The following is a 115,343-nucleotide window of genomic DNA, read 5'->3' as shown; positions in this document are numbered from 1 at the left end:
AATTCGAATCCATCTAATGTCCCTGCCACGGCAATTAATCTCTCGCGAGCTGGTGTCTCTTCTTCGCACTGTGTCACTAAAAGACAGAGTCCAGGTGAAGTTCCACGACCTACTCGACCACGAAGTTGATGCAGCTGAGAAACACCAAATCGATCTGCATCCATAATCACCATGATTGTTGCATTAGGCACATCGACACCTACTTCGATGACAGTCGTTGAAACCAAAACGTCGATATCGCCTTTGGTAAAGGCTTGCATCGTTGCATCTTTTTCATCGGCTGATAAGCGACCGTGCAAGATTGCAATTTTTAACCCTTTCAGAGGCCCAGCATGCAGAGTTGGCGCTAACTCTTCAACTGAAGTGATCTCAGATGATTCTTCTCCGAACAAGAAATCAATGTCAGCATTTGCATCAGAATCCGCGCTAATGCGGGGCGCAACTATGTAGGCCTGATGACCCTGAGCAACCTCTTCATTAATCCTTTGCCAAGCTCTCTCTAAAAAGCTTGGTTTTTCTTTTACAGGTACAACATGTGTAGTTATTGGTTGACGACCTAGTGGCAGTTCGCGCAATGTAGAAACATCTAAATCGCCAAAGACCGTCATAGCAACTGTTCGTGGAATAGGTGTCGCGGTCATGACAAGAAGGTGGGGTGGCAGTACAGCTTTTTCCTTCAAAGCATCTCGCTGTTCAACACCAAATCGATGTTGCTCATCGACAACAATTAATCCCAAATCCTTAAACTCAACTTTTTCGCCTAACAATGCATGAGTCCCGATAACGATTCCAGCATTTCCGCTGGCAGCCATCGCCAATGCTTCTTTGCGAGCTGCTGCGCTTTGTGAACCTGTAATCAAAGTTATTTGCGTTGCTTTATCAGAACCTCCCAGCATCCCACCCTGACCAAGTTCGCCCAACAATTTTTGGAAAGTTCGCAGATGTTGAGCAGCTAAAACTTCAGTCGGTGCAAGTAGTGCCGCTTGTCCCCCGCTATCAATAACTGCCAACATGGCTCGTAGCGCAACAATTGTTTTACCTGTTCCAACTTCTCCCTGTAATAAACGGTGCATTGGGTGAGGTTGCGCAAGATCTGATTCAATCTCTTTACACACTGCAACTTGGCCAGCGGTTAACTCAAAAGGCAAGGTTGCATCGAAGGCATCAAGTAATCCCCCACTGATGCGTTTTCTAGAAGTTGAATTGAGCTTCTTTAATTCAATTCTGCGCATTACCAACAGTGATTGCAATAAGAAGGCTTCATCAAAGGTTAAGCGTTCACGTGAAAGTTCGGCATGATCTAAATCTGCTGGTTGATGTAACTGCACTAGCGCTTGATGCAGGGAAGGATAGTTATGTTTTTCACGAATAAACGAAGGCAAGAAATCTTCAATTTCTTCAAGTGAGCCGATGGCCAACTGCGCACATTGCGAAATCTTCCATGACGGCAACTTTGCCGACGCTGGATAAACCGGAAGATATTTACCTGCAAAACCTTCCACGGCGCTATCTACATCAGAGCCATCGGGAATCATTTCGTAATCAGGATGGGCAAGTTGTTTCTTATTGTTGAAGACTCCAACCTTGCCTGCGAACAGACCTTGGCGCCCTACCTTCAAATCTTTTTCACGCCAGGCTTGATTAAAAAATGTTAGCGATAACTTGTCAGTTCCATCTGTGACAACAACTTCGAGCATGCTGCCTTTACGCCCACGCATGGGTCTAGTTGAAGCCGAATACACCTGAGCCAAGATCGTTGTCTCGTCGCCCTCGCCAAGTGCAGAAATGTCCGAGAGCTCCCCACGCACCATGTAGCGACGCGGGTAATGGCGCATGAGATCGCCGATGCTCTTAATCCCAAATGTGGTTTCAAGAACCTTGGCGGTGCGGTCACCTACGACCGCCGAAACCTTGTTCTCTAGTTGTGCCACACGAGCATTCTCTCGCGAACTGGCTCCAAATGTTGGTTAACAAGCGTGAATTGGCATTGAACCCTGCCTACGGGGTACCCTTACGCTCTGTTCCCATTGGAACGAGATCAATAGAAAAGTTAAAAGGAGTACCGCTGTGGCATCAACATGCGATATCTGTGGCAAAGGGCCCAGCTTCGGAAACAATGTTTCTCACTCACAGGTTAAGACACGTCGTCGTTGGAATCCAAACATCCAGCGCGTTCGCACACTTGTTGCTGGAACACCAAAGCGTCAAAACGTTTGTACTTCATGCCTGAAGGCAGGAAAAGTAACTCGCTAGTTTTACCTAATTATTAATTGAAATGGCGCCAGGTATCTGGCGCTTTTTTCATTTCCGCTCCCAGAACTCCAGAGCCAGCAATTACGTGTCCAACACAAAATCCATCCAAGCCAATTCCAGTTGCTAAAAATACATGGTCTTCGCCGCCTGCAAAAATCCATTGCCACACATCGGCATTGTGGCTCTTAGCTAGCTCATTCAAAGTCGCGAACTCTGGGTGTTGCTCAATCAATTTTTGATCAAACTTCAAGGCAACGCCCGATGCTGCAGCAATTTGTTCTGCCTGAATAATCAGTGCATCGCTTACATCGCACATTGAATGCGCTTTGCTATTTGAATACTGAATTGCTGCAACATAATCAACCGTTGGTGCGCAGTATTCCGAAACTGCATGAAAAGCAAGATCATCATCTAATTCCTTTTCAATCAAGGAAAGCCCCGCCGCAGACCATCCAGGCAAAGAAGAAATATAAATTGAATCCCCAACCTGTGCGCCAGATCGAGTTATCGGAGTATCGACTTCTCCGATTGCTGTCATCGAAATGACTATGCAAGTCCCCTTAGCTAAATCCCCACCCACAACGAAAGCACCACAACTTTTTGCCTCATGTGTAATGCCTTCTGCAAGTTCTTCTATCCATTCCATAGTTTCGCTGCCGGTAAGAGTTACCGCGGCTACCAGAAACTTAGGTGAGCCGCCCATGGCGTACACATCTGCCAAATTTGCAGCGGTTATCTTGCGACCAATATCAAATGCACTGCTCCATGCGGTTGAAAAATGAGTACCTTCAACGGCCATGTCAGTTGTGATAACAGTTCGATCAGTTGTTGCAACAACCGCGGCATCATCGCCGATTCCGATTTCGACGCCGCGATGAGTAGCACCAAATATGCGCGCCAATGCAGAAATTACGCCCGCCTCATCGAAGTTCATACCGCCTAGCCTAATCGACTAGAGAGTAAGCACCGTTCTGCGGTAGCGTTTGAGCCTCAACCGGAAAGGACCTCACATGTCAGTACAAGCTTTCATTCTTATTCAAACTGAAGTTGGCAAGGCTTCAGGAGTTGCAGATGCTGTTGCAAAGATTCCTGGCGTAACTCTGGCAGAAGGTGTCACTGGTCCTTACGATGTAATCATGCGTGCAGAAGCATCAAGCATGGAAGATTTTGGACGACTAGTGCTTTCAAAGGTTCAGGGCGTTCCAGGAATTACTCGTACATTGACCTGCCCTGTAACCCACCTAGGCTAAATCTAAAAACTTAAGAAGACAGCGCAGTATCAATAAGCGCTGAAATCAATTCTGTATACGTTACCCCTGATGCCTGCCACAGCTTGGGGTAAACCGAAGTTCCTGTAAATCCAGGCATCGTGTTGACCTCATTAATAATTACTTCGCCATTATTTGTGTAGAAAAAATCACAACGAGCCAAACCTGAACAACCCAACACATGAAATGCTGCAACAGCAAGCCGTCTGATTTCATCTGCATCAGCTTCTGGAATATCTGCAGGGATTTTTACAGTGGTTGCAGCATCTAAATACTTAGCCTCAAAATCATAGAATTCAAATTTTGGGTTAACGATAATTTCGCCAACAATCGATGCCTCAACCATGCCATCTCGTTCTAAAACTGCACACTCAATTTCGCGGCCAACAATGGCTGTTTCTATTAAGACTTTAGAGTCATATAACAAGGCATCGGCAACGGCAGATTGTAGAGCTGCAGCACTTTTAACTTTATGAGTTCCACGACTTGAGCCACCACTTGAAGGCTTTACAAAAACTGGATAACTTAAAGAAGCGGTGGCGCTTTGCCAATCATGTTCGCTCACTGCAACCCCATCTGCAACCCTCATGCCGCTGGATGCAAAAAGTAGCTTTGCAACCGCCTTATCCATTGCCTGTGCTGAGGCACTGACACCACTACCGACGTAAGCCAGCTCGGCTTCATCAAGTAAGTGCTGGATCTTTCCGTCTTCACCAAATTCACCGTGCAGCACAGGGAAGACACAATCAATATCTAGCAACTGTCCGTCAAGTGAAAATCCTGACTCACTTAATTCAATATGACGCCCATTATCTTCAATTATTGGCATCTGCTTGTTAATGATTTCTAATGGATAATCAATTGGCAGTGCAACCCATGTACATGACTTGGTGATTCCGATTAATAAAGGATCAAAACGTTCTCTATCTAGACCCTTGAGCACTCCCCCTGCCGATACACATGAAACCTCGTGTTCGCTGCTGGGCCCACCGCAAATTATTGCGATTACTTGTTTACTCACCGAATAAAGTTTTCAGCTTTGGTAGTTATCTCCATCAAGCGATCTAACGCTTGTGTGGGTGTGATCAACCCTGAAACCACATCTGCAACAGCTTCGATTACTGGGACTTCAACGCCTACACGGTGTGCAATTTCAAGAATTGCACTAGATGAAGCAACGCCTTCGACGGTCTTAGCTACTTGAGTACGCGCAACTTCCATCGATCCACTGCGACCAAGAACCTCTCCAAATGTTCTGTTTCGAGACAGTGCAGAACCGCAGCTTGCAACTAAGTCGCCCATGCCAGCCAAACCGGCCGCACTCAGTGGATCTGCATTATGTGCTGCGCACAACCGTGCTACTTCATTGAGCCCACGAGTAATCAGCATTGCCTGGGTGTTTTCACCAAAACCTAATCCAATTGAAATTCCTACGGCAAGTGCAATCACACTTTTAATTGACCCGGCTAATTCGCAACCCAAAACGTCCACAGAAGTGTAAACACGGTAGTAAGGAGTAGCAAAGAGTTGCTGAACCTTTTCTGCCAAAACAGTTGTGTGCGCCGCAGCCACCGCGCCCGCTGGTTGTCGCTGAATTAGTTCATAGGCAAGGTTGGGGCCAGTAATAATGGCAATGTTTTCAGTTTCCATAACCTCATGAATAACTTCAGTCATTCGAGACATCGTGCTTACTTCGATACCTTTGAGCGAGCTGATATAGATTGCTCCTGGCTGGACATACGGCTTCCAGCTCTTCAAATTCTCGCGCAAAGTTTGCGCTGGCACGGCCAAGACGTAAATATTGGAATAATCAAAGGCTTCTTGAAGATTAGTTGTCGCTTTAAGTCCAACTGGAAGCGTGTTCGCATCTAAGTAATATGAATTTGTATGGTGATTGTTGATCTCATCGATTACATCTTGATTACGTCCCCACAATAAAACATGGTTGCCAGCATCACACAACACCTGAGCCAAAGTACTCCCCCATTGGCCCGCACCAAGAACTACAACCTTGCTCATCTTTTCTTTTCTTTCTTGAAGTTGCCTGTACGCGGAAGATTAGAAGTATGTGGATCAAAAATTTCTAGGGGACGTTTTTCCCCACGAAGTTCTTCCAAAAGATTTGTCAGTTCGCGCATTACAAAGGCTGTAGCTTCACGCAGGGCTTCTGCATCATTGTCTTTGCCATACCAGGCGGATAAATCTAAGGGCTTTCCTACTAACACTTTTATAGGAGTTCGGGGAAAAAACCTTATTTTCTTCTCGTACGTTGGCATGACAATCTGCGAACCCCACTGAGCAATAGGAACTATTGGAGTCCGGGTAGCAATTGCTAATCGTGCAAGGCCTGTTTTTGCAATCATCGGCCAGCCATGCGCATCTCTGGTTAAAGTTCCTTCAGGGTAAACACCAACACAATGTCCTAGCTCTAATAGTCGTACTGCATAATCTAAAGCTTTGGATGCGTCCTTGCTTTCGCGAGCCACTGGAACCATGCCCGCCGCAAGAATTATTTTTCCAATAACAGGAACCTTAAATACACCCTCTTTACCAATGTAACGCGGAGCGCGCCCATTGCGATACAAAAAGTGTGTAAGAAACAAAACATCCAAATATGAAACATGGTTGCTGGCGACGATTACTTTGCCGGTCTTGGGGAGATTTTCGCCACCGCGCCAGACTTTTTTCCCCACCAAGTTAAGGAGCGGAATTATTACTTTGGTTCCGATTTTAAAGGCGAGGTTGGTTCCCAGCGGAATTCCTTGGGGCGGAGCATATGAAATCTTGTACTCCGTCATGTGCTCAATAATAGTGCGTTACATGCAAAAACGGGGCTAGCGTTAGCCAGCCCCGTTTTTTTAAGTACGAGAATTACTTTCTCTTTGCCTTCTTTACAACCTTCTTCGCTGCTGGCTTCTTCTTAGCAGGAGACTTCTTAGCAACCTTCTTAGCTGTCTTCTTGACAACCTTCTTCGCTGCCTTCTTTGGTGCTGCCTTCTTAGCAGCTGGCTTAGCAACTACCTTTGGCTCTGGCTTTGGTGCTGGAGCAAGCTTGCGATCTCCGGCGATAACTTCCTTTAGTGCCTTTGCAGGTAGGAAGCGTGCCTTCTTTGATGCCTTGATCTTGATTGTCTCGCCAGTAAATGGGTTACGTCCCATGCGTGCCTTGCGATCAACCTTCTTGAACTTGCCGAAATCGTTGATCATTACATCTTCACCCTTTGAAAGGTTACGGATGATTGTGTCAAAAACGATATCTACAGCGTGTGCTGCTTCTTTTTTGCTGTCGTTGAAGTGTGGTGCTAACGCAGCAATGAATTGGGCCTTATTCATTGAAATCCCCTTATTTACGCGTAAATGTTAAGCAACTGCTTAACGTGTTCATAAACTTACGCGCATACATGGGGTGATGAGGTTATTGATATGCGCGTGTCGCATTTTTTATTTTTTGTGTAAATACATAAAAAGCACGATTTTTATGCGTAGAAAACCCTAAATATCAGATTGAGGGTTTAGCGCTTATCTTCTCACCCACTCGTAAAACCTGCGTTTTACGCTTATTTTGGACCCTTACGAACGAATTGGAAGTGTTGTTGGCTTATAGGCAAGGCGATTTTTCTCGAAAGAATCAATGGAATCAGTCTGTTTTAGGGTCAAACCAATGTCATCCAATCCTTCCATCAAACGCCATCGGGTGTAATCATCGATCTCAAATGGCAAACTTTTCGAGCCATAGCCAACGGTGCGAGTTTCTAGGTCAACGGTGATTGCAACTGATGGATCTGCTTCAACAGCGGCCCACATTGCTTCTACCTCAGTTTGATCCAGAATAATTGTTAGCAATCCGCCCTTAAGAGAATTTCCACGGAAGATGTCTGCAAACCGACTAGATATAACAGCTTTAAAACCATAGTTCTGCAATGCCCAGACTGCGTGCTCGCGTGAAGAACCAGTTCCAAAATCTGCTCCGGCAATAAGAACTGTCCCCTTTTTATAGGCATCCTTATTCAAAACAAATTCAGGATCATTTCGCCAGGCAGCAAATAAACCATCTTCGAAGCCACTGCGCGTTACTCGCTTCAAATAAACAGCTGGGATGATCTGATCTGTATCAACATTGCTACGACGGAGTGGAACACCTGTGCCTGTGTGCTTAATGAATTTTTCCATGGTTATCAGTAACTCCTTACAGATCCGCAGGTGAAGACAATGTTCCACGCAGCGCTGTTGCGGCTGCGACAAGTGGACTTACTAAGTGTGTGCGACCGCCCTTACCTTGGCGACCTTCAAAGTTGCGGTTAGAAGTTGAAGCAGAACGCTCGCCTACTGCAAGTTGATCTGGATTCATACCAAGACACATGGAACATCCCGCATTGCGCCATTCGGCACCTGCCTCAAGAAATACCTTATCCAAACCTTCTGCTTCTGCTTCAAGGCGAACTCGCGCCGACCCTGGAACAACTAACATGCGCAACGTTGATGCAATTTTCTTACCCTTCAATACATCAGCTGCTGCACGCAAATCTTCAATGCGGCCATTAGTACATGAACCCAAGAAAACAGTGTCAATGGCTATCTTTTTAAGTGGCATGCCAGCTTCAAGGCCCATATAGACAAGTGCACGTTCTGCAGCAGTGCGTTGCTCTGTATCTGCAATATCGGCAGGGTTTGGAACCACAGAATTAAGTGGCAAACCTTGTCCTGGGTTGGTTCCCCAGGTAACAAATGGCTCTAGTTCATCTGCATTGAGATTTACTTCAACATCAAATTGTGCGTCGCTGTCTGTAAACAATGTAGACCAGTAAGCAACTGCTGCATCAAAATCCTCTGGTGCATGGGGTTTGCCCTTGATGTAATCAAATGTTGTTTGATCTGGTGCAATCAGTCCTGCGCGAGCTCCTGCTTCGATGGACATGTTGCATACAGTCATGCGTGATTCCATTGATAGGGCGCGGATTGCACTGCCTCGGTATTCGATGACATAACCCTGACCCCCACCGGTACCAATTTTTGCAATGATTGCCAGAATAATGTCTTTCGATGTAACGCCTGACTTCAGTGAACCCTCAACATTAATAGCCATAGTTTTTGGTCGCTGTAATGGCAATGTTTGTGTTGCCAAAACATGTTCCACTTCAGAGGTTCCGATACCAAATGCAAGTGCACCAAAGGCGCCGTGAGTAGATGTGTGCGAATCTCCACACACAATTGTCATTCCGGGTTGAGTCACGCCAAGTTGTGGTCCAACAACGTGGACAACTCCTTGATCTTTATCGCCTAATGAGTGAATTCGAAGACCAAATTCGGCGCAGTTTGCACGCAATGTATCAACCTGTAGCTTTGAAACTGGATCTGCAATTGGCTTGTCAATATTAAGTGTTGGAACATTGTGATCTTCTGTTGCAATTGTTAGATCTGGACGCCGAACCGTGCGTCCTGCAAGGCGCAGACCATCAAATGCTTGTGGGCTAGTTACTTCGTGGATTAAATGTAGATCGATATAAATCAGATCTGGTTCGCCCTGTGCTGAACGAACAACATGCTCTGCCCAAATTTTCTCGGCTAGCGTTTTACCCACGATGTCCTGCTCCTTACATTTCTAAGTTGTGGTATCAGATAATGAGATGCTAATATCACTCTATGAACAAGAAGAATAGCGGAGTTGGCGTCTTAGATAAAGCCGTGGCAATTTTAAGCACGCTAGAGGCTGGCCCGCATTCACTTGCAGAACTTGTTGCTGCCACTGGTATCGCTCGTCCTACCGCACACCGCTTAGCCGTAGCACTGGAGTTTCACCGTTTAGTAGCACGTGATTTAACTGGACGATTTGTTTTGGGTCCTCGTTCAGGTGAATTGGGTGCTGCCGCAGGCGAGGATCGTCTACTAGCTGCCGCTGCCCCCGCACTAGCCGCGCTGCGTGATGCAACTGGGGAAAGTGCACAGTTGTACCGCCGTCAAGGAGATCTGCGCATCTGTGTTGCGGTGGCAGAACGTTTGTCAGGGTTGCGTGACTCTGTCCCTGTTGGCGCAGCATTGACCATGCAGGCAGGATCTGCGGCGCAAATACTTTTGGCCTGGGAAGAGTCAGAAAAGATTCACCGTGGTTTAACCAATGCTCGCTTTACTGCGGCGCAATTATCTGCCGACCGTCGTCGTGGTTGGGCGCAATCTGTTGGGGAACGTGAAGCTGGTGTTGCATCTGTTTCCGCGCCTGTTCGTGCGCCTAATGGAAAAGTTATCGCTGCTGTCAGCATAAGCGGCCCGATCGAACGTCTAGGACGTCAACCTGGCCGCATTCATGCCGCTGCTGTAGTTGCTACTGCAGCTCGCCTGACTGAACATCTAGCTCGCGAATAACGCGCGCAATTGTAGGAAAGGAAAAACCTTTTCTTTGGAGCAGGGATTGAATTCTGCGAATCTGAACCTCTGGCTCTAACCGACTCATGGTGTTGTACTTTTTCATTCCTAATGAAAAGGCGGTTCGATACTCAGACTCATCATCAATCTCATCTAACGCTTGATCAATACTAAATTGATCTACTCCCCTAGTGCGAAGCTCTCCAGCAATAATTCGTTTGGATAGTTTCTTAGAGGTATGGCGTGATTGAGTCCATGCCTTTGCAAACTCTGAATCATTAATCAAACCATTTTCTTGAAGGCGAAAAATTGTTGCCTGGGCAACATCATCCTCAACCCCACGTTTTTTTAAGTGAGCCAGAAGCTCACCCTTACTCTTGGCGCGAGCAACCAAAGCATTAAGTGCGATGGTGTTTGCGATTGAGTAAGGGTCAGCCTCGTGGTCAACCTTTTTGAACTCCAACATTGGAGCTTAGAAATCCACCTCTGCGGCAGCCTCATCAATTGCAGCAACTAGCGCTGGATCGACCTCAACTGGAACAAAGTGTTCGCGGATCTTGTTTTCAATCTCATTAGCTAGATCTGGGTTATCAAGTAGGAATGCGCGTGCATTTTCCTTACCCTGACCAAGCTGATCTGCCTCGTATGTGTACCAAGCACCAGACTTCTTAACAACACCGATTTCTACACCCATGTCAATGAGTGAGCCTTCGCGTGAGATTCCTGTGCCGTAAATAATGTCGAACTCTGCCTGCTTGAACGGTGGAGCCATCTTGTTCTTAACAACCTTCACGCGAGTACGGTTACCAACTGATTCTTGGCCATCCTTAAGAGTTTCAATACGACGGATATCCAGGCGAACAGAGGCGTAGAACTTAAGCGCCTTTCCACCTGTTGTTGTCTCTGGTGAGCCAAAGAAGACACCGATCTTGTCACGCAACTGGTTAATAAAGATTGCTGTTGTCTTTGATTGGTGAAGTGCGCCAGTGATCTTACGAAGTGCTTGAGACATCAAACGAGCTTGTAGACCCATGTGTGAATCACCCATCTCGCCTTCGATTTCTGCGCGAGGAACAAGAGCTGCAACTGAGTCAACGACAACAAGATCAAGTGCACCTGAACGAATCAGCATGTCCATGATTTCTAGAGCTTGCTCACCGGTATCTGGTTGTGACACTAATAGCGCATCAATATCAACACCGAGCTTCTTTGCATACTCTGAATCAAATGCATGCTCTGCGTCGATAAACGCACAAATTCCGCCAGCTTTTTGAGCATTTGCGATTGCATGCAATGTAAGTGTTGTCTTACCTGAAGATTCTGGTCCGTAAATTTCAACAACGCGACCACGTGGAAGTCCACCAATACCTAGTGCGATATCAAGTGCGATTGAACCAGTCGGAATTACTTCGATCACTGTGTTCTGTCGCTCTGACATCTTCATTACGGCGCCCTTACCAAATTGACGTTCGATCTGGGCTAGGGCTGTATCCAACGCCTTGTGGCGTTCAATGTTGGCTTTATCTTGTGCTGCATCGTTTGCTTTATTACTTTTTTCAGTAGCCACGTACATTCCTTTCGATAGAACGTCCTGCGCTATGCAGTTCGTTTGGTGTGCGGCCCAGAAGGTACGGAGACCCAACGACGGTCTGCGGCAGCTCCACAACTGGTGTGGAGAAGTGCTGCAGGCGGAGGTTGGAACCGCTCTGGTTGTACTGAGGTAGTTTATCCGAACATCTGTTCGAAAGATAACAGGTGGCACTGACAGATGAACGCGTGTCGCCGCACCATACTGAGCCGGTGTTAATCCTGCTGCCGCCCTCTGAGAAGAAATCTGAGCTCCCTGGGCCGGCAATCCAGGTCTACACAGGGGTCCTCTATGCGGCCTTGGGGTGGGATCGATTAACCGGCGATCAACGAAAGCTAGGCAGTGCCTCGATCGCCATCATCTCGGCCAAATACGGGGTCGTACGCCCCTTGGATCCAATCGAGCCTTACAAAGAAAAGATTAAGAATAAGAAGATGGCTGCCCAAGTTGCACAAGCGTTAGATGGCAGAGAATCTGAACTTATTATTGATTGTCGCTCATCTACCTATCAAACGGTATGGCAATCCCCTGTTTCGATAACTGTTGAGATCAAGGTCTTCACCAAGGTCAATGGTGTTAAGAAAGTCATTACGCACATGTCGAAAAAGACTCGGGGTGAAGTTGTCCATCACATTCTAAAGTCAACAAAAATCCCGAGTAATCCCATTGAACTTGAAGCAATTGTTTCCCAGAAATTTGAATGCGAATTACTTGAAGGAAGTAAAAAGAAGCCGTGGGTCCTAGAGGTGTATTGCTAAAATCTTTATGACGCGATCAGGGCAGTTTTCTTAATCAGCTCAACAGTTAATCTCGGATAGTTCCACATGATCACATGTGCACAGTTATCGACGATGATCCATCGAGAGTGTGCAGGTGCAACGGTTTTTTCTTGCGCAATCTCTTTTGGCAACGTTAGATCTTCATCACCAAAAATTACTGACAGCTTTACTTTTTCAGGAACAATGGATTCAAATCTGCGTCCATTTGCACCATGCCACATCGGCATATATCCCTTTGATCGTGCCATCGCGATTACTGAATCTCGACAAGATTCAAAACTTAATTCACGCCACAAGTGTGTGATCTTTTTATACCCAATAGCTTTAAGTAGAGGAATTCGATAGGCGGTCTTCATAAAGTACTGCGAAATCTTCGCCAGGATTCGGGCATCAAGACTTGGTGGGAACTTTCGCGGCGGTTGTTCATGCCATAAACCAGCTGGGGCTAATGCGGTAACACTCAAAACATTATCCGGAGCAACCGCTGCCATCTCTAATGCAATCCATCCCCCAAGAGAGTTTCCGGCAACGTGCATTGTTTCAACACCTGTCTTAGAAACCATGTAATCAACTATCGCTTGCGCAAGGGAACGAGGATCCATTTCTTCATCGTCTACCAGTGGTGCATCGCCATGTCCCGGAAGGTCAATGGCATAGACCGTAAAACTCTCTATCAACTGTGGCACCAGAGTTTTCCAAATGTTTCCGGCTGAACCCAAACCATGCACAAGCACAAGTGCGGGGTTGTTCAGGTCTTGTGTGTAACGATGGGCGCTAACTGGCATTTTTAGTATCTGTGTTTTTCTGTCTCATTTGGATGTGCGTTGCACACCGCTTTCCAAATAACATCTGGTTCGAACCCTGCAGCTAAGGCTTCATTCACACTCTTGCTACCTAATTCAGATAGTGCGATATCTGCCGAAAATGAAGGCGCCCATGCATCACCGAATGACAAGGTGATGCGTTCGCGCAGATCAGATATTCGCAATTGCAGTTATCGCTTCTGCTTGAGCACGCGATTGCGCAGGAGTGATTGGATGTAATGCTTGTCCGATCAACCATCGTGTTGCCAGCTGACTTTTTTCGGTACCCAACAAGTGACCCATGGCGATAGCAAATGCTTTCCACAGAGTGTCTGCCTGAGCCGCTAAAGCAATTGTCAATGTATCAGGATCTTGAGTGCGCATGGCCGCAAGTGCCGAGTCTCCCGAAATTTCTATAGAGATTTGTTCGAGTGCTGTTTTTACATCTGGTGCAGCTTGGGCAATTGCAACGATCCGTTGCATTTCTGACTCGCATAAGGCACGCAACACACTGTCTTTGTCTCGGTAATGGTTGTACAAAGTCGCACGGGAAACTTCGGAGACATCTGCTATTTCAATCATGGACATCTTTTTTAAACCAGTTGTTGCAATTAATTGTTTCGTTGCCTCAAGAATAGCGTTCTGCGTACGGCGGTGAGTTGCTACTTGTGGCGCGTACTTATCAAGCGGCATCGACAACAGTGAGAGTTACGCCCTCACGGCTCTTGAGCTCTGCAGATACATCGCTGAAAACGCCAGAAAGGGAAAGTCCCAACGCGACGCAAATTGCATTAAGTAATTCAGAGGATGCTTCTTTTTGTCCGCGCTCAACCTCGGATAGATATCCAAGAGAAACACGTGCATCACGAGCAACATCGCGCAATGTTCGACCTTGTTGGGTGCGCGCAGAACGAAGGGTCTGTCCAATAGCTTCACGTACTAGAACCATTGTCATACTCCCTTCCTTTGTCGATCTTTCAATCAGATGTTTATGTACGGTGTCTAAGGATACGCGCAAAGGTGGCAATCGCGCTTGATGTAGCTGCGTTTCGCACAGATTCGCGGTCGCCCGAAAGGGCTAATGCGATTGTGTGACTGATTGGGCCTTCGATGGCTACCCATACGACACCCACTGGATAACCATCTAGTGGGTTAGGGCCGGCAACACCGGTCGTGCCAATAGCCCACGTTGTCCCAAAAGATTTGATTGCACCTTTAGCCATTGCAACTGCAACTTCTTCACTGATGACCGTATGTTTTTCAATCAGCTCTGCATCTACATTTAAATGCGAAACCTTAATCTCGTCACGATAGGCAGTTGTTCCACCGACAAAGACATCTGATGCTCCGGCTATGGTAACGATTGCCGAACTTACAGATCCTGCAGTGAGAGATTCTGCGGTGCTAATTGTTTCGCCGCGTGCGCGCAGATGATCAACGATCTCGGCAGCAAAGCCAAGAATCTCATTAGATAACGCCATCTGCGTAGCCTTTCCTAATTCAAGGTTTGTGCGTGAAGGCTGATTTTACATAATATGCACCGGTATAGATAGTGAGTATTACGGCAATATACATAAATCCATCACGGAACCAATAGAGATCTGTGCTTAACGGCAGCACATAGAAGCCAACACCAAAGTTCTGCAGCATGGCCTTGATCTTGCCACCCTTGTTAGCTGGAATCACTCCCCGTTTGATGACAGATAGTCGAAATATTGTGATTCCAATTTCTCGGAACAAAATTACACATGTGATCCACCAGGGCATTCTTCCTAGTATTGACAAAGAAACCATCGCAGTACCAATCATAAATTTATCGGCAACTGGATCTAAAAACTCACCAAACTTAGTAATGGTGCCGCGACTTCTGGCTAACTTTCCATCTAACACATCTGACATTCCAAGCAGAAAGAAAACCCACCAAGAAATGTATTGCCAGGTTGGATCATCTCCACCATTTTTAAAAAGAGTATAAGCACCTACTGGAACAAAGAGCAAACGCATTACCGTGATGAAATTAGGAGTTATAAAAGCGGGCAGATTCATAGTGGCTTTGCTACCAAGTCTGCGCCCATCGAATCAATAACAACGGCATCAACGTACTGTCCGACTGTGTAATTTGTGCCAATAAATGTTGTTGTGCCATCCACTTCAGGTCCCTGATGGGCTGCTCGGCCTTCTTGCAGATCTTCATCTTCGATCAGAACTCGCACCTTCTCGCCGATTCGGGCTTGTGCTCTTAGAGAAACCATTTCATCGGCCAATGAGGACAGTGATTCGACTCGCTGGGCAATCACATCAGCATCGATTTTGTCTGAAAGATTAAGTGCTTCCGTGTTGTCTTCATCTGAATAACCAAATACGCCAACGGCATCTAACTTTGCCTTAGTTATAAAATCAGCAAGATCATCAAAATCTTCTTGAGTTTCACCTGGAAATCCAACAATAAAGTTTGAACGAATACCGGCCTCTGGTGAAACTGCCCGAACTTGGCTAATCAGATGCAAGAACTTCTCGCTATCTCCAAAACGGCGCATTCTGCGAAGTACTGTGGGACTGGTGTGCTGGAAAGATAAGTCGAAGTACGGAGCGGTTTTATCTGTTGCGATCATTGCTTGGATCAAAGTTGGGCGCATCTCAGCTGGTTGTAAATAAGACAGACGAACTCGCTCAACGCCAGGTAGTGCCGCAATATCTGGCAAAATCTTTTCCATTAATTGCAGATCACCTAAATCTTTTCCATATGAAGTAGTGTTTTCGCTGACCAAGAATAATTCAGAAACACCATTTTCTGCGAGCCAGCGTGCTTCCTTGATGATGTCAGTGGGACGTCTAGAAATAAATGAGCCACGGAAATATGGAATGGCACAGAAAGAACAGCGTCGATCACAACCTGAAGCAATCTTTAGCGGAGCCCACGGTGCATTGCCTAGCCGCTTTCTGGAAAACTCTTCGCTTTCGCGTGCATCAGCACGATCAACTGGAGCAATTGGCAGCAGCGCACGACGATCGCGGGGAACGTGTGATGTATGGGATTCACCCGCAATGATTGCTTGTAATCGCGCGGAAATATCTTTGTAGTCGTCAAAACCTAAAATCGCGTCCGCCTCGGGCAGCGCCTCAGCTAATTCATTTCCGTAACGCTCGGCCATGCATCCGACGGCGACAACAGCGCGTGTTACCCCATGACCCTTGAGTGAATTTGCCTCAAGCAAGGCATCTACAGAATCCTTCTTGGCGGACTCGATAAACCCACATGTGTTTACAAGGGCTACCTCTGCAGATTCGACATCATCGACCAGGGTCCAACCATCGGCAGCCAAGCGCCCTGCAAGTTCTTCGGAATCTACTTCGTTGCGGGCACATCCAAGTGTGACTACTGCAACGGTGCGCTTCATTTGCGCAATCTTACCCTGTCTAAGGCTTTTAAGAATCTACTCCGTACGACACGCTAACAACTTCCCCATCGCCACCAATTGAATCGACTTTCTTGCCGTTGACAGTGAAATCAACGCCACCAGCGTTGCCAACTTTCACGTTGAGTGAAATATCGGTACTAAAAGTTTTAGTAACGCCACGTGCAATTTGTCCACTAAACAATGTTCGCCCCGATGCATCGGAGACAAAGAGCCAACTCTTCGCGCGCTCTGCCGAAACAATTAACGTGACCCCTGTACCCGTAGAAACAGTGGCCTGCTCTGCTGGGGTTGATTCAGTTGCAACTGGCACTGGATCAGCACTTTCAGAAGGCGTTGCCGAGATTGAAGCAACTGGTTTAGGAATATCAACTGATGCTGTATTTGAAATAATTATCTGAGCTAAGCCAACAACAAACAAAGATGCAACTGAAATAGTTGCCAAAACTTTCCAGGAAACTTTACGAGCTTCTTCTGGCTTTTTCATCACATTATTTTCAACAAGCATTTCTTTGATGGAGCGATCCACCTGCAGCTGCTCATCTTCAAATACTGTTAAAAAGACCTGCGGCTCTACCCCTAGTTTAACTGCGATGTTTCGCAAGTGACCGCGAGCATAAGTTTCTCCGCCACAATTTATAAAATTATTTGATTCCATTTCTCGCAACAAGCCACCGCGAATATTTGTAGCTTCTGAGAGATCCTCAACGCTGAGCCCAGCACTCTTTCGCGCTTGAGCAATCAAGGAACCTAGAGTCATGAACTAATCCTCAAACTGGCGATGGGGTGAGTGTTTATTCTAAAGCAGAACAGAGGAGGGGTGAATAGATATAGCGTGAGACTTAGGGGTGAAAGAGAATCACCCTTCTGACTGTTCACCCATTATTAATAATCGCGAAGGGTTGCAAGCACAGAATCAAGTTCATCGGGCTTGACCATTACGGTACGCGCCTTGGAACCCTCTGATGGTCCAACGATGCCTCGCGACTCCATCAAGTCCATAAGACGTCCAGCTTTTGCAAAACCTATTCGAAGTTTTCTTTGCAACATAGATGTAGAACCAAACTGTGTGCCTACTACAAGTTCTACAGCCTGGCACAAAACATCAAGGTCGTCACCAATTTCTTTGTCAATCATTTTCATTTGGTTTACAGGTGCGGTTACATCATCTCGGTATCTAGGCTTTAACTGTTTTTTCACGTGAGTAGTGACCGCTTCAATTTCACGCTCAGATACATATGCTCCTTGAATTCTTATTGCTCGGCTTGATCCCATAGGAATAAACAAGGCATCACCCTGCCCAACCAGCTTTTCAGCACCGGGTGTATCCAAAATGACTCGGCTATCTGCAAGTGAGCTTGTTGCAAAAGAAAGCCGTGAAGGTACATTCGCTTTAATCAGACCAGTGACGACATCTACTGATGGTCGCTGTGTTGCTAGGACCAAGTGAATGCCCGCAGAACGAGCTAACTGCGTGATACGGACAACTGATTCTTCAACCTCTTTTGCAGCCACCATCATTAGGTCTGCCAACTCATCAATAATCACAAGAAGGTACGGATATGGCTCGACTGTACGGTCGCTGCCTGGCGGTGGTACAACTTTTCCTGCACGCACTGCCTTATTGAAATCATCAATATGTCTAAAGCCAAAGGTTGATAGATCTTCGTATCGCAAATCCATTTCGCGCACTACCCAGGTCAAAGCATCGGCAGCTTTCTTAGGGTTGGTAATAATTGGAGTGATGAGGTGTGGAATACCTTCGTACGCTGTTAGCTCTACCCGCTTTGGATCAATGAGAACAAGTCGCACATCATCGGGGGTTGATCGCATCAAAATAGAGGTGATCATGGCGTTAATCATTGAGGATTTACCTGCACCTGTTGCACCAGCAACCAATAAGTGTGGCATTTTGGCAAGGTTTGCGCAGACAAAATTACCTTCTACATCTTTACCCAAAGCAACCAACATTGGATGTAGGTCTTGACCTGCAACCGTTGAGCGTAAAACATCACCTAGCGCGACTATTTCGCGATCTGCATTTGGAATTTCAATTCCGACCGCAGACTTTCCTGGAATTGGCGAAAGAATCCGGACATCACTACTAGCAACAGCATATGAAATGTTCTTCGCAAGTGCCGTAATGCGTTCTACCTTCACAGCATTACCCAGCTCTACTTCATAGCGCGTAACGGTGGGGCCTCGCATAAAACCTGTAACTTGCGCATCGATATCAAATTGTAAAAAGACCTCAGTTAACGCCGCTACTACAGATTCATTGGCCTTGCTCTTCGCCTTCGCGGCAGGACCTGCTCGCAAAATATCTGCTGGGGGAAGTTCGTAAACAACATCTGCAGTGAGTAGTAACTGCTCTGGACGCTTAGCCGCAACAGTATTTTCATTGGCGTGCGCAACTGGAGATACTGGCACCGGAACAGTGAACTCTTCATCAAAGCTTTCTTCGTCCAGCTCTTCTTCCTCTTCATCTGGTTCATTCCAGGCTGCGACAACCGGAGTATCAAAAGCTGGAGTATCTGTGATTTCAAAATCTTCTTCATTTCGCTCAGCACGTTCCGGACGTTTTGACCATAACCATTTGCTGGAAGTTGTAATTCGAGTCAGGATCTCAGACACAGGTGTAGCGGTAATAACCAACAAGCCGAATATGAAAACGATGACAAGAACAGGATATGTAAGAACTGAAGTCATCAAAGCTACTAAAGGTTGAGTGACTGCGTACCCCAACCAGCCGCCACCTTCGCGCATTGCGGTAGCACCTGTTCCAATTGACCCATTGAGCAAATGTGCCAATCCAGTTGATGACACAGCAAGTGCCAATGTGCCGATGATGATTCGTCCTGTCGCCTTTGAATCTTCAGGAACACGAAACAATCTAAATGCAAAATAAATGAGTACAAGTGGGGAAACAAAACCAATTCGACCAAAGCCGCCGTAAATAACTGAATAAACCGCACGACCCACAAGATTGTCTGAATGAAACCATGTTCCTGCGGTAGCAACTAATGCAACAATTAAAATTAGAAATGCGATTCCATCGCGTTGATGAGCTGGATCTAAATCTCTGGCACCACGAGCGATAAAGCGAACGCTCTTACCAAGTGACTTTGCTATAAACCGCCAAGTGGCACCAATCCAACGAGCAAGTGCCCCGCCTACAGCACCTGACTTAGTTTTTGCCTTTTTTCTTTTAGCCACACGACCGATCGTAAAGGGTTAACAAATTGGAACCCACTAGGCGCGCCGCGCTTCACACTTCTATAACGACAGGGACAATCATCGGCTTTCGACGATGCTCTCCCCCAACCCAGCCACCGATTGTCTTTCGCACTATTTGAGATAGCTGATGAGTTCCGTTGATGCCATCAATAACAGCTGTGGCTAATGCTTTTTCAATACGAAGCTTTACCTCATCAAACATGGCAGCATCTTCATTAAATCCTCGCGCATGAATATCTGGACCTGCAACGATTTTGCCGCTTTGAGAATCAATGACAACAACACAGGAAATAAATCCTTCTTCACCCAAAATACGACGATCCTTTAGCGAACTCTCAGTTATATCGCCGATGCTTTGACCATCAACGAATACAAAACCAACAGGGATCGCGCCAACAATTTCAGCCTCATGATTAACCATGTCGATAACAACGCCATTGTCAATTATGAAAGTGTTGTCGCGTGGGACACCTGATTGGATTGCAAGCTCTGCATTTGCTTTCAGATGTCGCCATTCTCCGTGAATAGGCAACACATACTTAGGCTTAACAATGTTGTAGCAATACAGTAGTTCTCCGGCCGCTGCATGACCAGAAACATGCACCATTGCATTAGCTTTGTGCACCACTTTGGCACCGAATCGAGTTAATTCATTAATTATGCGAAAGACCGAGTTTTCATTTCCCGGAATCAGCGAAGAGGCTAAAATCACTGTGTCCCCTTCGCCAACTCGAATCTGATGATCTCCATTAGCCATGCGGGACAAAGCAGCCATTGGTTCTCCCTGTGAACCAGTGCAAATCAAAACAACATTGTCATCATATTGATCTAAATCTTTTGCATCGATAACCAAATCGGCAGGGACATTAAGGTAACCCATATCCTCTGCGATTTTCATATTGCGAACCATCGAACGACCAATGAATACGACTTTGCGACCATGTAGGGCTGCTACATCAATAATTTGCTGAACTCGATGAACGTGCGAAGAAAATGATGCAACGATAACGCGTCGTTTAGTTGATGCGATCACGCGGTTAAGTGCGGGCATAATCTCGCGCTCTGAAGGGGTAAATCCAGGAACGTCCGCATTTGTTGAATCCACCATGAATAGATCAACGCCTTGTTCGCCTAATCGTGCAAATGTTCGTAAATCTGTAATCCGACCGTCTAATGGAAGTTGATCCATTTTAAAATCACCAGTCGCTAAAACTCGACCAGCGCCTGTGTTTATAACTACAGCTAGCGCATCTGGGATCGAGTGATTAACTGCAACAAATTCTAAAGTGAAGGGACCAACATCCTCGGTTCCACCTTCTTTTACCTCACGTGTAAGTGGAGTAATACGGTGCTCTTTAAGCTTTGCAGTAATTAAGGCAAGAGTTAATGCCGAACCGTAGATAGCAATGTCGCCGCGTTCGCGCAATAGATACGGAACTGCACCAATATGGTCCTCGTGTCCATGCGTTAAAAAAATTCCGATTACATCATCAAGGCGATCTCGGATGTAAGAAAAATCAGGAAGAATTAGATCAATACCTGGCTGAGTATCTTCAGGAAATAAAACGCCACAATCGACAATTAATAGCTTTGATTTGTATTCAAATACAGTCATGTTGCGGCCAATTTCAGTCAGGCCACCGAGTGCAACTATACGCAAACCGCCATCTACAAGTTTTGGCGGAGTACTTAAATTGGGATGAGGATGATTCATTAGTTAACTGCAACGCCACCGGCACGTAGATCTTCACGCAGTTGCGCGATTTGTGCATCGGTAGCATCGACTAGAGGAAGACGAGTGTGACCGCCAGGTAGGCCCATTAACGTAAGTGCAGCCTTCGTCAGGATTGCACCTTGTGTACGGAACGTGCCGGTATAAACAGGCAGTAATTTCTGATGGATTTCTAATGCGCGTGCAGCATTTCCTGCAAACCAAGAATCTAGAAGTTCACGAAGATCTTTTCCAACTGTATGTCCACACACAGATACAAATCCAACCGCGCCAACTGACAGTAATGGCAAGTTAAGAATGTCATCACCAGAATAAACTGGAATTCCACAACGCTTAATAACCCACGAAGTTGATGCAACATCTCCCTTTGCATCTTTTAGCGCAACAATGCGAGGGTGCTCTGATAGTCGAACAATCGTGTCTGGTTCGATTGGAACACCAGTACGGCCAGGAATGTCGTACATCATCATTGGAAGATCGGTGGCATCTGCAACTGCACGGAAGTGAGCTTCGATTCCGGCTTGTGGTGGCTTGTTGTAATACGGAGTAACTACCAGCAAACCATCAGCTCCAGCTTTTTCGGTGCGCTTGGCTTGATTGATTGAATACTCAGTTTCATTATCGCCGGCACCAGATAAAACTTTGATGGAAGAGCCCACTGTATTTCTTACAACGCGGATGATCTCCTCTTTTTCAGAAGACTTAGTTGTTGGGGCTTCTCCGGTAGTTCCATTAACCACAATTCCATCATGGCCATTAGCTACCAGGTGCGCGGCTAGAGTTTCGACCCCTGCCCAATCGATTGCGCCATCTTTTGTGAAGGGCGTGACCATTGCGGTCAGTAGCCGTCCAAATGGAGCTGCGATTGTCATGCGGTGAACTCTACCCGTTTTAAGGGGCGATTCGTCCAGACTTTTCAAAGGCTCCGTATGTAAGTGGCATTAATTTCGCAAATTCTGCTTCCATTTTCTCGGCAACCATCTCAATTTCACGTTGAGGGTAGCTAGGAAAGTGGGAGCCTTCGCGGGCGGTACGTAATGACAAAAAGTTCATTAGTGCGCGTGCGTTCATGGATACATACATGGATGAATATGTCGCAACGGGCAATACAGCACGTGCTACTTCGCGAGCAACACCAGCTTCTAACATTTTTTGGTAGCTGTCGTATGCAACTACATATGCATCCTTCATTGCAGCAACAGTTACATCAAACTGCTCTTTGGTGCCATCAACAAATGTGTACGCGCCAGTTTTTCCAACTTGAATAAGTTTGCGCTCGGCAGATGGAATGTAGAAAACTGGCTTTAGTTCGCGGTAGCGACCACTTTCTTCATTGTATGAAGCGATGCGGTGGCGCATAAATTCACGGAAAACAAAGATTGGCGCTGATACAAAAAAAGTCATCGATGTGTGCTCGAATGGAGAGCCGTGACGTTCACGAGCCAAATAATTGATTAGTCCTGCAGAGCGTGCTGGATCTTCGCCAATCTCTTCCATCGATTGCTCGCCAGCTGTTGATACACGTGCGGCCCAAATAACATCTGCATCGCTAGCACTGGCTTTGACTAATTCAACGGTCACATCATCGCGATAAATAATCTCTTCACTCATGGAGGCACCCTATCTATTTGCCCCTATCGGCTCTTGGATTTATACGGCACAATGTCCGCGTGTCCAAGGTTGCCTCCACCACATTGCGCGATTCGCTCAGTGTTTCACTGACTGTTGGTGCATATGGGGTGGCTTTTGGTGCTGCAGCGGTGGCTAATGGCTTTACTGTTTTGCAAAGCTGCTTGCTTTCATTATTGACATTTTCTGGTGCATCTCAATTTGCTGTCATCGGTGTTTTAGGGGCCGGTGGCTCTGCGCTCAGTGGAATTGCAACCGCTTCTTTGCTTGGTGTTAGAAATGCACTGTATGGAGTCATCATGGCTCCTCGACTTAAAGTATCTGGCTTGACTCGAATAGTTGCTGCACAGATAACTATTGATGAATCAACAGCAGTTGCACTTGGTCAAGAACCACGCGGCGATGATGCCATGCGAAAAGGCTTTTGGTACACCGGGATTGGTGTGTTTGTTTTCTGGAATCTTTTTACCTTAGCTGGCGCATTAGGTGCACAGGCTATGGGAGATATCCGCGCATTTGGTCTTGATTCAGCAGTTCCTGCTGCATTCTTAGGTTTGGTGTGGCCGCGACTTACAGGAAAATTTGAGCGTATTTTGGCTATTTGCTGCGCGCTCTTTGCAATCGTTATGACACCAATACTGCCTGCCGGTCTTCCTATTATCGCAACTGCATTTATCGCAATAGTGATCGGACTAAAGCGATGAACAGCCAAACTATGAGTGCATTGTGGATTGCAACTATCGGTACCAGCGTGATCGCTTTTGCCCTGAAATATTCAGGACACTCTGTGCCAGAGCGGTGGCTTTCGCACCCAAAGATTCAACGAATCAACGCGCTTATTCCAATTGCCTTGCTCAGCGCGTTAGTTGCGGTTCAATCGTTCTCGGAAAAATCAAAGCTAATGGTTGACCAACGCCTAGTTGGTTTAGCAGTAGCAATGATCGCACTATTTCTTAAAGCGCCATTCCCAGTAGTTGTACTTTCGGCTGCAGTTTCATCCGCAGCCGTCTACCGTTGGCTGTAAAGCAATGTGTTCTTAAATTATGCCCAACGATTGCAGCTTTGCCTTTAGATCATTATCTGATGGCTCAGTTAGGTGTGTTCCGTCAGAGAAAACAATCACTGGAATTGATTTAGCCCCACCGTTAATTTCGATGACCTTATCCGCAGCGGTTAAATCTGAATCTGTATCGATTAATGTGTATTCAACATTAAGTTCTTCAAATAGACGCTTTGAACGACGGCAATCTCCGCACCAATCGGCGCCGTACATGGTGATTTGATCTTTTGACATGAATTGCTCCTTACATGAACTTGTCTAGGCCATGAATTAGGCCTGGATGATTAATAATTTTTCGTACCCCAAGAATAACCCCTGGCATAAATCCTGCACGGTCAATTGAATCGTGACGGATAGTTAAGGTCTCCCCTAATCCCCCGAACAAAACTTCTTGGTGTGCCACTAATCCACGTGCACGAACTGAGTGCACTGGAATATCTCCTACTAATGAGCCTCGGGCACCAGCTAATGATGTTGTAGTTGCATCTGGCATTTCGCCAAGGCCTGCCTCTTTACGAGCAGCGGTCATTAACTCTGCGGTGCGCGCTGCAGTTCCTGATGGTGCATCAACCTTGGCAGGGTGATGCAGCTCAATTATTTCTGCGGATTCAAAGTACTTGGCAGCCTTTTGTGCAAACTCCATCATTAATACTGCGCCAATTGCAAAGTTCGGGGCGATTAAGACTCCAACTAATGGATTTGCAGCTAACCAACCTTTAACAGTTGCAAGCTTGGCTTCATCAAATCCCGTTGTTCCAACGACTACGTTGATTCCGTTATTGATCAGGAACTCCAAATTATTCATGACGCTATCTGGAGTTGTGAAATCGACAACTACCTGTGCGCCAGAATCTTTAAGCTGATCAATTGAATCGCCCAAATCAAGTGCTGCAACTAACGCTAAACCTTCAGCAGCTTCAACAGCCTTAACAACTTCAGAACCCATTCGTCCACGAGCACCTAACACTGCAACATTGATCATGCGCTTAACACCTTCTCGAATTTGGACTCAGACTTGAATGGACCTACAAGAGCAAGCGTAGGCGTTTTGGTCAAAAAGTCGCTGGCAATTTCCTTGATGTCTGTGGAATTGACCGCTGAAATTGCCTTTAAAATTTCATCAAAGCCCATGATCTGACCGTAAACAATCTCATTTTTACCGATGCGGCTCATGCGAGAACCTGAGTCTTCTTGACTTAAGACAAGCGAACCCCGAACCGCACCTTTAGCTCGCTCGATTTCTTCATGAGACATTCCGTGGTCAGCAACATCTGCCAGAACTTCGCGAATGATTTCAACAACCTCAATCGCCTTTGCTGGATTACATCCTGCATAAAATCCAATTTGTCCACTACCTGCAAACTGTTGGGCATATGCATAAACAGAGTATGCAAGCCCTCGCTTTTCGCGAATTTCTTGGAATAAGCGTGATGACATTCCGCCACCAAGAGCCGAGGCCAAAATTCCCATTGCAAAGCGGCGATCATCGTGGCGTGCGACGCCTTCCATTCCATAGAACATATGAGCTTGTTCGGTTGGACGGGTAATCAAACCAACTGATTGCTGTGCGCTTTTCTTAATTGGCGTAGTTGGGCGAATTACCGGTGCACCTTTTACATCTAAAAAGCCATCCTGAGAAAGTGCAGCTTCAACCATTGCGACAACCTTTTTGTGCTTAATATTTCCGGCGACAGCGACAACTAAATCCTGCGGTAAATAGCGCTTCTTGTAGTAATTAAAGACAGCGTTTCTGGACATAGCTTTGATTGAATCAACTGTTCCCAAAATTGGACGACCCAAGGGAGTGTCCCCGTAATAGGTTTCTGCATACAAGTCATGCACTAAATCACTGGGATCATCGTCGCGCATTGCAATTTCTTCTAGAACAACTTTGCGCTCGGCATCAACATCAAGTGCAGTAACAACTGATGATGTAATCAAATCTGAAATCACATCAATTGCCATAGGTAAATCAGTATCAATAACACGTGCATAAAAGCAGGTGTATTCCTTGCTAGTAAAGGCGTTCATCTCGCCACCAACAGATTCGATGGAGGCAGAAATTTCTAAAGCATTTCGTCGTTTAGTTCCTTTAAACAGTAAATGCTCTAGAAAGTGAGAAGCCCCAGCAACGGCCGGGGTTTCATCACGAGATCCAACATTTACCCAGATACCAATCGCGGCGCTGCGTACCGAAGGAACTTCTTCAGTAACGATACGCAGACCGCTAGGTAAAACTGAACGACGAACGCTCATTTATTCAGCTGAACCAGTAGTTCCATCTTCAAGGACAGGAACCAAAGACAACTTGCCCTTTGGATCGATCTCGCCGATTTCAACCTGGATCTTGTCGCCAACCTTCATAACCTCTTCAAGGTTTTCAATACGCTTTCCACCATGCATCTTGCGAATCTGAGATACGTGGAGCAAGCCATCTTTACCTGGCATCAAGGAAATGAATGCACCAAATGCAGCAAGCTTCACAACGGTACCTAGGTAACGCTCGCCAACTTCTGGCATCTGTGGGTTTGCAATTGCATTGATCTGTGCGCGTGCAGCTTCAGCGGATGGACCATCGGTTGCACCAATGTAAATAGTTCCATCATCTTCAATTGAGATATCTGCGCCAGTCTCATCTTGGATCTGGTTAATAATCTTGCCCTTAGGCCCGATTACTGCACCGATCTGATCAACTGGAATCTTTACAGAAATAATGCGAGGAGCAAATGGGCTCATCTCATCAGGTGCGTCGATTGCTTCATTCATGACATCTAGAATCGCAAGACGCGCTTCCTTTGCCTGCAATAGTGCGCCTGCAAGAACTGATGCTGGAATTCCATCAAGCTTTGTATCTAGCTGCAAAGCTGTAACAAAATCCTTTGTTCCTGCAACCTTAAAGTCCATATCTCCGAATGCATCTTCTGCACCCAAGATGTCAGTCAAGGCAACGTATTCAACCTTGCCATCAACATCATCTGAGATAAGACCCATTGCAATACCTGCAACGGGTGCGCGTAGTGGAACACCTGCGTTAAATAGTGCAAGAGTTGATGCACATACTGAACCCATAGATGTTGAACCATTTGAACCAAGTGCTTCAGAAACCTGACGGATTGCGTAAGGGAACTCTTCACGTGATGGAAGTACTGGAATCAATGCACGCTCAGCTAATGCACCGTGGCCGATTTCGCGACGCTTAGGTGTACCAACACGACCTGTTTCACCAGTTGAATATGGTGGGAAGTTGTAGTTGTGCATGTAACGCTTGTGATTTTCAGGGTTCAACGTATCTAGCTGTTGTTCCATCTTTAGCATGTTAAGAGTTGTGATTCCAAGAATCTGAGTCTCTCCACGCTCGAAGATTGCTGAACCGTGTACGCGAGGAATAACTTCTACCTCTGCAGAGAGCGCACGGATGTCGCGGAGTCCACGGCCATCAATACGAATCTTGTCGCGCAGTACGCGCTGACGTACAAGCTTCTTAGTCAATGAACGGAATGCTGCAGGAACTTCCTTTTCGCGACCTTCAAACAAGGCGCCTACAGATTCCTTTGTCACTGCACTGATTTCATCGATCTTTGTTTCGCGCTCTTGCTTACCAACAATTGTTAGCGCCTTTGCAAGATCTGCGCTAGCTGCCTTTTCAACCGCTGCAAATACATCATCCTGGTAATCCAAGAAGACTGGGAAATCTGCAGTTGGCTTTGCGGCAACCTTTGCAAGCTTTGCTTGTGCTTCACAAAGAATCTTGATGAATGGCTTTGCGGCGTCTAGGCCTTGTGCAACAACTTCTTCATTAGGAGTTGGTGCGCCACCCTTGATTAATTCGATTGTGCGAGATGTAGCTTCTGCTTCAACCATCATGATTGCAACATCGCCGTCATCGCTAATGCGACCAGCAACAACCATGTCAAAGACTGCGTTAGCAACCTGTGAGTGGTTAGGGAAGGCAACCCACTGGCCATCAATCAAAGCAACGCGAACGCCACCGATTGGACCAGAGAATGGAAGACCTGCTAGTTGTGTAGATATAGATGCAGCGTTGATCGCGATAACGTCATACATATGATCTGGATCTAGTGCCATTACGGTCACAACGATCTGAACTTCGTTACGAAGTCCCTTAACAAATGATGGACGTAATGGACGGTCGATCAAACGGCAAGTAAGAATCGCATCTTCTGATGGACGACCTTCACGACGGAAGAATGATCCTGGGATACGACCAACTGCATACATCTTCTCTTCAACATCAACTGTTAAAGGAAAGAAATCAAATTGATCCTTTGGTGTTTTTGATGCAGTTGTTGCTGAGAAGATCATTGTTTGATCATCTAGATAAACTGCTGCAGAACCAGCTGCTTGGCGCGCTAGGCGTCCTGTTTCAAAACGAATTTCTCGTTTTCCGAATTTTCCGTTATCAATAACTGCAACGGCTGATTGAACCTCTTGACCCTCCATGGGTCCTCCTCTTTGTAGATTGAAAAGCGCGACAAAATTATCGGGCTTTGTAATCTGCCAAGAGAATGAATCTTCGATCGAAGTTCACGCGCTCTAAATCTTTTTAGGGATTAACTGCGCGGAAACCACTACCGAGGACCATCGCTCTACGGCAGATTGGGTTTACTTAATTAGCGGCGAATACCGAGCTTCTCGATAATTGCGCGGTAACGATTGATGTCTGTCTTTGCTAGGTACTGAAGAATGCGACGACGACGTCCAACTAGCAACAAAAGACCACGACGGTTGTGGTGATCATGTGGGTTAGTCTTCAAGTGGTCTGTGATTTGTTCAATACGCTTTGAAAGAAGAGCGACCTGAGCTTCAGGTGATCCTGTGTCAGTAGGAGTAGAACCGTACTGAGCAATGATTTCTTTCTTTAGTTCTGGTGTTAATGCCATTTCTTGTTCTCCTTATGTACTGAGCACGAGGCTCTTTCGGTTTGATTCACGAAAGATTCGCTATCTCGATTGAAGGGCTAGGTTACCAGCGAGCCTATGAATAGGCGAAATCGGGAGATCACTGCCCATTCAAGGCGCTTAGCGCTGGTAAAACTCTGCCATCGCTATCGATAAGGGCTGAATTGGCCATTCCACCATTCCAGGTGATTGCTCCGCTAGCACTGAGCACCTTCATGGCCATTGGTTCCCACCACCACAGACCAAGGCCTCGATTTACAGGCTGCTGACGCAAAAGCTTTTCTAGACTCAGGACAAACTTTTTCTGGCCCTCTTTCGTCAGTGGATGAGCGGCCAAAGGTGCCTTACTCGTATCGATTACATCGTTTCCGAATCTTTTTGAGGTCCATGGATATGCAGTTTCTGCAATGACTACAGGTTTTTTGAATGTAGATGTAACTACATTCAATGTCTTACTCAATTGAACGAGAGAGCCACTCCACTGCGTGTAATAACTCAATCCAAGTACGTCGTAATTATCTAACCCAAATCTTTGTGCATTATTGAGCCACCATTGAACTCTTTGAGAATCACCGCCACATTCAAGGTGCACAAGTATCAGAGCATTGGGCAAAAGTTCTCGTATCGCTAATGCACCCGCATTTTGTAACCGAACAAAGTTCTGCCACTGGCTGGCATCGTCCGAAGATATTTTTCCAAGCGGCCACAAAAAGCCACCTGCAACTTCATTTCCCACCTGGACCCAAGCTGGCGTAACGCCAGAGTTAACAAACTCTTGCAGAGTCTCTTGCGTATATTTGTACACTTCATTTTCTAACGTATCTATGTCATTTGACCAACCAGCAGGCATGGTTTGGTTTGCTGGGTCGGCCCAAGTATCTGAAAAATGTAGATCTATGCATATTTCTATTTTGTGAGTTTTCAGTCTCTTAGCTAAGCCAATCGCTCTTTTTAAGGAGCCATTTTCTGTTTGTGGATTTACAAATACGCGTATTCGACCTACTTTCACTCCAGATAGTTTCAATAACGCAATTGCATCGATTCGACGACCTTTGGCATCGAAGAATTTACCGCCAGCAGCTTCAATCTCTGGCAACCAAGAAATATCAGCACCGTTACTTAAAGGTCTTGGTTTACTGGCATGTAGTTCTGGAAATGAAACAAGGGTTGAAAGGGCAACACTTGATCCAAGCAAGAAGTGGCGGCGAGAAAGTTTCACTCCCCCAGTAAACAGGAAATTTTCTCTAGAGCTCGGTCAATCTACGGGCTTCAGCACAATCCTTTGCCATTTGTTCAAGCAATGGCTCCAGGCCATCAAACTTCAAAGTCTCACGAAGTCTCCAGCCAAATTCGATAGTCGCAGATTTCGTATACAAATCAAGATCCACTTGATCAAGTGCATACGCCTCGACCTGTCGTCCACGAACACCTTCAAAAGTTGGATTAGTGCCGATTGAAATTGCAGCTGGCCAGCGATCAATTCCGACTGTTAACCAACCGGCATAGACGCCATCTGCCGGGATTGTTTGGCCATCAATGTTTCCAAGGTTTGCAGTGGGATATCCAATTTCGCGTCCACGTTTTTCACCATGAACCACAATTCCATCTAGGCGGTGGGGGCGGGTTAACATTTCTCGAGCGCTCTCGACATCTCCATTTGATATCGCAGCACGAATTCGAGTAGAGGAAATTGTCTCTGCTGAATCAGCTTGCAAATCCAGCACTACTGTTGTGAATTCTGTGTGCTGTTGTAAAGATTCGACGTTACCAGCGGCCATAAATCCATACGTAAAGTTCTGACCAACAATTACAGTCGTTGCCTTCAACTGTTCTACTAATACCTTGTTAACAAAATCTTCAGGAGCCATAGCAGCGAATTCTTTGGTGAACTTGATTACCGCTACCTGATCAGCGTTATGGATCTTGAGCAACTCTATTTTGTCACTCAAAATAGTTAGCAAGGTTGGTGTTCGTTCAGGTGCAAAGATTGAAACAGGATGTGGATCAAAAGTTAGTGCAACTATTTTTTCATCCCCAGCAATAGCTTTGGCACGGTTGAGGATTTGCTGGTGACCCTTGTGGACCCCATCAAAGTTTCCTATAACGACGATACTCATGTGCTTATTATCTCAGAGTTCCAGAGTCACTGCGCAGCCGCGAATACAGCGATCGGTTTTGCCTTGCCAGCTACGTTCTGCAGCAGCGCAATTAATTCGTTAGCAACAGATATTCCTGCATAAATTTGCTCATCCGGGTTAGCGGTCAATGTACGTCCAAAAGAAAGTTCTAGCTTTTCATCTAGAGCGATCTCGCGAACGGCAAATGTCGCACGTGCAACATCTGCTAAATCTAAAGTTGAAAAATCACCAGTTTTTAACTGCTGCAATGAAACCGCTCTATCTAAGCCAAAACTTGCAACACGTGATCGTCTTAGCGAGTTGAGATGTCCCCCAACGCCCAACGCATCACCGCAATCGCGGGCAATTGCCCGAATGAATGTTCCGGCAGAGCACGTGACTTCAATATCGATTTCAATACCTTTTTCTAGCCGTCTAATTGCGACAACATCAAGTTGCGAAATAGTTACGGTACGAGACGGCAAAACAACAGCCTCACCTGATCGAACACGATCATAAGCGCGTTCTCCGTCAATCTTTACAGCAGATACCGAACTTGGACGCTGCATGATTGTTCCGCGCATCTTTGCAAGCTCGTCATGAATTTGTGTATCGGTAATGGCAGATGTGTCAGCGGTGCTTATTACCTCACCTTCAACATCATCGGTAACTGTTGCAGCACCCAAAACCACAGATGCTTGATAAGCCTTATCGCCATCGGTGATGTATTGCAGTAAACGAGTTCCGTTGTTAAAACCCAAGACCAAGATCCCTGTAGCCATGGGATCAAGAGTTCCGGCATGACCGACTTTGCGTGTACCCAGCGCGCGACGAGCGATTGCAACTACATCATGGCTTGTCATGCCTGGTTCTTTATCTACAACCAGAAAGCCGTGCTCGTGCACTATGTGGGTCACTACTCTTCTTCGATTACACGTGGAGCTTTGTAAGGATCTTCTCCCCCTGCATAGCTAGCATTCTTTCGAAGCTCTGCGACCTGTGCATCTTGCTCGTGAACCTTGGCAAGCAATGAATCCAAAGCAAGTGCGCTCTCTGGTAAACCATCTTCAAAGAATTCAATGCTTGGTGTGATTCGAAGACCAAGTTCGCGGCCAAGTGCTGAACGAATAGCACCCTTTGCACTATCTAAAGCTGCTGCAGTTGCTGCACGTTCATCTAAGCCACCAAGAACGGTGTAAAAGACAGATGCTTGCTGAAGATCGCCAGTAACGCGCGCATCGGTAACAGTTACAAAACCTAGACGCGGATCCTTAATCTTTGTCTCGAGCAGGTTTGCAACTACTACCTTGATGCGGTCGGCGACCTTCAGTGTGCGATGTGATTGACCCATTGCTTATGCTCGCTTTTTCTCAACCATCTCAAAGCACTGAATGATGTCGCCCTGTGCGATCTCCTTCATGTTGCCAAGGCCAATACCGCACTCAAATCCTTCACGGACTTCGGTGGCATCATCCTTGAATCGCTTGAGCGAATCAATTGTGAGGTTATCAACCAAGACTGTGCCGTTACGCAAAATTCGTGCCTTTGCATTACGACGAATGATTCCATCCTTAACGACAGAACCAGCAATATTTCCAGCCTTTGAAGATTTAAAGATCTCTCGGACTTCTGCGCTACCGATGATCGATTCTTCGAACTCAGGCTTAAGCAGTCCCTTGAGGGATAATTCGATCTCTTCAATTGCATTGTAAATAACTGAGTAGAAACGAACTTCAACGCCTTCTTGATCTGCATAAATCGCAGTTTGTGGTTCTGGCTTAACGTTAAAGCCGATCACAACTGCAGTTGAGGCAGATGCCAAAGTAATATCGCTCTTAGTGATTGCACCAACACCGCGGTGAATAACGCGAAGATCAACTTCGGCGCCAACATCCAACTGCATCAATGCATCTTCTAGCGCTTCAACAGAACCAGAAACGTCACCCTTAAGAATCAGGTTAAGTGTAGAAATCTTGGATTGCTCCATGAAGTCTTCCAATGAAACCTTCTTGCGAGCCTTAGCAAGCTGTGCGTTGCGTTCTGCTGCTTGACGCTTTTCAGCAATCTGACGCGCAGTACGGTCTTCATCAGCAACAAGGAATGTGTCGCCAGCACTTGGAACAGATGTGAATCCAAGTACCTGAACTGGACGAGATGGACCGGCAACAGCAACGTTGTCTCCATTTTCATCCAACATCGCACGAACGCGACCAAATGCACTACCGGCAACGATTGCATCACCAATTTTTAAGGTTCCGCGTTGCACAAGAACTGTTGCAACTGGACCACGACCACGGTCAAGGTGAGCTTCAATAGCAACACCACGAGCATCATCATCGGCAACTGCGCGAAGATCAATTGCAGCATCTGCTGTAAGCAAAATTGAATCGATTAATTGATCAATACCGATGCCAGCCTTTGCAGAAACGTTTACGAAGATTGTGTCTCCGCCGTACTCTTCAGCAATCAAGTTGTACTCAGTTAGCTGTTGGCGAACCTTGTCTGGGTTTGCACCCTCTTTATCAACCTTGTTAACAGCAACAACGATTGGAACATCTGCTGCTTGTGCGTGATTTAGCGCTTCAATTGTCTGAGGCATGATTCCATCATCAGCGGCAACAACTAGAACAGCGATATCAGTTACCTTGGCACCACGAGCACGCATTGCGGTAAACGCTTCGTGACCTGGTGTATCGATAAATGTAATCGCACGGTTAGTGCCATCGTGATCATGGTGAATTTGGTAGGCACCGATGTGCTGGGTAATTCCGCCTGCTTCACCCTTCATGACTTCAGATTTGCGAATTGCATCCAGAAGTGATGTCTTACCGTGGTCAACGTGACCCATAACCGTTACAACTGGTGGACGTGCTACCAGTGATTCTGGATCTAGATCATCGAGTTCGCCAGCTAAGTCGATGTCGAAGTCTTGTAGTAATTCACGGTCTTCATCTTCAGGGCTAACAATTTCAATGTTGTAGCCAAGTTGAACACCAAGAATTTCAAAGGTATCGGCATCCACAGATTGCGTTGCTGTAACCATTTCACCAAGGTGAAACAGTGCTGCAACTAATGCTGCTGGATCTGCACCAATCTTGTCTGCGAAATCTGCCAATGAAGCTCCCCGACGCATACGAATAGGCGTCTTGCCATCACCGTGAGGAACAACTGCGCCACCAAGTTGTGGTGCCTGCATATTGTCGAACTCATCGCGTAATGCCTTACGTGACTTTTGTTTGCGACCTGATTTCTTACTTGCATTCTTACCGAATGCGCCACCTGCGCCACCACGTTGTGGTGGACGACCGCCACCTGGACGTTGCGGACCACCGGCAGTTGCACCACCAGTACCTGGTGTGTTTGATTTATAAGGCGATGATGATGGTGCGCCACCAGTACGCGGTGGAAAACCTGCACCAGTCGATGGACCACCGGTGCGTGGTGCACCTGGACGTGCTGCAAATCCTGGACGAACTGAACCGGGACGTGATCCCGCCATTCCTGGACGCGGCGCACCTTGACCAGTAGGTCGCTGTGGTGGACGCGGAACTGCGCCACCTGTTGAAAATGGATTGTTTCCTGGACGTGGTGGACGCGGAACTGCGCCACCTGTTGAAAATGGATTGTTACCTGGACGTGGTGCAGGTGCTGCTGGTGTTGCAGGAGAAGCACTTTCAGTTGCACGGTCGGCTGCACGGTCGGCTGCTTCATGCTTTGCAGCTTCCTCTTTATTAGCAATCGATTTTGCTTGTTCAAGCTTTAGCGCTTCGATGTCCACGCCAAGTTCGGCTGCAAGTTCGGCGGCTTGTTCAGCACTGACTTCACCCTTTGGCTTTGCTGCAGCTTTCTTAGCAGCAGCCTTTTTGACAGGCTTCTTTTCCTCGACCGGTTTTGCATCGGGATACATTTCAATCAACTTACGGACAACGGGTGCCTCTACTGTTGATGATGCGGAGCGAACAAACTCGCCCATTTCTTGGAGTTTTGCAAGGACAACCTTGCTCTCCATACCGAGTTGTTTTGCCAACTCATGTACGCGGACCTTTGACACATTTCTCCTGTCTTGGCCCGCATTTTCTCAAATGCAAGCCTTAGTTGAACGACCTCATAGTTCTAACGAGCTCATTTGAGTTTCATATCTTTCATATCCATTCGTTGTAAGTCATTTTCATTAGTAATTCATCTATCCGAACTAACTTTCAAGAAACTTCAGAAGTTCTGATACATCGATCGCCTCATCGTGCTCCTTATTATTTCTTTTAAGAGCAAAACGAAAAGCGCCTCGACTTATCGCACCTTCTGCGCATTTCTTGTGAAGCCAAGCGCCCCGACCTGGAGCACCGCCTTTGATATCTGGAATTACTTTTCCAGCTATCAAAACCACTCGAATTAACGCTGATGGGTTCGCCTTCTTTCGGCAGCCAATGCAGCTACGTACCGGAAACTGTGAATCCAACTGGCTCATGGTACCCAAACTCTGCCCCTCAGTCCTAATTTAGATAACTGCGTCTGTGGCAGCGGGTACAACTGTGTCTGGATGAATATCGATACGCCAGCCAGTCAATCGTGCAGCCAGGCGAGCGTTCTGCCCATCCTTTCCGATGGCCAATGACAGCTGGTAATCCGGAACAATCACCTTTGCACTGCGCGTTGCAAGATCGGTGATTTCAACCGAACTCACCTTTGCCGGAGCAAGTGCTGCGGCAACAAACTCTGCTGGATCTTCAGACCAATCAACAATGTCAATCTTTTCTCCATGTAATTCATCCATCACCGCACGTGCACGAGAACCCATTGGGCCAATCAATGATCCTTTTGGACTCACACCTGCGCGATGTGTTTTAACGGCAAGTTTTGTGCGATGTCCTGCCTCGCGTGCAACAGCCATGATTTCAACAATGCGATCGTTAATTTCTGGAACTTCAAATGCAAATAATTGTTTAACAAGTGCTGGGTGCGAACGAGACAACATAATTTCAGGTCCCTTTAACCCCTGCTTAACTTCAACCACAAAACACTTAATCCGGTCTCCGTGGTTATAAACCTCACCCGGCACTTGTTCCTGTGGCGGGATGCGACCTTCAACACGACCAAGATTGACGTTAATCATCTTGGGATCGCGCCCCTGTTGTACAACACCTGAAATAACATCGCCGACCGATGCTGTGAACTCTCCAACGATTTCGGCATCATTGGTTTCGCGCATCTTTAACTTAATTATTTGGCGCGCAGTCGATGTTGCAACACGTGAAAAACCATCAGGTGAATCAGCCTCTTCGCTAACGCGAGTTCCGTCTTCACCAAAGATTGGGACCAAGATCGATATCTCACCAGTTTCGCGGTCTAGATGTGCTCTGGCATGACGCTTGGCTGTTTCTGTTTGATTGTAAGCGCCAAGAACAGCAACCTCGATCGCATAAATAAGCTCTTCAAGATGAATATCTTTTTCAGTTGTTAGGGCAGCTAATGCTGACATCTCTACATGCATTAGATCTCATCCTTACGATTGAATTCGATCTCAACGTGTGCGCGTTTAATATCTGCAAAGGCAACTTCGTGAGTCTTCATGCGACCTTTAATGTTTTCAATCAAAATTGCTCTGACTTCATCAAACTCAGTTAAGCGTCCTGAAACTTCAGTGTCATCATTGAGTGTTGCTTTAACAATTCTTGTCAGATTCTTCGTCCAGTGACGAGGCAAAGTAAGTGGACGCTCGATTCCGGGTGATGTGACTTCTAGAGTGAAAGCTTCAGTCAGTAATGGTGACTCATCAAGAATTGCTGAAATTTCACGGCTAACAACTGTTACTTCATCAAGGCTAAGTGGTTGTAACCCATCAATCATGCAGGTGACAATGCGGTGATTGCCGGGATTACTGGTAAAGACATCTTCTAGAAAGAAACCCGCGTTTTCTACAGCAGGTCGAATTGCATCGGCGATTGAATCCTTAAGGGCCATCAAATTCTTCTTTCTATTAAGTTGTGTCCTAATTGTAACGCGAACAATTAGAAGGTTGCAATTCCTACCTTAACGATCAACGCCACCGTAACAATTAAGAAGACTTTACGCACCAAGGTTGAGCCACCCTTGATGGCCAAACGTGCCCCGATTACTGCACCCGAAATGTTTGCAACTCCCATGATGATGCCGATCTGCCAAATCACAGCACCATTGATTCCAAAAACCATAATCGCACCCACATTTGTGGCGACATTAACTACCTTTGCAATTGCAGAGGCGGTGATGAAGGCATACCCCAGTGAAGCAACCAGAATCAGCATTAAAAATGATCCAGTTCCTGGACCAAAGATTCCATCGTAGAAACCGATGATGACGCCTGCTAGAGCAGCGATTTGCACTCTGCGTTTTGGTAGATGACGTAAGTTTTCAAACTTTCCCAAATCAGGTTTGAACCATGTATAAACTGCAACAACAATCAAAAGTACTAAAACCATCGGCCGCATGCTGCTTGTTGGAATCCTTGAGGCAAGCATCGCTCCCCCTGCAGAACCAAGCAAGGCAGGCAGTCCCATTGCAATCAATACCTTTGGATCTGGCTTAATTTGTTTTCTGTATAGCGCCGCTGCCGTCGTCGTTCCAAAAATTGACGACAACTTATTGGTGCCTAGTACTTCTGCAGTATCAGACTTTGGCAGACCAATTAATAATGCAGGTAGCTGAATTAAACCGCCACCACCTGCAATTGAATCTATAAATCCTGCAAAGAAGGACGCGGCTAAAAGGAAGAGCGCTGTTGCAATTGTTAAATCGTGAAACACGATTACTTAAGAAGCTCTGCGATCGAAATTACAGCACTTGCAAGCGCAACCTCTTTTTTGTCACCGCTCTTGCGAACACGAACTTCAACATTTCCTTCAGCTAAGGCCTTGCCCACAACAACAATGATTGGGTTTCCAATTAACTCGGCATCCTTAAACTTCACACCTGGGCTTGCATCGCGACGATCATCTAGCATGACTGATATTCCCTGTGCTTCTAAATCTGTGCCCAGCTTTAGCGCTGTTTCAAATAACAGATCATCCTTACCGGCAGCAACAATGTGCACCTTGGCAGGGGCTAATTCAGCCGGCCAGTTAAGTCCGATTTCATCATGAGTTTGCTCAGCAATGGCAGCAACCGCGCGCGTAACTCCGATTCCATAGGATCCCATTGTCACAATTTGAGATTTTCCATTGTGATCAAGAACCGTCAAATTAAGTGCTTCTGCATACTTGCGTCCTAGCTGGAAGATGTGGCCGATTTCAATAGCGCGATCAATAACAACTGGTGTTGCGCACTCTGGACATGCATCTCCTGCGCGCACTTCGGCAGCTTCGACATAAGCATCAGGTGTGAAGTCACGACCATTAACTACATTTCGCGCATGTCGATCCTTTTTGTTTGCACCCGTTACCCATGAAGTTCCTGGTGCTACACGTGGATCGGCGTAAACAGTGATGCCAGATTTCTTGGCATCTTGTGGTCCGATGTATCCCTTAACAAGTCCTGGGAACTTTGCAAAATCTGCATCTTCAAATACTCGAAGCTCATGAATTCCGCCAAGGTTTTCTTGGAACCGCTTTAAATCAACTTCGCGATCGCCAGGGACTAAGACTGATACAGCCTTGTTATCTGCCATCAGCATCACATTTTTAAGTGTGTTAGCTCCGGTAAATCCCCCACCAAACTTTGTATTGAGCAGCTCAACTAAGGAATCAATCGTTGGTGTATTAGGAGAATCAAAATCTTCTAGTACTGGAGTATTTGAAAAATCTTCGGCATCGACCTTGGTAACCATTGCTTCAACATTTGCGGCAAATCCACAACTTGGGCAAAGAACATAAGTGTCCTCACCTGTAGAACAAGGAGCTAAGAACTCTTCAGATTTAGATCCACCCATGGCACCTGATACAGCCTTAACAATATTGTATTTCATTCCAAGACGATCAAAGGTTTTTACATACGCGTCGCGATGGTTTTGGTATGACACTTCAAGCCCAGCATCATCAATATCAAATGAATAAGAATCCTTCATGACGAACTCTCGGCCACGGATAATTCCGCTGCGTGGACGGGCTTCATCACGGAACTTTGTTTGAATCTGATAAATGCTTAATGGCAGATCTTTGTAGGAGGAGTATTCGCCCTTAACCATCAAGGTGAACATCTCTTCGTGAGTTGGACCTAGTAGGTAATCCCCACCCTTGCGATCTTGTAAACGAAACAGTGCTGGACCGTACTCTTCCCAACGATTAGTTGTTTCGTACGCTTCACGTGGCAATAGAGCCGGAAAGTTAACCTCTTGAAATCCAGCGTTATCCATTTCTTCGCGAATAACGCGTTCTACGTTTCGAAGCGTAATTACGCCAAGTGGCAGCCATGAATAAATACCTGCTGCAATTCGGCGCACATAACCTGCACGCACTAACAACTTATGACTTGCAACCTCGGCATCTGCTGGGTCGTCGCGAAGAGTACGCAAAAATAGCGTAGACATTTTCAACATGAGCGAACCCTACCGAACATCAACTGAAGGTTGCCCTGAAGCAACTCCGGCGGCTTCCATTTCTTCTGCTAAGCGCATCGCTTCTTCGATAAGAGTTTCAACAATTTGTGCCTCTGGCACAGTTTTGATGACCTGACCCTTAACAAATATCTGACCCTTGCCATTTCCTGATGCAACACCAAGATCTGCTTCGCGTGCTTCGCCCGGACCGTTAACAACACAGCCCATTACTGCAACACGCAATGGAACTGTCATTCCTTGCAGCCCAGCCTGAACCTTTTCGGCCAATGTATACACATCGACTTGCGCGCGACCACATGAAGGGCATGAAACGATTTCCAATTTACGTTGGCGCAAATTGAGCGATTCTAGAATTGAAATTCCAACCTTTACCTCTTCAACAGGAGGTGCTGATAATGAGACACGAATTGTGTCGCCAATTCCTTCAGCTAACAAAATTCCAAATGCGGTTGCAGATTTAATAGTGCCTTGGAAAATTGGACCGGCCTCTGTTACTCCAAGGTGTAATGGATAATCACACTTGGCGGCAAGAATTCGATAGGCGTTTACCATCGTTACAGGATCATGATGCTTTACAGAAATCTTTATATCTGAAAAACCATGTTCTTCAAACAAAGATGCTTCCCACAATGCTGATTCGGCCAAAGCTTCGGGTGTTGCTTTTCCATACTTTGCTAGCAAACGTGGATCTAGCGAACCAGCGTTGACCCCGATTCGGATAGGAATACCCGCATCACCTGCAGCCTTTGCGACTTCTTTTACCTTGTCATCGAATTGCTTAATGTTTCCGGGATTAACACGCACCGCAGCACAACCAGCATCAATTGCTGCAAAAATGTACTTTGGCTGAAAGTGAATATCTGCAATCACTGGAATCTGTGACTTCTTGGCAATCTGCGCAAGCGCATCTGCGTCATCTTGACTTGGGACAGCAACTCGAACAATCTGACAGCCAGAGGCGGTTAACTCTGCGATCTGCTGCAATGTTGCATTCACATCTGCTGTCAGAGTCGTGCACATCGATTGAACTGAAACCGGTGAATCGCTACCAACACCGACTGCGCCAACCTTCATCTGCCGAGTCTTGCGGCGAGGATGCAATGTTGGAGGAGGTGCGCTTGGAATTCCGAGATCAACCATGGCTTTATTCTGCACTACGCAGGGGAAAACCGCCGAATTAGAGCCTCATTGGCTAGCTTAAAGATTGAGAGTCACGGGATTAATGACATCTGCAACCAAAAGTAGCAAGGTCAAACATGCAAGAATCACAAAAACCACCATTGTCACTGGGGTTAGAACTGTCACATCGATTGGCGCTGGACGTGGTCGTCCGCGCAAGCGAGCAAAGAAGGCACGGATCTCATCTGCAATTGCAACCGCCATGTGTCCACCATCAAGTGGAAGTATTGGAAGAAGATTAAATATTCCAACAAAGATATTGAGGCTTGCAACAATCAACACAAAGGTAGCTAAACGCTCCATGGGATCGAGCTTGTCGCTGCCAACGGCTTGACCAGATACGCGTGCGACACCAACAACGCCCACTAAACCATTAACATCTCGTTCTTCACCGCGAACAGTTGCACCCCACAGCGCTGGGATTTTCTCCGGTAATTTTGCAAGTGATTTAACGCTTTCAGTTAAAAAGCTTTTAGTCACGATCGCAGAGTTCTTAAGGGAAAGCCACAGGCCTGAACGTTTCAAACCAATGTCATTGACGATTCCAAGCACATATCTCTTACTTCCATCAATCTCGGTTAATCGTCCTGAGGCGGTTACCGAAATCTCTTCTCCATTTCGATCAAGTACAAGGGTCAGTTCTTTGCCTTCTGACTGACGAATGACCTCAACATCTTTGTACCAATCGGTGACCTTCTTGCCATTAATGGAAAGAACCTCATCCCCCGGTCGAATGCCTGCTGCCTGGGCAGCTGAATCTGGAATCACTTCGCTGATCACTGGAAGAACTTGATTAGTTCCGATTCCGGCAAAAAGAGTGAACAAAAGAACAAAACCAATAACAAAATGGAGAAATGATCCTGCACCTAGTACAACTAATTTTTTGGCTGACGATGCTTTATAAAAAGCGCGCTCTTCGACGCCGTCAGGCATCTGATCGCTAGGAGACATTCCCTCGATCTTGCAATACCCGCCTGCTGGAATTGCTTTGACGCCAAACTCTGTTTCTCCGCGCTGAACAGACCAGATTTTCTTTCCAAAACCTACAAAAAACTCTGAAACCCACATCCCGAATCGACGCGCTGTTATGTAATGCCCGAATTCATGCACCATGACAGAAAGCAGCAGCGCAGCAACAAAGGCCAGAATTCCAAGAAGTTCCATTAACTACCTATCGTGAGAAGTTGAGCTGAAGTATGCACGATACCGCTGACACCTTGAGAAAATGCAGATTATCGGTCTAGAAGGTTCTGAGTTGGTGAATACGGTGTGCCCGAACGACGCTTTGCTATCGCGCTCAGGGCTTCTAGGACAACGCGATTAGCCAGAATTGCTGTGATGTCTGCAGTGTCAAAGGGCGGAGCCACTTCAACAATATCGATTCCCACAATTGGAAGCTCTAAACAAATTCGACGAACCGCTTCTAATAATTCGCGACTTGTCATTCCTCCAGGTTCTGGAGTTCCGGTTCCGGGCGCCATTCCGGGATCAACGACATCAATATCTACTGAAAGAAAAACTCCATCGCAGCCATCTACTAATGTTGCAAATGATTCATCAAGCACAGCTTTTAATCCACGGTGGTGAATCTCGGTCATTTCGTAGGAGCGCATTCCTTGATCGCGCATCCAATTAAGAGTTGCATCCTCTGGCCAATAGCCTCGTAATCCAAGTTGTAAGAAACGATCCCCTCGTACATAACCCTCATTAATCAGGTTGCGCATTGGAGTTCCGTGACCAACTAATGCTCCGAATTGATCTTCGCCGGTATCAGCATGGGCATCAAAGTGAATCATTGAAACTTTGCCTCGCCCTAAATGGTTTGCAATCCCTGCAACATCTGCTGATGCAATTGAATGATCTCCACCCAGGATTACAGGAATTATTCCTGCCCGTGAAATCTTTTCTGTTGCTTCGCGAAGTACTGACAATGAAGCAACTAGATCGCCACCAGGCATCAATAAATCACCAGCGTCTAGAACTTTTAGATCTTTCAAACCATCTGTGCGTAATGCAAGGTGAGGTCTTGAACCATCATGTGGAAGATAATCTCCCCCGCGAATTGCTTGAGGACCAAACTTTGCACCAGATCTATGTGAAGTTCCGCTATCAATCGGTGCGCCAACAATAATTACATCTGCGCCTTTATAACTGGCTGGATCAGCTAAATCACAGGCGGGAATGCCTAAAAAGGTGAAGTTGGGGCCATACATGTTGCCGTGATTGGTCACTTAGAAACCTTAACTCTGCGTCCCACGAATTGAGCGCCTATAACAATCAGTAAGGCCAAGATGAACATAGCTGAACCAATCACATTTGCTTGCGCGGGAATTCCACGGGCGGCAGATGTATAGACAAATTCAGGGAAGGTTTTTAAAGTTCCGGAATTAAAGTTTGTAATGATGAAGTCATCAAAAGATAAGCTAAATGCTAGTAATGCAGCTGCTGCGATACCAGGTGCGACTAAAGGCAAAGTGACGCGACGGAATGTTTCAAATTCATTGGCGTACAAATCCATGGCCGCTTGCTCTAAGCGCGGATCTAATGAAGCAATACGTGCCTTTACGGTAACCACAACAAATGAAATACAAAACATCACATGTGCAATTACGGTTGGCCAAAAACCAGGATTGATATGAAAGACCAAGAACAAGGAAAGCAATGATGCACCCAGCACAATTTCAGGTGTTGCCATGGGCAAGAAGATTAGTAAGTTAGAAGAGGAACGTCCCTTGAATGCATATCGACCAATTGCAAAGGCAATCATGGTTCCTAGAATCGTGGAAAAGATTGTGGCAAGTAAGCCAATCTTTATTGAATTACCAAGTGCTGTACATACTTCCGGTGCACCACAAGGGTTTTTCCAGTTATCTAAGGTAAAACCCTTCCATACTAGGTTGGACTTACCTGAATCATTAAAAGAAAATGCAAATGTATACAAAACCGGAATAAAGAGATAGGTAAAGCCCAATACGGCATAGATGCGAATGAGATTACGGCCAAACCACCGTGATAAACGAGCATTTAAGGGGATAGTTGGAATCGATGCATCTTTTTGCTTGTTCATACCAACTCCTCCGTTCCGGCTTTGCGAATGTAGACCGTCACAAGAATTAATATTGCAGCCATCAATGTGAAAGAAAGTGCTGCAGCTGTTGGGTAATCCACGATCTTGAAGTACCGTGACTCAATCACATTTCCGATCATTTTGGTGTTTGGGCTTCCTAAAATGGCCGCGTTTACATAGTCACCTGCCGCCGGAATAAAGGTCAACAAAGTACCGGCAACTACACCTGGCATAGATAAAGGCAAAGTTACTTTGCGGAAAGTGGTAATTCCGTTTGCGTATAGATCCCCCGAGGCTTCCATCGTGCGTGGATCAATACGCTCTAAGGATGCATACAAAGGTAAGGTCATAAACGGCAAGAAGTTATATGTCATACCCATAACAACTGCAAATGAGGTTGAAGTTAACGTGGTGCTTTCGCTGATTATTCCTATGTTTCTAAGGGTAGGCACTACAAAACCCTCTTCACCCAAAATCTGTTTCCAGGCAACGGTACGAAGTAAGAATGAGACAAAAAATGGAGCAACAACTAGCACCAAAAGAAAATTCTTCAATTTTCCAGCTTTGAAGGCGATCGCATAGGCCAATGGATAAGCAATTGCTAATGCTAAAACAGTTGCACACAAAGCGAAGACAAAGGAGCGAGCAAATTGTTCTTTGTTTTCGGTAAAGGCAGTTATGTAATTTGAAAACTGTAAAGTCTGTTCGTATTGACCGGTGTCTCCCCCAACAATTGGTGTTTGGGTTGAAGTCTGAGCCAAATTAACAATAGGCAAAATAAAGAAGGTAAACAGGAACAAAAATCCTGGTAACAACAAAAGGTAAGGCAACTTCACCTTAGCTAAGACGTTGCTCATTCTTCGTCTAGTTCCTCAGGGTTAACTTCAAGTCCAGCTTCGACATCATCATCGCCGCGCAGAGCAAAAGTGAAGTTAGGCTCCCAAGAAATTACAACCTCATCGCCCTTATCAAATGGTGCAACACCATCATCATTTTGCTCAAAGACCATTACTTCTTGTCCCCAAGGCATTGTTACTTGGTACTGCGTTGAAACGCCGATGTATGAAACATCTTCGATCCGACCACCAGTTAAAACATTTCCGCGAGTAGGTGTACCGACTAGTGAAATACGGAATTTTTCTGGGCGAATTCCGGCGAACATTGACTTATCTACTGCATGGCTCCGGCTCTTTGGCATTGAAATCTTTTGACCAAATAGATCGACAACTAAATTGTCTCCATCTGTACCTTCGATGCGTCCCTTAATCAGGTTTGATTGGCCCAAGAAGTTTGCAACAAAAGCGGTGCCTGGGTTGTCATATAGATCTGCAGGAGATCCCATCTGCTCAATTTCGCCCTCGTTCATAACAGCGATGGTGTCAGCCATGGTCATGGCCTCTTCTTGATCGTGTGTAACGTGAACGAAAGTTAAGCCAACTTCACGTTGAATCCATTTGAGTTCGATCTGCATTTGGCGACGTAGCTTTAGATCTAGCGCACCCAATGGTTCATCGAGCAAAAGCAGTGCTGGGCGGTTAACGATTGCGCGAGCTAATGCAATGCGCTGTTGCTGCCCACCAGATAGCTGAGTTGGTTTGCGCTGAGCAAGGTGTGGAAGCTCAACAAGTTCCAGAACTTTGTTTACATCTGCAGTCACATCTTTGATTCCACGACGACGTAGCCCAAATGCAATGTTTTCAAAAATAGTTAAATGTGGAAACAGTGCATAGTTTTGGAAGACAGTGTTAATGGGACGCTGATATGGACGCTTAGTCGTGATATCAGTTGTTCCCAAATGAATACTGCCAACCGTTGGCTCCTCCAACCCTGCAATCATTCGCAAGGTTGTTGTCTTACCGCATCCTGAAGGCCCAAGTAAGGCAAAGAATGAGCCTTCAGGAATCGTTAATGACAAATCATTAACTGCAGTGAAATCTCCGTACGACTTTGAAATACGAGTTAGTCGTAAATCTCCATGCGTTGCAGATGAAACGTCTGCCACTAGTTGCCGGCGGCCTTCTGGAATGCTTCGGTCCAAGAAGTTTCTTCTGCTGGGGTAAGTGAGCGGAAGACGTTAAGTCTCTTTGACATTGCATCATCGGGGAAGATGAATGGGCTGCTCGCTAGTTCTGGTGCAATCTTTTCCATCTCAGCCTGTGCACCCTTAACTGGGCACACATAGTTAACGTAAGCAGCAACTTCAGCTGCAATTGCTGGCTCGTAATAGAAGTTGATCAACTTCTCGGCACTTGCCTTGCCTTCTGCAGATGCTGTCGAAGGAATCATCAAGTTATCACCTGAAATAGTTCCGCCTGACTCTGGAATTGCGAAGTCAAACTTGCCTTCATTTTCAGCCTTCAAGATGAACATATCGCCAGACCAGCCAATTACAGCTGTCGCATCACCAGATGTTAGATCTTCAGCGTATTCATTACCCTTTACGCCACGAATCCAGCCATCACTAATCTTCTTAGCCATGTAATCAACTGCGTTCATGTACTGATCTTCAGTTACTGTCTGCAGATTTACTCCCTGTGACAACAGAATGATTCCGATGGTGTCACGCATTTCTGAAAGAACAACAATCTTGCCCTTGTTTTGTGGTGCAAATAGTTCATCAATTGTGCGAATGCCCTTTGGATTCTTTTCTGTGTTCCAACCAAAGCCAGCCATGATGCCCTGCCAGGTCAAAGACTGTTCACGATTAGCATCAAAAGAAGGTGATGCTAGAGAATCTAGAATGTTTGACTTGTTAGGAATATTTGCTGCATCAAATTTTTGTGTGTAACCAAGACGGATCCAACGTGCAGCCATCCAGTCAGTTGGTGTAACTACGTCGTAACCAATGTCCTCTCCCAACTTAAGCTGGGCTTGGACCTTTCCATAAAATTCATCGTTGTCGTTGTAATCTTCAAAGTACTGCGCTGTGATGCCAGTTTGCTCTGAGAACTTATCAAGTGTTGGGTACTTCTTTGTAGCTTCGTCATAATCAAGATACAGAGGCCAGTTGCCCCAACGAACTGAATTAGCGCCATCTGCAGAATCAGATCCGCCACATGCAGCAAGTAATCCTGCTGCACCTAAACCGCCTGCGCCCGCGAGTACCGCGCGACGAGAAACCATTGCACCTAGAACTGATTTTGCTTCTGGTGAGAGTGAACTTTCTTTTGACATACTGATTTACTCCTTAAGGGTTAAGCACAAGCTAGTTGTCGGATTACCGAGCCTCAAGCTTTCTGTGGGTTGTGGGTTGATAGATATGGGTCGAACAGGGGGAAATACTACGCCCCCAGATTACTCATTACATGCTTAATTCGGGTGTAATCCTCAAATCCATATGCTGAGAGATCCTTGCCGTATCCCGAACGCTTGAAGCCGCCATGTGGCATTTCGGCAACGATCGGAATGTGTGTATTAATCCAGACGCAGCCAAAATCAAAGGCCTTGGCCATACGCATCGCGGTTCCGTGGTTGGTAGTCCACACACTTGAAGCAAGGCCGTACTCGACTCCGTTGGCCATAGCCACAGCTTGGGCCTCATCGGTGAACTTTTGAACGGTAATTACTGGCCCAAAGATCTCTTTCTGAATCAGCTCATCTGATTGATGTAATCCTGCAACAACCGTAGCCGGGAAGAAGAATCCTGGACGATCTAAGGCACTTCCACCTGTCATCACCTGGGCATGTGCTGGGACTCTGGACAAAAGATCCGTAATTCGTGCCAGTTGGTTAACGTTGTTAACTGGTCCTAAGAAAACATCATCATCGGCAGGTGCGCCAATAGCAACTTGCTTAGCTTGCTCAGTAATTAGCGCAACAAATTGATCATAAACAGAGTCTTGAACAATCACACGTGTTGCAGCGGTGCAATCTTGACCAGCGTTGAAATATCCCGCAACCGCAATTGCTTCAGCGGCGGCGGCTAAATCTGCATCTGCAAAAACAACAACTGGTGCCTTGCCACCAAGTTCAAGGTGTACACGCTTTAATTGCTTTGCAGCAGATTCCGCAACCTTTATTCCTGCTGCGACTGATCCCGTAATTGCAACCATGTCTGGGCGTGTGTGATTTACAAGTGTTGCACCTGTCTCGCGCTCGCCACACACAACATTGAAAACTCCTGCTGGTAAAAACTCCGCCATTAAATTAGCCATCCATACAGTTGAAGCAGGTGTTGTGTCACTTGGCTTAAGCACAACGGTATTGCCAGCTGCAATTGCAGGTGCCCATTTCCAAACAGCCATCATCATTGGGTAATTCCAGGGTGTTACTTGTCCAATAACTCCAACAGGTTCGCGGCGAATCATTGATGTCATGCCAGGCATGTATTCGCCTGCAGATTTTCCTTCAAGATTTCGTGCAGCACCTGCAAAGAATCGAATCTGATCAACCATCGGTGGAACTTCTTCAGTTGTTGTCAGCGAAATAGGCTTACCTGTGTTTTCACATTCAATAGCAATAATCTCTTCAGCACGTTCTTCGATAGCATCGGCAATTTTTAATAAGGCACGTTGGCGCTGAGATGGTGTTGAATCTCGCCAATCAGGGAATGCATCACTTGCCGCCTTGTAAGCTGCATCAATATCTGCCGCATTTGAGTTAGGCGCTGTTGCAAAAGGTTGCCCTGTCGCTGGATTTACAAGGGTTGTGGTTTCGCCTGATTGTGACTCTACAGACTTACCATTGATGAAGTTACTTAGCTTTTTCATGTGCCAGAGCCTAGCAATTCTCGCGCCCTCTAACTAGTAGGAGAAACTTTCTCAGCCGCTGCTAACTGCCCGCATGCACCATCAATTTCGCGGCCTCGGGTATCACGAACAGTTACTGGGACACCATAACTTTCAAGGATCCGAACGAACTCTGCCTCGTCCTCGCGACGCGACGCGGTCCACTTTGATCCCGGTGTTGGGTTAAGTGGAATCAAATTAACGTGGGCATTACGGTTTTTTAGCAAGCGTCCCAATAAATCTGATCTCCACGATTGATCATTTATGTCTCTGATTAGTGCGTATTCGATGGAATAGCGACGGCCAGTTTTCTTCTCATAGGCATCTGCTGCTGCCAGAACTTCCCGAATGTTGTATCGATTGTTGATAGGAACTAATGAATCGCGAAGTTCGTCATCTGGGGTGTGAAGTGAGACTGCCAATGTGCAGTTGATGCCTTCATCCATCAGCTTTTCAATTCCGTTAACAAGTCCAACGGTTGAGACAACCACAGAACGTGCAGAAATTCCAAGACCATCGGGGTTCGGATCGGTTATGTTTCGCAATGTGCGCACAACTGCGTTGTAGTTGGCTAGAGGTTCGCCCATACCCATAAATACAATGTTTGAAAGACGTGTGGGCCCACCAGGTAATTCACCGTTGGCACATGCTCTTGCTGCAGCGACAATCTGATCTGTAATTTCGCCAGCCGACAAATTTCGAGTTAAGCCAGCTTGGCCCGTTGCACAAAATGGGCAATTCATTCCACAACCAGCTTGCGAAGAAATGCAAACAGTTACGCGATCTGTGTAACGCATCAAAACGCTTTCAACTAAAACCCCATCGTGTAGCTTCCACAAATCTTTTCTGGTCATACCGTTATCTGTGGTGCGAGTTGTTACCAAGGTAATCATCTGTGGCGTTAGAGCATCGGCGATTGCTTGACGCTCTGCTGCCGGAATATCAGTCCACTCTTCGGGATTGCTCGAAAGATGGCTGAAGTAATGAGTTGCTACCTGTGTAGCTCTGAAAGGTTCAAAACCAAGCTCTTTTGCAAAGGCCTTACGTTCGGCAGGTGAAAAATCCGCTAAATGCTTGGGTGCCTTTTTGCGTTGAACAGGCTCATCAAAAACCAGTTTTACTTCAGGAACTTGCCCGCTCACAAGTAATGCTTCACTAACTCAAGTGCCAACCACATTGCAGGAGCGGATAAAACAACTGAATCAAGCCGATCCAGCATCCCACCATGACCTGGCAAGAGCGTTCCCATATCTTTTAAACTCATATCGCGCTTCATTGCGCTTTCAATTAAGTCACCACAGGTTGCTGTAAAAACAATCATTAAGCCAACAATAATCCCGATCCACCAATGCATATCCATGATGTACTTAAAAGCTAAACATCCTCCAACAACTGTAAATACTGTTGAACCGATTAATCCTTCCCACGTTTTCTTTGGGGAAATAGTTGGAACTAGTGGGTGCTTCCCAAGTAAAACTCCGACAATGTATCCAAAGGTGTCATTGCATCCAACTAAGACCATGAATGTCATAACTCGTTGAAAACCTGTGCTTGGAATTGCCAGCAATATTAAGAAGCCTGCTAAAAATGGTAAATACAAGAGAGAAAATGTTGTTGCAGTTGCCTTTGCCACAAAGCCCTCTGGGCCTTGGATCAGGGCGCGAATCAATAGTAGCGGAATAGCGATGGCGGTCGCGACAGCTAGTCCACCAACGCCTCCGTTCCATGCTGCATAGGCAAGCCCAATAGCGGCGACAGTTAATGCATTAAAAGAAATCACAATTGAACGAGCAGCAAAAGCTCTGACAATTTCTCGTAATCCTAAAACAACTGCAATCGCAACTACGATTGCAAAAATCTCACGTTGATACGACAGCGCAAACCAAACAAGTCCGATCAATGACAAACCAACGCCAATAGATGGCAACAGCTTTCGCCCAGCCTTCTTATTGATCGCTTCGTTTATCGAGTGTAGATCGGACATATGTGAACCCCTTATACCTCGAGGAGTTCAACCTCTTTGTGCTTGAGCATGTCATCAATCTTTGCAACATGATCTGAAGTTACTTTTTCTAGTTCTTTCTCACCACGTGCTAAATCATCTTTTCCAATATCACCATCTTTTTCCATCTTTTCCATCGCTTCTTTGGCAGCGCGGCGGATATTGCGCATGGCAATCTTTGAATCTTCGGCCTTAGTTTTTACAACCTTAATAAACTCCTTGCGACGTTCTTCAGTTAACTGTGGGAAATTAACTCGAATAACTACCCCATCATTGCCGGGATTCACGCCTAGATCTGATTCCCGAATAGCCTTTTCGATTGATGCCATCGCACCCTTATCAAATGGAGAAATAAGAGCCATGCGTGCCTCAGGAACTTGAATTGATGCCAGTTGTGACAAGGCGGTATAGGTACCGTAGTAATCAACCATTACCTTGTTAAATATTGATGGGTGTGCGCGACCTGTACGAACAGTGGCAAAGTCATCTTTTGCTACTTCAACCGCCTTGTTCATCTTGGTTTCAGCGTCTTTAAGAGCGCTTGCTACATCTGCCATGGTTCTTGCTCCTCTTAATACTTCTAAATACAAACCTGCCGCTTATGCGACAAGAGTTCCAATTGTTTCTCCGCGAACTGCGCGTGCAATGTTTCCATTTTCCATTAGATCGAAAATAACTATCGGAAGCTTATTCTCGCGGCAGAGCGCAAAAGCTGCAGCGTCGGCAACGGCAAGTGACTTTGAAAGAACTTCATCGTATGTAATCGTGTCGTACTTTGTTGCACTCGAATCCTTCTTAGGATCTGCGCTGTAAACGCCATCGACACCGCTCTTTGCTAACAGAAGTGCTTCTGCGCCAATTTCAAGGGCGCGTTGAGCTGACACTGTGTCAGTTGTGAAGAATGGCATTCCCGCACCAGCACCAAAAATAACTACGCGACCTTTTTCTAGGTGTCTGATAGCGCGTAATGGAATGTATGGCTCTGCAACTTGGCCCATTGTGATTGCTGTCTGAACGCGTGTTTGTACACCCTCTTTTTCTAGAAAATCTTGGAGCGCTAGACAGTTCATAACTGTGCCAAGCATTCCCATGTAATCGGCGCGAGAGCGATCCATTCCGCGCTGTGAAAGTTCGGCTCCGCGGAAGTAATTACCGCCACCAACAACTATCGCTACCTGGACGCCGCTACGAGCAACGTCAGCGATTTGCTTTGCAATATCTTGTACAACATCAGGATCAACACCGATGCCTTTTGCTCCACCAAAAACTTCTCCAGAAAGTTTAAGGAGCACTCTCCGATACGTACCTCGTGTACCGGGCATGAGTGCTCCTCAATCTTTTAAATATATGGCTTTTGGTTCTGGTTTATGAGACTAAGTCTAAGCGATCTGACCTAGTCCTTATTGACCCACGCGGAAGCGATGGAAAGCCTTAACAGCTGTTCCCGCCTCATCGAGGATCTGCTTAACAGTCTTTTTTGCATCCTTAGCAAATGACTGCTCGATCAAGGAAACTTCCTTAACAAAGCCAGCCACTCGGCCTTCGATGATCTTAGAAAGCGCAGCCTCAGGCTTGCCCTCTTCGCGCGCTGTCTCTTCTGCGATACGGCGCTCGTTTTCAATTAAGTCAGCTGGAACTTGTTCGCGATTAACAAACTGCGGCGCAAATGCTGCAATGTGCTGTGCGATGTCCTTGCCAACTTCAGCTGCATCCTTAACAAGTTCAACCAATACACCAACCTGTGGTGGAAGATCTGGGCTTGTACGGTGCAAATAAATTCCAACTGGTGAATCCTTGATAACAGCAATTCGGCGAACTTCAATCTTCTCGCCCAATGTTGCGTTTGCATCATCAACGGTTGACTGAACTGTGCTGCCGTTAGCCATTGTTGATGCCAAGAATGCTTCGACTGAATCAGATTGTGCGTTTTGAAGATGGGCAAGTAGCTCATCTGCAAGAGCCACAAAACGCTCGCCCTTTGCAACGAAATCTGTTTCGCAGTTCAGTTCTAGCATCACACCAAGGTTTCCCTCGACCTTTGCTACTACTGCTCCATTTGATGTCAGACGACCTTCGCGCTTTGTAACGCCCTTAAGTCCCTTAACACGAATGAGATCTAGCGCTTTTGCGTAGTCGCCATCTGCTTCATCAAGTGCCTTCTTGCAATCGAGCATTCCTGCTGCAGTTGCTTCGCGAAGCTTCTTTACATCTTCAGCTGTGTAGTTCGCCAATTTATGCCTCCGGAGTTGTTGGTGTTTCAGCTACAGGAGTCGCAACTGGTGCATCGAGAATTTCCTTCTCCCAATCAGCCAAAGGCTCGCCCGCAGCAACTTCTGCTGGTGCATCTGACTTAGTCTCTTCCTTTACAGTTGCAGAACGTGCCTTAAGGCCAGCCGCAATTGCATCGGTGATAACGCGTGTTAGCAAGTCGATTGAACGGATTGCATCATCGTTACCAGGAATCTTGTAATCAACTTCATCTGGATCGCAGTTTGTATCCAAGATTGCAATAACAGGAATTCCAAGCTTCTTCGCTTCCTGAACTGCAAGGTGTTCTTTCTTTGTGTCAACAACCCAGATTGCTGAAGGCAACTTAGTCATGTGACGAATTCCGTCTAGGTTCTTAAATAGTTTTTCGCGTTCGCGGCGAAGAACAAGAAGTTCTTTCTTTGTTAGAAGTAGATCGTTCTTCTCTTCCAGAGCCTCTAGCTCCTTCAGGCGCTGAATACGCTTGTAAACAGTTGGGAAGTTAGTAAGCATTCCACCCAACCAGCGCTCTGTCACTGTTGGCATTCCAACTCGTGCAGCGTGGTTGATGATTGGCATGTGTGCTTGCTTCTTTGTGCCAACGAACAAAACATGGCCACCCTTAGCAACTGTGTCCTTAACAAATTCATATGCTGAATCGATAAGTGCAAGTGATTGCTGGATGTCGATGATGTAGATGCCATTGCGCTCTGTGAAAATAAAGCGCTTCATCTTTGGGTTCCATCGACGAGTCTGGTGTCCGAAGTGGACTCCGCTGTCGAGGAGCTCTCGCATTGTTACAACTGCCATGACGGCATACTCCTTCTTAGGTTTCTGCGCAGTGCGCAATAAACCCGCTCGGTTTATGGCCAAACAATTTGTTAGGCCCGTCGCACTCGAAATCACCGACCACAATTGCTTGCGGACCGAGGTGGTTATGCCGACCGAAGTCAGTGAGTGCTGAGATGTCAGCAACCCGAAGGTTGCTGCAGGGGAAATCTTACCTGAGCGTGAGCGTGAAAATTACCGCCCAATTAGGCGCAAGGCTCCCCAGGCGGTGATGCGAACAACGGCTTCTAGAGCGATGGAAAAGGACATTTTGCTCTTTCCATGGGCTCTTTCGATAAAGGTAATAGGTACTTCTGCGATCGATCCCCCGCGCGCAATTGCGCGCCGAGTCATCTCAATTTGAAAGCAGTATCCCTCGCTTCGAATCGTTGAAATTTCCATTTTCTTCAAGAGCGCAGATGTGTAAATTCTAAAACCAGAGGTTGTGTCTTTGACTCCGAGTGACAACAACAAATTTGCATATCGGTTAGCTGATTTAGATAAGTATTCTCGAAATTTGCTCCAGTTTTCGATAGAGCCATCAGAAACCCAACGAGAACCAATCAAAAGATCGGCCGACCCAATCCACTCCATCATGGTTTTTAAATCTCTGATTTGATGTGATCCGTCGGCATCCATTTCAATGACGTAGGTATAACCACGTTCAATTGCAATTGAAAATCCTGCGCGATACGCGCTACCTAAGCCCTGCTTGCTTTGACGTTCCACAACTTCGACATTGTGCTTTCTAACGATATCCGCGGTGCCATCGGGTGATCCGTCATCAATTACTAATACATCAACATCTAAATCCCTTAACCCGTCGAGAATTGTGCCGATGCTTTCAGCTTCGTTATATGTTGGAATTACAACTAAAGATGCTCTCATGCGCGTGGATGTGCTTGCTTGAACACCTTCTGAAGGCGTTCAGTAGAAACATGTGTGTAAATCTGCGTTGTCGCAAGAGAAGCGTGCCCCAATATTTCTTGCACTGTGCGCAAATCTGCTCCACCTTCTAGCAAATGAGTAGCAGCGGAATGTCGCAAAGCATGTGGGCCCATTCGCTCAATTCCTTCTACAGCTTGTAAAGCGGTGTATACAACAGTTCTAACTGTACGTTGGTCAATACGTTTTCCGCGAGCACCAAGGAAAACTGCATTTTCGGATTGAGTCTTCTTTAGAGAATCACGACCATCTTTCAACCAAAGTTTGAGTGCTTTCATTGCCGGATTGCCCAATGGAATTGTGCGTTCCTTATTTCCTTTGCCTAATACCCGAATAGTTTGTCGTTCATAATCTATGTCTGACAAGTCCAATCCACACAGTTCGGCTACGCGAGCACCGGATGCATAAAGAACTTCAACCATGGCAACATCGCGCAAGGAAACAGGTGTTTCTTCTTCGGCAGCTCGGGTAGCTAGCGAATCCATTGCAATCTTCGCATCTGCAATTTCAAGTACTTCTGGCAAGGTGCGATGACCCTTTGGTGTGGCCAGCGTTGCTGCAACATCTTTTTCTAGATACTTATTCTTAAGTGCCCACTTTGTAAATAAGCGCACAGAGACTGCCCGACGTGACAATGTTGTACGTGCTCCCCCTTTGACTTGCTGGTTTGCTAGCCATGAGCGCAGGTGAATGAGTTCTAATTGCGAAATATTTTTTACGCCTATCAGTTCAAGATGTGCAATCAAACTTTCAAGATCTCCAAGATAAGCACGAATCGTGTGAACTGAAAGGTTTCGTTCAATTTCTAAGTGGCGAGTAAAAGCAACTACTAGCTTTTCGTAATCATCGCTCACGGCACAAGTTTACTCGGGCTTACGTCCTTGACGCAGTAGGCCAAAGGTCACCGCATCTTCAAGTGCCATGGCAGATGCCGCAATAACGTTTTCGTGCACACCAACGGTGTTCCATTCGCCTTTGCCATCTGTTGTTTCGACCAAAACGCGAGTTACAGCACCAGTGCCTAGACGGCCTTCCAGAATACGAACCTTGTAGTCAGTTAGTTCCAATGAAGATAGTTCTGGATACAACTTCAGTAATCCTGTTCGCAGCGCATTATCAAATGCGTTAACGGGGCCATTTCCTTCGCCCTTGCATGTGATTTCATGACCACTTGCAGTAACCGTGACTTCGGCCTTAGTAACAATTGATTCATCGTTTGCACGCTCAACAGATGTAACCCAGTGATTGATTGTAAAAAATGAAGGGCGCTTTCCTGACATTTCCTCATGAACCAGCAATTCAAAAGAAGCATCTGCTGCTTCAAATGTAAACCCACGTGATTCCATTTCTTTTACTCGATCAACAATGCGACCGATAAGTTCTTTGTCACCGCCAAGATCTACGCCAAGTTCTTGTGACTTCAGTTCGATTGAAGCACGGCCTGCCATGTCAGAGACCAACATGCGCATGTCGTTTCCGACTGATGACGGATCTTCATGTTGATACAAAGATGGATCTACCTTGATGGCACTTGCATGCAATCCTGCCTTATGGGCAAAAGCCGACACTCCAACATAAGGTTGACGAGAACTCGGCGCAACATTTGTAATTTCGGCAACTGCATGTGAAATTCTAAAAGCTTCGTGCAACGCATTCTTTGGCAACACTAACTGCTGCTTCTTTAATTCAAGGTTTGCAATAATCGTTACCAGGTCAGCATTACCTGTGCGCTCACCGTAACCATTTAATGTTCCTTGCACATGAGTTGCACCGGCCGCAACTGCAGCCATGGAATTTGCTACTGCGCACCCAGTGTCATTGTGGCAGTGAATACCAAGTCGAGCATTGCTTGCTGTTAAAACATCATGAACAATCTGCGAAAGTTCATCCGGCAACATTCCGCCATTGGTGTCACACAGTGCAATAACATCTGCGCCAGCTTCTGCTGCCACCCGAACAACTTCTAAGGCATATGCGCGGTTGCTGCGATAGCCATCAAAGAAGTGCTCTGCATCAAGAAAAACGCGCTGGCCTTCTTGGATCAAGTGTGTGACTGAGTCACGAATCATTGCAAGGTTTTCATCTAGAGTAGTTTTTAAAGCAAGATCAACATGGCGGTCAAAGGCCTTCGCAACAAGTGTTACAGCAAGCGCCCCGCTGTCTCGTAATGCACCAAGCAAAACGTCATCTGCAGCATTTGAATTAGGTCGACGCGTTGCGCCGAATGCAACAAATGTCGCATTCTTTAGCTTCAACTCTTTCTTAGCCAGAGCAAAAAACTCGGTGTCTTTTGGATTAGCACCGGGCCAGCCACCTTCAATGAAACCAACTCCCAGATCATCTAGATGACGAGCAATATTGAGCTTGTCATGAACAGAGAGATTTAAACCCTCTTGCTGTGCGCCATCGCGCAGAGTCGTGTCATAGATATGGAATGAGTCATTAACTGGCATTACTTAACCGCACTCATCCAGTTGTGCTTATCTGCAATTGTTCCGTGTTGAATTGCAAGTAAGTGGTTACGAATCTGCATAGTGATTGTTCCTGGTTGTCCATCTCCTGTTACCCAGGTTCCCAGAGCACTCTTTGCCTGTCCGACTGGTGAAACAACTGCGGCTGTACCGCATGCAAATATTTCAGTGATCTCACCTGATGTGACGCCTTCACGCCAATCATCGATTGACAACATAACTTCATCAACTTTATAACCAAGATCTGCAGCAACTGACAAAATTGAATCGCGAGTAATTCCTGGAAGCAGCGTCCCGGTTAGCTTTGGAGTGATAACAGTTGCATCAGCACCTTTACCTTTTACAAAGTAAAGATTCATACCGCCCATTTCTTCAACCCATTTGCGCTCTTTTGCATCGATCCACACAACTTGATCGCATCCTTCTTTGGCCGCAGCTTTTTGCGCAACAAGTGATGCTGCGTAATTTCCACCGCACTTTGCTTCACCGGTGCCACCTTGTGCAGCTCGGACATATTCAGTTGAAATCCAAACAGACACAGCCTTAGAAGGATCAAAGTAAGCACCTGCTGGTGTTGCAATTAGTAGGTATGTGGCTTTATTTGTTGGCCGAACCCCAAGCCCAACCTCTGTTGCAATCATGAATGGACGAATATAGAGGGACTCGCCCACTTTGCTTGGAACCCAGCCGGCATCTTGTGCAACAAGTGCTTCAACTGTTTCCATGAATAATTCAACAGGCATTTCAGGAAGCGCTAATCTTTTGGCCGAATTAGCAAAACGCTTTGCGTTTGCAGTTGGGCGAAATAGTGCAATTGATCCATCTGGTTGACGGTATGCCTTCATGCCTTCAAATATTTCTTGACCGTAATGAAAAACCGCCGTTGCAGGATCCAAAGAAATAGGACCATACGGCATTAGCTCAGGCTCTCCCCAACCATCTTTTTCACTCCACTCGCACATCACCATATGATCGGTGTAGTACTTTCCAAACCCACCTTCAGCAACTAACGCATCACGTGTAGTCGCATCTTTAGCGTTGGGATTAAGAGTGATCTTCATGATTACAGAGCGCTTGCTAGCGCATCTCCTACTTCAGTTGTGCTGCGCTTTTTATCTCCGCGAGTTAAGAGATCGGCCGCAACAACACGTTCTACATCGCGTGCAGCCTCTGCAAACCCAAGGTGATCAAGCATCATGGCAACTGACATAACAGTTGCGGTTGGATCAGCCAGGTTCTTACCGGCGATATCTGGTGCTGAACCATGGACAGGCTCAAACATTGACGGGAACTTGCCCGTTGGATTGATGTTTCCAGATGCAGCCAGCCCAATGCCACCACAAATTGCTGCAGCGATATCGGTCAAAATGTCTCCAAATAAGTTGTCTGTAACAACAACATCAAAACGATCTGGATTAGTCACAAAGAACATAGATGCAGCATCAACATGTAAGTAATCTGTTGTTATAGCTGGATATTCCTTAGCGACTTCATTAAATGTTCGAGTCCACAAACCACCTGCGCGTGTAAGAACATTGTTCTTGTGCACGAGAGTTAACTTCTTGCGCTCACGCTTTGACGCGCGCTCAAAAGCATCACGAATGACACGTTCTGCGCCACGTCGGGTATTTAAACTCTCTTCGGTAGCAATTTCAGCATCTGTTCCTTCAGCTAAAACACCACCGGCACCAACATATGGGCCTTCTGTGCCTTCACGAACAACAATAAAATCAATAGGAGCTTTGGTTGCAAGAGGGCCTGTGACACCTGGCATTAATCGCGCGGGACGCAGATTGATGTAGTGATCAAAGGCAAAGCGAAGCTTTAGTAATAGTCCACGCTCTAGAACACCGCTTGGAACTGTTGGATCTCCAACCGCGCCAAGCAAGATGACATCTGCCTTTGCTAGCTCTGCCAGAGTTGCATCCGGCAAAACTTCACCGGTGCGATGCCAAAACGCTGCACCAAGATCATATGAAGTCTTTTTGAATTCAACCCCATACTTCTTTGCAACAACATCTAGAACCTTGAGGCCTTCTTGTACAACCTCAGGGCCGATTCCATCGCCTGCAATTACTGCCAAATTAATTGTTGTCATAGATAGTTAACTCTGCCCCACCAAAGTTACGGAGCGAACAAGTTCGGCTCCTGTTTCCTTCTTAACTGAAGCAGTAATTTCATCACTTATAAGTGAGTCGACAGTGATCGCCATCAATGCATTTCCGCCAGCTGCGCTACGCGCAACCTGCATACCTGCAATGTTGATACCGGCTTTTCCAAGTGCATTACCAACAGCGCCAACAACTCCTGGCTTGTCTGAGTAACGAAGGAATAAAAGATTTTCAGTTGGTGGAAGATCAAGATCAAACCCATCAATTGCGATGATTTTTTCTACTTTACGAATACCCATCAAGGTTCCATCAACGGTAACAATCTTGCCATCGGCAAGTGCTGCGCGAAGAGAAATCATGCTGCGATATTCAGGGCTCTCAGGATCTGTTGTAACAACAGAAGTTACGCCGCGCTCTGCAGCAAGTGCTGGAGCATTAACGTAGGTGACATCTGAAACTCCACATGCAAGCAATGCGCCCTTAAGCGCACTTGTTGCAAGGATTGATGAGTCATGGCCAGAAATATCGCCTCTGACAGTTAAGTCCATACTGACTGGAGCTTCACCTGCGATTGCCGTAGCAATCTGAGCCATTTTTTCGACCAATGGCAAGCTTGGACGAATTTCTTCGTGAATAGCTCCACCTTTAACGTTAACTGCATCAGGAACAAGTTCACCAGCTAATGCTTTACGCACTGAAACAGCAACTGCAATACCTGCACGCTCTTGTGCTTCATCTGTAGATGCGCCTAAGTGAGGTGTTGCAACAACTTGATCTAATGTAAATAGTGGTGAGTCTGTGCATGGTTCTGTTGAGAAAACATCAAGACCGGCTCCTGCAACGCGACCTTCGGTGAGCGCATCAAATAATGCAGCCTCATCAAGTACGCCACCACGAGCAGCGTTGATGATGCGAACAGAAGGCTTGACCTTCTTAAGTGCATCGACGCCGATTAGGTTTGCAGTCTCTTTTGTCTTTGGAAGGTGAATTGTGATGAAATCTGAAATCTTTAGCAGCTCATCAAGTTCGACAAGACGCACACCAAGTTGTGCCGCGCGTGCTGGCTGTAGATATGGATCGTAGGCAACTACATCCATTCCAAATGCCTGCATGCGGTGTGCAACTAATTGACCAATGCGACCAAAGCCAACAATTCCAAGTGTCTTTTCGAAAATTTCTGCACCCGTGTACTTTGAACGCGCCCACTTTCCATTACGCAAAGCTGCGTGTGCTGGAGAAATGAATCGCGCAGATGCCATCAGCAATGAGATTGCCAATTCAGCAGCTGAGACGATGTTTGATGTGGGTGCATTAACAACCATGACACCGGCTGCAGTAGCTGCAGGAATATCTACGTTATCAAGACCAACACCTGCGCGAGCGATTACTTTCAGTCCTTTGGCTGCAGCAATCGCTTCTGCATCCATCTTGGTTGCAGAACGGATCAATACTGCGTCAACACCTTTACCAAGTGCTGCGAGAAGTTCTGCGCGGTTTGCACCATCACAGTTAACAACTTCAAAATCAGGACCTAGTGCTTCAAGCGTTGCCGGGCTGAGTTCTTCAGCGATTAAAACAATAGGTTTAGCCACGCGCTGCGCTACCTTCTTTGTAATCGTCGCCCTTTGACTGCTTCATCCATGAAAACATCTTGCGAAGTTCGCGGCCAACAGCCTCGATTGGATGTGTTTCGCCCTTTGCGCGAAGTGTCTTAAATTCAGTTCCGCCGGCTTCTTGATCATCAATGAAGCGCTTTGCAAAGACACCGCTCTGGATGTCAGCAAGGACTGCCTTCATGTTTTCCTTTACACGTGGATCAATAACACGAGGACCAGAAACATAATCACCGAATTCAGCCGTGTCAGAAACTGACCAGCGCTGCTTTGCAATTCCACCTTCGTACATAAGATCAACAATCAACTTAAGTTCATGTAAGCACTCGAAGTATGCAACCTCTGGCTGGTAACCAGCTTCAGTAAGTACTTCGAAACCATACATAACTAGTTGTGATGCGCCACCACAAAGAACTGATTGCTCACCAAATAGATCAGTTTCTGTCTCTTCAGTAAATGTTGTAAGGATTCCCCCTGCGCGGAGTCCGCCAATTGCCTTTGCATATGAAAGCGTCAATGGCCAGGCGCTGCCGGTTGAATCTTGTTCAACCGCAACAATTACCGGAACTCCACGACCTGCTGCGTATTCACGGCGAACCAAGTGTCCTGGACCCTTTGGTGCAACCATGCAGACATCAACTGATGCTGAAGGCTTGATGTAACCGAAGCGAATGTTAAAACCATGTCCAAAGAACAAAGCATCGCCATCTTTAAGGTTTGGCAAAATTGAATCTGTGTAAATGTGACGCTGTAAATGATCTGGTGCCAAAATCATGATGACCGTTGATTCTTTAACGGCTTCAGCAACGCTGACAACGCGAAGGCCTTCAGCCTCTGCTTTTGCACGAGATGGAGAACCATCTTTTAATCCAACGCGAACATCTACGCCACTGTCGCGCAAATTAAGCGCGTGAGCATGTCCTTGTGATCCGTAACCGATGATCGCGACTTTGCGACCCTGGATGATTGAAAGATCAGCATCCTCTTCGTGATACATCGTTGCTGCCACGGTATTTCTCCATTCGCCTTTTTATGTTTGGTCGTTATTAGTTTTGATAATCAGCCTGACCGCTGTCAGCGGTAGGAATGCTTTGAGTGCTAAGGGTACGGTCTGCCAGAGAGCCGCCGCCACGTTCGATCGCGACTAAGCCTGATTGAGCCAGTTCGCGGATACCAAAACGCTCTAAAGCGTTAAGTAGGTCACTGATCTTGGCCGCATCTCCGGTGGCCTCGATTGTCACCGAGTCAGAATCCTCATCAACGATTGTTGCGCTATAGGTTTCCAGCACCGCTTCAACATCAAACTTATTCTTAGGTGAGGCCGAAATTTTCACTAAGAGGAGTTCTGCTTGAACAGAATCTTCCAACTTTAATTCTGCAATATGGATGACGTTTACTAATTTATCCAATTGCCGAATCACTTGCTCTAATGAGTGGCTTTCCACATTGATAACGATTGTCATTCGTGAAATATCTGGATTCTCAGTTGGACCTACAGCAAGAGAATCGATGTTGTAGGCACGACGAGAGAAGAGTCCAGCAACACGTGCAAGAACACCTGGTGAGTTTTCAACTAAGACTGACAGCGTGTGTGTACTCATTAGAGCTCCTGTGAATCCCAGTCAGGCGCTATTTCACGCGCGATTTTAATGTCATCATTTGAAGTTCCAGCAGCAACCATTGGCCACACCATTGCATCGCGGAAGACTCGGAAGTCAACAACTACAGGTTGATCATTGATCGAGTTAGCCTTCTTGATAATTGCATCAACATCTTCTGGGCGATCACAAGTTAACCCAACGCAACCCATTGCATCTGCAAGCTTTACAAAATCTGGGATTCGCTTTGATTCCAGGTTTGTATTTGAATAACGACCTTCATAGAACAATGTCTGCCATTGGCGCACCATTCCAAGAGATTCATTATTAATTATCGCAACCTTGATTGGAATATTGTTCAGCGCACAAGTAACAAGCTCTTGATTTGTCATCTGGAAACATCCATCGCCATCAATTGCCCACACCGTTGTGTCAGGCGCGCCAACTTTTGCACCCATTGCAGCAGGAACTGCGTACCCCATCGTGCCAAGTCCGCCTGAGTTCAACCATGTTCGCGGATTTTCATACTTAACAAATTGTGCCGCCCACATTTGATGCTGACCAACGCCAGCAACATAAATTGCTTCCGGGCCTGTGATTGCGCTCAAGCGCTCAATTACATATTGCGGTGACAAAGATCCATCTTTAGGAGTGTCATAGCCCAGTGGATATGTCGCACGTAGTTTGTTCATTGCAGCTAGCCACGGAGCAAGATCTGCGCGCCCCTTTGCAAACTCAGCCTTTATTGCCGGAATAAGTGCGGCGATTGTGTGCTTGAGATCGCCAACAACTGGAACATCTGCAAAACGATTCTTACCGATTTCAGCTGGGTCAATATCTGCGTGAATTACCTTTGCGTTAACAGCAAAGGTTGAGAGTTTTCCAGTAACACGATCATCAAAACGCGCACCCAAAGTAATTAACAGATCAGCTTTTTGTAGCGCGGTTACTGCGCCAACAGTTCCGTGCATGCCTGGCATTCCATAGTGTTGAGGGTGGCTATCAGGAAAAGATCCCAAGGCCATCAAAGTAGTAACAACTGGCGCGCCAACTAATTCAGCAAGTTGCATCAATTCTTTTGAAGCATTCGCCTTGATTACTCCACCGCCCACGTAGAAAACTGGCTTTGAAGATTGTGCGATTAATGCAGCTGCATCTTTGATCGCCTGATTTTCAGGTTCAATTTGTGGATGGTAGCCAGGTAGGGATAAATCCTTTGGCCACACAAAATCAGTTTCCTTTTGCAATGCATCTTTTGCGATATCAACAAGAACTGGACCTGGGCGACCAGATGAAGCGATATAAAATGCTTCGGCAATCGCGCGTGGAATATCTTGTGGATCGGTGATCAAATAATTGTGCTTGGTAAACGGCATTGTTATGCCACGAATATCAGCTTCTTGAAATGCATCCGTACCGATTGCTGCTGAAGGAACTTGACCAGTAATTGCAACGAGTGGCACAGAATCCATGGCTGCATCTGCAAGTGGCGTAACAAGATTTGTTGCACCAGGACCAGATGTTGCTATACAAACTCCAACACGACCCGTTACTTGGGCATAACCGGTTGCAGCGTGGCCAGCGCCTTGTTCGTGGCGCACCAAGATGTGGCGAATGCTGCTGTCAAAGATTGGATCGTAGGCAGGAAGAATCGCACCACCTGGAATTCCGAACATCACATCGACGCCGGCAGACTCCAAAGATTGCACGAGTGATTTTGCTCCACTCATCTTCTTGCTCATATCCATCTCCCTTCCTTTTAGTCTTTTCTTGAATACACCCTGTTTGTATGTGAAATGAAAAAACCCCCAGATAACTGAGGGTGGCGCCTGATCACAAATCGATCACGCGCCTTTAAATCACCACCACAACTGTTGTGCTCATGGGCTTATTCTCCAATGAAGCAGGCTCAACGTCAAGGGTTGAGATGCAGATCTCACATTTTGGAATATTGGACCAGATGTGAAAGCACTACTGACAGATCGCACCCTTCGATGCGGACTGAACCAACTTCGAATACTTGGCTAAAACACCTTGAGTGTATTTATGTGTCAGCGGTGTCCAGCCCACTTTGCGGGCCTCGAGTTCAGCGGCATCTACTAATAAATCTAATGTGCGATTTTTGATGTCGATGCGCACCATATCGCCATCTTTAATAAATGCGATTGGTCCCCCGTCAACAGCTTCTGGTGCAACGTGGCCAACGCACAAACCTGTTGACCCACCAGAGAATCGACCATCTGTTAACAGCAATGTTGACTTGCCAAGGCCTGCACCTTTAATGGCACCAGTGATCATTAACATCTCGCGCATGCCCGGTCCACCCTTTGGACCTTCATAACGAATCACGACTACATCACCGGCTGTTATTGAACCATTCTCAAGCGCTTCCATCGCTGCTTGTTCACGTTCAAATACACAAGCAGGTCCTTCAAAACTTTCAATTCCGATGCCTGCTGTTTTACATACTGCACCCTCGGTTGCAAGAGTGCCACCCAGAATTGTGATTCCAATATCTGTAGATATTGGTGCCGAAACTGCTTTCAAAATTTGTCCATCTGGATCTGGTGGGTTGATCTCCTTTAAATTTTCAGCCATCGTCTTACCGGTAACTGTTAAAACATCGCCGTGCAATAACCCAGCATCTAATAGGCCCTTAAGAACAACGGGAATTCCGCCAACCTTGTCGACATCGCTCATTACGAATTGTCCAAATGGCTTGAGATCGCCAAGCAAAGGAACCTTCGAACCTATTCGGTGGAAATCATCCAGAGATAGATCTACATGTGCTTCATTAGCAATTGCTAACAAGTGCAGAACGGCGTTGGTAGAACCACCCAAAGCCATCAAAATTGTGATTGCATTTTCAAAGGCAGGCTTAGTCAAAACATCGCGAGTAGTAATTCCTTGGCGAATAAGTTCTACGACAGCTGCGCCAGATGCAATTGCATAAGTATCGCGACGGCGATCTACAGCAGGAGGTGCAGCAGATCCTGGTAAAGAAAGCCCAATGGCTTCACCAATACTGGCCATTGTATTTGCGGTGTACATACCTCCACAGGCACCTTCTCCTGGACAGATTGCGCGTTCAATTTCATCCACACGCTCTTTTGTAATGAGCCCTCGAGCACATGCGCCAACTGCTTCAAAAGCATCAATGATTGTTACATCTTTACCATCTACTTGGCCAGGCAATGTAGAACCAGCATAAACAAAAACACTTGCCACATCGATACGTGCCGCCGCCATCATCATGCCAGGCAAAGATTTGTCACATCCAGCAAAGGTAACCATTCCATCTAGACGTTCTGCTTGCATAACACATTCGACTGAGTCTGCAATTACTTCACGCGATACTAAAGAAAAATGCATACCTTCATGGCCCATAGAAATTCCATCAGAAACTGAAATAGTTCCGAATTGCATTGGGAATCCGCCGGCATCAATGACGCCTTGCTTAGAAGCCTTAGCTAAACGATCAAGAGACAAATTACATGGTGTGATTTCATTCCATGATGAGGCAATACCAATTTGTGGCTTTACCCAATCTGCATCGCCCATTCCAACTGCGCGCAACATTCCTCGCGCAGGAGCTCTTTCTAGTCCATCGGTAACGACACCAGAACGAGGTTTCATAGTAGGCATTTGCTAAGTCTAGCCTTCTGATTGTCCAAGGTGGGTTAAGAGGAGCGAACGAACTTTGGCAGCATCTGCTTGACCCTTTGTCTCTTTCATTACAGCGCCAATTAACGCTCCAGCTGCAGGCAAATGTCCGTTACGAACTTTCTCTGCTGTCTCTGATTGCTCCGCGCAAACCTTTTGGATTGCAGACATCAATGCGCCATCATCATTTACAACTTTAATTCCACGCTGTGCAACAACTTCTGAAGGTTTTCCTTCACCAGCAATTACACCTTCAACAACTTGACGAGCAAGCTTGTCGGTTAATTCACCTGCGTTAACAAGTGCCACGATTTCAGCCACATCGGCTGGAGTAATTGCTAGATCTGCAATCGCAACATCCTTATCGTTTGCAATGCGTGAAATTTCTCCGAGCCACCAAGTACGAGATTTTGTTGGATCTGCACCAAGTAACACTGTCGCTTCAACAATATCTAACACGTCAGCATTAACCATGGCTGCCATTTCCTTGTCAGGAACAGCCCAAGCTTCTTGCAAGCGCTTGCGACGAATTGATGAACGCTCCGGCAATGCGGCACGCAGTGTTTCAATCCATGCAGCATCTGGTTGAACAGGTACCAAATCTGGCTCTGGGAAGTAACGGTAATCCTCTGCTTGTTCTTTTGAACGACCAGAGCGAGTAAGTCCCGTGTCTTCTTGGAAGTGACGAGTTTCTTGAACTACTCGTCCTCCTGCATTTAGCAACTCTGCATGGCGAATCATTTCACCGCGAATTGCCCGCTCTACGGATCGAAGTGAGTTCACATTTTTAGTTTCACTACGTGTGCCAAGTTTTTCAGCACCAATTAATCGCAATGACACGTTGGCATCGCAACGAAGTGAGCCTTGCTCCATCTTTACATCACTGACGCCCAATGAGCGCAGGATGTCACGAAGTTCGGCAACGTATGCCTTTGCTACCTCTGGTGCGTACTTTCCTGTACCAGGAATAATCTTGGTAACAATTTCAACTAAAGGAATTCCAGCACGGTTGTAATCCAGTAATGAGTATTCGGCACCATGGATGCGTCCGGTTGCTCCACCAACGTGCAGTGACTTTCCGGTGTCCTCTTCCATGTGTACACGTTCTACTTCAACACGAAACTTCTTTGGTCCTTCATCGGTTTCGATTTCGACATCGACATAGCCATCAACACAGATTGGCTCGTCGTACTGAGAGATCTGAAAATTCTTTGGCATATCTGGATAGAAGTAGTTCTTGCGAGCAAAACGAGAAAATGGCGCAATTGAACAGTTGAGTGCAAGGCCGATTTTTATCGTTGATTCAATCGCCTTTTCATTGACTACAGGCAATGCGCCGGGTAAAGCTAAACAAACAGGACAGGTCTGTGTATTTGGTTCTGCGCCAAAGATTGTGCTGCAACCGCAAAACATCTTTGAATTTGTATTCAGTTCAACGTGAACCTCAAGACCCAATACTGGTTCGTACTTAGCAACTACATCATCATAAGAAAGCGTCATTTGGCACCTCCCATGATTGGTGCCTTATCCAGCAATGGAGCGCCCCACTTGGAAAGCAGCGCTGCTTCTAGCGCTGCCCCAACAGAGTACATGCGCTCATCTTTCATAACAGGAGACATGATTTGGAAACCAACAGGTAATCCATCTTCATCGGCCAAACCTGATGGCAATGACATTCCGCCAATGCCTGCCATGTTTACTGGAATTGTTGCAATGTCATTTAAGTACATTGCCAGTGGATCGTTAGCCTTTTCGCCAATTTTAAATGCTGTTGTTGGACATGTTGGAGAAACCAATACATCTGCTTTTTCAAAAGCTTTTGTGAAATCTTGAGTGATAAGCGTGCGCACCTTTTGCGCACTTCCGTAATAAGCATCGTAATAACCAGAAGATAAAGCATAGGTTCCCAAGATGATGCGACGCTTTACCTCTTTGCCAAAGCCAACTTCACGGGTTAAATTCATAACCGATTCAGCTGAAGCTCCATCAACATCTCCTACGCGCAAGCCATAACGCATTGCATCAAAGCGAGCTAAGTTTGAAGAACATTCAGATGGTGCAATTAAGTAATAAGCGGCAAGAGCGTATTCAAAGTTAGGTGCTGATACTTCAACGATCTCTGCCCCAGCTTTTGCTAACAATTCCAGAGATTCTTCAAAGCGGGCGCGTACTCCTGGCTGATAACCATCACCATTGAGTTCTTTAACAACACCGATTCTCATTCCCTTTACATCGCCAGATTTCGCAGCAGCAACTACTTGCGGAACTGGCGCATTAATACTTGTTGCATCCTTTGGATCATGCCCAGCGATTGCTTCATGCAGTAGGGCTGCATCTAAAACTGTGCGTGCACATGGTCCTGCTTGATCAAGAGAAGAAGAAAAAGCTACCAAGCCATAACGAGAAACTCCGCCGTACGTTGGTTTAACCCCAACAGTTCCGGTAACAGCTGCAGGTTGGCGAATAGATCCACCAGTATCTGTTCCGATTGCAAGCGGAGCTTCAAATGCAGCCAACGCCGCCGATGATCCGCCACCTGACCCACCAGGAATACGCGTTAAATCCCAAGGGTTATGGGTTGGACCATATGCAGAGTTTTCAGTTGATGAACCCATTGCAAACTCATCCATATTAGTTTTGCCCAAAATAACAATGTCATTCTTCTTTAGATTTGCAACAACCGTTGAGTCATACGGTGGACGCCAGCCTTCAAGAATCTTCGAACCACACGTTGTAGGAATACCTTTTTGCGCCATAACATCTTTAAGTGCAAGTGGAACTCCTGCAAGTGGTGACAACTTTTCACCCTTTGCGCGCTTTGCATCAACTGCTGCTGCTTGCGCTAATGCACCTTCGGTATCAACATGAAGGAATGCATGAACATCAGTATCAACTGCCGAAATTCGATCTAGGTGTGCCTGCGTTAAAGCAACCGACGTCATTTCTCCAGCGGCAAGTTTTGCTGCCATGTCTGATGCTGAGTTACGAATCATTCTTCACCCAGAATCTGTGGAACACGGAAACGTTGTTCCTCCTGCGCTGGTGCACCTGAAAGAGCTTCTTCAGGAGTAAGACTTGGCACCACTACATCTGGACGAAATACATTGCGAAGTGGCAATGGGTGCGAGGTTGCTTCAACATCTGCTCCGGCAACTTCCTGAACTCGGGCAACGGCATCCAAAATAACTGTGAACTCATTTGAGAGATTGACTAACTCTTCTTCGCTCATTTCAATGCGGGCTAGGCCGGCAAGCTTGGCGACATCATCGCGTGAAAGGCTGCTCATGGGTTGAGTCTAATTAAATTGCAGCCTAACTGCGAATTTGCCCATTTCCAGTAACTATCCAAGTGGTGGTGGTCATCGCTTCAAGTCCCATTGGGCCACGGGCATGCAATTTCTGATTTGAGATACCGATTTCCGCCCCAAATCCCATCTGCTCGCCATCTGTAAATCTGGTGGATGTATTGACCATTACAGCTGCACAATCTGCCAAAGCGATAAATCTCTTCACATTCTCTTTGCTTTCAGAAATTATCGCTTCTGTGTGCTGAGTACCAAACTTTGCGATGTGCGCACTTGCTGCATCAACTGAAACAACAATTGCAACATTCATTTCAAGAGTTCCGTACTCGGTGCAAAAGTTCTCATCCGTTGCCAAGGTGGCTGGAATGCCAGCGCTCTTAGCAATCGCAAGAGAAGCATCATCACAGTGCACAATAACTCCAGCCTCATGTAATGCCTTAAGTGCAACTGGTCCAAACTCATTAGCTACCACAGAGTGAAGAAGAAGTGTTTCTGCGGCATTACAGACACTAGGGCGCTGTACCTTTGAATTAATAATAATTGGAATCGCTTTGGATAAATCTGCAAATTCATCGATGTAAACGTGGCACACGCCTGCGCCTGTTTCAATTGTTGGAACGGTTGATTCATCAACAACCATGCGGATCAAAGCAGCGCTTCCACGAGGGATTACTAAATCCACTTTGCCTCGGGCATTTAGAAGTGCTTTAACTGTTTCACGGTCTTCAGATGGAACTAGCTGGATCACATCTGGTGAAATTGAAGTTGTTACTAGAGCATCACGCATAACACGAACCAAAATCTCATTACTGTGTGCAGCGCTAGATGAGCCGCGAAGAAGCGCAGCATTTCCTGACATCAGCAAAATTACTGCAGCATCAACAGTCACATTTGGACGGGCTTCGTACACCATCCCGATAACACCAAATGGAACAGAGATTTGTTCTAACTCAATTCCGTTTGGCAAAGTTGATTTTCGCAATGTGAGACCGAGCGGATCTGGAAGTTGGCTTACTTGGCGCGCTCCCCCGGCAATTCCCTTGATGCGCTCAGGGGTTAACAAAAGCCGATCAAGAAGAGAAGAATTCAATCCTGAAGTTCGCCCAGCTTCCATATCTTTTTCATTTGCACCAAGAATTTCAGCGCTGCGCGCTTCGATGGCATCAGCAATACTTTCGAGTGCTGCTTTGCGCTCTGCGCCAGTTGCAATACTTAAAGTGCGACCCGCAACACGAGCCGTGTCAGCTAAGGTGATGATCAATGTCTGCGCGCTCATCTAAAGCAACACCAAATCATCACGATGAACTAGTTCACGTTCATACTCTGCGCCCAAAGCTGCTGCAAGTTCTTTTGTGGAACGCCCCAACATCTGTGGTAAATCTTCAGAATCAAATGCAACCAGACCGCGTGCAATTACTTTTCCAGTTGGACCAACTAATTCAACTGCGTCACCCGCAATGAACTCCCCCTCGACAGCTGTAACACCTGCTGGCAGCAGAGAAACACCACGTTCTAAAATTGCAGTCACTGCGCCTGCATCAAGGATTAACTTTCCTTGTGGTGTAGTTGCATGTGCAAGCCAAAGCAGTCTCGAAGTAGTTTTGCTTGTCTGGGCATGGAAGTGAGTTCCATGTTCTTCGCCGCGTAATGATTTTTCTGCATCAGTTAGGGATGTCAGCAACATTGGGATTCCTGCAGAGGTTGCAATACGAGCTGCCTCAACTTTGGTAACCATTCCTCCGCTACCAACACCTGCTGTTCCTGCGCCACCAAGTACAACATTTTCAATGTCTGCAATGTTTTTTACTTCATGAATTCTCTGCGCTCCGGCTTGTGAAGGAGGCGCGTCATAGAGCGCGTCAATGTCTGAGACCAAAACCAATAGATCGGCACCAATAAGTAATGCAACTAGTGCCGCAAGACGATCATTATCGCCAAAGCGAATTTCACCTGTGCCAACAGAGTCGTTTTCATTAATGATTGGCACCACACCTAATTGCAACAAACGAAACAAGGTCCGTTGTGCATTTTGGTAATGAGAACGGCGAACAACATCTTGGGTAGTTAGTAGTACTTGAGAAGCAGTTATTGAATGACGATTAAAACTTTGGGTGTACTGTGCAATGAGTAAGCCCTGACCGACCGATGCAGCCGCCTGTTGAGTAGCAAGATCCTTTGGCCGAGTAGTTAAACCGAGTGGAGCTAGTCCTGCTGCGATAGCGCCAGATGAAACAACAACTACTTCTGCCCCGCGTGCTTTGCAAGCGGCAACGACATCAACGAGTTTATTAACGGCAGCTGCATCAAGTGCCGACCCAGCATTACCGGTTAAGGAAGAAGAGCCAATCTTGATGACGATGCGCTGTGCAGAAGTGATCTGCTCTCGGCTCACTTGTCATCTCCATCCTCTGGATCTTTAACTATTATTGGTGAAAGTTTAGGTGTGTGAGGGTCAACAACGTTGTATTCCCACTGCTTGGCGATTTCATCTTCATTCAAAATATCTTCAACGCGCTCAGGCATATTCCATGTTGATTCAAGACGTGAATCTTCACCTCGGCGATGCAAGTGGCCAGCTAGCTGCTCTGCTCCGGCTTCGATTGTTGGCTCCCAATCAAAAACTACTTCAGTCTCCCCGTCTCCGATGCGCACTTCGCTACCTGCAACAGCGCCTTTTTTAAACAACTCTTTTTCGACTCCGAGTTGTGCAAGACGATCTGCCAGATAACCAATTGCTTCGGCATTTTTAAAGTTAGTTTGTCGAACCCAACGTTCTACCTTTTTACCGCGAATCGTAAATGAGCCATCAGCATTTGCATGGACTAAGAATCCAGAATCATCAACAGCAACCGGGCGCAAAATAATGCGAGTGCGCTCTTCAACACCTGCATCTGCTCGATTCTTTTGAACCAAACGTCCCATTGCATAGATCAGATCTTGCAGGCCTACACGAGATGCTGCAGATACTGGATAAACCTCATAACCCTTATCGCGTAACTCTTGTTCAACCATGTCTGACATTGCTTGCCCATCGGGTAAATCGATTTTGTTTAGCGCAATGATGCGAACTCGATCCTCAAGTCCGCCGTACAAAGCTAACTCATTCTCAATTGCTTCAAGATCTGCAACTGGATTTCGATCTGTTTCTAAAGTTCCGCAATCTAGAACATGCACAATTGCAACGCAGCGTTCAACGTGACGTAGGAATTCATGGCCCAAGCCTTTGCCTTGAGATGCACCCGGAATAAGTCCAGGAACATCTGCGACCGTAAATCGAGTTTCACCGGCTTGAACTACGCCAAGGTTTGGAACCAATGTTGTGAATGGATAATCAGCAATCTTTGGACGCGCAGCAGAAACAGCAGCAATCAGTGATGATTTTCCAGCACTTGGAAAGCCAACCAGCGCAATATCTGCAACACTTTTTAACTCAAGGATTAAAGTGCGTTCTTCACCTGGTTCGCCAAGCAAAGCAAAACCTGGAGCGCGACGCTTTGATGAGGACAGCGCCATGTTTCCCAGTCCACCAAAGCCACCTGCAGCTGCACTAAAAGTTGTACCAGTACCAATTAAGTCTGCGATTTGTTCGCCATTGCTATCGTAAATAACAGTTCCATTAGGAACTCCAAGAATTAAATCTTCACCTTGGTGTCCATCCTTGCGATCGCCATATCCTTGATGACCTGAAGTTGCCCGACGGTGAGGTGAATGATGAAAATCAAGCAGGGTTGTAACGCTTGGATCAACAATCAAAATTACATCGCCGCCACGTCCACCATTGCCACCATCTGGTCCGCCAAGAGGCTTGAACTTTTCGCGCTTTACAGAAACACAACCATCGCCACCTTTTCCGGCAATGGCATAGAGAGTTACGCGATCAACAAATGTTGTCACTTCTTAACTCCCTTCCCTTTGCGTAGAAAAACCTTGATGAATGAAAAAAGCGAGCCGCATGATTACGGCTCGCTCTTTTACAAGAAACCTAAAATTAAGCTACCGGAGCCACATTCACAACGCGACGACCGCGAGCGCGACCGAATTCAACAACGCCTGCAGCTAGTGCAAACAAAGTGTCATCCTTACCGCGACCTACGTTCTTGCCTGGGTGAAAATGTGTTCCGCGCTGGCGAACTAGAATTTCGCCTGCATTAACTTCTTGTCCGCCGAAACGCTTGATGCCAAGGTACTGTGGATTGGAATCGCGACCGTTTCGTGTCGAGGAGACACCCTTCTTACTTGCCATTTACTTCGTCTCCCTTACTTCGCGCCGTTGATGGCGGTAATTTTTACACGAGTCAGTTGCGCACGGAATCCCTGGCGACGACGGTGACCTGTCTTGTTCTTGTAACGCAAAATATCAATCTTTGGTCCCTTGAGCTCTTCAATAACTTCGCCAGTGACCTTTACGCCAGACAAAACCTTTGGGTCTGTTGTAACAGCAGCACCATCTACTACGAGCACAGCAGGGAATGAAACAGTTGAGCCAGCAGCAGCGTCGATGCGATCAACGATTACTGTGTCGCCAACTGCGACCTTCTCCTGGCGTCCGCCAGCTTTAACGATTGCGTACACGTGTTACTCCAGTTCAGTTTCTAAGCCGTGACCTAAATGAGGACCGTGGGCAGAGGGTAAGCGTACGCAAGCGTGTGCTTAGCGGTCAAATTACGATTGAACGATCCTGGTCACAGCCTTTTCTAGGGCGTAAATGGGGTCACTTGCCGCACCCTTTACTTCAGCATCTGCCTGGGCAATTGCCCCCACAGCATCGGCAATTTGGGCCGGGCTCCAGCGACTCAGCTGCCTTCTGGCCTTATCGATCTGCCAAGGGGCCATGCCTAACTGTCCTGCAAGTTCAAATGATTTTTGATTGCGATTAGCACCTGAAACCTTGGCTAATGATCGAAGCGATGAAGCGATCGCACTGGTAATCATCACGGGATCGGTACCTGTTTCAAGTGCACTTCTCAACGAAATAAGTGCAGCCGATAAATTCCCATCTAACGCCGCATCGGCAACATCAAAGCCAGTCGTCTCAATTCGACCTTGGTGATAGGTATCGACCATTGCTTCATCAATTAATCCAGCTGGTGCATCGGCTGCAATTTGTCCAACTGCTCCTTGAAGTTCGCGCAGATCATTTCCAAGAGCGCCAACTAATGCAGCAATCGCACCCGCTGAAGCTTTGCGCCCCAAATCTAGAAATAGTGACTTAACGAAATCCTCTTTTTCAGCTTCCTTCTTTAACGGATCACATGCAATTAATTCGGGCTTTACTTTTTTGATCGCATCTAAAAGTGCCTTACCTTTGACTCCACCTTTGTGAACAAAGATCACCGTAGTCGTTGGGTCAGGTTGGTCAAGGTAGCGGGTAATTTCATCGCGATTATCTTCTGGCAAATCTTGCAAGTCACGAATAATTAAAGCGCGACGTTCTGAAAACAATGATGGGGCTAGCGCATCTGCAATATCGCCGACAATTGTGTCGGCTGCAAACAAGGTAGTTATTTCAGATTTTTCCTCTTTTAGCTGGGCGTTTAATTTAGTCAACGCACGATCAGCTAAAGCAGATTCAGAGCCAAGGATTAAGTACAACGAATTCATTGCAATCCCCTTTCAGCTCCAGTAGAACAGCCTAATTGTTCCCTTACTTTTCCGAACACGAAGGTGATGCGCTTTAGCCGTGATGGCTATCGCTCCATCTAGATCTGTCCGAACTACCTGCGTGCCGAGTCTAGTCAACGCCGCAATAGTTTCTGGTGCCGGGTGGCCATAGGAATTCTTAGCTCCAACGCTTATTACCGCTATTTGGGCTGACAAAGCGCTCATTAATTGTTCATCCTGATACTTGGATCCGTGATGGCACACCTTATATATGTCCACATGTCGAACTGATCCCAAAATTGCATGCTGCGCCGGCGGTTCAAGATCACCTGCAGTAAAAATGTTCCAATCGGGCGTTGTTATAAGCAGCGCGATGCTCGAATTATTTATTTGTGAACCCTCACCCGGCATAATCTCAAAGTTTCTAGTCGTATTTTCAGGCCACAACACTTCAAATTGAATTCCAGCTATCTGCGACACCAAACCTTTTTGCACTGTGACGACTTCACTTTCCTGCAATAGCGCTAAGGAATGCGTGCTTTCTAGTAAAGGTTCTAAGTTGTTGCTGATCCAGACCTGACCAACACGACGAGATTGCACAAGTCCCGACAAACCACCTACGTGGTCTGCGTGAAAGTGAGACAAGATCAGCAGAGGTACTTCCTTAATTCCTAAATTTCGAAGACATTTGTTTTCAGCAATTGGATCAGGGCCAACATCAATAACGATTGCTTTACCGTGGTGCAGATTGATGACCATGGAATCGCCTTGACCAACATCGCAGTTTGCAATTTGCCAATCTCCTGCCGGCCAACGTTGCACCCAAGTTAAGGAAAGAATAATTAGAACCAAGAACGCTGTGCTGCGACGCCAACTTTTCTTAAACAACCATAGGAAAGTGACCAACAAGGCAACTATTACAAAACCAATTGTTCCGTTATGAATTGTCAGCACTGGAAATTCCGAACTCCAATGTGCAATTGCGGCTATTGCTCCAGCTGGAACCCTAATGATGTAGATCAAACCCGATGTCAGCGCTGGTGCAAAAGGAGACACTAATGCTGCAATAAAACCCACAATCGTTATCGGAGCAACAAATGGTGCTGCCAGCAAATTGGCAAAAATGCTTATGGGCGATAAATAGCCAGATAGTGAAACCAAAATAGGTGAGCAAAAAACGATTGCAGCAATCGGTGGTGCTAATGCACCAGCTAACCTCTTGTGGGTGGGAAGATGCTTTTCGATCACTGGGGCAAATAGCAAAAGCCCCGCAGTTGCCAATACCGAGAGCGCAAATCCTGCATCACGTGATTGCCACGGATCCCCAAGTACTACGGCTGCGATTGCAAAACCTAATGCTGGCAAAGCATCAGTTTTTCGTTTCATCGATTGCGCTGACAAAAGAACTGCTGCCATTGCCGCGGCGCGTAAAACCGAGGGCGATGGTCGCACCAGTGCAATGAAGCAAGAAAGAGCGATTGCTGTTGCAATGATTCGATAGTTGTTGCGTCGAATCACAAACTGCATGCACCACAAAACAAAGCTGGAAACAATTGCAAAATTTGCACCACTGACGGCAACTAAGTGCACAAGTCCAGATCTTTTCATTTGATCTTTGAACTGTGCAGATTGCTTGGATGTATCACCCAGCACCATTCCGGGAATCAATGCTCCCGAATCACCTTCCCCCGAATGTGTTCGCAACCCCGTTCTAATCGCTCCTAAGGAAGCTGCCCACCTAGAAGCAACAGTTAATATCTCAAAATCATTATTAACAATTAGCATGGCACCTACTCGTGACTCATTAGTCTGCACGACTCGGGCTGTTGCTTTAACTGTTTGACCGGGAAGTATTTCGATTTTGTGTTGCGAAATAATTCGAACCGGCACACGCAACGTAAAATGCTCTTCGTTGATATCAAATGTCAGCAATCGAGCGGTGAAGGAATACTTGCCTGTACTCGTTTGATTTGGATCCGTTATTACCTGTGCGGTGAAATCTATCTGTGAATCAAAGTGCTGAGCGATGGAAGAATGCTCTAGTGACACCTGACGAATCGACATTGCAGTTGCCCCAATAAGGATTGCGACTATAAAAACTAGTAAGCGGGCTTTTCGAAAACCTAAAGGAATCAAAATGAGAGAAGCGAGACAAATTCGCCATGGTGAAGCTGCACTTTGTAACAAAGCTCCACACCAAAGGGCGGCCCCTAGGGCTATCGCCCTGTAATCAATTAAATCCTGACTTTTGCTTTGATCTGCGCGAATTTTGCTGCACCAATTCCACTTACCTTTTGCAGATCATCAATGGTTAGAAAAGAACCGTTGAGCTTTCGATACTCAATTATGCGTTTAGCAATAACTGGACCTATGCCATCTAATGCATCTAGTTGATACGCAGTTGCTCTATTGATATTGATGGGCCCTGAATGAACCTTTTTTGAGACACGTACTCCCGAGCTATTTACTACCGTCGAGTCAACATAGATTTGTTCGCCATCGGTTAGCACGCGTGCCAAATTGATTGTGCTTAAGTCTGCTCCGGGCGCACTATCTCCGGCAGCTTTTATTGCATCGATTACTCTGGACTTTCCGGTCAATGTGTAGACCCCAGGTTTGTTTACTGCTCCAGTCACATCAACGAAGATTTCTGGTTCCACAATTGTGATTGGTGTTATTTCAATTGGTGGACTGCTTTGGGTATTGCCTCTGGCTACGATCAAAACCGATAAAAGTAGTAATACTAATCCAATAATCAGTAGCGATCGTTTTTGGTTGTTCGTGTAATGAAGATCAAGCCACCAATTACTTAGAGATTCAAAGGCATTTCGTAACTGTTCCATTGCGGCATTGTCGATTGCCGCTGCTTACCTGCCGAATTGCCTTAATTAATTGTTGATAACGATATTTACTAGTTTTGGTGCGCGGGTAATTACCTTGTTGATGCTCGCACCAGCCAAGGCTTCGACAACACTTGGCAAAGCAAGCGCGGCCGCTTCTAGATCGGCATCTGAAATCGTTGGAGAAATATCAATACGATCCTTGATTTTTCCATTTATTTGAATGACGGCGGTTACGGTATCGGCAACAAGTAGCTTTTCATCGACAGCAGGCCAACCGGCAAGTGCGACGCAGGGCTTATGACCTAGTCGCTCCCACATTTCTTCGGCGGTAAATGGTGCAACAAGTGAGACCATAATTGCGATTGCCTCTACCGCTTCGCGAACCGCAGGATCTGCAGCCCCGCAACCAGAATCAATCGCCTTACGTGTCGCGTTTACAAGTTCCATCACACGAGCAACGGCCACATTAAATCTAAATGATTCAACAGCAAATGCGGCATCATGCAAAGCTTTATGAGTTGCTTTACGCAATCCAAGTTCACCTGTGCTGAAATCAACGCCAACGGCACTTGTTACATCTCCAGATAATCTCCAGGCGCGGGTTAAAAACTTAACTGAACCAGATGGTGAAACATCAGACCAATCAACATCATCTTCGGGTGGTCCGGCAAAGACCATTGATAGACGAATCGCATCGACTCCGTGATTTTCAAGCTCATCTGAAAGTCGTACTAAGTTGCCGCGACTCTTAGACATTGCTGAGCCATCCATAACAACCATGCCCTGATTGAGCAGACGAGTAAATGGTTCATTGAAATCAACCATTCCCATGTCATTCAAAACCTTAGTAAAGAAGCGGCTATACAACAGGTGCAAGATCGCATGCGTTACTCCGCCAACATACTGATCAACCGGCAACCACGTGTCTACATCTTTCTTAGAAAATGGTTCGGTTGCATTTGTTGGATCTGCATAACGCAGGTAATACCAAGAGGAATCCACAAAGGTATCCATCGTGTCCGTATCGCGCTTGGCAGCGCCAGAACACTTAGGGCACTTTACATTGACCCAATCTGTTGCAGCGCCAAGTGGTGATGCTCCCTTTGGCTTTAAATCTAAGCCTTCTGCATTTGGCAAGGTCAATGGAAGTTGATCTGCCGGAACTGGTACTTCACCACAGGATGGGCAATGAATAATTGGAATTGGAGTACCCCAGTAACGTTGGCGTGAAACTAACCAATCGCGCAAACGATAGTTACGTGCAGCAGCACCTTTGCCATCTGCTTCTAATCTTTTGTTTATTGCTGCGATTGCATCAGCTTTGTTCAAGCCATTCAAAATATCTGAGTTAACTAACTTTCCATCGCCACCTGTAGCAACTCCTGTTGCATTGGGGTCTTCTTCGCCTGTTTCAACAACTACTCGGACAGGCAGCTTCATTGCTCGGGCAAAATCTAAATCGCGTTGATCATGTGCCGGAACAGCCATAATCGCACCAGTACCGTAATCAGCTAATACATAATCACTGGCCCAGATTGGCAATTTTTCACCGTTTACTGGATTAATTGCATAGCGATTTAGAAAAACGCCGCTCTTTGGGCGATCGGTAGCAAGTCGGTCAATATCACTGGCCGCTTTAATCGTTTCCAAATACTTAGCAAATTCTGCTTCAACGCCAGTCCCCTGAACAAGTTCTGCTGCTAATTCGCTGTCAACGGCAACCACCATAAATGTTGCGCCATACAAAGTATCGGGACGAGTTGTATAAATAGTTATTGGTTCGGTGCGACCTTCGATTTCAAAATTGACATTTGCACCCGTTGATCGACCGATCCAGTTGCGCTGCATCGTTAGTACTTTGTCAGGCCAATGACCTTCTAACTGTGCCATGTCATCGAGCAAGCGATCTGCGTAATCTGTGATCTTGAAGTACCACTGATTTAATTTCTTTTTTGTAACCGTCGAATCGCATCGCTCGCACAGTCCTGCAACTACCTGCTCATTTGCTAAAACAGTTTGGCAACCAGGACACCAGTTAACAGCTGAGTCCTTGCGGTATGCCAATCCTCTTTCGTAAAACTTTAGGAATAACCACTGATTCCATTTGTAGTATTCAGGATCGCAGGTATTGAAAACGCGATCCCAATCAAATGAACATGCGTAACGACGCATTGAAGCCTTTTGAACTTCAATGTTTTCATAGGTCCAGATGCGCGGGTCTGAGTTTCGCTTGATCGCGGCGTTTTCTGCAGGCAATCCGAATGCATCCCAACCGATTGGGTGCATTACATTGAAACCCTTTTGTGCCCAATAACGAGCGATTACATCGCCCAGTGCATACGCTTCAGCGTGACCCATATGCAGGTCACCTGATGGGTACGGGAACATATCCAAAACATATTTTTTCTCACGGGTGTCATCTGCGCGACCAGATTTAAATGGTTGCAATTGATCCCAAACAGGCAGCCACTTTTCCTGCACGTAGGCAAAGTCGTATGCCGCGTGCTCGCGCTCGTCATTCACGTTCTTATTCATATGTGGAGCTAAGGGGATTTGAACCCCTGACCCCCTGCATGCCATGCAGGTGCGCTACCAGCTGCGCTATAGCCCCGATTTTCGTGCGAGTGCAGACCTTACCGCATTGCACCCCGTTGGACTTAAGCCGAAGTCGCACCACTTTCTTCGCCGTATACCGGTTCTGGAATAGAGCCCGCGTTATGTTCAACCAAACTCCACTGACGGGGATTACGTTCGAGAATGGACCACGATGCATTTGAGAGACCGCCGATTACACCCCAATGCGACATCGGAAGCTGAAGCAAAGATCCAAGAATGCACCTGGCCGTGCCACCATGCGTCGTAACAACTAATACCTGATCAGTTTTATCGCCTAGCGCTTTCTTAATTGCACGTATTGCACGATCTGCAACTTGACTGCGACGTTCACCGGTTGTGCCCGCTGGATTATCTTCACCATCTATCCAACGAATAAAGTTATCGAAATCCTCTGCGCGATTTTCTGCGCCAGTTTTTCCTTCCCATAACCCGCCATCTGTTTCGCGCAGATCTGCATCAATATCAACTGTTAGTCCAGTTAAATCAGCAAGTGCTTGCGCAGTATTTCGAGCACGTCCTAGGTCACTTGAAATAACTGCAGTTGGATTCATCCCTGCCAAAATCTGAGCAGCATGCTTTGCTTGGAAGATTCCTACTTCATTTAAATCAATATCTGAATGACCTTGGAATCGGTTAACGACATTCCAATCTGTTTGGCCGTGTCGCCATAAAACAACTCTGTTAGCGGCCATTAACTGCAGCCTCTTTCACAGCCTCCAACTCGATTGTTGGGCAGTCATTCCATAGACGATCAAGCATGTAGTACTTACGTAGCTCGGCGCTTTGGACGTGTACAACTAAATCTGAGTAATCAAGAAGAATCCATTCAGCGCCATGTTCGCGGCGAATTGGCTTGTCTCCTGCTGCTGCAAGTTTGCGTTCAACTTCATCGGCAATCGAGTCAACCTGCGCTTCATTTTGACCGGTTACGATCAGAAAAACTTCGCTGAGAACCAATTGATCTGAAAGATCAAGGGCTACAACATCTACTGCGATCTTATCGATGGCAGCATGTGCAGCAATCTGAGTAATCTCGTGGGTTCTTTTGCTAATTGTCATAGAGGTTATTCTCTCGTATAAATGCAGCCACTGATGACGAAACATCCGCGCTCAAACCTTCTCGAATTGTGGTCGCTGCCACTGGCAAAGCCCCAATATCAATTCCATTTCCTTGAAATCCGGGACGTGAAATAACTACAAATTCGACCATGGCGCGAAGTTCATCAATGCGGTGCCACTGATCTAACTTGTCAGCTGCATCCTGTCCCACGATTAGAACAATTTGATCATCTGGATAATTCTGAACAACAGCTTCAACGGTATCAATGGCAAAGCTTGGACCAGTTCGCAAAACTTCAATGGGATTGACTTGAACTTTGCTAGCTACCTCTGTTGGTAAATCTAAAAGCGCCAGTTGACACATTGTTCGTCGTTGTTGGGCCGACGCGTGTGGTGCTTGGTCACGCAGCAAGGGTTGTCCCGCGGGCACAACTAAAAGTTGATCAACAATTTTCTTTTCAATGATTTGGGTAATTACATGCAAATGACCCACATGAATTGGGTCAAATGTTCCACCGTAAATACCTACTCGGGACAAATTAGTCTCGGTCTAGGCGAAGTACTAAATAAAGAAGTACTGTGAAAACCACAAATGCAAAAATGCCAAAAGCAAGTGGTGAAGCTGGAAGTTCTCGGTGCATCTCTTCTGCAAGATTAATCATGGATGAAATACTACTACTTGCCAGCTAGAAGCTCTTTGAACTTCGCCTCATCAATAACGGGCACGCCTAATTCTTGTGCCTTAGCTAACTTTGAACCTGGGTCTGAACCCACTAAAACGTAATCTGTTTTCTTAGATACAGCAGACGCGGCTTTCCCACCATGTGCGGTAATTGTTTCGCTAATGCCATCTCGCGAAAATGACTCGAGCCCTCCAGTAACGACAAAGGTTAATCCAGCCAAAGTCTGTGGCAATGTTTGTGTCGGTTCATTAATCATGCGAACCCCTGCTGCATCCCACTTAGAGATAATTTCTCGGTGCCAATCTATTGAGAACCACTCCACGATTGAATCAGCGATAATTTGACCAACGCCATCAACATCTGCGAGTTGTGCTGCCGATGCCTTTGAAATCGCATCAACCGAACCAAGTGCCGCTGCCAAACCTTGCGCGGCAGTTGGCCCGACATGGCGAATAGAAAGTGCAACCAACGTTCGCCACATTGGTCTGGTCTTTGCCTCTTCCAACGCTGCAAGCAACTTGTCAACATTTGCTGCTGGTGATCCATCTTTCTTGGTAAAGAATTCAGATGTAACAAGTTTTTCAGCGGTTAAGACAAAGAGATCTGACTCATCTGTGATGATCTTTGAATCCAAAAGTGCTACTGCAGCTTCATAACCCAGCACATCAATATCTAATGCTGTGCGTGAGCCAATGTAATAAATTCGCTCACGCAACTGTGCAGGACAGCTTTGTGTGTTTGGGCATCGAATATCGACATCACCTTCGGTCATGGCGCGAAGATCTGATCCGCATTCAGGACACTGAGTTGGCATTACGAAAACTGTTTCATTTCCGGTTCGCTTATCAAATACGGGGCCCAAAACTTCTGGAATCACATCGCCAGCTTTTCGTATTACAACGATGTCACCAATCAAGACACCTTTGCGAACAATCTCTTCGGCATTATGCAAGGTTGCATTAGTCACTGTTGAACCTGCGACCTTTACTGGCTCCATAAATGCAAAAGGTGTAACACGCCCTGTGCGACCAACACTTACCTTGATATCCAATAACTTAGTTGTCACCTCTTCAGGTGGGTACTTATAGGCTATGGCCCACTTAGGCGCACGAGATGTAAAGCCCAATTGTTGCTGCTGTATCAAAGAATCTACCTTGACTACAACGCCATCAATTTCATGTTCAACATCATGGCGATGTTCTGCATAGTGCTGAATAAATTTTTCAACCTCTTTTCGTGTGCCACACACTTTAAATCGATCACTCGTTGGCAAACCCAGTGTTTTCAAATCGCCATATGCCCCACTTTGGGAATCAAAGGTAATGCCTTCTTTTGCTCCGACTCCGTGCACCACAACAGATAATGGACGTCCGGCGGTAACGCGTGGATCTTTCTGACGTAATGATCCGGCCGCCCCATTTCTGGGATTAGCAAACAACTGTTTACCTGATTCTTCGAGGGAATCATTGAGCTCATTAAAAGCTGCAATAGGAAAGAAAACTTCTCCACGGACTTCAATCAATGATGGGATATTTTCACCAATTAAAGTGTGCGGCAAATTCTTAATCGTTTTAACATTGAGGGTCACATCTTCACCAGTAACACCGTTACCTCGCGTTAAACCACGTACTAACTGACCGTTCTCATAGGTTAAGTTGATTGCTAGACCATCGACTTTGACTTCGCACAAATACATTGGATCCGAGACTTCTTTTTCAACGCGATCAAACCAGCTGGCTAACTCCTGAAGATCAAAGACGTTGTCAAGGCTCATCATCTTTTCAATGTGGTCACGTTGCTCAAACTGAGTAGCGAATCCTCCGCCAACATGTTGTGTTGGTGAATCTGGTTCGCGAAGTTCGGGGTTTTTATCTTCCAGCACCTGTAATTTGCGCAAGAGCTCGTCAAACTGGGCGTCAGTAATCGTTGGCTGATCTAAAACGTAATACTTAAATTGATGATCCCGAATCTCATTGATTAGTTCGGTCATTACATGGCGCGGGTTAGTGCTCATTCAGTCTCACTAATTGTTGCTGATCCAACGACACGATCACCATCATAAATAACCATTGCTTGTCCTGTTGCTAATCCCAATAATGGCTCTTCTAACGTGGCAATGAGCAAGGTGCCATCGAAGTAATAAGTACATGGCAATGCTGCGCCATGGGCGCGTATCTGCACAAATCCTTGCTGAACTTGTTCAGTTACTGCCGGACCACACCAGACCGGACGCTCTCCACGCATAATGGTGATCGCTAGATCTTCACGCGCGCCAACGACCACGGTGTTACTTACTGGTTCAATCTTTAGCACAAACCGTGGAGATCCATCCGCTGTCGGAACAGTTAGTCCTAATCCTTTGCGTTGTCCGATTGTGTATGTGTAGGCACCTTTGTGTTCGCCGATCTTGTTTCCATCTTGATCAACAATTGGTCCAACTTCACTGCCTAAGCGATCACGCAACCATCCTGCATTGTCACCAGATGGAACAAAGCAAATGTCATGGCTATCTGGTTTTTGGGCAACAGCCAAGCCGCGTTGTTCTGCTTCAATCCGAATATCAACTTTGGTGGTATCCCCCAAAGGAAATATCGCACCTTCAATTTGTTCGACAGTTAGTACAGATAAAACATAGGACTGATCTTTGGAATGATCTACCGCACGATGCAATGTCTTTCCAGTTTCGCTAATTTGTGTTCGTGCATAGTGCCCTGTTACAACGCCATCAAATCCCATAGCGCGCGCACGATCTAAGACCGCTGCGAATTTAATTTTTTCATTACAACGCAAGCATGGGTTTGGGGTTCTGCCAGCGGCGTACTCTGCTAAGAAATCTTCCACCACGCCATCATGAAACTCTTCTGCCATATCCCAAATATAAAAAGGAATTCCAATTACATCGGCTGCTCGTCGGGCATCATGTGAGTCTTCGATTGTGCAGCAACCTCGTGCGCCAGAACGATACTTTTGTGGATTCGCAGCAAGAGCCAGGTGCACGCCAATGACATCGTGTCCAGCTTCTACTGCGCGGGCAGCAGCTACCGCAGAATCAACTCCACCGCTCATTGCTGCAATCAATTTCATAGATGCGCCGCCCGTCCTCGACTAATTACATCGGGCAATACTGACAAAACGAAATCAACATCTGCCTGCGTAGATGTGGCCCCAAAAGAGAATCGAAGTGATGACTGGGCTGTTTCTTCGGTATGACCCATAGCAAGAAGTACATGGCTGGCTTCATGCACACCTGCGCTACAGGCTGAACCAGTCGATGCAGAAACATGGGCGCTATCTAAGAGCAATAACAAGGTATCGCTTTGAGTTCCGGGAAATGTCACATTCACGATTCCGGGCAATCGAGCACTGATTTCACCATTTATATAAGCATCTGGGATCAACCGTTTAATACCAGAAATAAATGAGTCTCTTAAAACTGACACTATGTTTGCATCATAGGAATCCTTAACAGCTGTTGCAAAGGCAACAATGCTGGGCGTGTTTAATGTTCCGCTGCGGATTTCTCGCTCTTGTCCCCCGCCATGTAGCAACGCAGGAATTTCAAATGCACGACGCAAAATCAGCGCACCGATCCCAAGGGGTCCACCAACTTTATGAGCACTAAGAGTCAAAGCTGTTGTGCCAGATTTTTTGTAAGAAAGTGGTGTTTTTGTAAAACTTTGTACCGCATCTGTATGAACAGGGATATCTGCTGCGATAGCCACAATCTCATCAATTGGTTGCAGCACGCCTGTTTCATTATTGGAATGCATAATAGAGATAACCGCAATTTCAGATCCGCGTTCAGCGACAAGCCTGCGCAGAAATTCTAAATCAACAACACCATCTGATGTGACTGGAACTTCTATAACTTCTGCACCTTCATGAGTTTTTAACCATTGTGCTGGATCTAAAATCGCGTGATGTTCGATTGCTGAAATTACAACAACATTTTTGCCATTCTTCTTGCCGTTCCAAAACAATCCCTTTAAAGCAATGTTATTTGCTTCTGTTCCCGAGGCGGTAAAGATGACTTCGGATGCGAGGCAGTCAATCTTTTGTGCAATAACTTCGCGGGCATCTTCTAGTGTTTTACGAGTTGCACGACCATGTGTGTGCAGGCTTGAAGGATTTCCGAGTTGTTGTAATTGATCAGACATAGCCGACAATGCGGCAGGCGACATTGGAGTCGTTGCGGCATGGTCTACGTAGATCGAAGGCACGGGCCTAAGTCTATGACTTGTGGGCTTTAATGCCTTCTGTTGCCTTTGGCAGCACAGCAAATAGATCGCCGACTACGCCAAAATCTGCAATTTCAAACAATGGCGCTTCTGGGTCTTTATTTACAACAACGATGGTCTTACTTGTCTGCATACCCGCACGATGTTGGATCGCACCTGAAATTCCATTTGCAACATACAGCTGCGGACTAACGGTCTTGCCAGTCTGACCAACTTGATATGAATGCGGATACCAACCTGCATCGGTTGCTGCGCGAGATGCACCAACTGCAGCACCCAATACATCAGCAAAGTTTTCTACCGCACTGAAATCTCCATTCGTGCCACGTCCACCTGAGACAACAATGTTTGCTTCAGTTAGTTCTGGACGACCACCTTGTACTGGAGGTTGTGAAGATGTAACTGTTGCTTTCTTAGAAGCATCAGAAACTGACAATGAGAGTGTTTCAACACTAGGTGCTGATTCAGTTGTGTCTGCATCTACTGAATTAGGGCGCACAGTAATAATTGGTGTGCCATGTGAAACCTTTGAATGAACTGTTGTGGAACCACCAAATACCAACTGTGTTGCCGTGATATCAGCTGAAACATCAACGGCATCGGTAATGATTCCAGAACCAGTCTTAACCGCTGTTCGGGCAGCAACTTCCTTACCAAAAGCATGTGATGCAATAAGTACGCCAGATGGAGATTGTGCGGCAATAATTTGTGCCAAAACATCTGCCGCAGCCGCGACACCATTAGCAACGAAAGCATCAGATTCGACAACGACTATGTTTGCGATTGGACCACGATTAATCGCAGCTGCATAGGTTGAACCTTGTCCGACCGGAGCTAGGACAACAGCTGTAACTTCGCCAATACGCGCACCAGCAGTAGCTAATTCGGCATTTGTCTTAGTAGCTTTTGCGCCGACAAAGTCAGCCAGAATCAATACTTTGCTCATATCAACTTCTTTTCTGCTAGAAATGAAACCAGTTGTTCGCCACCAGTTCCATCATCTGTAACTTTAATACCTGCAGCTCGTGCTGGACGCGGTGTCGCATCTGCAACTAATGACCATGCAGCAATAGCCGAAACTCCAACGGTAGCTAAATCTCTACTTTCGATACTCTTTTTCTTTGCCGCCATAATTCCCTTAAACGATGGGTAGCGCGGTTCATTAATCTTTTCTACAACAGAAATAACACATGGGAACTGTGCGTGCATTTCATCAACACCCGCCTCGGTGACACGTGTAATTGAAACTGTTTTGGCAGCAGGATCCACAGCAACCTTTGATGCAAAAGTTAGTTGAGCAGCATTTAAACGCTCTGCCAACATTGCAGGCACGACACTCATGCGCGCATCAGTTGACTCTGTTCCGCAAATAACTAGATCGAAGCCGCCTTTTTCAATTACTGCAGCCAGCACAGCTGATGTTGCGAGCGCATCTGCTCCGGCAAGTTGTGGATCCGTAATCAAAATTGCATCATTGACACCCATTGACAACGCTTTGCGAACTGCTTCTGTCGCGCGCTCTGGTCCCATAGAAATTACCGTGATGGTGTTATTGCCATCTTCTTCATTTCCACCATGTGCTTCGGCGATACGAAGTGCCTCTTCAACGGCGTACTCATCGAGATCGTTAAGAACAGCATCAACATTTTCGCGATCAAGAATTCCATTGACCATTTTCTTTTCGGCCCATGAATCTGGGACCTGCTTAACGCACACGGCAATCTTCATGGGGCAAATGTTACTGGTCAGTAACCCTAAATGGCTACACAATCACACTGGAATCAACCCTCCTTTTGAGCCTATTCAGGGCAGGATGACGCCATGCTTCCTGCAGATCCTCGCACCCTCGGTTCTACCGTTACAGATGGCGGAACCAACTTTGCAATCTGGAGCAACGCCGCAGATGCCATCGAGCTATGCCTATTTAATGAAGTCAACGGCGCAATGGTTGAAACCCGCTTTGCAATGTCCCATCGCAATGGCCCCATCTGGCACGGATATTTAGCAGGGGTACGCGCTGGCCAAAGATATGGCTATCGGGTTTATGGTCCATGGCTTCCACAACACGGCGTTCGCTTTAATGCTTCCAAATTGTTGCTTGATCCATATGCGCATGTAATTGATGGCGATGTTACTTATTCACCTGAAATCTATGGCCATGTAGCAACCGATGCCTACGGTGCAGGTGATTTAACTGAACGCGATGCACGAGATAGCGCAGGCAAGGTTCCGTATTCAGTCGTAACCGATCATGGTCCGCGTGAAATTGTGCGTCCCTTAGTCCCATGGGCAAAAACTGTTGTGTATGAAGCACACGTTAAAGGATTAACTGCCTTCAATAATGAAATCCCTGAAAATGAACGTGGAACCTACAAAGCATTAGGACATCCCAGCACGATTGCACATTTAAAATCTATTGGAGTAACCGCGCTAGAACTATTGCCGATTGCCCAATCAATCACTGAGCCAGCAATTTATAACCGTGGACGAATTAATCACTGGGGTTATAACTCACTTTTGTTTTCCGCTCCCCATCGTGCCTACGCAGCTACCAGCAACCCGATTAGCGAATTGCAATGGTCAGTTGATCAGCTACATGCCGCCGGAATCGAAGTCATATTAGATGTTGTCTATAACCACACCGCCGAAGGTGGAATTGGTGGCCCAACTCTTTCGTACAGAGGAATCGATAATCACGCTTACTACCGTCAGGATTCAACTGGTAATTATGTAGATGTCACCGGTTGCGGAAACACATTTGCCGCCAGTAAGCCACATTCGGTGCGTCAAATCATTGATTCACTTCGCTGGTGGATTGATGTAGTTGGAGTTGATGGTTTTAGATTTGATTTAACAACGGCCCTGTACACGAGTGATAGCGCAGTTAATTCATCGCTCATGGCTGCTATCGGTGCCGACTCGGTACTGCGCAATTTTAAAATGATTGCCGAACCGTGGGACATTTCTCGATATTCCTTAGGAGATTTCCCTCATCCTTGGCGCGAATGGAATGACGCCTATAGGGATTCTGTTCGACAGTTCTGGTTAGGCGATCTCGCGCGTGGCTTTGGTGAGGGTGTTTCCGATATTGCTTCTAGTATCAGTGGGTCCAGCAATGTATTTCACTATCGAGGACCTACATCGTCAATTAATTTTGTGGCCGCCCATGATGGATTCACGGTTCATGACATGGTTACTTACAACCACAAGCACAACGAAGTAAATGGCGAAGATAACAAAGATGGCAATGACTCCAATCGTTCGTGGAATGTCGGTCACGAAGGTGAATCATCAGATGCCGGAATCAACGAGATTCGAAATCGTCTAAAGAAATCCCTACTGGCAACATTAATGTTGTCATCTGGCGTTCCAATGCTCAACATGGGCGATGAAGCTAGTCGTACTCAGAGTGGTTCTAATAATGGCTACTCATTGCCAATTACGCACACGCATGAGAGTGAGCAATCATTTGATGGTGGCTGGGCATTGTCGTGGAATCTAAATGAAGAGCAAGCAGATATTTTGGCTGCAGTGCAATCGCTGGCACAGATTCGCGCAACATATCTAGCAGATGTTGCTTCCGAATTCTTTACTGGCGCTGTCGATGAAGGTACAAAACGAAAAGATATTGCCTGGTTTTCACTTAGTGGAAATGAAATGAGTGATGATCATTGGCAAGATGAAGAGAAACGAAGTATTACTGTCTTTGTCGAAGCAGATCCAACTAAGGGATTGTTGCTTATGCTCAATTCTTCTCGTGAAGTAACAACATTTACTCTGCCTGATGCAAGCTGGGGCGAAACTTTCCGGTGCATTTTTGATGCATCAAAGAATGTTGCAACCTACGAACCAGTTATCGCAGCGCCTGGTTCAAAAGTTGAGGTTGCAGAACACAGCGTGCTTGTTTGGCTTGTCTCACGTACTAGATAGTAAGTATGCATGCGCAGTAATATCTGCATGTGCTCGCAATCATCGCTCCTGGACAAGGCTCACAAACATCAGGAATGCTCAACAGCTGGATTCAAGATGCTTCGCTGAAAGCACTACTAGTTTCTTGGTCTGATGCGATTGGTTTAGATTTGTTGCACCTTGGCACAGTTGCTGATGCCGAAGAAATCAAAGACACCGCCAATGCGCAGCCGCTTATTGTTGCTGCTTCCTTGCTAGGGGCACATGCATTAGGGATCAAGAGTTTTGCCGTTACATCGGGGCATTCAGTCGGAGAAATTGCCGCTGCCACCATGTCGGGTGCAATAACCGAAATTGATGCGCTCACACTTGTTCGTGCGCGCGGTCTTGAGATGGCACAAGCTGCAGCATCTTCCCCATCTGGAATGTCAGCAATACTTGGTGGAGATCGAACAGAAGTCTTAGCGACCATTAGTGCGCTTAACTTAGTTGCGGCAAATGACAATGGTGCAGGACAAATTGTTGCAGCAGGTGATCTGCAGGCACTTTCATCATTAACCGAAAATCCCCCAACAGGATCGCGAGTACGAGCATTGGCTGTTGCAGGAGCTTTTCACACACATTTTATGCAACCAGCTGTCGAACCTCTTCGCGCGTTGGCATCAGCTATTGCAATCCATCAGGTCGGGATTGAAGTGATTTCCAATAAAGATGGCCAGGTAGTAACAGCTGGCGCAGAGGTACTTAGTCGAATCGTTAACCAGATTGCTAACCCAGTTCGTTGGGATTTATGCATGGAAACTTTGAAATCACTAGGTGTTACGGGTGTCATTGAACTGCCGCCAGCCGGAACTCTGGTTGGCTTACTAAAGCGCGCAGCCCCTGAAATTGAAACCTTTGCGCTAAAGAGCGCAGATGATGTTGAAGCGGCACAAGAGTTTGCAGGAAGGCACTTATGAGTATCACAGCAACGCCATTAGGCCACAGCAGAATTTTGGCTGTCGGCACATATCGCCCAAAGCGCCAGGTCCCAAACTCAGAGATCGTCGATCGCATCGACTCGACAGATGAATGGATTGTGCAACGCACTGGAATTGAATCACGCCGCTTTGCTGGTGATGATGAAACCGTCATAACCATGGCAAAAGCTGCATGTGAAATGGCTTTACAGCGTGCGAAGTTAAGTATCGAAGATATCGACACTGTAATTCTTTCAACGATCTCATATCCATTTCAGGCACCAAGTGCGGCAACGGAATTAATCAATGAGCTAGGCAATCCAAAAGCAGCCGCCTTTGATCTCAGTGCGGCCTGCGCAGGATTTTGCTACGGCGTTGGCTTGGCAAGTGATTTAGTTCGGGCAGGAACTTCTCGAAATGTTCTGGTAATTGGTGTTGAAAAATTGTCTGACTACACAGATCCTGACGATCGTGCCACTGCATTTATTTTTGCTGATGGTGCCGGTGCTGTAATCATCGGTCAAAGCGACCAACCACGTATTGGCACAACTATTTGGGGGTCGGACGCGGATTCCCGCGATGCAATTACCTTGACTCCATCATTTCTTGATTTCAAGAAAAATCCTGATAAAGGTGTTGCTGAACTTGGCTGGCCAAATATTGCGCAACAAGGACAAGTTGTATTCCGCTGGGCTGTTTATTCAATGAGCAAGGTTGGTTTGAAAGCTCTGGAAGCTGCGGGAGTAACAGTTGATGAACTTGGTGCATTTATTCCACACCAAGCAAATATTCGCATCATCGAAACTATGGCGAAGGAAATGAAGATTCCAGATTCTGTTTTGATTGCAGATGACATTCGCACTAACGGAAATACTTCGGCGGCATCAATACCGTTAGCTATGGATAGAATTTTGGAAGAGCATCCAGAATTGCATGGAAAACTGGCGCTGCTAATCGGCTACGGTGCAGGTTTGGTATATGCGGGACAGGTTGTTGAACTTCCGCCTAAGCCATAAAATTCATTGAGATTTACGCCACTTACGGCGTGCAATACTCGTAAGTAAGAGCGCACTTGATACACAATAATGACCTTGCACGCCCGATCGATACAGAAGAGGACATAAAGACAATGGCACTTGCACAAGCAGATGTACTTGCAGGACTCAAGGAAATCGTAGAAGAAGTAGCCGGTATCCCTGCTGCATCAGTTGAGATGGATAAGAACTTCACCGACGATCTAGATGTTGATTCACTCAGCATGGTTGAAGTTGTTGTTGCAGCTGAAGAGCGTTTCGGTGTAAAGATTCCTGATGAGAGCGTGACAGATCTTGTGACTGTTGGAGACGCAGTTAATTTCATAGTTAACGCATCAAAGTAAGTTTTAAGTAAATGACTCGTCGTCGCGTTGTCGTCACTGGTCTTGGTGCAACAACTCCTCTAGGTGGAGATGTAGCAACGACTTGGGCTGGCCTTTTAGCTGGCAAAAGTGGTGTGCGATCTTTGACCGAGGATTGGGCACAAACAATCCCAGTGACCTTCGCAGCGCGAGTAGCGGTAGAGCCAAGTGAACAAATGGAGCGCGTTGAAATCAGACGCCTCGATAGATCAGAACAGTTTGGATTAATCGCAGCTCGCGAAGCCTGGAAAGATGCGGGCTCACCGGATGTAGATAAAGAGCGCTTAGGTGTTGTAGTCGCATCGGGAATCGGTGGAGTAACAACCCTGCTCGAGCAATATGACATATTAAATGGCAAGGGCGCACGGTTAGTTAGCCCTCATACCGTGCCGATGCTGATGCCTAACGGGCCAGCTGCAAACATTGGTCTTGAATTACAGGCACAAGCCGGAGTCCACACACCTGTTAGCGCTTGCGCATCGGGTGCGGAAGCAATTGGTTATGCATTTGAAATGGTCCGCAACAACCGTGCAGACATTGTTGTCAGTGGTGGCGTTGAAGCAGCATGTCACGCATTACCAATGGCAGCTTTTGCAGCAATGAAGGCGCTGTCTACTCGTAATGATGATCCTGCTCGTGCATCGCGCCCATACGATGTAAATCGCGATGGCTTTGTACTGGGCGAAGGCGGCGCAATTCTCGTCTTAGAAGAGTACGAACACGCTAAAGCACGTGGAGCAAAGATTTATTGCGAAATCGCAGGACAAGGTTTGTCATCTGATGGTTATCACATTGCCGCACCAGACCCATCTGGTGCTGGCGTACAACGCGCAGTTAAGTTTGCATTACGAGATGCTGAATTAACGACTGCAGATATTGTCCACTTAAACGCTCATGCGACTTCTACTCCGGCAGGAGATGTGGCTGAAGCAAATGCATTGCGCGCAGCACTTGGAAAAGATGCTGACCACGTTGCAGTCTCTGCAACAAAATCGATGACGGGTCACTTACTTGGTGGCGCTGGTGCGGTTGAATCCGTATTTATTGTAAAGGCGCTGCAAGATCGTTTGGCTCCCCCAACAATTAATATTGATCAACTTGATCCTGCTGTGACCGTCGATGTTGTTCGGGATAAGCCACGTGCATTGCCTGCTGGCGATATTGCAGCGTTGAATGATTCATTTGGTTTTGGTGGTCACAACGTTGTATTGGCCTTTAAGAGCTTATAAATGTCTCCTACTTCGCATGATCCACGCGATCCGATTTCAAGGATTGCGCGTCTAGTTGATGATGGAAAGTTTGACTTTCTGATTCCCCGCACTGAATGCGGAATGATTGCTGTTACGGCAACGGTTAAAGGCAACAGGGTTGTAATTTTTGCATCCGATGCCACAATAAAAAGCGGGGCACTTGGTGTTGATGGTTCGAAGGTAATTGTTTCGGCATACAAAGCGGCCATGGGTGCACAGGTGCCAATCATTGGAATCTGGCACAGCGGTGGTGCTCGATTAAGTGATGGTGTTGCATCCCTTGACGCATTCGGAGAAGTTTTCCAATCGATGATTTCTGCAAGTGGTCGCATCCCGCAACTTTCGTTAGTACTTGGACCAACAGCAGGTGGTGGCGCATACGGACCCGCGCTCACAGATGTAGTTGTTCTGGCACCCGAAGGTCGCATCTTTGTTACAGGTCCTGATGTTGTAAAAAGTGTTACGGGTGAAGACATTGATATGGCGCTGCTGGGCGGACCTGAAGCGCATAAGAAAAATAGCGGTCTTGCACACATAATTGCCGCTAGCGAAGAAGAAGCATTTGAAGATATTCGGGAGTTAACTGCCTTATTTGCTAATCAAGGCTTTATGAATCCTGAGGTAGCAGACTTTGATCTAGCTGCATTTGTGCCTGCGTTAAATGTGCGAACCTATGAGGTTCATCCATTAGTTGATGCAATTCTTGATAAAGATACTGACCACATTGAACTGTTATCAATGTGGGCGCCTAATATGACAACGGTTCTGGGACGCCTTGGTGGTGCAACTGTTGGAGTACTTGCTAATAATCCCGCACACCTTGCAGGAGTTCTAGATGCTGCAGCTGGTGAAAAGGCTGCGCGATTTGTGCGCACATGTGATGCATTTGGTATTCCGTTAATTGTTATTGCAGATGTTCAGGGTTTCTTACCTGGCGCCGGCCAAGAATGGGAAGGCGCGGTCAGAAGGGGTGCAAAGTTGTTGCACGCATTTGGAGAATCCGTTGTTCCTAGAGTTACTTTAATTACTCGCCGCGCATACGGCGGCGCATATGTTGCAATGAATTCGAAGTCATTAGGTGCAACCCGTGTATTTGCGTGGCCAAACGCTGAAGTTTCAGTTATGGGAGCGGTCGCAGCTGTACGGGTATTGCATCGTCGTCTCTTAGCTGACCTGCCTGCAGAACAACGCGAATCAATGGAACTTGAACTTGCTGCAGAGCACGAGAAGGTTTCAGGTGGTGTGCTAAAGGCCATTGAAATCGGCGCTGTCGATGAGATGTTAAACCCTGCACAAACGCGAAGTGCGCTAGCAAAAACTATTGCTAACGCACCTCACCGCCGTGGATCCCACGGCAACATTCCTCTTTAGCTCTTAAAAGTCACCGAAACAGTTGCGGTAACAGTCTTTTCAATTGTTGAAGTGTCATAGTTACCGTAATCAGCTGTCATTGTTGAATCAGGTGTTGTGATTTGAATTGGCCCAGCTTTTACATTAACAAGTGCGCCAATCTTTCCACCGACAGCCTTTGTTAGCGCTTCTGCGCGAACCTTTGCATCCTTCATCGCTTCAGCCATTAGCTGTGGGCGAAGCTCTGGCAGATTCGAAATGTAGTACTGAGGACCATAATTATTGGCGTTAATTCCATTAGCTAATAATGTTCCGATTCCTTGGCTTAGCTTTGAAATCAGTTGCACATCCTTTGAGCGCACAGTAACTTCGCGTGAAGCACGGTAAGAAAGAATTCGACCTGTTGCATTACCGCCGACGTACTCCTCGTTCGCATATGTTGAAACAGCGCCAAGTGTTAAGCCATCAGCAGAGATTCCACCTTGTGTCAGGTAGTCTGAAAGTGCTTCAACATCAGCATCAACTTTCTTCACAGCTGTTGCAACAGTTGGTGATGAGAGGGAGACACTAAGAGTCCACACTGCGTTATCGGCTGTTGCTGCCGTCTTTGCAGAACCAGTTACGGTAATTCCATCAGTGCTTCGCGATGCAAAACCAGAACCAACCTTCATTAATCCACCACCTATGGCAAGTGAAAGGATTACGGCGGAAATAATTATGGTTACTGCTTTGCGACGTTCTACGGTGATTATTGGGCTTTCATTAAGTTGAGTCATGGCTCTATCTTACCTATTAAATTGCTCGAAGCCGAGGCACTTCTTGAAGGTCAACACTCCTGAAACGGTCTAACTCGTATTCCCAAGAATTTCCCATCATGTCGGCAATACCTTGCCGGATAGATTCTTCATCAAATGATTGCGCAAGGATTGCGGTTAACTGATTTTCATTAACTTGAACCGCACCTGATTGATCTACAACTGCGCGATGTATTCCAAGTTCTGGGGTGAAACGAAATAACTCGCCACCAAGATCTGTTCCTTCGATAACTTCGAAATTTAAGTAATGCCAACTACGTAACGAGCTAGCAATTTCAGCAGCTGCACCTTGGGGTGCGCGAAATTCCAGTTGCGTGCGAAAAGTTCCGGGCATCAACGGTTGGGGACTCCACGACAATTTTATCCAATTACCCAACACGGTTTGGATCGCCCAATCAATGTGATGGCGCAGCGCAGAGGGCGCAGAATGAATGGTTAAGAAACCTCGAACCTGCTGACGGTTTGAAGGCGTGGTTAAACGTTCCATGGTTCTCCTAGCAAGATGCGCCCAATGCGACCTTCCCCAGCGGCATTTTCGCGTCCCAATTGCTCGGTGAACACCTCAATTACACACCCATGAGCCTAAAACTGTCTACTCCTCCTTTAGGCATACGGGGCGGTAGGAGGTAGAGTTAACCTCAGTCGGACGCTTAATCAGTACCCGTTTCATGTTTTGCATAATCGGTATCGCTGGAGCAAGAGGAAGACCGTGATTCGAGGATTTCTCGAAACACCCACATATCGAAGGAAATAAATACATGGCAACAGGCACAGTTAAGTGGTTCAACTCTGAAAAGGGTTTCGGTTTCATTGCAGTTGATGGTGGCGGACAAGATGTTTTCGTTCACTACTCAGCAATCCAAGGAAACGGTTACAAGTCCCTTGAAGAGGGTCAGGCAGTTTCATTTGAGGTCGTACAGGGTCCAAAGGGTCCTCAGGCTGATGCAGTAAACCCTGCCTAATCAACACTAACTTATAAAAAACCCCGCCGGGTAACTGGCGGGGTTTTTTATTTCACTTCTTTGGCAGTGGCGGAATTTCGCCAACTTTTAATTTACGCGCATTAACTTCTTTGACTGGAGATAAATCTTTTCCAGCTTTCCAAGCATCCAAATATTTCCACGGCAATACTTCTCCGCGGCGAACCCACCATGTGTCCGCTGGTGTTGGCCACGAAATTCCGAAGTGAAGATGTGGAGCCGTGCCACGTGCACTGCCTGTTGAACCAATCCCTCCCAAAACTTGTCCCGCTTTAACTGATACTCCAGGTTGAATTCCTTTTGGGATTGAACCCTTAAGCAAATGTGATCCGTAGTAACGAACTCCATCTGTTCCAATTATCGAAACATACAAACCACCACGATCAATTCCTAAATTTGTCTTACCGCTCCAGTTATCTGTGCGATTAACCTCATCAACAACACCATCTATTGGTGCCACAAATTTGCAACCAGCCTTAGTCAAAATGTCAGTGGCGGCGTAATCATGATGAGCCCGCGCATAATTGGCTGCACAATTTGCAATTGGGAACATGTAAACAGGGGCGGCTTGAGCTGGTGAAATTGTAGTAAGGCCAATCAATGCTGCGATCACAACTGCTCTTAGCTTCATGCCCTTAGGTTAGTGCTGCACGATCCAATTTAGCCGTAACCGCCATGTGAGGAACAGTGAGCGCCCACACAACAACAAGTGCCATCCAAAAAAACTCATCTGTGAAATCTCGACCACTTAGCGCCAACAAAGCAGCCACTACAAAGGTTCCGACTAGAGCGGGTAAACCCGGAATGACCGCATTGGCAAATGCTTTCCTGGGCATTCCTTGAGTTAAGTTTTCAATACTTCGAGGAAGTGACAAGGTAAGCCGAGCTGTGTGACGCATGGCGTGCCAGCAGCCAAAGTACACAGCAAATGAAATCAGCGGTGGTGCTAGATGGGCCAAAAGCAATAGCGCAGTCAAATCCACAGCTTCTCTGTATCGCTTTCCAAAAGCCATTACCCCCATGGCAACAACTGAAAAAATAGTGATCGTAAGCAAAATTTCAGAATCAAATCCTTTATGCCAATTGATTAGTGCAGGATTAACAGAAGCTAAAGCCTCGGTGCTCGCGGAGTTAACGAGAGGGATAAAAACAGGAGTAAAGCCTGCTGCAGGAATATAGAACCATCGATTGAGTTTGCTTGATGCACCTGTCCTCTTATCAATCTCATTGATAAATGCGGCATCTCCAATTCCAAAGTGAATAGCGCTCATGAAGAGAACAAGGATGAACCCAACAATATTGAAGTTAAGGATTCCGATGACAGCCACAACAGCAACAGTTACATACACAATGATGAACACCGCCATTTTTTTAGGCTGTGCCTTTGGAAGTGTTACTAAGTGATCAAGTGCCCCATGTGGAATTCCGATCGCAAGTGCGACCACGGCAATAACAACTTGCCATCCCATCGATCCTTCACCCAGAAAACCTGAAAAAAATAAAGAAGCCAGGATTGCCAGAATCACAGAAATTGTTGAGAAAAGGCGAACCCGATTAAAGAGCACAACTGCATTTTCTTGCATGTCTCCCCCTTTTTGACAACCCTACCAAAGGTGTATGTGAGAAGATCTGACGTGCAGAAATTCGGATACATGGCGATGCTCGCCTTCACAGTCTTTGGCTCATTTTGGCTAGAAATAGTTCTAAAGACCAGCGTCCTAAAACGTTGGAAGCGAGCATTAATTAGCATCTTGCCGATTAGCTTCTTTTTTCTTGTGTGGGATGCCTATGCGATTGCGCAGGGCCATTGGTTTTTCAATCGTGACCGCATGCTTGGGATCTACGGGCCATTTGATATTCCACTAGAAGAGTTTCTCTTCTTCATCATTGTTCCAATGGCCGCGATATTGACCCTCGAAGGAGTCACGACGGTCAAACCTCATCTGCGTGAAAAGGAATTCGGAAAGGATGAGAAGAAGTGATCTACAGCGATATTGCAATTGCCGCATTCGGCATATCAATCATTGTGGATCTCTTTGTCTTTAAGAACTCACTTCTAACCCGTCTTGCCTTCTGGCTTTCCTACATGATCATCCTTCCATTTCAATTGCTGACCAATTGGTGGCTAACCCATAATCGAAGCGATGGAAAAGCCATTGTTATGTATGACCCTGATTCAATCATTGGTATCCGGATTGCTTCAGCACCTTTAGAAGATCTCTTGTTTGGATTTGCCCTAATTCTTTCAGTCATGGGCATGTGGGAGTTCTGGGGCAGGCGCGGATTCCAGCGCAACAAATAATTACAGTAATGTTCACCCGTTAGGGGCGGTAGCTCAGTTGGTTAGAGCCCGGAACTCATAATTCCGTCGTCGTCGGTTCGAGCCCGACCCGCCCCACCAAAGGATTTTGGAATTAACGACCACTAGAAAGATTTAAGCTGATGAAAATTACCTCCACGCGAGTCGCCACTGAAGCTGACGCGAAAGCAATTGCTGAACTTGCCAATGAGCACGAATTAAGCGTTGATAGCAAGAGCAGCTTGTTCAGTGAGCAAGGAGCGCTGGACTTTATTGCTGGCTACATCGATTCGAGTGAGGCCTACTTGGTGAGCCTTGATGGCGAATCTGGATTCTCGGCTGTTATTAACTTGCATCCTGATTCTGTTAGAGGCCGTTATTTCACAGATGTTTATGCAAGACCACAGGTAGAGAAATTAGAAAACATTGTTCTATGGGCTATTGAGTTAGCAGAATTAGAGCATCCAGATTGGGATATTTGGCCGGGCGTTAACTCTCTCGACAAAAGATTACAAGACGCATGGGCAAAACATGGGTATGAATTTTTGCGTCGTTACTACACCATGAGAATGAAGGTCTCTACTGCACCTTCTGTTCGGCAAATTCAAAATCTTGAAATCAGAGCGATAGACATAACTAATCCAGATCAGGTTGCCCTTTGGCACTCGGCACATCAAAACTCATTCTCAAACCACTTTGGGTTTGCTCCGAGAGAGCTAGATAAATGGCAGGAACTTGTACTTGATTCATCTACTGATCCAAACGGAGTCTTCCTAGCATTTAAGAATGGCGAACCTGTTGGCTTTTGCCAATGCAATGATGAATACGTAGAAGAAAACAAAGGCTTTATAAATCTTCTGGGTGTTACTCATGAAAATCAAGGCATGGGAATTGGCGAGGCGCTCCTACAGACTGGGATTTCGTATTGTCTAACAAAAGGATATGACTCTGTGGAGCTCAACGTAGACACAGGTAATGAAACTGGCGCTTTGAAGCTTTATGAGAAGGTTGGGTTTAAGCCAGAGTCTTCATGGATTCAATTGCACCGACCAAAGTCGTAAGAACTACTGAAGATCGAAGCGATCAGCGTTCATCACCTTGGTCCATGCAGCAACAAAGTCTTTAACAAACTTTTCCTTGTTATCGTTTTGTGCATAGACCTCAACATATGAACGAAGAATTGAGTTAGAACCAAAGACTAGATCTACGCGAGTAGCGGTCCAATCAATTGCACCACTCTTACGATCACGGATGTTGTACAGGTTCTCCCCTGCTGGCTCCCATGTGTACTTCATATCTGTCAGGTTTACGAAGAAGTCTGTTGTAAGTGCTCCAACATTCTTTGTAAACACTCCATGAGATGTACCGCCATGGTTAGTACCAAGAACGCGCATTCCACCAATAAGAACTGTCATTTCAGGGGCGGTTAAACCCATCAACTGAGTTCTATCTAGCAATAACTCTTCAGGTGTAACAGCGTAATCTTTTTTGACCCAGTTGCGGAAACCATCATGAATTGGTTCAAGAACTGCGTAGCTTGCAGCATCTGTTTGTGCTTGTGTTGCATCGCCGCGGCCTGGAGCAAACGGAACTGAGATCGTCACACCCGCTGCAGCTGCAGCCTTTTCAACACCGATGTTTCCAGCTAAAACAATTACATCTGCAATGCTTGCGCCAGCTTCCTTTGCAATTGGTTCTAGAACGGCAAGAACTTTGTTTAGACGCGCAGGTTCATTACCTTCCCAATTACGAGCTGGTTCTAAACGAATACGAGATCCGTTAGCGCCTCCACGTAGATCAGAACCACGGAATGTGCGTGCACTGTCCCATGCTGTTGCTACTAACTCTGAAACTGATAGTCCTGCAGCATTGATCTTTGCTGTCACTGCGGCAACATCATAAGCAGTTGTGCCTGCAGGAATTGGATCCTGCCAAATCAAATCCTCTTGTGGAACATCGGGTCCGATGTAGCGAACTTTTGGTCCCATGTCGCGGTGGGTTAACTTAAACCAAGCGCGCGCAAAAGCATCATCTAGAAGTGCTGGATTTTCATGGTACTTCTTAGAAATCTCAAGGTAAATCGGATCCTTGATCATCGCCATGTCTGCATCAGTCATCATTGGGTTGTAGTGAATTGATGAATCTTCAACATCTACTGGCTTATCTGCTTCTTGAATATTAGTTGGCTCCCACTGATGCGCACCTGCTGGAGACTTAACAAGTGCCCATTCGTGCTTAAACAACATTTCAAAGTAACCGGCATCCCACTTAGTTGGCTCTGTTGTCCACGCACCTTCAATGCCACTAGTTACAGTGTTGCGACCAACGCCACGCTTTGTGTGATTGTTCCAGCCCAAGCCTTGCTCAAAAATATCTGCAGCTTCTGGTGCTGGTCCCAATAGCGAAGCATCACCATTTCCGTGTGCCTTACCAACTGTGTGACCACCGGCAGTAAGTGCAACGGTTTCTTCATCATTCATCGCCATGCGTGCAAATGTTTCACGGATATGTTGGGCAGTTAGCAGTGGATTTGAAACACCATTGATGCCTTCAGGGTTTACATAAATAAGGCCCATCTGTACTGCAGCTAGTGGATTCTCCAAAGAGCTTGCATCAGTGGTGTCTGCATATCGCTCATCACTTGGCATCATTAATTCAGACTCTGAACCCCAGTAGATATCTTTTTCTGGATGCCATACATCTTCTCTACCAAAGGCAAAACCAAATGTCTTAAGCCCCATGCTCTCGTAAGCAATTGTTCCCGCGAGAATAAATAGATCAGCCCAACTTAGTTTGTTGCCGTACTTTTGTTTGATCGGCCATAACAAACGACGTGCTTTATCAAGGTTGCCGTTATCTGGCCATGAATTAAGTGGAGCAAATCTAAAACTTCCGGTGCCAGCGCCGCCACGTCCATCAGCAACGCGGTATGTGCCCGCAGAGTGCCACGCCATACGAATCATTAATCCGCCGTAATGACCCCAATCAGCTGGCCACCACTCTTGTGTTTGAGTCATGAATTGATGCAAATCGCTTTTAACGGAAGTAAAATCTAAAGTTTTAACTTCTTCGCGATAATCAAAATCTTCACCAAGCGGATTTGTCTTACGGTCATGTTGATGCAAAATATCGAGTTTGAGGGTGTTGGGCCACAAGTATGTGTTTGATTCACTAGTTTGAGTGTTTGCACCGTGTGCGACTGGGCACTTTGCGTCCATGATTCCCCCTGTTGTAGCAATTAATTGTGCCTAGTATGGATGCAGCGGTAAGGGCTCGCAAATTATGAGAGATAGGCTGGGAGCATGACCAGAACTTCAAAAAAGTGGACGGCTCGAGATACAGCAAAGTGCATCATCACCCCTTCTGATCTTGACCATAAATACAGTCGCGGAGTTCTTGGTGTAATTACCGGTTCTGCGCAGTACCCAGGAGCTGCTGTATTAACTACTGCAGCGGCTTCTGCCACAGGTATTGGAATGATTCGCTTTCACAGTTCATCGGGATTAGCACATCTTGTGTTGCATTCAACGCCATCAGTGGTTGTTCAACCTGGAAAAGTAACGGCATGGTTAATCGGAAGTGGAATTGAATCTAAGAAGTACTCAGATATCACCACCTGGCTGCGCCATCGCTGGTTTAAGTTAGCTACTTTGCAATCTGTCCCAACTGTTTTAGATGCTGGTGCATTGCACTTGGCAGGCTCATTAGAACAACCCACGGTAATTACTCCACACAGCGGTGAACTCTCAAAGCTTTTGATCTCACGGGGAATAAGTGTTTCTGCCGAAGCTATTGAGGGCAACCCAAAAAAGTGGGTGCAAGAAGCTGCTGACACTTTAGGAGTGACTGTTTTACTAAAAGGTTCCACAACATATGTTGCCAATGATGCAGTACTGATCCAGTTACCAACTGCTACCCCATGGCTTGCAACGGCAGGAACTGGTGATGTTTTAGCAGGAATCATCGGCTCATTGGTTGCAACTAACACCGTAGAAATTCTCAATGATTACAACCATTTGGCAGCAGTTGTAGCATCCGCCGCTTTCATTCATGCACGCGCTGCAGATGCCGCATCAAATGGAGGGCCAATTAATGCTGAGGCAATAATTGATTCAATCCCAAGTGTTATTTCTCGGATTATCAAGTAGTACATAGGGGTTCCCCTATTTAATGCCATCTCTCATTTCACTCTTGCATCTGTATCAATTAGATAAAATGTGGCGTAACTTTTAAATTTGAGTGACCGAGTCTTATTAGTTATGGATGATGCTTTTGAATTATCCATAATGGCAGCCGCACTTAAAATGCATGGAACAAATGTCATAGGCGAAGCTCGAAAGCAATCCTCGGCACTGTTATTAATGCGAAGCATGCAACCTAACGTCTTACTGATAGATATGCACTCATCTAATGAGCACTCGATCGCAATTGCAAATGCAATCCGCAAGGAGTCCCCAGATATTGGTGTGGTTATTTTGGTCGCATGCGCAGATCTTAGATTGCTCGGAGAACTGACTAGCAATATTCCTATCGGGGCGAAAGTTGTCATTAAGAAATCCATGAACAGCGTTGCTTCTTTATGCGATGTTATTTCAGAATCACGAATTTTTGCAACAGGGTCGCCAGTTACCTGGGTCAATGGAAATGTTTCAATTCATGAAAGAGCTATAGAAAATTTGATATCTCACCTGACTGATCTTCAGATTGATACCTTGCGCCTTGTAGCCAATGGCTTAACAAATGCTGAGATTGGTCGAATCAGATTTGTCAGCGAGAAAGCGATAGAACAAATCGTTTCTCGTATTGCTTTAATGCTTGATGTACAGCCAGATAGAACAAAGAACTTACGGGTGCAATTAGTCGGCGAATACTTCAATTGGATTGGCGCGCCAACCCACTAGTTGTGCTCATCTCTCAACTGGCAAAGGTAAAGTTCACGCCTATGGAGCTCCAGCAGATTCGTTCGCAGTGGAATCAAGTGCTGGATGCTTTGGAATCTGACAATCGTGTTGCATGGATCGCCTACTTTGATGCCCGATTAAGTTCATTTGAGAATGGGGTGCTAACACTAGATTTTTCAGATACTCGTAAATTTGCAACATCGCACGAGTACTCAGAAACTCGCCCAAATTTGAAATCTGCTCTTCAATTGGCAATTAAATCCACCATTGGCGTTGATGTGGAGATAGTCGAACTATGAGAGTCAAGATCTATCTGCTTGCCATTTCATTGGTAGTTGCAATTGTTGGCGCTCCACAAACGGCTGCAGCTGCATCGACTTTATCGATGTCGATCAGACAAACACCGAGTGCTTCAGAGACATTGTTGACCCTTTATGGAAATCTCAAACCAAATCGTTCTGGGACTGCTGTAAAAATCCAAGTAGACATAGCTGGGAAATGGACAACAACTCGCTTTACGACAAAGGTCACCAAAGTTGGAACTTGGAAAGTGACTGCTCTTGCAACCGCACTGAACGCAAATGTTCGCTATCGCGCGGTTTCAGTTATTGGCGGAAAGAGTTTGTACTCGCCTATTCGCTCTATATCGGTGAAACAGCAAGCTGAAATCACAAATGCTGACCCTGCTCAATTCATTGATTTAACCGGCCCTGGCGGTCGTATTCATGGCGCAGATGTCAGTCGTTGGCAGCATCCCAACGATAAACCAATTGATTTTGTAAAAATGTATAAAGCAGGAATGCGATTTGTATTCATCAAGGCATCTGATACCCGAGAAGCTGCTGATTTGTTAGCGGTTAAATATGCAGCGATGGATCATCATGCTGCCCAAGCTGCTGGAATCTATACAGGTTTTTATCACTATGCGGTCTTGCCTTACGTCACAGATCCTGAAGGAATAAAGCAAGATGCCTTGGCGCAAGCACAAAAGGTTGTGTGGCGACTGGCATCAATGGGTGGATACAGCGACAGAGATTTGCCATACGCATTAGATCTAGAGAATAAATGTGTGAGCTACTCATCCTCTGGTGCGTGCCAAAAGAATGCAACACGTAGCGCTGTAACTTTATGGGCAACAACTTTTCTTGCATCTGTAAAAGAAAAAACAGGAAAAACTCCAATACTTTATTCATATGCAAGCTTTTTAGAAGGTTCAATGACCCGCACTCCTGAACTTGCACGATATCCATTGTGGCTTGCCCAGTATGCAATCGACCCAGCAAACCCAATCAACCAACCAGGTTTGAAAACCGGTGGTTGCTACGTCCACTCATGGACTGGTGCTAACTGCGACTCTCAATGGACGGTATGGCAGTACTCCTCATGTGGAATTGCGCCCAAGTACGGCGTACCCGGAAATAGATTAGATCTCAATGTTTTTCGTGGAACACCTTCATCATTTTTAGAGTTAGTTACAGGAATCTGGTCACCTACTCTTGTAGATCTAATGCCTCAACAAGAGCCAACAGTTTTGACCCTTGTAAGTCAAACATCAACTACAACTAACAAGCTGGTTACTTTTAAAGTAAATGTTGTTCGACCAGGTGGATCTCCTGTTGTTACTGGCTCGGTAAAATTGGTCTTTGATAAGGCAACAGCGCCAGCAATTAGACCAACTCAAACACTATTTCGTGAAACAAGCGGGGTATGGTCCATTGCCCTTAAAGGCGTATTAGCCGGCACGTATAGTGGAAAAGTTTTATACCAAGATGTCTCAGGTACTCATGCAGAATCAGAATTTCCAGTTACTTTTGAAGTAACTCAAGGTCCTACACCTACGGCTACACCAACACCATCACCAACGGCTACTAAAAAGCCAACAACTGATGGTTGCCGAGGACAGATTAAGAATTGACCTCAAGTAGTTCACCCAGGGCTGCTATTTCACGCTCAACTAATTCTGTGTACTGAGCAACTGATTCTTTACGTTCCTTTGCGTTCCATCCAAGAACCGGAGCAATGAGTGTTGCAATCTCATCTGCAAGATGCATCCCGTGATTGACCGCTTCAAAAGATAAACGAGTACGGCGAGAAATTACATCATCGACAGAGCGTGCACCTTCGTGGGAAGCTGCATAAACAATTTCAGCCTTGATATACGGCAAATCCGTATCTAATTTGCCGGCCAACTTTGGTTGCGATTTAAGCAAATCAAGAATCTCGCTAATCAATGACCCATGGCGATTGAGCAAATGTGTAACTACTGCGACATCTAGTCCAGAATCTTGAGCAATACGCTCTTTTTGTTGTTCCAGTGCAAAGTAGCCGTCAGCACCCACTAATGGCAGTTTTTCTGTCACAGATTCTTGTGTCAATCTACGAAGCTCAATTGCTGCGCGATCTACTACATCCTTAGCCATGACTCGATAGGTCGTGTACTTACCGCCGGCAATAGAAACAAACCCAGCTGCTGGTCGATCTACTGTGTGTTCGCGTGAAAGTTTTGTTGTTGTTGCACTCTTATTGTTTGCAACTAATGGACGCAACCCCGCATAAACGCCAATAATGTCTTCGGCGCGTAATTTTGGTTCAAGAACTCTGTTGGCCTGATCCAATATGTACTGAACATCTTCTTTGGTCGCGCACGGTTCTGCTCTATCACCTTCGTATGGCGTATCTGTTGTACCGACAATCCACTTGTCTCCCCATGGAATCAAGAACAAAACAGAGACTGGGGTTTTTACAATAATGCCCGCATCAGATTTAATTGCAGATCCCGGAACCACAATGTGAGCACCTTTACTCATGGTCACGTTATACCCGGGAGTTAAATCAAAACGAGCGTGTAATTGATCGCTCCATACTCCAGCACACATGATTGTGGCACCTGCCCTAATCGCAATCTTCTTTCCAGAAGCTAAATCAAGTGCGTTAACACCCACCACTCGCTTGCCCTCGCGAATCAAAGACTCTGCAGAAACTTGGGTTGCAATAATTGCGCCATGACGTACTGCGGTTCGTGCAACTGACATTGTGTGGCGGGCATCATCAACTTGAGCATCAAAGTATTTGATTGCACCAGTTACAAGGTCGTGGCGCAAAGAGGGCGCAATCTCATTGATCTGCTTTTGGCTTAAGTGCTTGTGCCACGGCATTGCTCGCTGAAATCCGCGTAGTGCGTCATAGAGCGCAAGTCCTGCTCCGACATATGTGCGCTCTTTAAACTTTTCTGTAAGCGGAAATAAAAATCCAACTGGCTTAACAAGGTGCGGACACAAAGTCGAAACCATTAACTCTCGCTCGTGTAAGGCTTCGCGCACTAATTTGAAATCATATTGTTCAAGATACCTAAGGCCACCATGAATCAACTTGCTGGATCTACTTGATGTTCCAGCTGCAATATCTTGTGCCTCAATCAGGGCGACTTTCAATCCTCGTGATGCGGCATCTAATGCGGCACCTACGCCATTTACTCCCCCGCCAATCACAAGAATGTCGAATTGTTCAGTTCCCAACTGGGTGATGGCAGAGTCACGTTGCTCTGGGCCAAGTTGTGACAAGAACATATGCGTTGCATCTCCGTAATCAGTGAGTACGCTAAGCCTAACTTACGGCAAGGGGTTATGCGCAGTGTCAAACAGTGGGGCATATATCGGCAGCTTGGATCAGGGTACAAGTAGCACTCGATTCATGATCTTTGACCATGCCGGCCAAGTTGTTGGACAACATCAATTAGAGCATCGCCAAATCCTGCCTCAGGCAGGATGGGTAGAACATGATGCTGCTGAAATTTGGGAACGAGTTCAGGAAGTTATTGCTGGAGCGCTGAAGCAAGCAAATATTTTGGGCTCAGATCTGGCCGCAATTGGACTAACCAACCAGCGCGAAACAACGGTGGTGTGGGATGTAACAACAGGTCAACCACTTTCCAATGCAATTGTCTGGCAAGACACCAGAACTACCGAGTTTTTAGCAACTTTGTCAGCTGCTCAACAAGAAAAGATTCGCCACACAACTGGTTTAACAATTGCTCCATATTTTGCCGGCAGCAAAATGAATTGGTTTCTAAATAACGTTCAAGCTGCAAAAAGCGCTAATGCCCGATTTGGAACCATTGATTCATGGCTGTTGTGGAATCTTTCTGGTGGCGTCCGCTCAGGTGTACACGCAACTGATGTAACTAACGCGAGCCGAACATTGTTAATGAATCTTGAAACTTTAGATTGGGATGACGAACTTCTGGCTATTTTTGGTGTGCCTCGTTCTGCGCTACCTGTCATCAAGTCTTCCTCTGAAGTATATGCACTGACTGATCCTCATGGTCCGCTCGGAACTGCAATTCCGATTGCTGGAATATTGGGCGATCAACAAGCTGCAATGGTTGGACAAGTGTGCTTTGAACGTGGTGAATCAAAGACAACCTATGGCACCGGAAACTTTGCCTTGCTAAATACAGGCACTGAAATCGTGCGCTCTAAAAATGGGCTACTAACGACTGTGTGTTTCAAACTTGGCGACGCTCCAGCGCATTACGCACTTGAAGGCTCGGTTGCTGTAACTGGTTCTGCAATCCAATGGCTTCGGGATCAATTGGGAATCATTTCAAATGCTGCAGAAACTGAAGGTTTAGCATCTTCTGTTGCAGATACCGCAGGTGTTTATTTCGTCCCTGCATTTTCTGGATTGTTTGCGCCCTATTGGCGCAGTGATGCTCGTGGAGTAATTGTTGGATTAACTCGCGCAGCAACCAAAGCTCATCTTGCGCGCGCCGCTCTTGAAGCTATTTGTTATCAAACACGTGATGTGATGGATGCAATGGTTGCCGATAGCGGCGTACCAATGAAGGAAATGCGTGTTGACGGTGGCATAACTGCAAACTCTTTCTGTATGCAAATGCAGGCAGATGTTATGGGAATCGACATCACTCGCCCACTAATCGGTGAAACAACTGCGTTAGGTGCAGCCTACGCTGCCGGTTTAGCAGTAGGTTTTTGGTCATCAACTGACGAAGTTCGGAAACAATGGCAACAATCTCGACGTTGGAATTCAACAAGCACTGCAGAACAAAGAGCGCAAGGTTATGCAGGATGGAAGAAAGCTGTCGAGCGAACTTTGAATTGGGTTGATTAGGCCTTCGTAATTTCTATTAAGAAAGCATTTGCAGGGGCAAGAATTGGCGCTGTAACTCCGATTGCAGATAGCGCAGATCCTGACAGTGTTATTCCCGCCATCCATTCAGGTGGTGTAATCAACATAAATCGTGGCTTACCTGCAGGAAACACCGCCTTGATTACATAGTTTGCTGATTCATCGAGACCAGGAAATTTCAACGGTGATGGATGAATAGAAACAGTTGGAGTCAACTGTACGTAAGCGAAAATCGCGCGTGATGCATCATGTGCGACAACCCCATGCAAATATGCATGTGATTCTGGATAATCGACGCGAACCATTTTTCCTGAATGTAAAAGCAAACGATTATCTCTGTAGTACTGCGCCCACGTTGCTAAATGCTTTCGTTCTTCTGGTGTGGCTTCGGTGATGTTCCATTCAATACCTGCGTGTCCAAAAAGGGCTGTGGTGGCACGCATGGATAGTTCTAAGGTGCGGCCCGTTTGGTGACCATGAGTAGGTCCGATATGTGTACCAAGAAGTTCGGGGGCAATTACCTGAGCAGTCCACCGTTGAATTGTTTGGCGTTCTAGTGCGTCATTGTTATCACTTGTCCAGAACCGATCCACAAGATCGATTACACCTAAGTCAATACGTGCTCCGCCTGATGCACATGATTCGATCTCAAGTCCAGGATGTCGCTTCTTTAGTTCGGCAAACAAACGATAAATCGCTTCCGTTTGACGATGAACACCTGCAACACCACGATGGCCCGCATCAACTAATACACGATTGTGATCCCATTTTATGTAAGCAATATTGTGCGCACCGAGCACTGCTGATGTTTGTTCAAGCACATGATTAAAGGCACCCTCGTGACCAATATCTAGAACCAATTGATGGCGCCACAGTGGCGGAACACGATCTGCTTCATGCAAAATCCATTCAGGGTGAGCTCGATACAAATCTGAATCTGGGTTAACCATTTCGCCTTCAAACCACAGACCAAATTCAATTCCCTTGTCATTGATGTACTTAATTATGGGCGACAAGCCATTAGGCCAGACAGCAGGATCGATAACCCAATCACCTAAGCCAGCGTGATCATCACGCCTTGAATGGAACCAGCCGTCATCTAGAACAACGCGCTCAATACCTACTTCGGCAGCCACATCAATTAGCGCTTTAATCTTTTCTTCATTGTGATCAAAGTACAACGCTTCCCACATATTCAAGGTCAAAGGACGTGGTCGTTTTGGATGAACATCACGTGCTCGAAGATATGAGTGATAAGCAGCGCTTACTCCATCTAGGCCTTGCGCAGAGAAAACAGATACAAGTGCCGGAGCTTCGTAACTTTGCCCCGAAGCTAAGATCAATTCACCAGGTAACAATAATTCGCCGGCACCAATTGACTGTGAACCATCAAAAAGTTTTTCAACTAAATAATGCGAATTACCGCTCCAGGCAATACTTGTAGACCAAGCATTTCCGGATTGAAATGATGTCTGAGCAGTTAATGCGATATCTGCAATAGAAAAATTATGTCCACTGCGACCTTCGCGAGATTCGCGCACCCATGTGCCTGTTGCGATTTCCTTACGTTGTGGGTTACGTTCATTAGACCAGCGACCTGCAAAATCTAGAGTTTGTGTAGCTTCTTTTGGAAGTGGTAACCAGTGAATAAACTCATTAAGACTGTAATCACTATTACCGATGTTCTTAACGGTGGCACCTTGAAATAAGACTCCGTAGCTATCGAGATCAAAGGTAATAACGACTTCAAGTTCTGCATGGAAATCACGCAAGGTCACCGCAGCGTGGTTTCCTTGATGATGAAAATCGGTTACCTCAAACTTGGTTGACCAGGCTTTTCCATTTCGATGTCCAGATAAAGTTGGGCGGCCTAAAAAACCACGAGCACTCTCACGCATGATTCCAGGAAACTGTGGTTGATCCCACGAGCTGTTTGCAATTGAAGGTCGAATCGCTGTTTGCACAGCTGCGAGATCTCCATGAACAGGTGCTCCCCAATGTTGGATCACAAGGGCCCCGTCGACGACCTCAAGCAGAAGAGCTGACGATGTCGCGCTTAATAGTGCCGATTGCTTACTCACAAAGGTAGAGTAACGACACTATGGGCGAGAGTAAAAAACTAAAAGCAGGCGTCATTAGAAATGATCGCCACATGGCCGATGGTCGAACAATTCGGTACTACGACACCGCTGGTCAGGCGCGAAATGTTAAAGATGCCCGACCACAGGAAGAGCAACCAGGAATCGGTGAACTTCGCCTCGATCCATTGGTCAATGAATGGGTTGCAATGGCAGCTCATCGACAAGGACGAATTTTCTTGCCACCAAAAGAGCTGTGCCCTTTGTGTCCCACCACCGGTGAATTGCTGACTGAAATTCCTGAATCTGATTTTGAAGTTGTTGTCTTTGATAATCGCTCCCCTTCATTACGCCCTCCAATTGGCGATTGGGCGCTTCCAGACATCGTTGGCCCTGATACTGATTTGGGAACCGCGGCCGGAAAGTGTGAAGTTATCTGCTTTACCGCAGAGCACGGCAATGCATTTAAAGATCTGTCTCCACAACGCGTTCGCACCTTGCTCGAAGCATGGATTGACCGCACGACCGATCTTTCACGAGAATCCTTTATCGAACACATTGCACCATTTGAAAATCGCGGTGAAGAAATTGGCGTGACCTTGTCTCATCCACATGGACAGATTTATGCATATTCTTACATTCCACCACGTGTTGAAAAGATGTTGGCAGCTGCTAACAAGTACAAAGAGCAAACCGGCAAGGTTTTATTTGATGAAATCGTTGCGCGAGAAATTAGAGATAACGAACGTATTATCGCTCGCAATGATCGATGGATTGCATATGTTCCATACGCAGCGCGATACCCATTTGAAATTCACATCACTCCACTAAACCCTGTTGCAGATCTGACAGGATTAACAGATGCCGATCGCGATGCATTCCCAGAAATCGCACTAGAAATCACACGCAGATTAGATGGCGTATTTGGAATTGAAATGGCTTACATAGCTGCCTGGCATCAAGCACCTGTGCGAGTTGGCCGCGATGTATTGCGTCTGCACTGGCAAATTACCAGCGTTCGACGCGCCCCTGGAAAATTGAAGTACCTGGCTGGCTCTGAATCTGCGATGGGTGCATTCATTATGGATATGCGCCCAGAACAATCTGCGGCACAGTTGCGCGAAGTAGTTTTGTAATGCGAGTTTTAGTAACTGGAGGAACTGGTTACATAGGGTCTACGGCCGTCGAAATCCTGCTCAATGAAGGTTTTGAAATCTCGGTTTTGGATGATTGCAGCATGGGTCATGCCGATACCGTCCCTGCTGGTGTGCGTTTTGTTCAGGGGTCACTTCTCAATAGTGATGAAGTTGCTGATGCCCTAACTGGGTGCGATGCGGTTATGCATTTTGCAGGTAAATCCCTAGTTGGAGAATCGGTAGAAAAACCCGATCTTTATCATTCGGTAAATGTTGAAGGAACCCGCATCCTGCTGGATGAAATGCGCAAACAGAAGATAGGCCAAATTGTTTTCTCATCTTCTGCAGCCACATACGGAGAACCAAAGGTTGTCCCAATTCTTGAAACATCCGAAACAATGCCAACTAATCCATATGGAGCGACAAAGCTTGCAATTGATCACATGATCACGGCCGAAGCCGCTGCACATGGAATTTCTGCTGCTTCTCTGCGTTATTTCAATGTTGCAGGTGCACTAAAGGCGGACCGTGGTTGGTTAGCCGAACGACATAACCCGGAAACACATTTAATCCCTAATGTTTTGCGCAGTACAACAGAAAATCCAGTAAAGATTTTTGGCACAGATTGGCCTACCCACGATGGAACCTGCATACGTGATTATGTACATGTCATCGATTTAATTGATGCCCACCTAAAAGCACTTCAATCGTTAGGTAAGCCTGGGCATCAGATTTATAACTTGGGTAGTGGATCTGGATACTCGGTTCGCGAAGTCGTCGCAGCAGCAAGTTCTGCAATTGGACATCAAATTCCTTTCGTTGATTCGCCGCGACGTGCAGGTGATCCTGCGGTTCTGATTGCAGATATTTCTAAAGCTAAATTGCAATTGGGATGGGAACCAACGCGGGATATAAACGAAATGGTTTCAGACACTTTGAAATCCATGGCCTAACAATGAGTTCGATCGAAGGTAAATTTCTTGAAACTTTTGGTGAAGAACCAGATTTAGTAGCTGCCGCTCCTGGTCGCGTAAATTTGATCGGTGAACATATTGATTACAGCGAAGGATTTGTCCTTCCCTTTGCTATCAAAGATAGAACTTTGGCGGCTGTTCGAAGGCGTGATGACTCCATAGTTCGAATTGCATCTGCTCAGCGTCGCAACAAGGTTGTCACTGTTGATATTGATGATGTTAAACCCGGACTAAAAGGTGAATGGGAGCGCTACGCACTAGGCGTTCTGTGGTCCATGGGTGTCAAAAGTGGAGTCGACATAATGATCGATGGGCATGTTCCACTGGGTGCCGGGTTATCTTCCTCTGCTGCTCTTGAGTGTTCTGTCGCAACTGCCATGAATCACTTATTTGATTTGGGATTTTCTCTTGAGGAGCTTGCACGACTAACTCAAAGAGCGGAAAACCAATACGTTGGAGTCCCCTGCGGCATCATGGATCAATCTGTATCTCTGATGGCAACACAGGGGTTCGCACTTTTGCTTGACTGTCGCGATCTTTCGACCCGCAATATTCCATTTGATGTTGCTGCACAAGGATTAGAGCTACTAATTATTGATACTCAGGCACACCATGCATTAACTGATGGCGGATATGCCGAACGTCGTGCTTCCTGTGAATCAGTAGCAGCAAAATTAGATGTTGCATCTATGCGTGAATTAACCATAGATCAGTTAGCTGCTTCTCGAAATCTGATTACACAGACCGAATACACCCGTGCCCGACATGCAGTCACCGAAATGAAGCGGGTTTTAGATTGTGTAGAGGCATTAAGCGCTGGTGATTTCACATCAGTTGGTCAGTTGCTCAACCAATCCCATGTTTCATTACGTGATGATTACACCGTTTCTTGCCCAGAGTTAGATACTGCTGTTGAAGCATCGCTTGTAGCAGGAGCGCTTGGCTCACGCATGGTTGGTGGTGGTTTTGGTGGCAGTGCAATCGCATTGATTGAGGCCTCGAAAACTTCACAAACAATTCATGCAGTTGAGAAGGCATTTGCTGACAAGAAATTTAAAGCGCCGCGCTTTTTTACTTCGCTACCAAGTCAGGGCGCTGAGCTTTTATCTCGTAAGTAACTAGAGTGGGTTGATTGAAAGTACTTCTACCCCACCAATTGCACCCAAAACATTCAACAGATCAGTCGGATCGCTGCCAGGAATTGCAACAGTGATGTCGTCAAACCCTTTGCCATCTTCAGCCTTTACAACTGCGAGCGCACGAATGTCTCCACCGGCCGCACCTATTGCAGATGCAAGTAACCCTAAAGAACCCGGGCGATCAGGGATTGCGACGTTGAGTTGAAATAGTGCCATACCCAAATCTTATCCTTAAATCTTTAAGCCAGGATTATCCAATCGCCTTTAATAGCAACTTTGACGATAGGCAGAGGTTTAGTTGCAGGACCAGAAACAACTTTTCCTTTTTTAAATGGGTCGAAACTGGCATTGTGCACATCACAGACCATTAATTTTCGTGGAGCAAAAAACTTGGCTAATCCGCCTTCATGGGTACAGATGGTTTGATAAGCAAAGACACCGGTCTTCGTGCGAAAGAGCAGCGCAGGTGCGCCATTTTTTAGTTGAAAAGAGTGTGTACCGCCAACTTTGATCTTGCTCAATTTAATAA

The 115,343-nt window shown here is 46.3% G+C and carries 115 protein-coding genes and 2 tRNA genes (1 of these 117 running past the window's edge); 25 read left to right on the top strand and 92 right to left on the bottom strand.

Annotation, left to right across the window (positions count from 1 at the left end; translation table 11 throughout):
• Nucleotides 1–1,931, bottom strand: the 5' portion of a protein-coding gene (recG, locus tag AC9UGD_RS00585) for an ATP-dependent DNA helicase RecG (protein WP_509568160.1). It extends 241 nt beyond the left edge of the window; 1,931 of the gene's 2,172 nt are visible here — the first part of the coding sequence; it begins with the start codon at nt 1,929–1,931; the stop codon falls past the left edge of the window.
• 136 nt (nt 1,932–2,067) lie between these two features.
• Between recG and rpmB the strand changes: the two genes are divergently transcribed.
• Nucleotides 2,068–2,253: a 50S ribosomal protein L28 gene (gene rpmB / locus AC9UGD_RS00580; RefSeq protein WP_029018968.1), complete on the top strand. Its 186-nt coding sequence runs from the start codon at nt 2,068–2,070 to the stop codon at nt 2,251–2,253.
• Nucleotides 2,254–2,266: 13 nt separating this feature from the next.
• On the opposite strand, the gene thiL is transcribed toward rpmB, so the two are convergent.
• Complete coding sequence (thiL, locus tag AC9UGD_RS00575) at nt 2,267–3,187, bottom strand: thiamine-phosphate kinase (RefSeq protein ID WP_509568158.1); 921 nt, start codon at nt 3,185–3,187, stop codon at nt 2,267–2,269.
• Between the two features lie 76 nt (nt 3,188–3,263).
• Here thiL and AC9UGD_RS00570 point away from each other — a divergent pair, with 76 nt between their 5' ends.
• The gene (locus AC9UGD_RS00570) at nt 3,264–3,503 is read left to right on the top strand and encodes an Lrp/AsnC family transcriptional regulator (RefSeq protein WP_029018970.1); all 240 of its coding nucleotides are present in this window, start codon (nt 3,264–3,266) and stop codon (nt 3,501–3,503) included.
• 10 nt (nt 3,504–3,513) lie between these two features.
• Here AC9UGD_RS00570 and AC9UGD_RS00565 read toward each other — a convergent pair whose 3' ends face one another.
• From AC9UGD_RS00565 to leuC, 6 genes are all read right to left on the bottom strand, one after another.
• Nucleotides 3,514–4,542 (bottom strand): D-alanine--D-alanine ligase family protein, encoded by a 1,029-nt coding sequence (locus AC9UGD_RS00565; protein WP_509568155.1) that lies wholly within the window; start codon nt 4,540–4,542, stop codon nt 3,514–3,516.
• Entirely contained in the window at nt 4,539–5,540 is a 1,002-nt protein-coding gene (locus AC9UGD_RS00560; RefSeq protein ID WP_509568153.1) for an NAD(P)H-dependent glycerol-3-phosphate dehydrogenase, read from the bottom strand. The genes AC9UGD_RS00565 and AC9UGD_RS00560 overlap by 4 nt, the downstream gene beginning before the upstream one ends.
• Nucleotides 5,537–6,319: a lysophospholipid acyltransferase family protein gene (locus AC9UGD_RS00555; protein ID WP_509568151.1), complete on the bottom strand. Its 783-nt coding sequence runs from the start codon at nt 6,317–6,319 to the stop codon at nt 5,537–5,539. The genes AC9UGD_RS00560 and AC9UGD_RS00555 overlap by 4 nt, the downstream gene beginning before the upstream one ends.
• A gap of 73 nt (nt 6,320–6,392) precedes the next feature.
• Nucleotides 6,393–6,854 carry an HU family DNA-binding protein gene (locus AC9UGD_RS00550; protein WP_029018974.1) on the bottom strand — a complete coding sequence of 154 codons (462 nt, stop codon included), beginning with the start codon at nt 6,852–6,854 and terminating at the stop codon, nt 6,393–6,395.
• A gap of 237 nt (nt 6,855–7,091) precedes the next feature.
• Nucleotides 7,092–7,691 carry a 3-isopropylmalate dehydratase small subunit gene (gene leuD / locus AC9UGD_RS00545; protein ID WP_509568149.1) on the bottom strand — a complete coding sequence of 200 codons (600 nt, stop codon included), beginning with the start codon at nt 7,689–7,691 and terminating at the stop codon, nt 7,092–7,094.
• A 16-nt stretch (nt 7,692–7,707) separates the two neighbouring features.
• On the bottom strand, nt 7,708–9,099 hold the full coding sequence (gene leuC / locus AC9UGD_RS00540) for a 3-isopropylmalate dehydratase large subunit (RefSeq protein WP_509568148.1): 1,392 nt from the start codon (nt 9,097–9,099) through the stop codon (nt 7,708–7,710).
• 62 nt (nt 9,100–9,161) lie between these two features.
• On the opposite strand from leuC, the gene AC9UGD_RS00535 reads away from it, so the two are divergent.
• Nucleotides 9,162–9,878 carry an IclR family transcriptional regulator gene (locus AC9UGD_RS00535; protein WP_509568146.1) on the top strand — a complete coding sequence of 239 codons (717 nt, stop codon included), beginning with the start codon at nt 9,162–9,164 and terminating at the stop codon, nt 9,876–9,878.
• On the opposite strand, the gene AC9UGD_RS00530 is transcribed toward AC9UGD_RS00535, so the two are convergent.
• Together AC9UGD_RS00530 and recA are read right to left on the bottom strand one after the other, a co-directional pair.
• The gene (locus AC9UGD_RS00530) at nt 9,838–10,344 is read right to left on the bottom strand and encodes a regulatory protein RecX (protein WP_509568144.1); all 507 of its coding nucleotides are present in this window, start codon (nt 10,342–10,344) and stop codon (nt 9,838–9,840) included. The genes AC9UGD_RS00535 and AC9UGD_RS00530 overlap by 41 nt on opposite strands.
• Nucleotides 10,345–10,350: 6 nt before the next feature.
• The gene (gene recA, locus AC9UGD_RS00525; RefSeq protein WP_509568142.1) at nt 10,351–11,451 is read right to left on the bottom strand and encodes a recombinase RecA; all 1,101 of its coding nucleotides are present in this window, start codon (nt 11,449–11,451) and stop codon (nt 10,351–10,353) included.
• Between the two features lie 182 nt (nt 11,452–11,633).
• On the opposite strand from recA, the gene yaaA reads away from it, so the two are divergent.
• Entirely contained in the window at nt 11,634–12,224 is a 591-nt protein-coding gene (gene yaaA / locus AC9UGD_RS00520) for a peroxide stress protein YaaA (protein ID WP_509568140.1), read from the top strand.
• A gap of 5 nt (nt 12,225–12,229) precedes the next feature.
• On the opposite strand, the gene AC9UGD_RS00515 is transcribed toward yaaA, so the two are convergent.
• The 12 genes from AC9UGD_RS00515 to thyX form a co-directional block, all read right to left on the bottom strand.
• A complete protein-coding gene (locus AC9UGD_RS00515; RefSeq protein WP_509568138.1) occupies nt 12,230–13,030 on the bottom strand; it encodes an alpha/beta fold hydrolase in 801 nt (266 codons plus the stop codon).
• A 2-nt stretch (nt 13,031–13,032) separates the two neighbouring features.
• A complete protein-coding gene (locus AC9UGD_RS00510) occupies nt 13,033–13,233 on the bottom strand; it encodes a DUF3046 domain-containing protein (protein ID WP_509568136.1) in 201 nt (66 codons plus the stop codon).
• Entirely contained in the window at nt 13,220–13,741 is a 522-nt protein-coding gene (locus tag AC9UGD_RS00505) for a TetR/AcrR family transcriptional regulator (RefSeq protein WP_509568134.1), read from the bottom strand. The genes AC9UGD_RS00510 and AC9UGD_RS00505 overlap by 14 nt, the downstream gene beginning before the upstream one ends.
• Nucleotides 13,731–13,997 carry a helix-turn-helix domain-containing protein gene (locus tag AC9UGD_RS00500; protein WP_509568581.1) on the bottom strand — a complete coding sequence of 89 codons (267 nt, stop codon included), beginning with the start codon at nt 13,995–13,997 and terminating at the stop codon, nt 13,731–13,733. The genes AC9UGD_RS00505 and AC9UGD_RS00500 overlap by 11 nt, the downstream gene beginning before the upstream one ends.
• A gap of 40 nt (nt 13,998–14,037) precedes the next feature.
• Nucleotides 14,038–14,529: a CinA family protein gene (locus AC9UGD_RS00495; RefSeq protein ID WP_509568132.1), complete on the bottom strand. Its 492-nt coding sequence runs from the start codon at nt 14,527–14,529 to the stop codon at nt 14,038–14,040.
• A gap of 19 nt (nt 14,530–14,548) precedes the next feature.
• The gene (gene pgsA, locus AC9UGD_RS00490; protein WP_509568130.1) at nt 14,549–15,094 is read right to left on the bottom strand and encodes a CDP-diacylglycerol--glycerol-3-phosphate 3-phosphatidyltransferase; all 546 of its coding nucleotides are present in this window, start codon (nt 15,092–15,094) and stop codon (nt 14,549–14,551) included.
• A complete protein-coding gene (gene rimO / locus AC9UGD_RS00485; protein ID WP_509568128.1) occupies nt 15,091–16,446 on the bottom strand; it encodes a 30S ribosomal protein S12 methylthiotransferase RimO in 1,356 nt (451 codons plus the stop codon). Before rimO ends, pgsA begins: the two co-directional genes overlap by 4 nt.
• A gap of 28 nt (nt 16,447–16,474) precedes the next feature.
• On the bottom strand, nt 16,475–17,224 hold the full coding sequence (locus AC9UGD_RS00480) for a helix-turn-helix domain-containing protein (RefSeq protein ID WP_509568126.1): 750 nt from the start codon (nt 17,222–17,224) through the stop codon (nt 16,475–16,477).
• Nucleotides 17,225–17,349: 125 nt separating this feature from the next.
• On the bottom strand, nt 17,350–19,680 hold the full coding sequence (locus AC9UGD_RS00475) for an FtsK/SpoIIIE family DNA translocase (RefSeq protein WP_509568124.1): 2,331 nt from the start codon (nt 19,678–19,680) through the stop codon (nt 17,350–17,352).
• 52 nt (nt 19,681–19,732) lie between these two features.
• A complete protein-coding gene (locus AC9UGD_RS00470) occupies nt 19,733–21,415 on the bottom strand; it encodes a ribonuclease J (protein ID WP_509568122.1) in 1,683 nt (560 codons plus the stop codon).
• A complete protein-coding gene (gene dapA, locus AC9UGD_RS00465; protein ID WP_509568120.1) occupies nt 21,415–22,305 on the bottom strand; it encodes a 4-hydroxy-tetrahydrodipicolinate synthase in 891 nt (296 codons plus the stop codon). The genes AC9UGD_RS00470 and dapA overlap by 1 nt, the downstream gene beginning before the upstream one ends.
• 19 nt (nt 22,306–22,324) lie before the next feature.
• Nucleotides 22,325–23,044 (bottom strand): FAD-dependent thymidylate synthase, encoded by a 720-nt coding sequence (gene thyX / locus AC9UGD_RS00460; protein WP_509568118.1) that lies wholly within the window; start codon nt 23,042–23,044, stop codon nt 22,325–22,327.
• Between the two features lie 59 nt (nt 23,045–23,103).
• On the opposite strand from thyX, the gene AC9UGD_RS00455 reads away from it, so the two are divergent.
• Together AC9UGD_RS00455 and AC9UGD_RS00450 are read left to right on the top strand one after the other, a co-directional pair.
• Entirely contained in the window at nt 23,104–23,766 is a 663-nt protein-coding gene (locus tag AC9UGD_RS00455; protein WP_509568116.1) for an AzlC family ABC transporter permease, read from the top strand.
• Complete coding sequence (locus tag AC9UGD_RS00450; RefSeq protein ID WP_509568114.1) at nt 23,763–24,086, top strand: AzlD domain-containing protein; 324 nt, start codon at nt 23,763–23,765, stop codon at nt 24,084–24,086. The genes AC9UGD_RS00455 and AC9UGD_RS00450 overlap by 4 nt, the downstream gene beginning before the upstream one ends.
• Nucleotides 24,087–24,098: 12 nt before the next feature.
• Here the strand turns inward: AC9UGD_RS00450 and AC9UGD_RS00445 are convergent, their stop codons facing one another.
• The 61 genes from AC9UGD_RS00445 to AC9UGD_RS00145 form a co-directional block, all read right to left on the bottom strand.
• Nucleotides 24,099–24,356 carry a glutaredoxin domain-containing protein gene (locus tag AC9UGD_RS00445; RefSeq protein ID WP_029018792.1) on the bottom strand — a complete coding sequence of 86 codons (258 nt, stop codon included), beginning with the start codon at nt 24,354–24,356 and terminating at the stop codon, nt 24,099–24,101.
• 10 nt (nt 24,357–24,366) lie between these two features.
• Nucleotides 24,367–25,104 (bottom strand): 4-hydroxy-tetrahydrodipicolinate reductase, encoded by a 738-nt coding sequence (dapB, locus tag AC9UGD_RS00440; protein ID WP_509568112.1) that lies wholly within the window; start codon nt 25,102–25,104, stop codon nt 24,367–24,369.
• On the bottom strand, nt 25,101–26,378 hold the full coding sequence (locus tag AC9UGD_RS00435) for a M16 family metallopeptidase (protein ID WP_509568110.1): 1,278 nt from the start codon (nt 26,376–26,378) through the stop codon (nt 25,101–25,103). The genes dapB and AC9UGD_RS00435 overlap by 4 nt, the downstream gene beginning before the upstream one ends.
• Nucleotides 26,379–28,583, bottom strand: a complete 2,205-nt coding sequence (locus AC9UGD_RS00430; RefSeq protein WP_509568108.1) for a polyribonucleotide nucleotidyltransferase — start codon at nt 28,581–28,583, stop codon at nt 26,379–26,381.
• Nucleotides 28,584–28,753: 170 nt separating this feature from the next.
• Nucleotides 28,754–29,023, bottom strand: a complete 270-nt coding sequence (rpsO, locus tag AC9UGD_RS00425; protein ID WP_509568106.1) for a 30S ribosomal protein S15 — start codon at nt 29,021–29,023, stop codon at nt 28,754–28,756.
• Nucleotides 29,024–29,141: 118 nt separating this feature from the next.
• Complete coding sequence (locus AC9UGD_RS00420; RefSeq protein WP_509568104.1) at nt 29,142–30,260, bottom strand: glycoside hydrolase family 53 protein; 1,119 nt, start codon at nt 30,258–30,260, stop codon at nt 29,142–29,144.
• A gap of 25 nt (nt 30,261–30,285) precedes the next feature.
• Nucleotides 30,286–31,158 carry a bifunctional riboflavin kinase/FAD synthetase gene (locus AC9UGD_RS00415; RefSeq protein ID WP_509568102.1) on the bottom strand — a complete coding sequence of 291 codons (873 nt, stop codon included), beginning with the start codon at nt 31,156–31,158 and terminating at the stop codon, nt 30,286–30,288.
• A gap of 26 nt (nt 31,159–31,184) precedes the next feature.
• Entirely contained in the window at nt 31,185–32,063 is an 879-nt protein-coding gene (truB, locus tag AC9UGD_RS00410) for a tRNA pseudouridine(55) synthase TruB (protein WP_509568578.1), read from the bottom strand.
• An 11-nt stretch (nt 32,064–32,074) separates the two neighbouring features.
• Nucleotides 32,075–32,509, bottom strand: a complete 435-nt coding sequence (gene rbfA, locus AC9UGD_RS00405; protein ID WP_509536365.1) for a 30S ribosome-binding factor RbfA — start codon at nt 32,507–32,509, stop codon at nt 32,075–32,077.
• 3 nt (nt 32,510–32,512) lie between these two features.
• The gene (gene infB, locus AC9UGD_RS00400; protein ID WP_509568100.1) at nt 32,513–35,209 is read right to left on the bottom strand and encodes a translation initiation factor IF-2; all 2,697 of its coding nucleotides are present in this window, start codon (nt 35,207–35,209) and stop codon (nt 32,513–32,515) included.
• Nucleotides 35,210–35,350: 141 nt separating this feature from the next.
• Nucleotides 35,351–35,623 (bottom strand): YlxR family protein, encoded by a 273-nt coding sequence (locus AC9UGD_RS00395; RefSeq protein ID WP_509568098.1) that lies wholly within the window; start codon nt 35,621–35,623, stop codon nt 35,351–35,353.
• Between the two features lie 30 nt (nt 35,624–35,653).
• Entirely contained in the window at nt 35,654–36,646 is a 993-nt protein-coding gene (nusA, locus tag AC9UGD_RS00390) for a transcription termination factor NusA (RefSeq protein WP_509568097.1), read from the bottom strand.
• Nucleotides 36,646–37,116, bottom strand: a complete 471-nt coding sequence (gene rimP, locus AC9UGD_RS00385) for a ribosome maturation factor RimP (protein WP_509568095.1) — start codon at nt 37,114–37,116, stop codon at nt 36,646–36,648. Before rimP ends, nusA begins: the two co-directional genes overlap by 1 nt.
• 47 nt (nt 37,117–37,163) lie before the next feature.
• Nucleotides 37,164–37,937 carry a sulfite exporter TauE/SafE family protein gene (locus tag AC9UGD_RS00380; protein WP_509568093.1) on the bottom strand — a complete coding sequence of 258 codons (774 nt, stop codon included), beginning with the start codon at nt 37,935–37,937 and terminating at the stop codon, nt 37,164–37,166.
• Between the two features lie 2 nt (nt 37,938–37,939).
• On the bottom strand, nt 37,940–39,664 hold the full coding sequence (locus AC9UGD_RS00375) for a proline--tRNA ligase (RefSeq protein WP_509568091.1): 1,725 nt from the start codon (nt 39,662–39,664) through the stop codon (nt 37,940–37,942).
• Nucleotides 39,665–39,673: 9 nt separating this feature from the next.
• Nucleotides 39,674–40,825 carry a flavodoxin-dependent (E)-4-hydroxy-3-methylbut-2-enyl-diphosphate synthase gene (ispG, locus tag AC9UGD_RS00370; protein ID WP_509568089.1) on the bottom strand — a complete coding sequence of 384 codons (1,152 nt, stop codon included), beginning with the start codon at nt 40,823–40,825 and terminating at the stop codon, nt 39,674–39,676.
• Nucleotides 40,826–40,882: 57 nt separating this feature from the next.
• Nucleotides 40,883–42,028: a M50 family metallopeptidase gene (locus tag AC9UGD_RS00365; RefSeq protein ID WP_509568087.1), complete on the bottom strand. Its 1,146-nt coding sequence runs from the start codon at nt 42,026–42,028 to the stop codon at nt 40,883–40,885.
• A 68-nt stretch (nt 42,029–42,096) separates the two neighbouring features.
• Nucleotides 42,097–43,095: an agmatinase gene (speB, locus tag AC9UGD_RS00360; RefSeq protein ID WP_509568085.1), complete on the bottom strand. Its 999-nt coding sequence runs from the start codon at nt 43,093–43,095 to the stop codon at nt 42,097–42,099.
• Entirely contained in the window at nt 43,092–43,931 is an 840-nt protein-coding gene (locus tag AC9UGD_RS00355) for an ABC transporter permease (protein WP_509568083.1), read from the bottom strand. Before AC9UGD_RS00355 ends, speB begins: the two co-directional genes overlap by 4 nt.
• The gene (locus AC9UGD_RS00350; protein WP_509568081.1) at nt 43,928–44,788 is read right to left on the bottom strand and encodes an ABC transporter permease; all 861 of its coding nucleotides are present in this window, start codon (nt 44,786–44,788) and stop codon (nt 43,928–43,930) included. Before AC9UGD_RS00350 ends, AC9UGD_RS00355 begins: the two co-directional genes overlap by 4 nt.
• A complete protein-coding gene (locus AC9UGD_RS00345; protein WP_509568079.1) occupies nt 44,785–45,933 on the bottom strand; it encodes an ABC transporter ATP-binding protein in 1,149 nt (382 codons plus the stop codon). Before AC9UGD_RS00345 ends, AC9UGD_RS00350 begins: the two co-directional genes overlap by 4 nt.
• Nucleotides 45,933–47,105, bottom strand: coding sequence for an ABC transporter substrate-binding protein (locus AC9UGD_RS00340; RefSeq protein WP_509568077.1), 1,173 nt, complete (start codon nt 47,103–47,105; stop codon nt 45,933–45,935). The genes AC9UGD_RS00345 and AC9UGD_RS00340 overlap by 1 nt, the downstream gene beginning before the upstream one ends.
• Before the next feature lie 107 nt (nt 47,106–47,212).
• The gene (locus AC9UGD_RS00335; protein WP_509568075.1) at nt 47,213–48,640 is read right to left on the bottom strand and encodes a gamma-aminobutyraldehyde dehydrogenase; all 1,428 of its coding nucleotides are present in this window, start codon (nt 48,638–48,640) and stop codon (nt 47,213–47,215) included.
• Between the two features lie 29 nt (nt 48,641–48,669).
• Nucleotides 48,670–49,800 (bottom strand): dual-specificity RNA methyltransferase RlmN, encoded by a 1,131-nt coding sequence (gene rlmN, locus AC9UGD_RS00330; protein WP_509568073.1) that lies wholly within the window; start codon nt 49,798–49,800, stop codon nt 48,670–48,672.
• The gene (locus AC9UGD_RS00325) at nt 49,797–50,642 is read right to left on the bottom strand and encodes a phosphatidate cytidylyltransferase (protein WP_509568071.1); all 846 of its coding nucleotides are present in this window, start codon (nt 50,640–50,642) and stop codon (nt 49,797–49,799) included. The genes rlmN and AC9UGD_RS00325 overlap by 4 nt, the downstream gene beginning before the upstream one ends.
• A gap of 11 nt (nt 50,643–50,653) precedes the next feature.
• Nucleotides 50,654–51,217: a ribosome recycling factor gene (frr, locus tag AC9UGD_RS00320; RefSeq protein WP_509568069.1), complete on the bottom strand. Its 564-nt coding sequence runs from the start codon at nt 51,215–51,217 to the stop codon at nt 50,654–50,656.
• Between the two features lie 42 nt (nt 51,218–51,259).
• A complete protein-coding gene (pyrH, locus tag AC9UGD_RS00315) occupies nt 51,260–51,982 on the bottom strand; it encodes a UMP kinase (protein ID WP_509568067.1) in 723 nt (240 codons plus the stop codon).
• A 78-nt stretch (nt 51,983–52,060) separates the two neighbouring features.
• On the bottom strand, nt 52,061–52,891 hold the full coding sequence (tsf, locus tag AC9UGD_RS00310; protein WP_509568065.1) for a translation elongation factor Ts: 831 nt from the start codon (nt 52,889–52,891) through the stop codon (nt 52,061–52,063).
• A gap of 1 nt (nt 52,892) precedes the next feature.
• On the bottom strand, nt 52,893–53,717 hold the full coding sequence (gene rpsB, locus AC9UGD_RS00305; protein ID WP_509568063.1) for a 30S ribosomal protein S2: 825 nt from the start codon (nt 53,715–53,717) through the stop codon (nt 52,893–52,895).
• A 213-nt stretch (nt 53,718–53,930) separates the two neighbouring features.
• On the bottom strand, nt 53,931–54,623 hold the full coding sequence (locus tag AC9UGD_RS00300) for a polyprenol monophosphomannose synthase (RefSeq protein WP_509568061.1): 693 nt from the start codon (nt 54,621–54,623) through the stop codon (nt 53,931–53,933).
• Complete coding sequence (locus tag AC9UGD_RS00295) at nt 54,620–55,534, bottom strand: tyrosine recombinase XerC (protein WP_509568059.1); 915 nt, start codon at nt 55,532–55,534, stop codon at nt 54,620–54,622. Before AC9UGD_RS00295 ends, AC9UGD_RS00300 begins: the two co-directional genes overlap by 4 nt.
• Before the next feature lie 9 nt (nt 55,535–55,543).
• On the bottom strand, nt 55,544–57,133 hold the full coding sequence (gene cimA / locus AC9UGD_RS00290) for a citramalate synthase (RefSeq protein WP_509568057.1): 1,590 nt from the start codon (nt 57,131–57,133) through the stop codon (nt 55,544–55,546).
• Entirely contained in the window at nt 57,133–58,212 is a 1,080-nt protein-coding gene (locus AC9UGD_RS00285; RefSeq protein WP_509568055.1) for a branched-chain amino acid aminotransferase, read from the bottom strand. The genes cimA and AC9UGD_RS00285 overlap by 1 nt, the downstream gene beginning before the upstream one ends.
• Before the next feature lie 2 nt (nt 58,213–58,214).
• Nucleotides 58,215–59,249, bottom strand: a complete 1,035-nt coding sequence (locus tag AC9UGD_RS00280) for a 3-isopropylmalate dehydrogenase (protein ID WP_509568053.1) — start codon at nt 59,247–59,249, stop codon at nt 58,215–58,217.
• Nucleotides 59,250–59,255: 6 nt separating this feature from the next.
• On the bottom strand, nt 59,256–60,854 hold the full coding sequence (gene serA, locus AC9UGD_RS00275) for a phosphoglycerate dehydrogenase (RefSeq protein WP_509568051.1): 1,599 nt from the start codon (nt 60,852–60,854) through the stop codon (nt 59,256–59,258).
• Entirely contained in the window at nt 60,847–61,872 is a 1,026-nt protein-coding gene (ilvC, locus tag AC9UGD_RS00270; protein WP_509568575.1) for a ketol-acid reductoisomerase, read from the bottom strand. The genes serA and ilvC overlap by 8 nt, the downstream gene beginning before the upstream one ends.
• A 49-nt stretch (nt 61,873–61,921) precedes the next feature.
• A complete protein-coding gene (gene ilvN / locus AC9UGD_RS00265) occupies nt 61,922–62,476 on the bottom strand; it encodes an acetolactate synthase small subunit (protein ID WP_509568049.1) in 555 nt (184 codons plus the stop codon).
• Nucleotides 62,476–64,215 (bottom strand): acetolactate synthase large subunit, encoded by a 1,740-nt coding sequence (locus AC9UGD_RS00260; protein ID WP_509568047.1) that lies wholly within the window; start codon nt 64,213–64,215, stop codon nt 62,476–62,478. The genes ilvN and AC9UGD_RS00260 overlap by 1 nt, the downstream gene beginning before the upstream one ends.
• Nucleotides 64,216–64,444: 229 nt before the next feature.
• Nucleotides 64,445–66,118, bottom strand: coding sequence for a dihydroxy-acid dehydratase (gene ilvD / locus AC9UGD_RS00255; protein WP_509568045.1), 1,674 nt, complete (start codon nt 66,116–66,118; stop codon nt 64,445–64,447).
• Between the two features lie 9 nt (nt 66,119–66,127).
• Nucleotides 66,128–67,636 (bottom strand): Asp-tRNA(Asn)/Glu-tRNA(Gln) amidotransferase subunit GatB, encoded by a 1,509-nt coding sequence (gene gatB, locus AC9UGD_RS00250; RefSeq protein WP_509568043.1) that lies wholly within the window; start codon nt 67,634–67,636, stop codon nt 66,128–66,130.
• Nucleotides 67,633–69,129 carry an Asp-tRNA(Asn)/Glu-tRNA(Gln) amidotransferase subunit GatA gene (gatA, locus tag AC9UGD_RS00245; RefSeq protein WP_509568041.1) on the bottom strand — a complete coding sequence of 499 codons (1,497 nt, stop codon included), beginning with the start codon at nt 69,127–69,129 and terminating at the stop codon, nt 67,633–67,635. Before gatA ends, gatB begins: the two co-directional genes overlap by 4 nt.
• Nucleotides 69,126–69,422 carry an Asp-tRNA(Asn)/Glu-tRNA(Gln) amidotransferase subunit GatC gene (gene gatC / locus AC9UGD_RS00240; protein ID WP_509568039.1) on the bottom strand — a complete coding sequence of 99 codons (297 nt, stop codon included), beginning with the start codon at nt 69,420–69,422 and terminating at the stop codon, nt 69,126–69,128. Before gatC ends, gatA begins: the two co-directional genes overlap by 4 nt.
• A 25-nt stretch (nt 69,423–69,447) precedes the next feature.
• Nucleotides 69,448–70,716, bottom strand: a complete 1,269-nt coding sequence (locus AC9UGD_RS00235) for a glutamate-5-semialdehyde dehydrogenase (RefSeq protein WP_509568037.1) — start codon at nt 70,714–70,716, stop codon at nt 69,448–69,450.
• Nucleotides 70,717–71,832 carry a glutamate 5-kinase gene (gene proB, locus AC9UGD_RS00230; RefSeq protein WP_509568035.1) on the bottom strand — a complete coding sequence of 372 codons (1,116 nt, stop codon included), beginning with the start codon at nt 71,830–71,832 and terminating at the stop codon, nt 70,717–70,719. It abuts the gene before it with no gap.
• Entirely contained in the window at nt 71,829–73,334 is a 1,506-nt protein-coding gene (gene obgE, locus AC9UGD_RS00225) for a GTPase ObgE (protein WP_509568033.1), read from the bottom strand. The genes proB and obgE overlap by 4 nt, the downstream gene beginning before the upstream one ends.
• Before the next feature lie 94 nt (nt 73,335–73,428).
• Nucleotides 73,429–73,683 carry a 50S ribosomal protein L27 gene (gene rpmA / locus AC9UGD_RS00220; RefSeq protein WP_445821026.1) on the bottom strand — a complete coding sequence of 85 codons (255 nt, stop codon included), beginning with the start codon at nt 73,681–73,683 and terminating at the stop codon, nt 73,429–73,431.
• A gap of 14 nt (nt 73,684–73,697) precedes the next feature.
• A complete protein-coding gene (gene rplU / locus AC9UGD_RS00215; RefSeq protein ID WP_509568031.1) occupies nt 73,698–74,012 on the bottom strand; it encodes a 50S ribosomal protein L21 in 315 nt (104 codons plus the stop codon).
• Nucleotides 74,013–74,102: 90 nt separating this feature from the next.
• Nucleotides 74,103–75,041, bottom strand: coding sequence for a DNA polymerase III subunit delta (gene holA / locus AC9UGD_RS00210; protein WP_509568029.1), 939 nt, complete (start codon nt 75,039–75,041; stop codon nt 74,103–74,105).
• 12 nt (nt 75,042–75,053) lie between these two features.
• Nucleotides 75,054–77,105 (bottom strand): ComEC/Rec2 family competence protein, encoded by a 2,052-nt coding sequence (locus AC9UGD_RS00205; RefSeq protein ID WP_509568027.1) that lies wholly within the window; start codon nt 77,103–77,105, stop codon nt 75,054–75,056.
• A 170-nt stretch (nt 77,106–77,275) separates the two neighbouring features.
• Nucleotides 77,276–77,884 (bottom strand): ComEA family DNA-binding protein, encoded by a 609-nt coding sequence (locus tag AC9UGD_RS00200; RefSeq protein WP_509568025.1) that lies wholly within the window; start codon nt 77,882–77,884, stop codon nt 77,276–77,278.
• Between the two features lie 45 nt (nt 77,885–77,929).
• Entirely contained in the window at nt 77,930–80,419 is a 2,490-nt protein-coding gene (gene leuS / locus AC9UGD_RS00195; protein WP_509568023.1) for a leucine--tRNA ligase, read from the bottom strand.
• Between the two features lie 3 nt (nt 80,420–80,422).
• Nucleotides 80,423–80,495 (bottom strand) — tRNA-Ala (locus tag AC9UGD_RS00190).
• Between the two features lie 46 nt (nt 80,496–80,541).
• Nucleotides 80,542–81,192, bottom strand: a complete 651-nt coding sequence (locus tag AC9UGD_RS00185) for a histidine phosphatase family protein (protein WP_509568021.1) — start codon at nt 81,190–81,192, stop codon at nt 80,542–80,544.
• A complete protein-coding gene (rsfS, locus tag AC9UGD_RS00180) occupies nt 81,182–81,559 on the bottom strand; it encodes a ribosome silencing factor (protein WP_509568019.1) in 378 nt (125 codons plus the stop codon). Before rsfS ends, AC9UGD_RS00185 begins: the two co-directional genes overlap by 11 nt.
• The gene (gene nadD / locus AC9UGD_RS00175) at nt 81,549–82,097 is read right to left on the bottom strand and encodes a nicotinate (nicotinamide) nucleotide adenylyltransferase (protein ID WP_509568017.1); all 549 of its coding nucleotides are present in this window, start codon (nt 82,095–82,097) and stop codon (nt 81,549–81,551) included. The genes rsfS and nadD overlap by 11 nt, the downstream gene beginning before the upstream one ends.
• A 1-nt stretch (nt 82,098) precedes the next feature.
• Entirely contained in the window at nt 82,099–82,221 is a 123-nt protein-coding gene (locus AC9UGD_RS00170; RefSeq protein WP_509568015.1) for a hypothetical protein, read from the bottom strand.
• Nucleotides 82,222–82,234: 13 nt separating this feature from the next.
• Nucleotides 82,235–84,256 carry an NAD-dependent DNA ligase LigA gene (ligA, locus tag AC9UGD_RS00165; RefSeq protein WP_509568013.1) on the bottom strand — a complete coding sequence of 674 codons (2,022 nt, stop codon included), beginning with the start codon at nt 84,254–84,256 and terminating at the stop codon, nt 82,235–82,237.
• Nucleotides 84,253–85,326: a tRNA 2-thiouridine(34) synthase MnmA gene (mnmA, locus tag AC9UGD_RS00160; protein WP_509568012.1), complete on the bottom strand. Its 1,074-nt coding sequence runs from the start codon at nt 85,324–85,326 to the stop codon at nt 84,253–84,255. The genes ligA and mnmA overlap by 4 nt, the downstream gene beginning before the upstream one ends.
• Nucleotides 85,323–86,462, bottom strand: a complete 1,140-nt coding sequence (locus tag AC9UGD_RS00155; protein WP_509568010.1) for a cysteine desulfurase family protein — start codon at nt 86,460–86,462, stop codon at nt 85,323–85,325. The genes mnmA and AC9UGD_RS00155 overlap by 4 nt, the downstream gene beginning before the upstream one ends.
• Before the next feature lie 10 nt (nt 86,463–86,472).
• Nucleotides 86,473–87,426 (bottom strand): electron transfer flavoprotein subunit alpha/FixB family protein, encoded by a 954-nt coding sequence (locus AC9UGD_RS00150; protein ID WP_509568008.1) that lies wholly within the window; start codon nt 87,424–87,426, stop codon nt 86,473–86,475.
• Nucleotides 87,423–88,208: an electron transfer flavoprotein subunit beta/FixA family protein gene (locus tag AC9UGD_RS00145; RefSeq protein WP_509568006.1), complete on the bottom strand. Its 786-nt coding sequence runs from the start codon at nt 88,206–88,208 to the stop codon at nt 87,423–87,425. Before AC9UGD_RS00145 ends, AC9UGD_RS00150 begins: the two co-directional genes overlap by 4 nt.
• A 93-nt stretch (nt 88,209–88,301) precedes the next feature.
• Here AC9UGD_RS00145 and glgX point away from each other — a divergent pair, with 93 nt between their 5' ends.
• From glgX to AC9UGD_RS00115, 6 genes are all read left to right on the top strand, one after another.
• Complete coding sequence (gene glgX / locus AC9UGD_RS00140; RefSeq protein WP_509568005.1) at nt 88,302–90,410, top strand: glycogen debranching protein GlgX; 2,109 nt, start codon at nt 88,302–88,304, stop codon at nt 90,408–90,410.
• A 29-nt stretch (nt 90,411–90,439) separates the two neighbouring features.
• On the top strand, nt 90,440–91,348 hold the full coding sequence (locus AC9UGD_RS00135; protein ID WP_509568003.1) for an ACP S-malonyltransferase: 909 nt from the start codon (nt 90,440–90,442) through the stop codon (nt 91,346–91,348).
• Nucleotides 91,345–92,364, top strand: a complete 1,020-nt coding sequence (locus AC9UGD_RS00130; RefSeq protein WP_509568002.1) for a beta-ketoacyl-ACP synthase III — start codon at nt 91,345–91,347, stop codon at nt 92,362–92,364. Before AC9UGD_RS00135 ends, AC9UGD_RS00130 begins: the two co-directional genes overlap by 4 nt.
• A gap of 113 nt (nt 92,365–92,477) precedes the next feature.
• Entirely contained in the window at nt 92,478–92,726 is a 249-nt protein-coding gene (locus AC9UGD_RS00125) for an acyl carrier protein (RefSeq protein ID WP_506626038.1), read from the top strand.
• Between the two features lie 11 nt (nt 92,727–92,737).
• Nucleotides 92,738–93,973, top strand: coding sequence for a beta-ketoacyl-ACP synthase II (gene fabF / locus AC9UGD_RS00120; protein WP_509568000.1), 1,236 nt, complete (start codon nt 92,738–92,740; stop codon nt 93,971–93,973).
• The gene (locus AC9UGD_RS00115; RefSeq protein WP_509567998.1) at nt 93,974–95,365 is read left to right on the top strand and encodes an acyl-CoA carboxylase subunit beta; all 1,392 of its coding nucleotides are present in this window, start codon (nt 93,974–93,976) and stop codon (nt 95,363–95,365) included.
• Here AC9UGD_RS00115 and AC9UGD_RS00110 read toward each other — a convergent pair.
• Together AC9UGD_RS00110 and AC9UGD_RS00105 are read right to left on the bottom strand one after the other, a co-directional pair.
• Entirely contained in the window at nt 95,362–96,120 is a 759-nt protein-coding gene (locus tag AC9UGD_RS00110) for an SIMPL domain-containing protein (RefSeq protein ID WP_509567996.1), read from the bottom strand. The genes AC9UGD_RS00115 and AC9UGD_RS00110 overlap by 4 nt on opposite strands.
• Nucleotides 96,121–96,136: 16 nt before the next feature.
• Nucleotides 96,137–96,646: a DUF3145 family protein gene (locus tag AC9UGD_RS00105; RefSeq protein WP_509567994.1), complete on the bottom strand. Its 510-nt coding sequence runs from the start codon at nt 96,644–96,646 to the stop codon at nt 96,137–96,139.
• Between the two features lie 271 nt (nt 96,647–96,917).
• Between AC9UGD_RS00105 and AC9UGD_RS00100 the strand changes: the two genes are divergently transcribed.
• Nucleotides 96,918–97,121, top strand: a complete 204-nt coding sequence (locus AC9UGD_RS00100) for a cold-shock protein (protein ID WP_017956305.1) — start codon at nt 96,918–96,920, stop codon at nt 97,119–97,121.
• A gap of 52 nt (nt 97,122–97,173) precedes the next feature.
• Here AC9UGD_RS00100 and AC9UGD_RS00095 read toward each other — a convergent pair whose 3' ends face one another.
• Together AC9UGD_RS00095 and AC9UGD_RS00090 are read right to left on the bottom strand one after the other, a co-directional pair.
• Complete coding sequence (locus tag AC9UGD_RS00095; RefSeq protein ID WP_509567992.1) at nt 97,174–97,770, bottom strand: M23 family metallopeptidase; 597 nt, start codon at nt 97,768–97,770, stop codon at nt 97,174–97,176.
• Between the two features lie 4 nt (nt 97,771–97,774).
• A complete protein-coding gene (locus AC9UGD_RS00090; RefSeq protein WP_509567990.1) occupies nt 97,775–98,722 on the bottom strand; it encodes a Brp/Blh family beta-carotene 15,15'-dioxygenase in 948 nt (315 codons plus the stop codon).
• Nucleotides 98,723–98,773: 51 nt separating this feature from the next.
• On the opposite strand from AC9UGD_RS00090, the gene AC9UGD_RS00085 reads away from it, so the two are divergent.
• The 4 genes from AC9UGD_RS00085 (at nt 98,774) to AC9UGD_RS00070 (ending at nt 100,499) form a co-directional block, all read left to right on the top strand.
• Nucleotides 98,774–99,121 carry a lycopene cyclase domain-containing protein gene (locus tag AC9UGD_RS00085; protein ID WP_509567989.1) on the top strand — a complete coding sequence of 116 codons (348 nt, stop codon included), beginning with the start codon at nt 98,774–98,776 and terminating at the stop codon, nt 99,119–99,121.
• The gene (locus tag AC9UGD_RS00080) at nt 99,118–99,441 is read left to right on the top strand and encodes a lycopene cyclase domain-containing protein (protein WP_509567987.1); all 324 of its coding nucleotides are present in this window, start codon (nt 99,118–99,120) and stop codon (nt 99,439–99,441) included. The genes AC9UGD_RS00085 and AC9UGD_RS00080 overlap by 4 nt, the downstream gene beginning before the upstream one ends.
• A gap of 22 nt (nt 99,442–99,463) precedes the next feature.
• Nucleotides 99,464–99,540, top strand: a tRNA-Ile gene (locus AC9UGD_RS00075).
• Nucleotides 99,541–99,581: 41 nt separating this feature from the next.
• Nucleotides 99,582–100,499, top strand: coding sequence for a GNAT family N-acetyltransferase (locus tag AC9UGD_RS00070; RefSeq protein ID WP_509567985.1), 918 nt, complete (start codon nt 99,582–99,584; stop codon nt 100,497–100,499).
• A 3-nt stretch (nt 100,500–100,502) separates the two neighbouring features.
• Here the strand turns inward: AC9UGD_RS00070 and katG are convergent, their stop codons facing one another.
• A complete protein-coding gene (gene katG, locus AC9UGD_RS00065; RefSeq protein ID WP_509567983.1) occupies nt 100,503–102,656 on the bottom strand; it encodes a catalase/peroxidase HPI in 2,154 nt (717 codons plus the stop codon).
• 84 nt (nt 102,657–102,740) lie between these two features.
• Between katG and AC9UGD_RS00060 the strand changes: the two genes are divergently transcribed.
• From AC9UGD_RS00060 to AC9UGD_RS00045, 4 genes are all read left to right on the top strand, one after another.
• Nucleotides 102,741–103,586: an ADP-dependent NAD(P)H-hydrate dehydratase gene (locus AC9UGD_RS00060; RefSeq protein ID WP_509567981.1), complete on the top strand. Its 846-nt coding sequence runs from the start codon at nt 102,741–102,743 to the stop codon at nt 103,584–103,586.
• Between the two features lie 87 nt (nt 103,587–103,673).
• Nucleotides 103,674–104,339, top strand: coding sequence for a response regulator (locus AC9UGD_RS00055; RefSeq protein ID WP_509567980.1), 666 nt, complete (start codon nt 103,674–103,676; stop codon nt 104,337–104,339).
• Nucleotides 104,340–104,380: 41 nt separating this feature from the next.
• Nucleotides 104,381–104,638 (top strand): hypothetical protein, encoded by a 258-nt coding sequence (locus tag AC9UGD_RS00050; protein WP_509567978.1) that lies wholly within the window; start codon nt 104,381–104,383, stop codon nt 104,636–104,638.
• The gene (locus AC9UGD_RS00045; protein ID WP_509567976.1) at nt 104,635–106,254 is read left to right on the top strand and encodes a glycoside hydrolase family 25 protein; all 1,620 of its coding nucleotides are present in this window, start codon (nt 104,635–104,637) and stop codon (nt 106,252–106,254) included. Before AC9UGD_RS00050 ends, AC9UGD_RS00045 begins: the two co-directional genes overlap by 4 nt.
• On the opposite strand, the gene AC9UGD_RS00040 is transcribed toward AC9UGD_RS00045, so the two are convergent.
• Nucleotides 106,244–107,905 carry a glycerol-3-phosphate dehydrogenase/oxidase gene (locus tag AC9UGD_RS00040; RefSeq protein ID WP_509567975.1) on the bottom strand — a complete coding sequence of 554 codons (1,662 nt, stop codon included), beginning with the start codon at nt 107,903–107,905 and terminating at the stop codon, nt 106,244–106,246. The genes AC9UGD_RS00045 and AC9UGD_RS00040 overlap by 11 nt on opposite strands.
• 64 nt (nt 107,906–107,969) lie before the next feature.
• Between AC9UGD_RS00040 and glpK the strand changes: the two genes are divergently transcribed.
• The gene (gene glpK / locus AC9UGD_RS00035; RefSeq protein WP_509567973.1) at nt 107,970–109,469 is read left to right on the top strand and encodes a glycerol kinase GlpK; all 1,500 of its coding nucleotides are present in this window, start codon (nt 107,970–107,972) and stop codon (nt 109,467–109,469) included.
• Here glpK and AC9UGD_RS00030 read toward each other — a convergent pair.
• On the bottom strand, nt 109,466–111,568 hold the full coding sequence (locus tag AC9UGD_RS00030; protein WP_509567971.1) for an alpha-galactosidase: 2,103 nt from the start codon (nt 111,566–111,568) through the stop codon (nt 109,466–109,468). The genes glpK and AC9UGD_RS00030 overlap by 4 nt on opposite strands.
• Nucleotides 111,569–111,588: 20 nt before the next feature.
• Here AC9UGD_RS00030 and galT point away from each other — a divergent pair, with 20 nt between their 5' ends.
• The 3 genes from galT to galK are packed head-to-tail and all read left to right on the top strand — an operon-like array spanning nt 111,589 to nt 114,793.
• A complete protein-coding gene (gene galT, locus AC9UGD_RS00025) occupies nt 111,589–112,701 on the top strand; it encodes a galactose-1-phosphate uridylyltransferase (RefSeq protein WP_509567969.1) in 1,113 nt (370 codons plus the stop codon).
• Nucleotides 112,701–113,654 (top strand): UDP-glucose 4-epimerase GalE, encoded by a 954-nt coding sequence (gene galE, locus AC9UGD_RS00020; RefSeq protein ID WP_509567967.1) that lies wholly within the window; start codon nt 112,701–112,703, stop codon nt 113,652–113,654. The genes galT and galE overlap by 1 nt, the downstream gene beginning before the upstream one ends.
• Nucleotides 113,655–113,656: 2 nt before the next feature.
• A complete protein-coding gene (gene galK / locus AC9UGD_RS00015) occupies nt 113,657–114,793 on the top strand; it encodes a galactokinase (RefSeq protein ID WP_509568571.1) in 1,137 nt (378 codons plus the stop codon).
• Here galK and AC9UGD_RS00010 read toward each other — a convergent pair whose 3' ends face one another.
• Both AC9UGD_RS00010 and AC9UGD_RS00005 read right to left on the bottom strand, forming a co-directional pair.
• Nucleotides 114,794–115,030, bottom strand: a complete 237-nt coding sequence (locus AC9UGD_RS00010; RefSeq protein WP_509567966.1) for an ACT domain-containing protein — start codon at nt 115,028–115,030, stop codon at nt 114,794–114,796.
• 23 nt (nt 115,031–115,053) lie between these two features.
• Nucleotides 115,054–115,343: QcrA and Rieske domain-containing protein (locus tag AC9UGD_RS00005; RefSeq protein ID WP_509567964.1), on the bottom strand; the 290-nt coding region annotated here is incomplete at its 5' end.

Source organism: Candidatus Planktophila sp. (assembly GCF_044232745.1).
GTDB lineage: Bacteria > Actinomycetota > Actinomycetes > Nanopelagicales > Nanopelagicaceae > Planktophila.
Note: the sequence above shows the minus strand (reverse complement) of the source record. Positions and strands in the feature narration are given on the sequence as shown.

Bases quoted from the DNA above. Each gene is read 5' to 3' on its own strand.
- thiL (WP_509568158.1), bottom strand. From the start codon at position 3,187: ATGAACTTCGATGAGGCGGGCGTAATTTCTGCATTGGCGCGCATATTT.
- AC9UGD_RS00570 (WP_029018970.1), top strand. From the start codon at position 3,264: ATGTCAGTACAAGCTTTCATTCTTATTCAAACTGAAGTTGGCAAGGCT.
- AC9UGD_RS00560 (WP_509568153.1), bottom strand. From the start codon at position 5,540: ATGAGCAAGGTTGTAGTTCTTGGTGCGGGCCAATGGGGGAGTACTTTG.
- AC9UGD_RS00555 (WP_509568151.1), bottom strand. From the start codon at position 6,319: ATGACGGAGTACAAGATTTCATATGCTCCGCCCCAAGGAATTCCGCTG.
- AC9UGD_RS00550 (WP_029018974.1), bottom strand. From the start codon at position 6,854: ATGAATAAGGCCCAATTCATTGCTGCGTTAGCACCACACTTCAACGAC.
- leuD (WP_509568149.1), bottom strand. From the start codon at position 7,691: ATGGAAAAATTCATTAAGCACACAGGCACAGGTGTTCCACTCCGTCGT.
- AC9UGD_RS00535 (WP_509568146.1), top strand. From the start codon at position 9,162: ATGAACAAGAAGAATAGCGGAGTTGGCGTCTTAGATAAAGCCGTGGCA.
- AC9UGD_RS00530 (WP_509568144.1), bottom strand. From the start codon at position 10,344: ATGTTGGAGTTCAAAAAGGTTGACCACGAGGCTGACCCTTACTCAATC.
- recA (WP_509568142.1), bottom strand. From the start codon at position 11,451: ATGTACGTGGCTACTGAAAAAAGTAATAAAGCAAACGATGCAGCACAA.
- AC9UGD_RS00515 (WP_509568138.1), bottom strand. From the start codon at position 13,030: ATGCCAGTTAGCGCCCATCGTTACACACAAGACCTGAACAACCCCGCA.
- AC9UGD_RS00505 (WP_509568134.1), bottom strand. From the start codon at position 13,741: ATGCCGCTTGATAAGTACGCGCCACAAGTAGCAACTCACCGCCGTACG.
- AC9UGD_RS00500 (WP_509568581.1), bottom strand. From the start codon at position 13,997: ATGGTTCTAGTACGTGAAGCTATTGGACAGACCCTTCGTTCTGCGCGC.
- AC9UGD_RS00495 (WP_509568132.1), bottom strand. From the start codon at position 14,529: ATGGCGTTATCTAATGAGATTCTTGGCTTTGCTGCCGAGATCGTTGAT.
- pgsA (WP_509568130.1), bottom strand. From the start codon at position 15,094: ATGAATCTGCCCGCTTTTATAACTCCTAATTTCATCACGGTAATGCGT.
- rimO (WP_509568128.1), bottom strand. From the start codon at position 16,446: ATGAAGCGCACCGTTGCAGTAGTCACACTTGGATGTGCCCGCAACGAA.
- AC9UGD_RS00480 (WP_509568126.1), bottom strand. From the start codon at position 17,224: ATGACTCTAGGTTCCTTGATTGCTCAAGCGCGAAAGAGTGCTGGGCTC.
- AC9UGD_RS00470 (WP_509568122.1), bottom strand. From the start codon at position 21,415: ATGAATCATCCTCATCCCAATTTAAGTACTCCGCCAAAACTTGTAGAT.
- dapA (WP_509568120.1), bottom strand. From the start codon at position 22,305: ATGACAATCGCAGCTCCATTTGGACGGCTACTGACCGCAATGGTCACG.
- thyX (WP_509568118.1), bottom strand. From the start codon at position 23,044: ATGAGTGAAGAGATTATTTATCGCGATGATGTGACCGTTGAATTAGTC.
- AC9UGD_RS00450 (WP_509568114.1), top strand. From the start codon at position 23,763: ATGAACAGCCAAACTATGAGTGCATTGTGGATTGCAACTATCGGTACC.
- AC9UGD_RS00445 (WP_029018792.1), bottom strand. From the start codon at position 24,356: ATGTCAAAAGATCAAATCACCATGTACGGCGCCGATTGGTGCGGAGAT.
- dapB (WP_509568112.1), bottom strand. From the start codon at position 25,104: ATGATCAATGTTGCAGTGTTAGGTGCTCGTGGACGAATGGGTTCTGAA.
- AC9UGD_RS00435 (WP_509568110.1), bottom strand. From the start codon at position 26,378: ATGAGCGTTCGTCGTTCAGTTTTACCTAGCGGTCTGCGTATCGTTACT.
- AC9UGD_RS00430 (WP_509568108.1), bottom strand. From the start codon at position 28,583: ATGGAGGGTCAAGAGGTTCAATCAGCCGTTGCAGTTATTGATAACGGA.
- rpsO (WP_509568106.1), bottom strand. From the start codon at position 29,023: ATGGCATTAACACCAGAACTAAAGAAAGAAATCATTGCTCAGTACGGT.
- AC9UGD_RS00415 (WP_509568102.1), bottom strand. From the start codon at position 31,158: ATGAGTATCGTCGTTATAGGAAACTTTGATGGGGTCCACAAGGGTCAC.
- rbfA (WP_509536365.1), bottom strand. From the start codon at position 32,509: ATGGGTCAATCACATCGCACACTGAAGGTCGCCGACCGCATCAAGGTA.
- AC9UGD_RS00395 (WP_509568098.1), bottom strand. From the start codon at position 35,623: ATGAGCCAGTTGGATTCACAGTTTCCGGTACGTAGCTGCATTGGCTGC.
- nusA (WP_509568097.1), bottom strand. From the start codon at position 36,646: ATGCATGTAGAGATGTCAGCATTAGCTGCCCTAACAACTGAAAAAGAT.
- rimP (WP_509568095.1), bottom strand. From the start codon at position 37,116: ATGGCCCTTAAGGATTCAATCGCCGATGCAATTCGACCTGCTGTAGAA.
- AC9UGD_RS00375 (WP_509568091.1), bottom strand. From the start codon at position 39,664: ATGTTGAAAATGTCTACGCTATTTTTGCGTACTCTTCGCGACGACCCA.
- ispG (WP_509568089.1), bottom strand. From the start codon at position 40,825: ATGGTTGATCTCGGAATTCCAAGCGCACCTCCTCCAACATTGCATCCT.
- AC9UGD_RS00365 (WP_509568087.1), bottom strand. From the start codon at position 42,028: ATGGAACTTCTTGGAATTCTGGCCTTTGTTGCTGCGCTGCTGCTTTCT.
- AC9UGD_RS00355 (WP_509568083.1), bottom strand. From the start codon at position 43,931: ATGAACAAGCAAAAAGATGCATCGATTCCAACTATCCCCTTAAATGCT.
- AC9UGD_RS00350 (WP_509568081.1), bottom strand. From the start codon at position 44,788: ATGAGCAACGTCTTAGCTAAGGTGAAGTTGCCTTACCTTTTGTTGTTA.
- AC9UGD_RS00340 (WP_509568077.1), bottom strand. From the start codon at position 47,105: ATGTCAAAAGAAAGTTCACTCTCACCAGAAGCAAAATCAGTTCTAGGT.
- AC9UGD_RS00335 (WP_509568075.1), bottom strand. From the start codon at position 48,640: ATGAAAAAGCTAAGTAACTTCATCAATGGTAAGTCTGTAGAGTCACAA.
- AC9UGD_RS00325 (WP_509568071.1), bottom strand. From the start codon at position 50,642: ATGTCCGATCTACACTCGATAAACGAAGCGATCAATAAGAAGGCTGGG.
- frr (WP_509568069.1), bottom strand. From the start codon at position 51,217: ATGGCAGATGTAGCAAGCGCTCTTAAAGACGCTGAAACCAAGATGAAC.
- pyrH (WP_509568067.1), bottom strand. From the start codon at position 51,982: ATGCCCGGTACACGAGGTACGTATCGGAGAGTGCTCCTTAAACTTTCT.
- rpsB (WP_509568063.1), bottom strand. From the start codon at position 53,717: ATGGCAGTTGTAACAATGCGAGAGCTCCTCGACAGCGGAGTCCACTTC.
- AC9UGD_RS00300 (WP_509568061.1), bottom strand. From the start codon at position 54,623: ATGAGAGCATCTTTAGTTGTAATTCCAACATATAACGAAGCTGAAAGC.
- cimA (WP_509568057.1), bottom strand. From the start codon at position 57,133: ATGCCAGTTAATGACTCATTCCATATCTATGACACGACTCTGCGCGAT.
- AC9UGD_RS00285 (WP_509568055.1), bottom strand. From the start codon at position 58,212: ATGAAGATCACTCTTAATCCCAACGCTAAAGATGCGACTACACGTGAT.
- AC9UGD_RS00280 (WP_509568053.1), bottom strand. From the start codon at position 59,249: ATGACAACAATTAATTTGGCAGTAATTGCAGGCGATGGAATCGGCCCT.
- ilvC (WP_509568575.1), bottom strand. From the start codon at position 61,872: ATGTATCACGAAGAGGATGCTGATCTTTCAATCATCCAGGGTCGCAAA.
- ilvN (WP_509568049.1), bottom strand. From the start codon at position 62,476: ATGAGTACACACACGCTGTCAGTCTTAGTTGAAAACTCACCAGGTGTT.
- AC9UGD_RS00260 (WP_509568047.1), bottom strand. From the start codon at position 64,215: ATGAGCAAGAAGATGAGTGGAGCAAAATCACTCGTGCAATCTTTGGAG.
- ilvD (WP_509568045.1), bottom strand. From the start codon at position 66,118: ATGCCTACTATGAAACCTCGTTCTGGTGTCGTTACCGATGGACTAGAA.
- gatB (WP_509568043.1), bottom strand. From the start codon at position 67,636: ATGACGCTTTCTTATGATGATGTAGTTGCTAAGTACGAACCAGTATTG.
- gatA (WP_509568041.1), bottom strand. From the start codon at position 69,129: ATGATTCGTAACTCAGCATCAGACATGGCAGCAAAACTTGCCGCTGGA.
- gatC (WP_509568039.1), bottom strand. From the start codon at position 69,422: ATGAGCAGCCTTTCACGCGATGATGTCGCCAAGCTTGCCGGCCTAGCC.
- AC9UGD_RS00235 (WP_509568037.1), bottom strand. From the start codon at position 70,716: ATGAGCGCGCAGACATTGATCATCACCTTAGCTGACACGGCTCGTGTT.
- rpmA (WP_445821026.1), bottom strand. From the start codon at position 73,683: ATGGCAAGTAAGAAGGGTGTCTCCTCGACACGAAACGGTCGCGATTCC.
- holA (WP_509568029.1), bottom strand. From the start codon at position 75,041: ATGAATTCGTTGTACTTAATCCTTGGCTCTGAATCTGCTTTAGCTGAT.
- AC9UGD_RS00205 (WP_509568027.1), bottom strand. From the start codon at position 77,105: ATGTCGATTCGTCAGGTGTCACTAGAGCATTCTTCCATCGCTCAGCAC.
- AC9UGD_RS00200 (WP_509568025.1), bottom strand. From the start codon at position 77,884: ATGGAACAGTTACGAAATGCCTTTGAATCTCTAAGTAATTGGTGGCTT.
- leuS (WP_509568023.1), bottom strand. From the start codon at position 80,419: ATGAATAAGAACGTGAATGACGAGCGCGAGCACGCGGCATACGACTTT.
- AC9UGD_RS00185 (WP_509568021.1), bottom strand. From the start codon at position 81,192: ATGGCCGCTAACAGAGTTGTTTTATGGCGACACGGCCAAACAGATTGG.
- rsfS (WP_509568019.1), bottom strand. From the start codon at position 81,559: ATGACAATTAGCAAAAGAACCCACGAGATTACTCAGATTGCTGCACAT.
- AC9UGD_RS00170 (WP_509568015.1), bottom strand. From the start codon at position 82,221: ATGATTAATCTTGCAGAAGAGATGCACCGAGAACTTCCAGCTTCACCA.
- ligA (WP_509568013.1), bottom strand. From the start codon at position 84,256: ATGAGCACTAACCCGCGCCATGTAATGACCGAACTAATCAATGAGATT.
- mnmA (WP_509568012.1), bottom strand. From the start codon at position 85,326: ATGAAATTGATTGCAGCAATGAGCGGTGGAGTTGATTCTGCGGTAGCT.
- AC9UGD_RS00150 (WP_509568008.1), bottom strand. From the start codon at position 87,426: ATGAGCAAAGTATTGATTCTGGCTGACTTTGTCGGCGCAAAAGCTACT.
- AC9UGD_RS00145 (WP_509568006.1), bottom strand. From the start codon at position 88,208: ATGAAGATTGCCGTGTGCGTTAAGCAGGTCCCAGATTCATGGGCCGAA.
- glgX (WP_509568005.1), top strand. From the start codon at position 88,302: ATGCTTCCTGCAGATCCTCGCACCCTCGGTTCTACCGTTACAGATGGC.
- AC9UGD_RS00130 (WP_509568002.1), top strand. From the start codon at position 91,345: ATGAGTATCACAGCAACGCCATTAGGCCACAGCAGAATTTTGGCTGTC.
- AC9UGD_RS00125 (WP_506626038.1), top strand. From the start codon at position 92,478: ATGGCACTTGCACAAGCAGATGTACTTGCAGGACTCAAGGAAATCGTA.
- fabF (WP_509568000.1), top strand. From the start codon at position 92,738: ATGACTCGTCGTCGCGTTGTCGTCACTGGTCTTGGTGCAACAACTCCT.
- AC9UGD_RS00115 (WP_509567998.1), top strand. From the start codon at position 93,974: ATGTCTCCTACTTCGCATGATCCACGCGATCCGATTTCAAGGATTGCG.
- AC9UGD_RS00110 (WP_509567996.1), bottom strand. From the start codon at position 96,120: ATGACTCAACTTAATGAAAGCCCAATAATCACCGTAGAACGTCGCAAA.
- AC9UGD_RS00105 (WP_509567994.1), bottom strand. From the start codon at position 96,646: ATGGAACGTTTAACCACGCCTTCAAACCGTCAGCAGGTTCGAGGTTTC.
- AC9UGD_RS00100 (WP_017956305.1), top strand. From the start codon at position 96,918: ATGGCAACAGGCACAGTTAAGTGGTTCAACTCTGAAAAGGGTTTCGGT.
- AC9UGD_RS00095 (WP_509567992.1), bottom strand. From the start codon at position 97,770: ATGAAGCTAAGAGCAGTTGTGATCGCAGCATTGATTGGCCTTACTACA.
- AC9UGD_RS00090 (WP_509567990.1), bottom strand. From the start codon at position 98,722: ATGCAAGAAAATGCAGTTGTGCTCTTTAATCGGGTTCGCCTTTTCTCA.
- AC9UGD_RS00070 (WP_509567985.1), top strand. From the start codon at position 99,582: ATGAAAATTACCTCCACGCGAGTCGCCACTGAAGCTGACGCGAAAGCA.
- katG (WP_509567983.1), bottom strand. From the start codon at position 102,656: ATGGACGCAAAGTGCCCAGTCGCACACGGTGCAAACACTCAAACTAGT.
- AC9UGD_RS00060 (WP_509567981.1), top strand. From the start codon at position 102,741: ATGACCAGAACTTCAAAAAAGTGGACGGCTCGAGATACAGCAAAGTGC.
- AC9UGD_RS00050 (WP_509567978.1), top strand. From the start codon at position 104,381: ATGGAGCTCCAGCAGATTCGTTCGCAGTGGAATCAAGTGCTGGATGCT.
- AC9UGD_RS00045 (WP_509567976.1), top strand. From the start codon at position 104,635: ATGAGAGTCAAGATCTATCTGCTTGCCATTTCATTGGTAGTTGCAATT.
- AC9UGD_RS00040 (WP_509567975.1), bottom strand. From the start codon at position 107,905: ATGTTCTTGTCACAACTTGGCCCAGAGCAACGTGACTCTGCCATCACC.
- galT (WP_509567969.1), top strand. From the start codon at position 111,589: ATGGGCGAGAGTAAAAAACTAAAAGCAGGCGTCATTAGAAATGATCGC.
- galE (WP_509567967.1), top strand. From the start codon at position 112,701: ATGCGAGTTTTAGTAACTGGAGGAACTGGTTACATAGGGTCTACGGCC.
- galK (WP_509568571.1), top strand. From the start codon at position 113,657: ATGAGTTCGATCGAAGGTAAATTTCTTGAAACTTTTGGTGAAGAACCA.
- AC9UGD_RS00010 (WP_509567966.1), bottom strand. From the start codon at position 115,030: ATGGCACTATTTCAACTCAACGTCGCAATCCCTGATCGCCCGGGTTCT.